The sequence below is a fragment of the Rahnella sp. RFA10(1/100) genome, assembly GCF_004195115.1.
Lineage (GTDB): Bacteria > Pseudomonadota > Gammaproteobacteria > Enterobacterales > Enterobacteriaceae > Rahnella > Rahnella perminowiae.
The window spans coordinates 1-115,343 of the sequence record NZ_SEWR01000010.1 but is presented as its reverse complement, the minus strand read 5'-3'; the positions used below and the strand labels follow the sequence as shown (position 1 = coordinate 115,343).

Annotated in this window: 101 protein-coding genes, 4 tRNA genes, 1 rRNA gene, 1 other RNA gene and 1 pseudogene (1 of these 108 running past the window's edge); 75 read left to right on the top strand and 33 right to left on the bottom strand. The window is 52.8% G+C overall.

Annotated features, from left to right (window positions below; translation table 11 throughout):
• Nucleotides 1-1,098: the 3' portion of a dihydroxy-acid dehydratase gene (gene ilvD, locus ETV65_RS22265; protein ID WP_129955228.1), read on the top strand. Its footprint begins 753 nt before the window's first position; only the last 1,098 of its 1,851 coding nucleotides appear in the window; its start codon lies beyond the left edge, outside the window; the stop codon is at nt 1,096-1,098.
• Between the two features lie 5 nt (nt 1,099-1,103).
• Nucleotides 1,104-2,648, top strand: coding sequence for a threonine ammonia-lyase, biosynthetic (ilvA, locus tag ETV65_RS22260; protein ID WP_129955227.1), 1,545 nt, complete (start codon nt 1,104-1,106; stop codon nt 2,646-2,648).
• 47 nt (nt 2,649-2,695) lie between these two features.
• Here the strand turns inward: ilvA and ilvY are convergent, their stop codons facing one another.
• Nucleotides 2,696-3,577, bottom strand: a complete 882-nt coding sequence (ilvY, locus tag ETV65_RS22255; protein WP_129955226.1) for an HTH-type transcriptional activator IlvY — start codon at nt 3,575-3,577, stop codon at nt 2,696-2,698.
• Between the two features lie 186 nt (nt 3,578-3,763).
• Here ilvY and ilvC point away from each other — a divergent pair, with 186 nt between their 5' ends.
• Complete coding sequence (gene ilvC, locus ETV65_RS22250) at nt 3,764-5,239, top strand: ketol-acid reductoisomerase (protein WP_056772344.1); 1,476 nt, start codon at nt 3,764-3,766, stop codon at nt 5,237-5,239.
• A 268-nt stretch (nt 5,240-5,507) separates the two neighbouring features.
• On the opposite strand, the gene ppiC is transcribed toward ilvC, so the two are convergent.
• Complete coding sequence (gene ppiC, locus ETV65_RS22245) at nt 5,508-5,789, bottom strand: peptidylprolyl isomerase PpiC (protein WP_015690589.1); 282 nt, start codon at nt 5,787-5,789, stop codon at nt 5,508-5,510.
• Between the two features lie 175 nt (nt 5,790-5,964).
• Between ppiC and rep the strand changes: the two genes are divergently transcribed.
• Nucleotides 5,965-7,989, top strand: coding sequence for a DNA helicase Rep (gene rep, locus ETV65_RS22240; RefSeq protein WP_129955225.1), 2,025 nt, complete (start codon nt 5,965-5,967; stop codon nt 7,987-7,989).
• Nucleotides 7,990-8,070: 81 nt separating this feature from the next.
• Here the strand turns inward: rep and gppA are convergent, their stop codons facing one another.
• Both gppA and rhlB read right to left on the bottom strand, forming a co-directional pair.
• Nucleotides 8,071-9,561, bottom strand: a complete 1,491-nt coding sequence (gene gppA / locus ETV65_RS22235; RefSeq protein ID WP_129955224.1) for a guanosine-5'-triphosphate,3'-diphosphate diphosphatase — start codon at nt 9,559-9,561, stop codon at nt 8,071-8,073.
• A 6-nt stretch (nt 9,562-9,567) separates the two neighbouring features.
• Entirely contained in the window at nt 9,568-10,860 is a 1,293-nt protein-coding gene (rhlB, locus tag ETV65_RS22230; RefSeq protein WP_129955223.1) for an ATP-dependent RNA helicase RhlB, read from the bottom strand.
• Between the two features lie 117 nt (nt 10,861-10,977).
• Between rhlB and trxA the strand changes: the two genes are divergently transcribed.
• From trxA to ETV65_RS22140, 18 genes are all read left to right on the top strand, one after another.
• Entirely contained in the window at nt 10,978-11,304 is a 327-nt protein-coding gene (gene trxA / locus ETV65_RS22225) for a thioredoxin TrxA (RefSeq protein WP_013577537.1), read from the top strand.
• Nucleotides 11,305-11,719: 415 nt separating this feature from the next.
• Nucleotides 11,720-12,979, top strand: coding sequence for a transcription termination factor Rho (gene rho, locus ETV65_RS22220; RefSeq protein ID WP_013577536.1), 1,260 nt, complete (start codon nt 11,720-11,722; stop codon nt 12,977-12,979).
• A 285-nt stretch (nt 12,980-13,264) separates the two neighbouring features.
• Nucleotides 13,265-14,350: a UDP-N-acetylglucosamine--undecaprenyl-phosphate N-acetylglucosaminephosphotransferase gene (gene wecA / locus ETV65_RS22215; protein WP_129955222.1), complete on the top strand. Its 1,086-nt coding sequence runs from the start codon at nt 13,265-13,267 to the stop codon at nt 14,348-14,350.
• 43 nt (nt 14,351-14,393) lie between these two features.
• On the top strand, nt 14,394-15,446 hold the full coding sequence (gene wzzE, locus ETV65_RS22210; protein ID WP_129955221.1) for an ECA polysaccharide chain length modulation protein: 1,053 nt from the start codon (nt 14,394-14,396) through the stop codon (nt 15,444-15,446).
• Nucleotides 15,443-16,573, top strand: a complete 1,131-nt coding sequence (wecB, locus tag ETV65_RS22205) for a UDP-N-acetylglucosamine 2-epimerase (non-hydrolyzing) (RefSeq protein WP_129955220.1) — start codon at nt 15,443-15,445, stop codon at nt 16,571-16,573. The genes wzzE and wecB overlap by 4 nt, the downstream gene beginning before the upstream one ends.
• Entirely contained in the window at nt 16,570-17,832 is a 1,263-nt protein-coding gene (gene wecC, locus ETV65_RS22200) for a UDP-N-acetyl-D-mannosamine dehydrogenase (RefSeq protein ID WP_129955219.1), read from the top strand. Before wecB ends, wecC begins: the two co-directional genes overlap by 4 nt.
• Nucleotides 17,823-18,533: a dTDP-4-amino-4,6-dideoxy-D-galactose acyltransferase gene (gene rffC, locus ETV65_RS22195; RefSeq protein WP_129955218.1), complete on the top strand. Its 711-nt coding sequence runs from the start codon at nt 17,823-17,825 to the stop codon at nt 18,531-18,533. Before wecC ends, rffC begins: the two co-directional genes overlap by 10 nt.
• A 4-nt stretch (nt 18,534-18,537) precedes the next feature.
• Nucleotides 18,538-19,668 (top strand): dTDP-4-amino-4,6-dideoxygalactose transaminase, encoded by a 1,131-nt coding sequence (gene rffA, locus ETV65_RS22190; protein ID WP_129955217.1) that lies wholly within the window; start codon nt 18,538-18,540, stop codon nt 19,666-19,668.
• Nucleotide 19,669: 1 nt separating this feature from the next.
• Nucleotides 19,670-20,920 carry a lipid III flippase WzxE gene (gene wzxE, locus ETV65_RS22185; protein ID WP_129955216.1) on the top strand — a complete coding sequence of 417 codons (1,251 nt, stop codon included), beginning with the start codon at nt 19,670-19,672 and terminating at the stop codon, nt 20,918-20,920.
• Nucleotides 20,917-21,999, top strand: a complete 1,083-nt coding sequence (locus ETV65_RS22180; RefSeq protein ID WP_129955215.1) for a TDP-N-acetylfucosamine:lipid II N-acetylfucosaminyltransferase — start codon at nt 20,917-20,919, stop codon at nt 21,997-21,999. Before wzxE ends, ETV65_RS22180 begins: the two co-directional genes overlap by 4 nt.
• On the top strand, nt 21,996-23,375 hold the full coding sequence (gene wzyE / locus ETV65_RS22175; RefSeq protein WP_129955214.1) for an ECA oligosaccharide polymerase: 1,380 nt from the start codon (nt 21,996-21,998) through the stop codon (nt 23,373-23,375). The genes ETV65_RS22180 and wzyE overlap by 4 nt, the downstream gene beginning before the upstream one ends.
• Nucleotides 23,359-24,099 (top strand): lipopolysaccharide N-acetylmannosaminouronosyltransferase, encoded by a 741-nt coding sequence (gene wecG / locus ETV65_RS22170; RefSeq protein ID WP_129955213.1) that lies wholly within the window; start codon nt 23,359-23,361, stop codon nt 24,097-24,099. Before wzyE ends, wecG begins: the two co-directional genes overlap by 17 nt.
• Nucleotides 24,100-24,340: 241 nt before the next feature.
• Nucleotides 24,341-25,735 carry an amino acid permease gene (locus ETV65_RS22165; RefSeq protein WP_129955212.1) on the top strand — a complete coding sequence of 465 codons (1,395 nt, stop codon included), beginning with the start codon at nt 24,341-24,343 and terminating at the stop codon, nt 25,733-25,735.
• A 143-nt stretch (nt 25,736-25,878) separates the two neighbouring features.
• Nucleotides 25,879-25,955 (top strand) — tRNA-Arg (locus tag ETV65_RS22160).
• A gap of 65 nt (nt 25,956-26,020) precedes the next feature.
• Nucleotides 26,021-26,096: transfer RNA gene (locus ETV65_RS22155), tRNA-His, on the top strand.
• Nucleotides 26,097-26,125: 29 nt separating this feature from the next.
• Nucleotides 26,126-26,211 (top strand) — tRNA-Leu (locus tag ETV65_RS22150).
• A 59-nt stretch (nt 26,212-26,270) separates the two neighbouring features.
• Nucleotides 26,271-26,347, top strand: a tRNA-Pro gene (locus ETV65_RS22145).
• Between the two features lie 37 nt (nt 26,348-26,384).
• A non-coding RNA gene (locus ETV65_RS22140) (RtT sRNA) lies at nt 26,385-26,513 on the top strand.
• Between the two features lie 723 nt (nt 26,514-27,236).
• Here the strand turns inward: ETV65_RS22140 and hemY are convergent.
• The 4 genes from hemY to hemC are packed head-to-tail and all read right to left on the bottom strand — an operon-like array spanning nt 27,237 to nt 31,289.
• On the bottom strand, nt 27,237-28,433 hold the full coding sequence (hemY, locus tag ETV65_RS22135; RefSeq protein ID WP_129955211.1) for a protoheme IX biogenesis protein HemY: 1,197 nt from the start codon (nt 28,431-28,433) through the stop codon (nt 27,237-27,239).
• 3 nt (nt 28,434-28,436) lie between these two features.
• Nucleotides 28,437-29,588, bottom strand: a complete 1,152-nt coding sequence (hemX, locus tag ETV65_RS22130; RefSeq protein WP_129955210.1) for a uroporphyrinogen-III C-methyltransferase — start codon at nt 29,586-29,588, stop codon at nt 28,437-28,439.
• 13 nt (nt 29,589-29,601) lie between these two features.
• Nucleotides 29,602-30,351, bottom strand: coding sequence for a uroporphyrinogen-III synthase (gene hemD / locus ETV65_RS22125; RefSeq protein ID WP_129955209.1), 750 nt, complete (start codon nt 30,349-30,351; stop codon nt 29,602-29,604).
• Entirely contained in the window at nt 30,348-31,289 is a 942-nt protein-coding gene (gene hemC / locus ETV65_RS22120) for a hydroxymethylbilane synthase (RefSeq protein WP_129955208.1), read from the bottom strand. Before hemC ends, hemD begins: the two co-directional genes overlap by 4 nt.
• Before the next feature lie 330 nt (nt 31,290-31,619).
• Here hemC and ETV65_RS22115 point away from each other — a divergent pair, with 330 nt between their 5' ends.
• From ETV65_RS22115 to uvrD, 7 genes are all read left to right on the top strand, one after another.
• A complete protein-coding gene (locus ETV65_RS22115) occupies nt 31,620-34,178 on the top strand; it encodes a class I adenylate cyclase (RefSeq protein ID WP_129955207.1) in 2,559 nt (852 codons plus the stop codon).
• A gap of 158 nt (nt 34,179-34,336) precedes the next feature.
• On the top strand, nt 34,337-34,540 hold the full coding sequence (locus tag ETV65_RS22110) for a lipoprotein (RefSeq protein WP_015699129.1): 204 nt from the start codon (nt 34,337-34,339) through the stop codon (nt 34,538-34,540).
• Nucleotides 34,541-34,634: 94 nt separating this feature from the next.
• A complete protein-coding gene (dapF, locus tag ETV65_RS22105; RefSeq protein ID WP_129955206.1) occupies nt 34,635-35,459 on the top strand; it encodes a diaminopimelate epimerase in 825 nt (274 codons plus the stop codon).
• Nucleotides 35,456-36,160: a DUF484 domain-containing protein gene (locus tag ETV65_RS22100; protein ID WP_129955205.1), complete on the top strand. Its 705-nt coding sequence runs from the start codon at nt 35,456-35,458 to the stop codon at nt 36,158-36,160. Before dapF ends, ETV65_RS22100 begins: the two co-directional genes overlap by 4 nt.
• A complete protein-coding gene (xerC, locus tag ETV65_RS22095; RefSeq protein WP_129955204.1) occupies nt 36,157-37,068 on the top strand; it encodes a tyrosine recombinase XerC in 912 nt (303 codons plus the stop codon). The genes ETV65_RS22100 and xerC overlap by 4 nt, the downstream gene beginning before the upstream one ends.
• Entirely contained in the window at nt 37,068-37,784 is a 717-nt protein-coding gene (gene yigB, locus ETV65_RS22090) for a 5-amino-6-(5-phospho-D-ribitylamino)uracil phosphatase YigB (protein WP_129955203.1), read from the top strand. Before xerC ends, yigB begins: the two co-directional genes overlap by 1 nt.
• A gap of 97 nt (nt 37,785-37,881) precedes the next feature.
• The gene (gene uvrD, locus ETV65_RS22085; protein ID WP_129955202.1) at nt 37,882-40,047 is read left to right on the top strand and encodes a DNA helicase II; all 2,166 of its coding nucleotides are present in this window, start codon (nt 37,882-37,884) and stop codon (nt 40,045-40,047) included.
• 120 nt (nt 40,048-40,167) lie between these two features.
• Here uvrD and ETV65_RS22080 read toward each other — a convergent pair whose 3' ends face one another.
• Entirely contained in the window at nt 40,168-40,644 is a 477-nt protein-coding gene (locus tag ETV65_RS22080; RefSeq protein WP_129955201.1) for a WbuC family cupin fold metalloprotein, read from the bottom strand.
• 429 nt (nt 40,645-41,073) lie between these two features.
• On the opposite strand from ETV65_RS22080, the gene corA reads away from it, so the two are divergent.
• Nucleotides 41,074-42,024, top strand: coding sequence for a magnesium/cobalt transporter CorA (gene corA, locus ETV65_RS22075; RefSeq protein ID WP_015699122.1), 951 nt, complete (start codon nt 41,074-41,076; stop codon nt 42,022-42,024).
• A gap of 12 nt (nt 42,025-42,036) precedes the next feature.
• On the top strand, nt 42,037-43,098 hold the full coding sequence (locus tag ETV65_RS22070) for an AbrB family transcriptional regulator (RefSeq protein WP_129955239.1): 1,062 nt from the start codon (nt 42,037-42,039) through the stop codon (nt 43,096-43,098).
• Here the strand turns inward: ETV65_RS22070 and rarD are convergent.
• Nucleotides 43,063-43,977: an EamA family transporter RarD gene (gene rarD / locus ETV65_RS22065; protein WP_129955200.1), complete on the bottom strand. Its 915-nt coding sequence runs from the start codon at nt 43,975-43,977 to the stop codon at nt 43,063-43,065. The two genes, ETV65_RS22070 and rarD, sit on opposite strands and share 36 nt — an antisense overlap.
• Nucleotides 43,978-44,023: 46 nt before the next feature.
• Nucleotides 44,024-44,506, bottom strand: coding sequence for a thioesterase family protein (locus tag ETV65_RS22060; protein WP_129955199.1), 483 nt, complete (start codon nt 44,504-44,506; stop codon nt 44,024-44,026).
• Nucleotides 44,507-44,759: 253 nt separating this feature from the next.
• Between ETV65_RS22060 and pldA the strand changes: the two genes are divergently transcribed.
• From pldA to rhtC, 3 genes are all read left to right on the top strand, one after another.
• Entirely contained in the window at nt 44,760-45,638 is an 879-nt protein-coding gene (pldA, locus tag ETV65_RS22055; RefSeq protein ID WP_129955198.1) for a phospholipase A, read from the top strand.
• 128 nt (nt 45,639-45,766) lie between these two features.
• Nucleotides 45,767-47,599 carry an ATP-dependent DNA helicase RecQ gene (gene recQ / locus ETV65_RS22050; RefSeq protein WP_129955197.1) on the top strand — a complete coding sequence of 611 codons (1,833 nt, stop codon included), beginning with the start codon at nt 45,767-45,769 and terminating at the stop codon, nt 47,597-47,599.
• Nucleotides 47,600-47,636: 37 nt separating this feature from the next.
• Nucleotides 47,637-48,254, top strand: coding sequence for a threonine export protein RhtC (gene rhtC / locus ETV65_RS22045; RefSeq protein ID WP_129955196.1), 618 nt, complete (start codon nt 47,637-47,639; stop codon nt 48,252-48,254).
• Between the two features lie 63 nt (nt 48,255-48,317).
• Here rhtC and rhtB read toward each other — a convergent pair whose 3' ends face one another.
• Nucleotides 48,318-48,938, bottom strand: coding sequence for a homoserine/homoserine lactone efflux protein (rhtB, locus tag ETV65_RS22040; RefSeq protein WP_015699115.1), 621 nt, complete (start codon nt 48,936-48,938; stop codon nt 48,318-48,320).
• A gap of 121 nt (nt 48,939-49,059) precedes the next feature.
• Here rhtB and pldB point away from each other — a divergent pair, with 121 nt between their 5' ends.
• Nucleotides 49,060-50,052, top strand: a complete 993-nt coding sequence (gene pldB, locus ETV65_RS22035; RefSeq protein ID WP_129955195.1) for a lysophospholipase L2 — start codon at nt 49,060-49,062, stop codon at nt 50,050-50,052.
• Between the two features lie 48 nt (nt 50,053-50,100).
• Nucleotides 50,101-50,910, top strand: a complete 810-nt coding sequence (gene yigL / locus ETV65_RS22030) for a sugar/pyridoxal phosphate phosphatase YigL (RefSeq protein ID WP_129955194.1) — start codon at nt 50,101-50,103, stop codon at nt 50,908-50,910.
• 136 nt (nt 50,911-51,046) lie between these two features.
• Here the strand turns inward: yigL and ETV65_RS22025 are convergent.
• The 4 genes and pseudogenes from ETV65_RS22025 to ETV65_RS22005 form a co-directional block, all read right to left on the bottom strand.
• Nucleotides 51,047-51,301, bottom strand: a pseudogene (locus ETV65_RS22025) (glycosidase); the annotation flags it as partial.
• 196 nt (nt 51,302-51,497) lie between these two features.
• Nucleotides 51,498-52,850 (bottom strand): glycerol-3-phosphate transporter, encoded by a 1,353-nt coding sequence (glpT, locus tag ETV65_RS22015; protein ID WP_129955193.1) that lies wholly within the window; start codon nt 52,848-52,850, stop codon nt 51,498-51,500.
• A gap of 235 nt (nt 52,851-53,085) precedes the next feature.
• A complete protein-coding gene (locus ETV65_RS22010; RefSeq protein ID WP_129955192.1) occupies nt 53,086-53,652 on the bottom strand; it encodes a DcrB family lipoprotein in 567 nt (188 codons plus the stop codon).
• A 125-nt stretch (nt 53,653-53,777) separates the two neighbouring features.
• On the bottom strand, nt 53,778-54,449 hold the full coding sequence (locus ETV65_RS22005; RefSeq protein ID WP_129955191.1) for a 7-cyano-7-deazaguanine/7-aminomethyl-7-deazaguanine transporter: 672 nt from the start codon (nt 54,447-54,449) through the stop codon (nt 53,778-53,780).
• A gap of 227 nt (nt 54,450-54,676) precedes the next feature.
• Between ETV65_RS22005 and tusA the strand changes: the two genes are divergently transcribed.
• Nucleotides 54,677-54,937 carry a sulfurtransferase TusA gene (tusA, locus tag ETV65_RS22000; RefSeq protein ID WP_129955190.1) on the top strand — a complete coding sequence of 87 codons (261 nt, stop codon included), beginning with the start codon at nt 54,677-54,679 and terminating at the stop codon, nt 54,935-54,937.
• Nucleotides 54,938-54,955: 18 nt separating this feature from the next.
• Here the strand turns inward: tusA and ETV65_RS21995 are convergent, their stop codons facing one another.
• The 4 genes from ETV65_RS21995 to rsmD all read right to left on the bottom strand — a co-directional run bounded on the left by ETV65_RS21995 (nt 54,956) and on the right by rsmD (nt 59,153).
• Nucleotides 54,956-57,310 (bottom strand): zinc/cadmium/mercury/lead-transporting ATPase, encoded by a 2,355-nt coding sequence (locus ETV65_RS21995; protein WP_129955189.1) that lies wholly within the window; start codon nt 57,308-57,310, stop codon nt 54,956-54,958.
• A gap of 114 nt (nt 57,311-57,424) precedes the next feature.
• Nucleotides 57,425-58,051, bottom strand: a complete 627-nt coding sequence (locus ETV65_RS21990; protein ID WP_129955188.1) for a lysoplasmalogenase — start codon at nt 58,049-58,051, stop codon at nt 57,425-57,427.
• 210 nt (nt 58,052-58,261) lie between these two features.
• Nucleotides 58,262-58,540, bottom strand: coding sequence for a DUF1145 family protein (locus ETV65_RS21985; RefSeq protein ID WP_129955187.1), 279 nt, complete (start codon nt 58,538-58,540; stop codon nt 58,262-58,264).
• A 1-nt stretch (nt 58,541) separates the two neighbouring features.
• Nucleotides 58,542-59,153: a 16S rRNA (guanine(966)-N(2))-methyltransferase gene (gene rsmD / locus ETV65_RS21980; protein WP_129955186.1), complete on the bottom strand. Its 612-nt coding sequence runs from the start codon at nt 59,151-59,153 to the stop codon at nt 58,542-58,544.
• Between the two features lie 226 nt (nt 59,154-59,379).
• On the opposite strand from rsmD, the gene ftsY reads away from it, so the two are divergent.
• The 4 genes from ftsY to rpoH all read left to right on the top strand — a co-directional run bounded on the left by ftsY (nt 59,380) and on the right by rpoH (nt 63,666).
• Nucleotides 59,380-60,843 carry a signal recognition particle-docking protein FtsY gene (gene ftsY, locus ETV65_RS21975; RefSeq protein WP_129955185.1) on the top strand — a complete coding sequence of 488 codons (1,464 nt, stop codon included), beginning with the start codon at nt 59,380-59,382 and terminating at the stop codon, nt 60,841-60,843.
• A gap of 5 nt (nt 60,844-60,848) precedes the next feature.
• Nucleotides 60,849-61,511 carry a cell division ATP-binding protein FtsE gene (gene ftsE, locus ETV65_RS21970; RefSeq protein ID WP_013577472.1) on the top strand — a complete coding sequence of 221 codons (663 nt, stop codon included), beginning with the start codon at nt 60,849-60,851 and terminating at the stop codon, nt 61,509-61,511.
• Entirely contained in the window at nt 61,511-62,491 is a 981-nt protein-coding gene (gene ftsX / locus ETV65_RS21965; RefSeq protein ID WP_129955184.1) for a permease-like cell division protein FtsX, read from the top strand. The genes ftsE and ftsX overlap by 1 nt, the downstream gene beginning before the upstream one ends.
• Nucleotides 62,492-62,808: 317 nt before the next feature.
• Nucleotides 62,809-63,666 carry an RNA polymerase sigma factor RpoH gene (gene rpoH, locus ETV65_RS21960; protein WP_015699086.1) on the top strand — a complete coding sequence of 286 codons (858 nt, stop codon included), beginning with the start codon at nt 62,809-62,811 and terminating at the stop codon, nt 63,664-63,666.
• 79 nt (nt 63,667-63,745) lie between these two features.
• On the opposite strand, the gene panM is transcribed toward rpoH, so the two are convergent.
• Nucleotides 63,746-64,126 (bottom strand): aspartate 1-decarboxylase autocleavage activator PanM, encoded by a 381-nt coding sequence (gene panM, locus ETV65_RS21955; RefSeq protein WP_129955183.1) that lies wholly within the window; start codon nt 64,124-64,126, stop codon nt 63,746-63,748.
• A gap of 403 nt (nt 64,127-64,529) precedes the next feature.
• On the opposite strand from panM, the gene ETV65_RS21950 reads away from it, so the two are divergent.
• The 6 genes from ETV65_RS21950 to ETV65_RS21925 all read left to right on the top strand — a co-directional run bounded on the left by ETV65_RS21950 (nt 64,530) and on the right by ETV65_RS21925 (nt 70,902).
• Nucleotides 64,530-65,642 carry a branched-chain amino acid ABC transporter substrate-binding protein gene (locus ETV65_RS21950; protein ID WP_129955182.1) on the top strand — a complete coding sequence of 371 codons (1,113 nt, stop codon included), beginning with the start codon at nt 64,530-64,532 and terminating at the stop codon, nt 65,640-65,642.
• A gap of 232 nt (nt 65,643-65,874) precedes the next feature.
• Nucleotides 65,875-66,801: a high-affinity branched-chain amino acid ABC transporter permease LivH gene (gene livH, locus ETV65_RS21945; RefSeq protein WP_013577467.1), complete on the top strand. Its 927-nt coding sequence runs from the start codon at nt 65,875-65,877 to the stop codon at nt 66,799-66,801.
• Nucleotides 66,798-68,087 carry a high-affinity branched-chain amino acid ABC transporter permease LivM gene (locus ETV65_RS21940; RefSeq protein WP_129955181.1) on the top strand — a complete coding sequence of 430 codons (1,290 nt, stop codon included), beginning with the start codon at nt 66,798-66,800 and terminating at the stop codon, nt 68,085-68,087. The genes livH and ETV65_RS21940 overlap by 4 nt, the downstream gene beginning before the upstream one ends.
• Entirely contained in the window at nt 68,084-68,854 is a 771-nt protein-coding gene (gene livG / locus ETV65_RS21935) for a high-affinity branched-chain amino acid ABC transporter ATP-binding protein LivG (RefSeq protein WP_013577465.1), read from the top strand. The genes ETV65_RS21940 and livG overlap by 4 nt, the downstream gene beginning before the upstream one ends.
• A gap of 27 nt (nt 68,855-68,881) precedes the next feature.
• A complete protein-coding gene (livF, locus tag ETV65_RS21930) occupies nt 68,882-69,583 on the top strand; it encodes a high-affinity branched-chain amino acid ABC transporter ATP-binding protein LivF (RefSeq protein ID WP_015699082.1) in 702 nt (233 codons plus the stop codon).
• 131 nt (nt 69,584-69,714) lie between these two features.
• On the top strand, nt 69,715-70,902 hold the full coding sequence (locus tag ETV65_RS21925; protein ID WP_129955180.1) for a PLP-dependent aminotransferase family protein: 1,188 nt from the start codon (nt 69,715-69,717) through the stop codon (nt 70,900-70,902).
• Between the two features lie 59 nt (nt 70,903-70,961).
• Here ETV65_RS21925 and ETV65_RS21920 read toward each other — a convergent pair whose 3' ends face one another.
• Nucleotides 70,962-72,041, bottom strand: coding sequence for a hypothetical protein (locus tag ETV65_RS21920; RefSeq protein WP_129955179.1), 1,080 nt, complete (start codon nt 72,039-72,041; stop codon nt 70,962-70,964).
• 305 nt (nt 72,042-72,346) lie between these two features.
• On the opposite strand from ETV65_RS21920, the gene ugpB reads away from it, so the two are divergent.
• The 5 genes from ugpB to ugpQ all read left to right on the top strand — a co-directional run bounded on the left by ugpB (nt 72,347) and on the right by ugpQ (nt 77,353).
• A complete protein-coding gene (ugpB, locus tag ETV65_RS21915) occupies nt 72,347-73,660 on the top strand; it encodes a sn-glycerol-3-phosphate ABC transporter substrate-binding protein UgpB (RefSeq protein ID WP_129955178.1) in 1,314 nt (437 codons plus the stop codon).
• A gap of 140 nt (nt 73,661-73,800) precedes the next feature.
• The gene (ugpA, locus tag ETV65_RS21910) at nt 73,801-74,688 is read left to right on the top strand and encodes a sn-glycerol-3-phosphate ABC transporter permease UgpA (RefSeq protein WP_129955177.1); all 888 of its coding nucleotides are present in this window, start codon (nt 73,801-73,803) and stop codon (nt 74,686-74,688) included.
• A complete protein-coding gene (gene ugpE / locus ETV65_RS21905) occupies nt 74,685-75,530 on the top strand; it encodes a sn-glycerol-3-phosphate ABC transporter permease UgpE (RefSeq protein WP_129955176.1) in 846 nt (281 codons plus the stop codon). Before ugpA ends, ugpE begins: the two co-directional genes overlap by 4 nt.
• Before the next feature lie 6 nt (nt 75,531-75,536).
• Complete coding sequence (locus ETV65_RS21900; protein WP_129955175.1) at nt 75,537-76,610, top strand: sn-glycerol-3-phosphate import ATP-binding protein UgpC; 1,074 nt, start codon at nt 75,537-75,539, stop codon at nt 76,608-76,610.
• Nucleotides 76,607-77,353: a glycerophosphodiester phosphodiesterase gene (gene ugpQ, locus ETV65_RS21895; RefSeq protein WP_240782868.1), complete on the top strand. Its 747-nt coding sequence runs from the start codon at nt 76,607-76,609 to the stop codon at nt 77,351-77,353. The genes ETV65_RS21900 and ugpQ overlap by 4 nt, the downstream gene beginning before the upstream one ends.
• Before the next feature lie 56 nt (nt 77,354-77,409).
• Here the strand turns inward: ugpQ and ETV65_RS21890 are convergent, their stop codons facing one another.
• Nucleotides 77,410-77,712, bottom strand: coding sequence for a DUF2756 domain-containing protein (locus tag ETV65_RS21890; RefSeq protein WP_015699075.1), 303 nt, complete (start codon nt 77,710-77,712; stop codon nt 77,410-77,412).
• A gap of 213 nt (nt 77,713-77,925) precedes the next feature.
• On the opposite strand from ETV65_RS21890, the gene ETV65_RS21885 reads away from it, so the two are divergent.
• Nucleotides 77,926-78,825, top strand: coding sequence for a carboxylate/amino acid/amine transporter (locus tag ETV65_RS21885; RefSeq protein WP_129955173.1), 900 nt, complete (start codon nt 77,926-77,928; stop codon nt 78,823-78,825).
• On the opposite strand, the gene metR is transcribed toward ETV65_RS21885, so the two are convergent.
• Nucleotides 78,731-79,666, bottom strand: a complete 936-nt coding sequence (gene metR, locus ETV65_RS21880) for an HTH-type transcriptional regulator MetR (RefSeq protein WP_129955172.1) — start codon at nt 79,664-79,666, stop codon at nt 78,731-78,733. The two genes, ETV65_RS21885 and metR, sit on opposite strands and share 95 nt — an antisense overlap.
• Nucleotides 79,667-79,770: 104 nt before the next feature.
• On the opposite strand from metR, the gene metE reads away from it, so the two are divergent.
• A complete protein-coding gene (metE, locus tag ETV65_RS21875; protein ID WP_129955171.1) occupies nt 79,771-82,050 on the top strand; it encodes a 5-methyltetrahydropteroyltriglutamate--homocysteine S-methyltransferase in 2,280 nt (759 codons plus the stop codon).
• A 217-nt stretch (nt 82,051-82,267) separates the two neighbouring features.
• On the opposite strand, the gene ETV65_RS21865 is transcribed toward metE, so the two are convergent.
• Genes ETV65_RS21865 through ETV65_RS21845 form a run of 5 tightly spaced genes read right to left on the bottom strand, consistent with a single transcriptional unit; the run spans nt 82,268 to nt 87,229 of the window.
• Nucleotides 82,268-82,612 (bottom strand): PTS fructose-like transporter subunit IIB, encoded by a 345-nt coding sequence (locus ETV65_RS21865; RefSeq protein ID WP_129955170.1) that lies wholly within the window; start codon nt 82,610-82,612, stop codon nt 82,268-82,270.
• 23 nt (nt 82,613-82,635) lie between these two features.
• Nucleotides 82,636-83,523: a [formate-C-acetyltransferase]-activating enzyme gene (locus ETV65_RS21860; protein ID WP_129955169.1), complete on the bottom strand. Its 888-nt coding sequence runs from the start codon at nt 83,521-83,523 to the stop codon at nt 82,636-82,638.
• A complete protein-coding gene (locus ETV65_RS21855; protein WP_129955168.1) occupies nt 83,489-85,786 on the bottom strand; it encodes a formate C-acetyltransferase in 2,298 nt (765 codons plus the stop codon). Before ETV65_RS21855 ends, ETV65_RS21860 begins: the two co-directional genes overlap by 35 nt.
• Before the next feature lie 16 nt (nt 85,787-85,802).
• A complete protein-coding gene (locus tag ETV65_RS21850) occupies nt 85,803-86,132 on the bottom strand; it encodes a PTS fructose-like transporter subunit IIB (RefSeq protein WP_129955167.1) in 330 nt (109 codons plus the stop codon).
• Between the two features lie 17 nt (nt 86,133-86,149).
• Entirely contained in the window at nt 86,150-87,229 is a 1,080-nt protein-coding gene (locus ETV65_RS21845) for a PTS fructose transporter subunit EIIC (RefSeq protein WP_129955166.1), read from the bottom strand.
• Between the two features lie 365 nt (nt 87,230-87,594).
• Between ETV65_RS21845 and ptsP the strand changes: the two genes are divergently transcribed.
• Both ptsP and fsa read left to right on the top strand, forming a co-directional pair.
• Complete coding sequence (gene ptsP / locus ETV65_RS21840) at nt 87,595-90,099, top strand: phosphoenolpyruvate--protein phosphotransferase (protein ID WP_129955165.1); 2,505 nt, start codon at nt 87,595-87,597, stop codon at nt 90,097-90,099.
• An 11-nt stretch (nt 90,100-90,110) separates the two neighbouring features.
• Nucleotides 90,111-90,773, top strand: a complete 663-nt coding sequence (gene fsa, locus ETV65_RS21835) for a fructose-6-phosphate aldolase (protein ID WP_129955164.1) — start codon at nt 90,111-90,113, stop codon at nt 90,771-90,773.
• 88 nt (nt 90,774-90,861) lie between these two features.
• Here fsa and ETV65_RS21830 read toward each other — a convergent pair whose 3' ends face one another.
• Complete coding sequence (locus tag ETV65_RS21830) at nt 90,862-91,689, bottom strand: dienelactone hydrolase family protein (protein ID WP_129955163.1); 828 nt, start codon at nt 91,687-91,689, stop codon at nt 90,862-90,864.
• Between the two features lie 173 nt (nt 91,690-91,862).
• Between ETV65_RS21830 and katE the strand changes: the two genes are divergently transcribed.
• The 11 genes from katE to tatD all read left to right on the top strand — a co-directional run bounded on the left by katE (nt 91,863) and on the right by tatD (nt 103,268).
• On the top strand, nt 91,863-94,145 hold the full coding sequence (gene katE / locus ETV65_RS21825) for a catalase HPII (RefSeq protein ID WP_129955162.1): 2,283 nt from the start codon (nt 91,863-91,865) through the stop codon (nt 94,143-94,145).
• Nucleotides 94,146-94,370: 225 nt separating this feature from the next.
• Nucleotides 94,371-95,132, top strand: a complete 762-nt coding sequence (gene udp, locus ETV65_RS21820; RefSeq protein WP_129955161.1) for a uridine phosphorylase — start codon at nt 94,371-94,373, stop codon at nt 95,130-95,132.
• A 154-nt stretch (nt 95,133-95,286) separates the two neighbouring features.
• Nucleotides 95,287-95,814, top strand: a complete 528-nt coding sequence (locus ETV65_RS21815) for a DedA family protein (protein WP_013577438.1) — start codon at nt 95,287-95,289, stop codon at nt 95,812-95,814.
• A gap of 157 nt (nt 95,815-95,971) precedes the next feature.
• Nucleotides 95,972-97,540: a DNA recombination protein RmuC gene (gene rmuC / locus ETV65_RS21810; RefSeq protein ID WP_129955160.1), complete on the top strand. Its 1,569-nt coding sequence runs from the start codon at nt 95,972-95,974 to the stop codon at nt 97,538-97,540.
• A 111-nt stretch (nt 97,541-97,651) separates the two neighbouring features.
• Nucleotides 97,652-98,407, top strand: a complete 756-nt coding sequence (ubiE, locus tag ETV65_RS21805; protein WP_129955159.1) for a bifunctional demethylmenaquinone methyltransferase/2-methoxy-6-polyprenyl-1,4-benzoquinol methylase UbiE — start codon at nt 97,652-97,654, stop codon at nt 98,405-98,407.
• A gap of 13 nt (nt 98,408-98,420) precedes the next feature.
• Entirely contained in the window at nt 98,421-99,029 is a 609-nt protein-coding gene (locus tag ETV65_RS21800; protein ID WP_129955238.1) for an SCP2 domain-containing protein, read from the top strand.
• Nucleotides 99,026-100,657 (top strand): ubiquinone biosynthesis regulatory protein kinase UbiB, encoded by a 1,632-nt coding sequence (ubiB, locus tag ETV65_RS21795; protein WP_129955158.1) that lies wholly within the window; start codon nt 99,026-99,028, stop codon nt 100,655-100,657. The genes ETV65_RS21800 and ubiB overlap by 4 nt, the downstream gene beginning before the upstream one ends.
• Nucleotides 100,658-100,730: 73 nt before the next feature.
• Nucleotides 100,731-100,997 (top strand): twin-arginine translocase TatA/TatE family subunit, encoded by a 267-nt coding sequence (gene tatA, locus ETV65_RS21790; RefSeq protein ID WP_129955157.1) that lies wholly within the window; start codon nt 100,731-100,733, stop codon nt 100,995-100,997.
• A gap of 3 nt (nt 100,998-101,000) precedes the next feature.
• A complete protein-coding gene (tatB, locus tag ETV65_RS21785; protein WP_129955156.1) occupies nt 101,001-101,648 on the top strand; it encodes a Sec-independent protein translocase protein TatB in 648 nt (215 codons plus the stop codon).
• Nucleotides 101,649-101,650: 2 nt separating this feature from the next.
• On the top strand, nt 101,651-102,418 hold the full coding sequence (gene tatC / locus ETV65_RS21780; RefSeq protein WP_129955155.1) for a Sec-independent protein translocase subunit TatC: 768 nt from the start codon (nt 101,651-101,653) through the stop codon (nt 102,416-102,418).
• Nucleotides 102,419-102,476: 58 nt separating this feature from the next.
• Entirely contained in the window at nt 102,477-103,268 is a 792-nt protein-coding gene (tatD, locus tag ETV65_RS21775; RefSeq protein WP_129955154.1) for a 3'-5' ssDNA/RNA exonuclease TatD, read from the top strand.
• A gap of 75 nt (nt 103,269-103,343) precedes the next feature.
• Here tatD and rfaH read toward each other — a convergent pair whose 3' ends face one another.
• Nucleotides 103,344-103,832, bottom strand: coding sequence for a transcription/translation regulatory transformer protein RfaH (gene rfaH / locus ETV65_RS21770; RefSeq protein WP_205951622.1), 489 nt, complete (start codon nt 103,830-103,832; stop codon nt 103,344-103,346).
• A 172-nt stretch (nt 103,833-104,004) separates the two neighbouring features.
• On the opposite strand from rfaH, the gene pepE reads away from it, so the two are divergent.
• From pepE to fre, 3 genes are all read left to right on the top strand, one after another.
• The gene (pepE, locus tag ETV65_RS21765) at nt 104,005-104,730 is read left to right on the top strand and encodes a dipeptidase PepE (protein ID WP_129955153.1); all 726 of its coding nucleotides are present in this window, start codon (nt 104,005-104,007) and stop codon (nt 104,728-104,730) included.
• Nucleotides 104,731-104,923: 193 nt separating this feature from the next.
• Nucleotides 104,924-106,414, top strand: a complete 1,491-nt coding sequence (ubiD, locus tag ETV65_RS21760; RefSeq protein ID WP_129955152.1) for a 4-hydroxy-3-polyprenylbenzoate decarboxylase — start codon at nt 104,924-104,926, stop codon at nt 106,412-106,414.
• 48 nt (nt 106,415-106,462) lie between these two features.
• Entirely contained in the window at nt 106,463-107,164 is a 702-nt protein-coding gene (gene fre, locus ETV65_RS21755; RefSeq protein ID WP_129955151.1) for an NAD(P)H-flavin reductase, read from the top strand.
• A 116-nt stretch (nt 107,165-107,280) separates the two neighbouring features.
• Here the strand turns inward: fre and fadA are convergent, their stop codons facing one another.
• Together fadA and fadB are read right to left on the bottom strand one after the other, a co-directional pair.
• Entirely contained in the window at nt 107,281-108,444 is a 1,164-nt protein-coding gene (gene fadA / locus ETV65_RS21750; RefSeq protein WP_129955150.1) for an acetyl-CoA C-acyltransferase FadA, read from the bottom strand.
• Between the two features lie 11 nt (nt 108,445-108,455).
• On the bottom strand, nt 108,456-110,648 hold the full coding sequence (fadB, locus tag ETV65_RS21745; RefSeq protein ID WP_129955149.1) for a fatty acid oxidation complex subunit alpha FadB: 2,193 nt from the start codon (nt 110,646-110,648) through the stop codon (nt 108,456-108,458).
• Between the two features lie 189 nt (nt 110,649-110,837).
• Between fadB and pepQ the strand changes: the two genes are divergently transcribed.
• From pepQ to ETV65_RS21720, 5 genes are all read left to right on the top strand, one after another.
• Complete coding sequence (gene pepQ / locus ETV65_RS21740; protein WP_129955148.1) at nt 110,838-112,169, top strand: Xaa-Pro dipeptidase; 1,332 nt, start codon at nt 110,838-110,840, stop codon at nt 112,167-112,169.
• Nucleotides 112,169-112,780 carry an IMPACT family protein gene (locus ETV65_RS21735; RefSeq protein WP_129955147.1) on the top strand — a complete coding sequence of 204 codons (612 nt, stop codon included), beginning with the start codon at nt 112,169-112,171 and terminating at the stop codon, nt 112,778-112,780. The genes pepQ and ETV65_RS21735 overlap by 1 nt, the downstream gene beginning before the upstream one ends.
• Before the next feature lie 36 nt (nt 112,781-112,816).
• Complete coding sequence (trkH, locus tag ETV65_RS21730; RefSeq protein WP_129955146.1) at nt 112,817-114,268, top strand: Trk system potassium transporter TrkH; 1,452 nt, start codon at nt 112,817-112,819, stop codon at nt 114,266-114,268.
• Nucleotides 114,269-114,290: 22 nt separating this feature from the next.
• Nucleotides 114,291-114,830, top strand: coding sequence for a menaquinone-dependent protoporphyrinogen IX dehydrogenase (gene hemG, locus ETV65_RS21725; protein ID WP_129955145.1), 540 nt, complete (start codon nt 114,291-114,293; stop codon nt 114,828-114,830).
• 430 nt (nt 114,831-115,260) lie between these two features.
• Nucleotides 115,261-115,343: ribosomal RNA gene (locus tag ETV65_RS21720) — 16S ribosomal RNA — on the top strand; the annotation flags it as partial.

The window sequence follows — 115,343 nt, the reverse complement described above, 5'->3', positions numbered from 1 at the left end:
GTCAGCGCACTGCCGCGCAGCATTGCCAGCAAAGCGGCTTTCGAAAATGCCATGACGTTGGATATCGCGATGGGCGGCTCGACCAACACTGTACTGCATCTGCTGGCGGCAGCGCAGGAAGGCGAAATTGAATTCGACATGACCGACATTGACCGTCTGTCACGCAAAGTGCCGCATCTGTGTAAGGTCGCGCCAAGCACCCAGAAATATCACATGGAAGATGTGCACCGGGCAGGGGGCGTGCTGGCGATTCTGGGGGAACTGGATCGCGCTAATCTCCTGAACCGCGACGTGAAAAATATCCTGGGCCTGACCCTGAACCAGACGCTGGATCAGTACGACATTATGCTGACCCAAGACGAAGCCGTGAAAAAAATGTTCCGCGCGGGTCCCGCCGGTATCCGCACCACGCAGGCTTTCTCGCAAGACTGCCGCTGGGACACGCTGGATGATGACCGCGCCGACGGTTGTATCCGTTCGTTTGAGCATGCATTCAGTAAAGACGGTGGTCTGGCCGTGCTTTACGGCAACATCGCCGAAGCGGGCAGCATCGTTAAAACCGCAGGCGTGGATGAATCCAACCTGACCTTCCGTGGTCCGGCAAAAGTGTACGAAAGCCAGGATGATGCCGTTTCCGCGATCCTCGGCGGTAAAGTGGTTTCCGGCGACGTTGTGGTTATCCGTTACGAAGGGCCGAAAGGCGGGCCGGGCATGCAGGAAATGCTGTATCCGACCACTTACCTGAAATCCATGGGGCTCGGCAAAGAGTGTGCGCTGATCACCGATGGCCGTTTCTCGGGCGGCACTTCCGGTCTGTCTATCGGTCACGTTTCTCCGGAAGCGGGCAGCGGTGGCCTGATTGCGCTGGTGGAAGATGGCGACATCATCGACATTGATATTCCAAACCGCAAAATGGTGCTGGATGTGCCCGCGGCAGAACTGGCGGCGCGTCACGAAGCTGAACTGGCCCGCGGCGACAAAGCCTGGACGCCGAAAAACCGTGAACGTGTGGTTTCTCTGGCGCTGCGTGCTTACGCATTGCTGGCAACCAGCGCGGACAAAGGCGCAGTACGCGACAAGTCTAAGCTGGGAGGCTGACAGTCATGGCGGTATCACAACCTCTACCCGACCAGCCGTGCGGCGCAGAATATCTGCGTGCCGTACTGCGTGCGCCGGTTTATGAAGTCGCGCAGGTGACGCCTTTGCAGGTCATGGAAAAGATCTCTTCCCGGCTGGGTAACACCATTCTGGTGAAGAGGGAGGATCGCCAGGCCGTTCACAGTTTTAAACTGCGCGGCGCCTATTCGATGATCGCCAGCCTGACGGAAGAACAGGCTGCGCGTGGTGTCATCACCGCATCTGCGGGAAATCACGCGCAGGGTGTTGCGTTATCGGCGACCAAAAAAGGCATCAAATCGCTGATTGTGATGCCGGTTGCCACAGCAGATATCAAAGTGGATGCCGTGCGTAACTTCGGCGGCGAAGTTTTGCTGCATGGCGCCAATTTCGATGAGGCGAAAGCCAAAGCGATCACGCTGTCGCAGGAACAGGGCATGACGTTTGTGCCGCCATTTGACCATCCGGCGGTGATAGCCGGGCAGGGCACGCTGGCAATGGAGTTGCTGCAACAGGATGCGCATCTTGACCGCGTATTCGTCCCGGTCGGCGGTGGTGGTCTGGCCGCCGGCGTCGCTGTGCTGATCAAACAATTGATGCCACAGATTCAGGTCATCGGTGTCGAAGCTGAAGATTCTGCCTGCCTGCGCGCGGCAATGGATGCCGGTGAACCGGTTGATCTGGCGCGTGTGGGTTTGTTTGCGGAAGGCGTGGCAGTGAAACGTATCGGCAACGAAACGTTCCGTTTATGTCGCGAATATCTTGATGACGTCATCACCGTCGACAGTGATTCAATTTGCGCTGCCGTGAAAGATTTGTTCGAAGACGTCCGCGCCATTGCTGAGCCTTCCGGTGCGCTGGCGCTGGCGGGGCTGAAAAAATATGTGCAGCAGCACAATATTCAGGGTGAGCGACTGGCGCATGTGCTTTCCGGCGCGAACGTCAATTTCCACGGTCTGCGTTATGTGTCGGAACGCTGTGAACTGGGTGAGCAACGTGAAGCGCTGCTGGCAGTGACTATTCCTGAGCGTAAAGGCAGTTTCCTGAAGTTTTGTCAGTTGCTGGGTGGCCGTTCGGTAACGGAGTTCAACTACCGTTACGCCGATGCGGATAATGCCTGCATTTTTGTCGGTGTGCGTCTGACACGCGGCCATGCGGAACGTCAGGAAATCATCGCGGAACTCAATCATGACGGCTATCAGGTCGTGGATTTGTCCGATGATGAAATGGCGAAACTTCATGTCCGTTACATGGTGGGCGGCCGTCCGACCAAGCCTCTGCGCGAGCGGCTTTACAGCTTTGAATTCCCTGAATCACCGGGCGCGTTGTTGAAATTCCTGCACACGCTGGGTACGCACTGGAATATATCGTTGTTCCATTACCGTAGCCACGGCACCGATTTTGGCCGTGTGCTGGCGGCCTTTGAGCTGAACGAACAAGAACCGGAATTTGAAAAGAACCTGTCGGCACTGGGTTATGACTGTCATAACGAAAGTGATAATCCGGCGTTCCGCTTCTTCCTGGCGGGCTAAACTCAACGGGGCACCTGAAAAGTGCCCCTTTTTTATGGTGTAAACGTTCAGAGCAACTGCCAGAACGCGTCGATCAGGGGTTCGTTCAGGCGTTTTTTTTGCACGCAGACGCCCAGTTCCAGCGGCGCGCCGAGCGTGACGTTATCCAGAATGGAAATACGGTTGCGCACCGGTTCCGGGCTGTTATCGACCACGACGGACGGAATGAGTGCGATACCGCAACCGAGCGCGACCATCGAGACAATGGCTTCATGGCCGGATACCGTGGCATAAATCAGCGGATTGCTCAGGCGGTTGCGTTTAAACCAGACGTCGATGCGTTTTCGTGCCGGACCATGCTCCGGCAGGATGAACGGAATTTGTGACCAGTCCGGATGCGGTTCGCTGACCTGTGTGCGTACGGCGCAAGGCAGGGAAGGAGAAATCAGGATCATCGGGATTTCGCCGATCTGTGTGAAATCGACGCTGCCCGGCAAACTTTCCGGACGACCAGCGATCCCCAGATCCGCTTCGGTGGACTGAACTTTTTCAACCGCATCGGCGGCATCACCGGTGGTGAGTTTGATTTCTACCAGCGGATGCTGCGCACGGAAACGGTCAAGGATCGGCGGCAGATGACTGTAGGCGGCGGTTACCGAGCAAAAAAGTCGCAATTCGCCGCTCAGTGTCGGGCCATGCTGATCCAGCCCGCTGCGCAGTTGCTGATAATGCAGCAGCGTTTGCTGAGCAAAGTTTTTGAGTTGTTCACCTGCACTGGTCAGTTGCACGGTGCGGTTATCACGCTGAAATAATGGCTGGCCGAGTTCTTCTTCCAGCCGCTGGATCTGGCGTGACAATGTGGACGGGCTGACATGCATCGCCTTTGACGAACGGCCAAAATGGCGGCTTTCCGCCAGATGTAAAAACAGTTTCAGATCACGTAAGTCCATATCGAATACCCGGCTTTTTAGTTTCACAGGAATCAAACGAAGTATATTGCAGAATCTGCAACATCATCTTCGTAATATATCAATTTAAGCAATGTGTCGCATGACATATAGTGAATTCACGGCGTTCACCGGCTCACCGGTGAAACAAAAAATAACAGCACTTACCTCGATAGAACGGAGCAAGACATGGCTAACTATTTCAACACACTGAACCTGCGTCAGCAGCTGGCACAACTGGGCAAATGCCGCTTCATGGGTCGCGATGAATTCGCGGACGAAGCCAGCTACCTCAAAGGTAAAAAAGTGGTGATTGTAGGCTGTGGTGCACAGGGCCTGAACCAGGGGCTGAACATGCGTGATTCCGGTCTGGATGTGTCCTACACCCTGCGTGCAGAAGCCATTGCTGAGAAGCGAGCTTCATGGCGTAAAGCGACCGAAAACGGCTTTAAAGTCGGCACCTACGAAGAACTGATCCCGCAGGCTGATCTGGTGGTTAACCTGACGCCAGACAAACAGCACAGCGCGGTGGTAAAAGCGGTTCAGCCCCTGATGAAGGACGGCGCAACCCTGGGTTATTCCCACGGCTTCAACATCGTTGAAGTGGGCGAGCAAATCCGTAAAGACATCACCGTGGTGATGGTTGCCCCGAAATGTCCGGGTACCGAAGTGCGTGAAGAATACAAACGTGGTTTCGGTGTACCTACACTGATCGCGGTTCACCCGGAAAACGACCCGAAAGGCGAAGGCATGGCGATTGCCAAAGCCTGGGCAGCAGCCACCGGCGGTCACCGTGCGGGCGTTCTGCAGTCTTCCTTCGTGGCTGAAGTAAAATCTGACCTGATGGGCGAGCAGACTATCCTGTGTGGCATGCTGCAGGCGGGTTCTCTGTTGTGCTTCGACAAACTGGTTGCTGACGGTGTTGATGAAGCCTACGCAGAAAAACTGTTGCAGTTCGGCTGGGAAACCATTACCGAAGCGCTGAAACAAGGCGGCATCACGCTGATGATGGACCGACTGTCCAACCCGGCGAAACTGCGTGCTTATGCGCTGTCCGAACAACTGAAAGAGATCATGGCGCCACTGTTCCAGAAACACATGGACGACATCATCTCCGGCGAATTCTCCAGCGGCATGATGGCTGACTGGGCGAACGACGACAAAAACCTGCTGACCTGGCGTGAAGAAACGGGCGCAACCGCGTTCGAAAACGCACCGCAGTTCGACGGTAAAATTTCCGAGCAGGAATACTTCGACCACGGCGTTGTGATGATTGCGATGGTGAAAGCGGGCGTTGAGCTGGCCTTCGAAACCATGGTGGCGTCCGGCATCATCGAAGAATCTGCTTACTACGAATCACTGCACGAACTGCCGCTGATCGCCAACACCGTTGCACGTAAGCGTCTGTACGAAATGAATGTGGTTATCTCGGATACGGCTGAATACGGTAACTACCTGTTCGCTAACGCTGCCGTGCCATTGCTGAAAGAGTTCATGACCACGCTGCAGGCAGGCGATCTGGGCAAATCAGTGGCTGAAACGCAGGTTGATAACGCGCAACTGCGCGACGTTAACGAAGCGATCCGCAACCATCCCATTGAGTCAATCGGCCGCACTTTGCGTGGCTATATGACTGATATGAAGCGTATCGCGGTAGCAAGCTGATCCCCCTTCATACTTCAAGCTACAGATGTGCTGGCTGCGTTCGGTCACCCGAATCACTTACCTGAGTAAGGTCATCGGGATTAATGAGCCTTGTCCCTGAGGCTCACCCTGCGGGCCAGCGCGAGCGCTGTTCAAATCGGTTCCCGACCGATTTGTCATTCGCTTGCCGCCTCCTGTAACTCGAATTATTCGGGTCTCTAAGAAATAATAAAAAGGGCACTGCATGAAAATGCGGTGCCCTTTCTTTGGGTGCTGACAAAGACAGAACTTAGTTGCGGTACAAAATCTTAATGATGTGGTAACCGAACTGAGTGTGCAGCGGGCCCTGAGGCTCGATCAGGGGTGCGGAGAAAACCACCTTATCGAAAGCAGGCACCATGGCGCCTTGCTTGAATTCACCTAAATGGCCGCCTTTCTTGCCTGACGGGCAGGTAGAATGCTTCTTAGCCAGTTTTTCAAAATCACCACCATTCTTCAGTTGTTCAAGAAGATCGAGTGCCTGTGCTTCTTCCTTTACCAGGATATGCATTGCTGCGGCAGTTTTTGCCATGATAAGACCTTTTTACGAGAGTGTTTCCAGAGGCGTAATGTAACATCTGAAACCCCGCCGGGGGAATCCGGCCTGCATTCCATACACAACAAATTGCGCCGTAAAGCCTGTCAATCTCAGGCGGTGTTTCTGCTACAATCGCCGTCCTTGTCTATCAGGTGAGCAAAGATACGCCATGCGATTAAACCCCAGTCAACAACATGCCGTGGAATTTGTCACCGGACCCTGCCTGGTTCTGGCGGGTGCCGGTTCCGGCAAAACCAGGGTGATTACCAATAAAATCGCACACCTGATCCGCGAATGTGGCTATCAGGCGCGCCACATCGCAGCGGTGACTTTCACCAATAAGGCCGCGCGCGAAATGAAAGAGCGCGTCGCACAAACCCTCGGGCGCAAAGAAGCACGTGGCTTGCTGATTGCGACGTTCCACACGCTCGGGCTGGAAATTATCAAACGCGAATATGCTGCCCTGGGCATGAAGTCTAATTTTTCTTTATTTGATGATCAGGACCAGCTGGCCCTGCTTAAAGAGCTGAGCGAAAAATGGCTGGAGAACGACAAGACATTATTGCAGCAGCTGGTATCGACGATCTCAAACTGGAAAAACGATCTGGTTGATCCTGCCCATGCTGCCGGTCTGGCGCGATCAGAACGCGATCAAATCTTCGCGCACTGCTACGGCCTTTATCATGACCATATGCGAGCCTGTAATATTCTTGATTTCGATGACCTGATCCTGCTGCCAACGCTATTGCTACAAAGTAATGAAGAGGTGCGAGAGCGATGGCAGAACAAGCTGCGTTATCTGCTGGTCGATGAATATCAGGACACCAACACCAGTCAGTATATGATGGTGAAACTTTTGGTCGGCAACCGCGCACGTTTCACCGTGGTGGGTGATGATGACCAGTCAATTTACTCCTGGCGCGGGGCGCGGCCGCAAAACCTGGTGTTGCTGAAAGAAGATTTTCCGCAGTTACAGGTTATCAAGCTTGAGCAAAATTACCGATCCACGCAGCGTATTTTGAAAGCCGCCAACATTCTGATCGCCAATAACCCGCATGTGTTCGAGAAGCGTTTATTCTCAGAGCTGGCTTATGGCGAATCACTGAAAGTAGTGACGGCAAATAATGAAGATCATGAATCCGAGCGGGTGGTCGGCGAGCTGATTGCCCATCACTTCATCAATAAAACTGCTTATGGTGATTACGCGATTTTGTACCGTGGCAACCATCAGTCGCGTTTGTTCGAAAAAATGCTGATGCAGAACCGTATCCCGTACCGGATTTCTGGCGGCACTTCCTTCTTCTCGCGGCCAGAGATTAAAGACCTGCTGGCTTATCTGCGTGTGCTCACCAATCCGGACGATGACAGTGCATTCCTGCGTATCGTTAACACGCCACGTCGTGAAATCGGGGCCGCCACTTTGCAAAAACTGGGGGAATGGGCCAATCAGCGCAATAAAGGGCTGTTTAAAGCCAGTTTTGATCTGGGGCTGAGTCAGTATCTGACGGGGCGCGGGCTGGAATCCCTGCAACGTTTCACACACTGGATGGGCAATATTTCTGCGCTGGCAGAACGTGAACCGGTTGCGGCGGTGCGGGATTTGATCCACGGTGTTGATTACGAAAGCTGGTTGTTTGAAACTTCTCCGAGCCCGAAAGCCGCTGAAATGCGCATGAAAAACGTCAATCAGCTGTTCAGTTGGATGACGGAAATGCTGGAAGGCACCGATCTGGATGAGCCAATGACGCTCACACAGGTGGTCACCCGCTTTACGCTGCGTGACATGATGGAACGTGGCGAGAACGACGAAGAGCTGGACCAGGTTCAGCTGATGACATTGCATGCCTCTAAAGGGCTGGAGTTCCCTTATGTGTATCTGGTCGGTATGGAAGAAGGTTTGCTGCCGCATCAGAGCAGCATCGACGAAGATAACGTGGACGAAGAACGGCGTCTGGCTTACGTGGGGATTACCCGGGCACAGAAAGAGCTGACGTTTACACTCTGTCGTGAGCGGCGTCAGTACGGCGAGCTGATCCGCCCGGAACCGAGCCGCTTCCTGCTGGAATTACCGCAGGATGACCTGGCCTGGGAAAGCGAACGTAAAGTAGTGAGCGCGCAGGAACGCATGGTGAAAGGGCAAAGCCACCTGGAGAAAATCCGCGAGCAACTGGCGAAAGCAAAAGGCGGCAATTAGCCATTAAATCTTAGCCATTAAAAAAGCAGAGGCTGATGAATCAGCTCTCTGCTTTACGCTATAACTTTTTACAGCTGCCGGTCACTGTTCTTCGACAAACAGTGGCCAGTGGACATAACTTTGCCAGTGGCTTTCCTGCTCTAATTCTTCAGCGCGTAGCGGATGCTGTTCCAGCCAACCCTGTGGCACAATCACACTCAGCTCATCATCATTGGCGCGTAAACGCACTGCAGGCAATGTGTCGTCGCGTCGACGGCTGGCAAATATGATCGCCAGACGCAGAATACGACAAAGACGTTGTGCCTGACGCGGTGGCACGGCGTTTTGTTCATTGAGCAACGGTAAATCAAGCGTATTGTTTTGGTTTTGCAGTAACGTCGCCAGCAGCTTTTTTTGCGCCGGTGTGAAACCCGGCAGATCCAGATGACGGATCAGATAGGCTGCGTGATGGGGGGCTTTCTTGAAATCCACACTCAGGCCAATTTCGTGGATCAGGCAGGCACTGTTAAGCAGTTCACGGGCACGGGCATCCAGCTTCCATTCCTGAGCTACCTGCAGCGAAAAGTTCTCAGCCAGTTGTGCCACCCGCTCGGCCTGCTCGTTGTCCAGCAAGTAACGGCGTTGCAGATTCCGCAACGTACGCTGGCGGATATCCTGCTCGATCGGCAAATGCAGCATGCCGTAAACCAGGCCCTCACGCAATGCGCCACCCGCCAGAGTCATCATTTCGATGTTCAGGGTCTTGAAAATGGCTATCAGGATAGACAATCCGCTCGGGAAAACCAGCGCACGTTCAAGGGTCAGACCTTCAATCTCCAGCTCTTCCAGCTTGCCGCACTGAATGGCACGCTGTTTGAGCTGCTGAAGTTTAGGCAGCGTGATGTGTTCATCCATGCCCTGAGCGACCATGATTTCCTGTAAGGCCTGCACGGTACCGGAAGCGCCGACACAGATCTGCCAGCCATTCGCAATCAGCTCGGGAGCAACAGGAAGGATCATGTCTGTTGCCGCCTGTTCAGCCTGATCAAAGTTTTCTTTGGCCAGGTTTCGATCCGCAAAATAGCGCTCCAGCCAGGTGACACAGCCCATCGAAAGGCTATAAAGCGTGGTGGCCTGAGCTCCGATGCCGGTCACCAGTTCTGTGCTGCCACCGCCAATATCGACGACCAGACGTTTATCCGGCCCGCCCGTGGTATGGGCAACGCCGTGATAAATCAGACGGGCTTCTTCTTCACCGGTAATGACCTGAATAGGACAACCGAGAATTAACTGAGCTTTACCCAGGAATTCATCGGCATTACTGGCAAGACGCAGCGTTGCGGTGGCAACGACACGAATTTGGTCGCGCGGGATATCCTGCAATCTTTCAGAAAATAACTTCAGGCATTGCCAGCCACGCTGCATCGCTTCCTGAGAAAGCAGATTTTGTTTATCCAGACCGGCGGCCAGACGCACTTTGCGTTTAATTCTGGCGAGGGTCTGGATACTGCCTGCCACCTCACGAACAACCAGCATGTGAAAGCTGTTAGAACCCAGATCAATCGCTGCATACAGTGAGGTGGAACTTAGCATAGGTTATCAGCCCGGACGTTTACGGTTGCTACGTGGTGCACTGCTGCGACGTGAAGACGAATTACTGTTACGACGCGGGCCGTTACCGGTGCGCGAGCGGGCAAGACGTTTTGCAGGAGGCAAATCAGTTAACAGCGCATCGCTGTTGTATTTACTGACCGGAATGCTGTGGCCGGTATAGGTTTCAATTGCCGGCAGATTCAGGGCATATTCTTCACATGCCAGGCTGATGGAATGACCACTCAGACCTGCACGACCGGTACGGCCAATGCGGTGCACATAGTCTTCACAGTCGTCAGGCAGGTCATAGTTAAAGACGTGCGTTACGGCAGGAATGTGCAAACCACGGGCAGCAACGTCGGTCGCAACCAGAATATCCAGCGTGCCTTTTGTGAAGTCTTCCAGAACACGAAGGCGTTTTTTCTGCGGAACGTCACCGGTCAGCAAACCGACACGGTGTCCGTCGGCCGCCAGATGGCCCCAGACATCTTCACAACGGTGTTTAGTGTTGGCAAAAATAATGCAGCGATCCGGCCATTCTTCTTCAATCAGCGTCTGCAACAGGCGCATTTTTTCTTCGTTTGAAGGATAGAACAGCTCTTCTTTAATACGATGGCCGGTTTTTTGTTCCGGTTCGATTTCAATCGACTCGGCATTATTCATGTTTTCGAACGCCAGTTCTTTCACACGATAGGAAAGCGTTGCTGAGAACAGCATGTTCAGGCGTTGATTAGCAGGAGGCATCCGGCGGAACAACCAGCGGATATCTTTGATAAAGCCCAGATCGAACATGCGGTCTGCTTCATCCAGTACCACCACCTGGATCGCGCCCAGGTCGATGTGGTTCTGTTTAGTGTAATCGATTAAACGGCCGGTGGTTCCGATCAGGATGTCCACGCCGCTTTCCAGCACTTTTAGCTGTTTATCGTACCCGTCGCCGCCATATGCCAGGCCTAATTTCAGCCCGGTAGATTCAGATAATGCTTCGGCGTCGGAGTGGATCTGCACCGCGAGTTCACGCGTAGGTGCCATGATCAAGGCACGCGGCTGGTTAGTCTGACGACCTTCCGCAGCAGGGTGAGAAAGTAGATAATGGAAAGTAGACGCTAAAAAAGCCAGCGTCTTGCCGGTACCGGTTTGCGCCTGACCTGCAACATCACGCCCAGCGAGCGTGATTGGCAATGCCAATGCCTGAATAGGAGTACAGTAATGGAAGCCTTTCTTTTCAAGGGCTTCTACTGCCAGCGGGTGCAGGGCGAAGTCGGAAAACTTCTGTTCGGTCAAGTGTGTTTTGCTCATAGTGTGGTAGAATATCAGCTAACTATTGCTTTACGAAAGCGTATCCGGTGAAATAAAGTCAACCTGATGTTGGTTAATGCTACATCAACAAGGTAAAGATAATCCTTTGGAGTAAACATGAGCGATAAAATTATTCACCTGACCGATGACAGTTTCGACAACGACGTATTGAAAGCCGAAGGGCTGGTGCTGGTCGATTTTTGGGCAGAGTGGTGCGGACCATGTAAGATGATCGCTCCGATTCTGGATGAAATTGCCACTGAGTTCGAAGGCAAGCTGACCATCGCGAAACTGAACATCGATGAAAACCCAGGTACTGCCCCTAAATATGGCATCCGTGGTATTCCTACCCTGCTGTTATTTAAAGGCGGCGAAGTCGCAGCAACTAAAGTTGGCGCACTGTCGAAAGGTCAGTTGAAAGAGTTCTTAACAGCTAATCTGTAATCGGTCGGGATGACCTAAGCCAGGTGTTTAGCGGGTTACCGTGTTTTTCACATTGTCCGCTAGACGCCTGTCAAGAAGCATGCTAAGTTTACGCTTACTGCAAATAGAGCTTACCTGTAGTTTGATTCTTACGTTTTACTCTGTTGTGTCAAAAACATCTGCCTATAAAGTTTCTTTGAATAATAATTAAATTGAACTGGCACTGTACTTGACCATCTAACGGTTTTGACAAAATCGGCTTTAAGACACCTTCAATATCAGCATTACCCCTCAAGAATCGCCCGCGCGCGACTGCCTGCGGCTGGATTACCGGGCTGTTATTTAGGTGTCATACAATAAACAGGCATGGATGACCCTGCCATACCCATTCACGACAGATGTTCGAGACATACCCCGAGTTTAAGAACCCACCATTATGAATCTTACCGAATTAAAGAATACGCCGGTCTCTGACCTCATTGCACTCGGCGAAAATATGGGACTGGAAAACCAGGCCCGCATGCGTAAGCAAGACATTATCTTTTCAATATTGAAGCAGCATGCGAAAAGCGGAGAAGACATCTTCGGTGATGGCGTACTGGAGATATTGCAGGATGGATTTGGTTTCCTCCGCTCCGGAGACAGTTCCTACCTCGCAGGCCCCGACGACATCTACGTATCTCCAAGCCAAATTCGCCGCTTCAACCTTCGTACCGGCGACACCATTTCCGGTAAAATCCGTCCACCAAAAGAAGGTGAACGTTATTTTGCCCTGTTGAAAGTTAACGAAGTTAACTACGACAAACCAGAAAACGCCCGTAGCAAAATCCTGTTTGAAAACTTAACCCCTCTGCATGCTAATTCACGTCTGCGTATGGAACGGGGTAACGGTTCAACAGAAGATTTGACCGCTCGCGTACTGGATTTAGCTTCGCCAATTGGTCGCGGTCAACGTGGTCTGATTGTTGCTCCGCCGAAAGCCGGTAAAACCATGCTGCTGCAAAACATCGCCACCAGCATTGCGTACAACCACCCTGACTGCGTACTGATGGTACTGCTGATTGACGAACGTCCGGAAGAAGTGACCGAGATGCAGCGTCTGGTGAAAGGTGAAGTTATCGCCTCTACCTTTGACGAGCCCGCTTCCCGCCACGTTCAGGTGGCTGAAATGGTCATCGAAAAGGCCAAGCGTCTGGTTGAGCATAAGAAAGACGTAATCATTTTGCTGGACTCCATTACCCGTCTGGCACGTGCTTACAACACCGTGGTGCCTGCTTCAGGCAAGGTGCTGACCGGTGGTGTGGATGCCAATGCCTTGCACCGTCCAAAACGCTTCTTCGGTGCTGCGCGTAACGTGGAAGAGGGTGGTAGCCTGACTATCATCGCTACTGCGCTGGTTGATACCGGCTCTAAAATGGATGAAGTTATCTATGAAGAGTTTAAAGGTACCGGCAACATGGAATTACATCTGGCGCGTAAAATCGCTGAAAAACGTGTCTTCCCTGCGATCGACTACAACCGCTCTGGTACCCGTAAAGAAGAGCTGTTGACCACTTCTGAAGAACTGCAAAAAATGTGGATCCTGCGTAAAATCATTCATCCGATGGGTGAGATCGATGCGATGGAATTCCTCATCAACAAGCTTGCAATGACCAAGACCAATGATGACTTCTTCGACATGATGAAACGTTCTTAATTTGGTGTAAAGTCCGCTCAACGCCACGCACAGTCGTGGCGTTTTTTGTTTTTGGTGGCTACCATAATGCTACTTTGGGAAGATTGTCAGACTATTCGGATAATAGCTGATGGTTTATCACGTGCCCTTTCTTTACTTTGTCGGTTGATTGCCCGAGAAATGGCAGCAGATAAGGTCTTGCCCGAGACAAAACCATAACTGTCACCATAGGATATGATTTAAGGCTGTGAGGTTTATGATGCTGTCAACTCCACACCTTATTTTTGCAGAAGAGACTTCTTAACTGTGAATTTACTCAATATGAGTACTGAGCTAGCGATTGTTTTCGTATTTTCATTCCTCTTTTTATTCGTTGCCCGGAAGGTAGCGAATAAAATCGGACTTGTTGATAAACCGAATTTTCGTAAACGTCACCAGGGACTGATACCACTCGTTGGTGGGATCTCTGTCTATGCGGGTGTTTGTTTTGCCTTTCTGATCACCAATTATACTATTCCACATGGCAACCTTTACATTGCCTGCGCCGGGCTGCTGGTATTAGTGGGTGCACTGGATGACCGTTTCGATATCAGTGTAAAAACACGTGCAATGGTTCAGGCCGTGGTCGCTGTTGCGATGATGAGTTTTGCTAACCTCACGCTTCGCAGCCTCGGACATCTGATTGGTCCCTGGGAAATGGTATTAGGCCCGTTTGGCTATCTTGTCACTTTGTTCGCCGTGTGGGCTGCCATTAACGCCTTCAACATGGTCGATGGTATTGATGGCTTGCTGGGCGGCTTGTCTTGTGTCAGCTTTGGCTCACTGGGCCTCATCATGTACGAGAGCGGACACATGGAGTTAGCGTACTGGTGCTTCGCGATGATTGCCGCAATCATCCCGTATATTTTACTCAATTTGGGTGTTTTGGGGCCTCGTTACAAAGTCTTTATGGGCGACGCGGGCAGCACGCTGATAGGGTTTACGGTCATCTGGGTTCTCCTGCAAAGTACGCAAGGCGAATCTCATCCTATGAATCCGGTCACTGCACTTTGGCTTATCGCTATTCCCCTGATGGACATGGTCGCCATCATGTATCGCCGGCTTCGTAAAGGGATGAGCCCGTTCTCAGCAGATCGTCAGCACATTCATCATTTGATCATGCGCGCAGGTTTTACTTCACGTCAGGCTTTCGTCTTAATAACTGTGGCTGCCGCTATTCTGGCGGGCATTGGTGTGGTGGGCGAACATCTGAGTTTTGTTCCCGAATGGATAATGCTGGCTTTATTCTTCGTTGCCTTCCTGTTGTACGGCATCTGCATCAAACACGCCTGGCGTGTGGCGCGGTTTATAAAACGGGTTAAAAGACGTTTGCGCCGTTCTTCTAATCAATAATCACTTTTTAAGCAAGGGCTTACTGGCTGTGGATAAACCAGAAATGATGAGAAACCAGAACGAACGCGCCATCGAGAATGAACTTGATATCCGCGGGCTGTGCTGCACTTTATGGAAAGGAAAATTCTGGATTGCAGGTCTGGCGATACTCTTTGCCTTAGTCGCCCTGGGGTCGTCTTACCTCATGAAACAGGAATGGAGTTCGACGGCAATCACGGATCGGCCTACGGTCAACAATCTTTCGTCCTATTTCTCTCAGGCACAGTTTCTGCGTAATTTAGATATGCGTAATGTGTCGCAGTCAGACGCCAACCGCCCACCCATTTCTGATGAAGCCTACAACGAGTTTGTCATGCAACTTGCGGCTTATGACACCCGTCGGGATTTCTGGCTGCATAACCCTTATTACCAGCAACGTCAGGAAAATGATGCGCGTGCTGATGCGGTTCTGCTGGATGAAATGATCAATGACATCCAGTTTACTGCCCGTGATGCACCGAAAGTGCCGAACGATATGGTGAAACTCACGGCGGAAAATGCCGCTGATGCGAACAAACTTTTACGTCAGTATGTCGATTTCGCCAGCCAGCGTGCGGCACAACATCTCTATGATGAGCTTGAAGGCGCGTGGGCGGCACGAACGCAGTCAATGAAAGCGCAGGTCAAGCGTCAGGAAGAGGTTGCCCAGACTGTTTTCAAGCGCACCACGCATAATACTGAGCAGGCACTGAAGATTGCTCAGCAGCAAAACATTAATAAAAGTGTGACCGATACGCCCGCAGAAGAATTGCCGGATTCCGATATGTTCCTGCTGGGTGTGCCTATGCTCAAGGCTCGTCTGGAATTACTGCAAGCCTCCGGTCCGGGGTATGATCTGGATTACGATCAGAACCGTGCGATGCTGTCGACGCTGAACGTCGGGCCAACGCTTACGGCAAAATTCCAGACTTATCGCTATCTGAGAACGCCTGAAGAACCTGTAAAACGTGACAGCCCTCGTCGGGCATTATTGATGATTATGTGGGGCATTGTCGGTGGTTTAATCGGGGCTGGCGTTGCCCTGACCCGCCGTAAAAATAAGAGAAACACATTGTGAAAGTGTTGACGATTTTCGGCACGCGTCCGGAGGCCATCAAAATGGCTCCTCTGGTGCTTGCTTTGTCGCAGGATGCGGCCTTTGAATCAAAAGTGTGTGTGACGGCTCAACACCGTGAAATGCTCGATCAGGTATTGCGCCTCTTTGACATCACCCCTGATTATGATCTCAACATTATGAAGCCAGGGCAGGGACTGACAGAAATTACCAGTCGGATCCTGACCGGCCTTAAGCCGGTTCTGGATGAGTTCAAGCCTGACATAGTGCTGGTGCACGGTGATACCACCACCACTTTATCCGCCAGCCTTGCCGCGTTTTATCACCAGATCCCCGTCGGGCATGTTGAAGCAGGTCTGCGTACCGGGGATTTATCGTCCCCGTGGCCGGAAGAGGGCAATCGCCTGCTAACAGGTCATCTGGCGAAATGGCACTTTGCACCCACCGAGAATGCCAGTGTCAATTTGCAGCGGGAAAACATCGGCGCAGAGAGCATTTTTGTCACCGGGAATACGGTGATTGATGCCCTGCTCTGGGTACGTGACCGCTTTAACAGCGATGTCTCGCTGGCACAACAGTTGGCGAATAACTACCCGTTTTTGGATGCCAACAAAAAGCTGATTTTAGTGACGGGCCACCGTCGTGAAAGCTTTGGCAAAGGCTTTGAACGGATTTGCTCGGCCCTGGCGGAAATTGCATGCCAGCACCCTGAAGTACAAATTGTGTATCCGGTGCATCTCAATCCAAACGTCAGCGAGCCGGTGAATCGCATTCTGCAAAGCATCGACAATATCGTACTGATCGACCCTCAGGATTACCTGCCATTCGTTTATCTGATGGATAAAGCTTATCTGATCCTGACCGACTCCGGCGGGGTGCAGGAAGAAGCGCCTTCACTGGGCAAGCCTGTGCTGGTGATGCGTGAAACCACAGAACGTCCGGAAGCGGTTGATGCCGGAACAGTCCGGCTGGTGGGCACCGATCCCGCTAAAATAGTCGAGGAAGTGAACCGTCTGCTAAACGATGAAAACGAATACAACAGCATGAGCCGGGCACACAATCCTTACGGCGACGGGCATGCCTGCCGCCATATTCTTGACGCATTGAAAAATCATTGGGTACCACAATGAGTTTTAACATTATCTCTGTCATCGGACTCGGTTACATCGGTCTGCCAACCGCTGCCGCTTTCGCCTCACGCCAAAAAAAAGTGGTGGGCGTCGATATTAATCAGCATGCCGTGGATACGATTAACCGTGGTGCGATCCATATTGTTGAACCCGATCTTGATCTTCTGGTCAGGCAGGCCGTTGATGCGGGATTGTTGCGGGCAGTGACTAAACCGGAACCTGCAGATGCTTTCCTGATTGCAGTTCCGACGCCGTTTAAGGGCGATCATTTACCGGATATGAAATTCGTTGAATCTGCCGCACGTTCTCTGGCGCCGGTTCTGAAAAAAGGCGATCTGATCATTCTGGAATCTACGTCACCGGTGGGGGCGACAGAGCAAATGGCCGCCTGGCTGGCGGAAGCCCGTCCTGATCTGAGCTTTCCTCAGCAAGCCGGTGAGCAATCCGATATCAACATTGCTTACTGCCCGGAACGCGTGCTGCCAGGACAGGTGATGGTTGAGCTGATCAAAAATGACCGTGTCATTGGCGGCATGACGTCAGTTTGTTCACAGCGTGCCAGCGATTTATATAACATTTTCCTTGAAGGCGAATGTGTTACCACCCATTCCCGTACCGCCGAAATGTGCAAGTTGACGGAAAACAGTTTCCGCGACGTAAATATTGCCTTTGCCAACGAGCTGTCGCTGATTTGCGATGCTCAGGGCATTAACGTCTGGGAGCTGATCAGTCTGGCGAACCGCCATCCACGGGTGAATATCCTGCAGCCGGGTCCGGGCGTAGGCGGACATTGTATTGCAGTCGACCCGTGGTTCATTGTTGCGCAAAACCCGGCGCTGGCCAGAATCATCCGCACAGCGCGCGAAGTGAATGACAGCAAACCGCACTGGGTCGTGGATCGTGTGAAAGCGGCACTGGCAGATTGCCTGACTACCACGGGCAAACGTGCTGCCGACGTCAAAATTGCCTGCTTTGGCCTGGCGTTTAAACCCAATATTGATGATCTCCGCGAAAGCCCGGCAGTGGAAGTGACACACCTGATTGCCGACTGGCACGCCGGAAAAACGTGGGCGGTTGAGCCTAATGTGCATCAGCTACCGGCTTCTCTCGCGGATAAAGTGACGTTAGAAAGCCTGGATCGCGCACTGGCTGAAGCCGATCTGTTGGTGATGTTAGTTGATCACCAACCGTTCAAAGCGATCCCTGGCAGTCAGATCCGGCAGTCATGGATTGTGGATACTAAAGGCGTATGGCGATAAATAATCCTTTGCACGGCAATATCGAACCGCTCGGATGGGAGAGTCATTTCTTCCAGCTTAACAGTGCGCGTCTGACACCGGATGCCTCTGCGGGTGAAATCACGCCGCAGAAGCTTGAACAATATGCACTGGTGCAGGCCAAAGTAGAGGCAGATCAAACGCACACGCTGGACGCCCTGTCTGCGTTGGGTTTCCGGCTGGCAGAAGGTGAAACGGACTTTTGCGTGACGGTCACGCCGCAGGATATGGCGTTGCCAGCAGGGCGTCTGGCTTTGCCGCAAGATATCGCTGATGTGGCGATTATTGCCAGCCAGACGTTTCGTTTCAGCCGTTTTCGCGCACCCTGGTATCAGCCTGATGACAGCGCCCGTTTCTACGCAATGTGGGCAGAAAAGGCGATACTGGGCACGTTTGATCACCTTTGCCTGTGGGCAGACGATGCACAGGGTAACGGGCTGGGCTTTGTCACGTTGCGACGTCTGTCAGAAGATGAAGTTAGAATTGGCCTGCTGGCTGTCAGACCTGAATTCCAGGGGCAGGGAGCAGGTAAAAAGTTAATGGCGGCTGCGAAAAATTGGTGTGCCGGACAGGGTGTATCGCGACTGTATGTCGCCACGCAAACCGGTAATATCGCGGCCTTAAATCTTTATCTCGCCAGCGGTGGCAAAGTCATGCGCTCGGCGTACTGGTTGTACAGGTGAAACGATGATCCCTTTTAATGCGCCACCGATTGTGGGTACTGAAATTGATTACATGCGCGAGGCCATGGACAGCGGCAAACTGTGCGGTGACGGCGGGTTTACCCTGCGCTGCCAGAAATGGTTTGAACAGCGTTTTAACTGTCCGAAGGTTTTGCTGACGCCGTCCTGTACGGCATCGCTGGAAATGGCCGCGTTGCTGCTGGATATTCAGCCCGGTGACGAAGTGATTATGCCAAGCTTTACGTTTGTTTCGACCGCCAATGCATTCGTTTTACGCGGCGCGAAAATCGTGTTTGTGGATATCCGCCCGGATACCATGAATATTGATGAAACCCTGATTGAAGCTGCGATCACTGAAAAAACCAAAGTGATTGTCCCGGTGCATTACGCGGGTGTGGCCTGTGAAATGGATACCATCATGGCGATCGCCGAAAAACATCATCTGTTTGTGGTGGAAGATGCCGCACAGGGCGTGATGTCAGCTTACAAAGGCAAAGCACTGGGCACCCTTGGTCATATCGGATGTTTCAGTTTCCACGAAACCAAGAATTACACGGCGGGCGGTGAAGGTGGTGCGACGCTGATTAACGATCCGGCCCTGATTGATCGTGCCGAGATTATCCGTGAAAAAGGCACTAACCGCAGCCAGTTCTTCCGCGGTCAGGTGGATAAATATACCTGGCGGGACATTGGTTCCAGCTATCTGATGTCCGATTTGCAGGCCGCGTATCTGTGGGGGAATCTGGATTCAGCTGAAAAGATCAACCAGCGCCGTCTGGCAATCTGGAATCAGTATTACGAAGCATTGCAGGATCTGGCCGACGCAGGCCGCGTTCAGTTGCCTTCAGTTCCACAAGACTGTGTGCAAAATGCTCATATGTTCTATGTGCGTCTGAGTGATATCGACGACCGTGATGCCTTTATTCGTCACATGAAAGCGGCAGATATTCTCACCGTATTCCATTATATCCCGCTGCATGCCTGTCCGGCGGGCGAAGATTTTGGTCGTTTCGCTGGCGTCGATCGTTTCACGACAAAAGAGAGTGAGCGTCTGGTGCGCCTGCCCCTGTTCTACAACATGACCGATGATACGCAGCGTGCGGTGATTACGGCCATGCTGCAATATTTCGCCTGATATGTCGCTGGCAAAAGCATCAGTCTGGACCGCAGGTTCTACGCTGATTAAAATTGGTGCCGGGTTACTGGTGGTGAAATTGCTGGCCGTGACGTTCGGCCCTGACGGCGTAGGGCAGGCAGGGAATTTCCGCCAGCTCGTGACCGTACTTGGTGTGCTGTCCGGTGCCGGTATTTTCAATGGTATTACTAAATACGTTGCCGAACATCATCAGGATCCTGAGCGGCTTAAAGCTGTACTCGGTACGTCCTCTTCGCTGATTTTGGGTTTCTCGACGCTGCTGGCCGCCATCTTTTTGCTGTCTGCCGGCCCTGTCAGTGTTGGGTTGTTCGGACACGACCGCTATCAGGCCGTTGTGCGGGCCGTGGCATTTATCCAGATGGGCATTGCTTATGCCAACTATTTTCAGGCCATCCTGAAAGGTTATCGTGATGCGACGGGTAACGCGCTGGCTGTAATGGGTGGCAGTCTGATTGGCTTGCTGGCCTATCTCTTGTGTTTCAAACTGGGCGGTTATGAAGGCGCGCTGGCCGGGCTGGCACTGGTGCCAGCGCTGGTCGTTGTGCCTGCGGGCGGCATGTTGTGGCGGCGAAAATCCTTTCCGCTGGCCTACTTAAAGCCGGGCTGGGACCGCTTTATCGCCAGCCATTTGGGAAAGTTTACCCTGATGGCACTGATCACATCTGTCACGTTGCCGGTGGCGTATGTGATGATGCGAAACCTGCTGGCGGAGCATTACAGCTGGAAAGATGTGGGGATCTGGCAGGGCGTCAGCAGTATTTCTGATGCCTATTTGCAGTTTATCACCGCCTCTTTCAGCGTTTATTTATTGCCGACGCTATCGCGCATGACGGATAAACGCGATATTACGCGTGAAATCGTTAAGTCATTAAAATTTGTTCTGCCCGCCGTAGCGGCCGTCAGTTTTACTGTCTGGCTGTTGCGTGACTTTGCTATCTGGTTACTGTTTTCAAAACAATTTATCGCGATGCGCGATTTGTTCGCCTGGCAGTTAGTGGGTGACGTACTGAAAGTCGGCTCTTATGTTTTTGGCTATCTGGTGATTGCGAGAGCCTCTCTGCGTTTTTACGTGCTGACTGAAATCAGCCAGTTTGCGTTACTGACGGGCTTTTCACATTGGTTGATCCCGATACGGGGTTCTCTTGGCGCCGCGCAAGCGTATATGGCGACGTATGTCGTCTATTTCGCCCTGTGCTGTACCGTATTTGTTATTTATCGTAGACGAGCATGACAACGCTGATTCACGTTTTGGGATCTGACATTCCCCACCATAATGTCACCGTGCTGCGCTTTTTTAATGATGTTCTGGCCGAATGCGCGCCTGAAAAGCTGATTTATCATTTTATGGTGGCGGCAGCAGATGCATCAGCATTTGCTGAATTCGCACGTCTGGATATTCGGGTTTATCCGGACAAAAAATCGCTGGCCGACGCGGTGATTTCCCGGGCACAGGATCGTACACATCACTTTTTCTTCCATGGTCAGTTCAACCCGACGCTTTGGCTGGCGCTGCTGACCGGCAAAATTAAATCTCAGCAGGCCAGCTGGCACATCTGGGGCGCAGATCTTTATGAATCGACAGGTGGCCTGAAATTCCGCCTGTTTTATTTTTTAAGGCGTCTGGCTCAGGGACGTATCGGCCATGTTTTCGCTACCCGCGGCGATCTGATTCATTTCCATCAGAGACATCCGCGCGTGCCGTCCTCATTATTGTATTTCCCGACGCGTATGGATCCGGCGCTGACGCTTTCAGCCGGGCAGCCTGAACCTGCAGAGCCGATGACCGTGCTGGTCGGCAATTCCGGCGATCGCAGTAACCGACATACTGAAGCGCTGCGTTCGTTGCATCAACAGTTTGGTGCCGGTATCCGGGTGATTATTCCTATGGGCTATCCGGCCAACAATGACGCCTATATCGAGCAGGTTCGCCGCGAGGCGCTCAAACTTTTTGCGCCCGGGAATGTTGAGCTGATGACCGGTTCGATGCCTTTTGCACAATATCTCGACGTGCTGCGTGGTTGCTCGCTGGGGTATTTTATTTTTGACCGCCAGCAGGGTATCGGGACGCAATGTTTGCTGATTCAGTTCGGCGTGCCGTTTGTGGTCAGCCGTCAGAATCCGTTCTGGCAGGATCTGGCAGAACAAAATCTGCCGGTATTGTTTTACGGTGACGCACTTGATACCCGAACTGTGGCCGAAGCGCGGCGCCAGTTGCTGACTACGGACCGGAAGAATATCGCATTCTTCAGCCCGAATTACATCGCCGGCTGGCAACAGGCGTTACTGCTGGCGGCAGGAGAAACATCATGACAATGGCACAGCTTGGCGGCCTGTCTGTCGTTTATGCGTTCTCGCTGTTGTTCATTTTGACGCTGACCTACAAAGAATTTCGCCGTGTGCGTTTTAACTTCAACGTCCTGTTTTCGCTGTTGTATCTGCTGACGTTCTATTTCGGTTTTCCTCTGACCTGTCTGCTGGTCTTCCAGTTTGATGTCAGCGTCGTACCGGTTGAAAACCTGTTACAGGCGATGCTGGCCGCAACCTGTTTTTACGGTATTTATTATGTCAGTTATAAAACGCGGTTGAGGGCAAAACGTGATGGCCCGTCCCGTACACTGTTTACGATGAACCGTGTCGAAACCCATCTGACATGGTTTTTACTGGCACTTATCGCCGTGGTAACCGTGTCCATCTTCTTTACGCATAACGGATTTTTGCTGTTTAAGCTCAAATCGTACAGCCAGATTTTTTCCAGTGATGTGTCCGGGGTTGCGCTTAAACGCTTCTTTTACTTCTTCCTGCCAGCGATGCTGGTGGTGTTCTTCCTCAAACCCAATCCGCAGCGCTGGCTGTTTTTCCTGGTCAGTACCGTCGCATTTGGTTTACTCACGTATATTATTGTTGGCGGGACACGCGCGAATATCATTATCGCGTTCGCGCTGTTTTTGTTTATCGGCATCGTACGCGGCTGGATTAGTTTGTGGATGCTGGCGGTGGCGGGCGTACTGGGCATTGTCGGTATGTTCTGGCTGGCGCTGAAACGTTACGGGCTGAATGTCAGCGGCCCTGAGGCGTTTTATACCTTCCTGTACCTGACGCGTGATACGTTCTCGCCATGGGAAAATCTGGGACTGTTGCTGCAAAATTACGACAAAATTAGTTTTCAGGGACTGGCACCGATTGTTCGTGATTTCTACGTCTTTATCCCCAGCTGGCTATGGCATGACCGTCCGGGTGTGGTGCTCAACACCGCCAACTATTTCACCTGGGATGTGCTCGGTAACCATTCCGGTCTGGCCATTTCGCCGACGCTGATTGGCTCGCTGGTTGTGATGGGCGGCGTGTGGTTTATCCCGCTGGGTGCGGTGGCGGTTGGGATGATCATTAAATGGTTCGACTGGCTTTATGAAAAAGGCAAAGCGGAGACCAACATTTATAAAGCGGCCATTCTGCAAAGTTTTTGCTTTGGTGCCGTGTTCAATATGATCGTACTTGCCCGCGAAGGCGTGGATTCCTTTTTCTCACGGGTGGTGTTTTTCTGTGTCGTATTCGGAACTTGTCTGGTTGTCGCAAAATTATTGTACTGGATGTTTGACGCCGCCGGGCTGATACGAGCCAGGATGCCGGTCAGAAAAAACCTCATGGAGCCTTTGGTAGTAAGGAAGATGGATGGATTTGGAGAATAACGTCCCGCAATATGATATTCGCGGGATCCGCCTTTGGGGCTTTCGCAATATGGCGCATTTTCTTGATTATCTTTTTGCCGGTCATCAGGTGAAAAAAGGTTCGCTGGTGGCGATAAATGCAGAGAAAGTGCTGACGGTCGAAAGCAACCCTGAAATGCGTACGCTGATCGACCATGCGGAGTTTAAATACCCCGACGGGATCAGCATTGTGCGCGCTATACGGCGTAAATATCCGCAGTCACGCGTCTCGCGTATTGCAGGGGCTGACCTCTGGGAAGGATTGATGGAGCGCGCAGGGCGTGAAGGAACACCGGTCTTTCTGATCGGCGGTAAACCGGAAGTCCTGATGCAGACGGAAGAAAAATTGCGATTGCTGTGGAACGTCAATATTGTTGGCAGCCAGAATGGGTATTTTGTGCCTGAACAGCGCGAAGCATTGTTTGAAAAGGTAAAAAGCAGCGGAGCATCTATCGTGACCGTGGCGATGGGGTCACCAAAGCAGGAAATCCTGATGCGTGACTGCCGTCGTGTGCATCCAGATGCGCTTTACATGGGCATCGGTGGGACCTATGACGTCTTTACCGGGCATGTTAAACGTGCCCCTAAAATCTGGCAAAATCTGGGGCTGGAATGGCTCTACCGGCTGATTTTACAGCCCAGCCGTTTGCGTCGTCAGCTCAAACTGCTCAAATTTATCCGTTACTACTATACCGGTCGTCTGTAATATTTGCGCCGTGGCTGATCTTCAGCGCGGCGTTTTACCTCTCATTTCACTCTACCCTTTACTGTCGTTTGCACCCTGACATGTCTACCTGTGCGGATCTTTCTCAATTGTGGTTTGCAACTCATCCTGAAATGCGGAACCATAACGCCGTTTTTCCGCCCTGTACGGGCATCATCACCCATAAAAATAACATTCCGGTCATTCCGGAAGGCAAACACAATTACAGAGAAACTGAGGAATTATGGCGAATCAAGAAGAAAAGGGTGGGCTACACCGGGGGCTTGAAGCGAGGCACATAGAGCTGATAGCGCTGGGCGGCACTATCGGCGTAGGATTATTTATGGGCGCAGCCAGTACCCTGAAATGGGCCGGGCCTTCAGTGTTGCTGGCCTATATTCTGGCGGGCGTGTTCGTCTTCTTTATCATGCGCTCAATGGGTGAAATGCTGCATCTGGAGCCCGTTGCCGGTTCGTTCGCCGTCTATGCCCATAAATATCTTGGACCATACTATGGCTACCTGACCGCCTGGAGTTACTGGTTTATGTGGATAGCGGTGGGGATTTCTGAAATCACCGCGATTGGTGTATACGCCCAATACTGGTTCCCGGATTTACCACAGTGGATCCCCGCGCTGATCGCGGTGGCGATTGTGGCCTCTGCTAACCTTGCTGCGGTGAAACTGTATGGTGAAATGGAGTTCTGGTTTGCGCTGATCAAAATTACCACCATCATTGTGATGATCGTGGTCGGGCTGGCGGTGATTTTCTTCGGATTCGGCAATCATGGCGAAGCTATCGGTTTTGGCAACCTGACGGCACACGGCGGCTTCTTTGCGGGTGGCTGGAAAGGTTTCCTGTTTGCGCTGTGTATTGTTGTAGCGTCCTATCAGGGCGTGGAACTGGTGGGTATTACTGCCGGTGAAGCGAAGAATCCGCAGGTTACGCTTAAACGTGCCATCAATAACATTTTGTGGCGTATCCTGATTTTCTACGTCGGCGCAATTTTCGTCATCATCACCATTTTCCCGTGGAACGAAATGGGCACCCACGGCAGCCCGTTCGTTCTGACATTTGCGAAGATTGGTATTGCTTCGGCTGCAGGCATTATTAACTTTGTCGTGCTGACGGCAGCATTGTCCGGCTGTAACAGCGGTATGTACAGCTGCGGGCGTATGCTTTATGCGCTGTCTGAGAATCGCCAGTTGCCTGCGTTTCTGAGCAATGTCTCGAAAAGTGGTGTGCCGGTTTACGGTATTGCGATCACTATTTTGTGTCTGCTGGTCGGTTCGTGCCTGAACTACATCATTCCGAATCCTGAGAAAGTATTCGTGTATGTCTACAGTGCCAGCGTACTGCCGGGTATGGTGCCATGGTTTGTGGTATTGATCAGCCAGTTACGTTTCCGTGACGCGCACAAAGAGAAACTGAAAAACCATCCGTTTAAGTCGGTTCTCTTCCCTTATACCAACTACCTGACGCTGATATTCCTGGCATGTGTGCTGGTCGGTATGGCAATTAACCCGGATACGCGGGTTTCTTTACTGGTAGGGGGTATTTTTATTGCGGCAGTCTCGCTGATATACTTCGGCCTCGGCATGCATAAGCGTGCCGCGCTGACGGCAGAAAAAGTAAAATAACGTCGTAAGTCACGGGTGGGGAAGGCAAGATGCTTACTTTTACTGCGTATTGGATAAAGCGTAATCAAACGCAATATTTCTGATAAAAAGCACTAGACAGCCAGGCGTTAAAACCGTAGTATCCCCACCCGCAACGGCGCTAAGCGCCCGTAGCTCAGCTGGATAGAGCGCTGCCCTCCGGAGGCAGAGGTCTCAGGTTCGAATCCTGTCGGGCGCACCATTTAGTATGCGCTAGAGTTGCGGTGGAATGTTGAAGTCAGGCAGTTCACGTTAGTTAGAGATATGGTGGCTATAGCTCAGTTGGTAGAGCCCTGGATTGTGATTCCAGTTGTCGTGGGTTCGAGTCCCATTAGCCACCCCACTCTAAAAATGGTTTTGTGATTGTGACATGCGATGGTGGCGGAATTGGTAGACGCGCTAGCTTCAGGTGTTAGTGTCCTTCGGATGTGAGGGTTCGAGTCCCTCCCTTCGCACCACACACAAAATACATTTAAATGATGCAGTTAGCATCAGAAAGTAGTAAGATGCACGACATCGGCGAGTAGCGCAGCTTGGTAGCGCAACTGGTTTGGGACCAGTGGGTCGGAGGTTCGAATCCTCTCTCGCCGACCATATTTGAAGAACCTGCTTTTTTTAAAGCAGGTTTTTTTTCGTCCGGAGTTTATGAGGATGAGAACCTCCGAAGGAGGTTTGAGCCGAGCGAAGCGAGACCACGTTGCTTTAGCAACGGCCCGCAGGGCAAGCATCGAAGATGCGCGTAATCCTCTCTCGCCGACCATATTTGAAGAACCTGCTTTTTTAAAGCAGGTTTTTTTTCGTCCGTATAAAACCTTTTCCCCTCTCACTGCCTGTGTTGTTTATCTGCGACATACCCGCTTTCTTTTGTCTCAGACGTGAGACATTTATCTCCTTGAAAATAATGGATTAACTTCTCAGCCTGCACAGTTGTCGTTTGCAGGCGACGGTTCACCGGCAAAGGGGGAAAGGAAACGTGGCAGTTAAAAATTATTGTTCACACGCCGTAAAATAAATGTTTTTAAAATCAAATAGATAAAATTTTTTTAATCAGGTATTGCCATGCTGGCACGCGTCCTGCAATATTCCCGCCGTAGATGCTCATTCCACCCATTATGTTTGCTCCGGCTTCATAAACCTGGGAATGATGCAGAGCCAATTTACAGTGCCTATTGTCATCCTGACCGATAACGCGCAAGCGCTATCATCCAGAAGGCAAAACGTTGAGTGAGGCACTACATCTGTTGTCCTGGACCTGATTGTTTTTATACACCTGCATAAACGGCAGGTGTTTTTTTTTGCCCATACCCGTCATCCTTTGAGCTGCAGATACGCTGGTCGCTCTTCGTCACCCGTATCACTGACTTATGTCAGCTCATCGGTATCCCTGCGTTTGCCGCCTTTCTGCAACTCAAATCATTTAGGGTATAAGGATTGATGACATAAAAAAGGCTCCCGAAGGAGCCTTTTTTATTCTGAGAACCCGTTACGGTTGTTGTGAATTATTCAGCGTCAGCATCAATCCTTCACGACGCATCTCAGCGGCTTCTGCCGGTTTATGCAGCTTATCCAGCGCATCAGCCAGCCACGCATAATCATACGCGTCAGGGCGTTGTTTCAGTGCCTCACGGAAGGCCTCACTCGCCTGCTGCCATTCGCCATGCTTCATCAGCAACTGACCGAGCGTGCTGCTCAGTAGCGGTGTGGTGCCGTTTTGCTTAATGAGCTGACGCAGGGTTTTTTCGAGTTGCTCAGGATTACCCGAACGCAGCTTCGGCATCAGCGCGACCAGCCGGTCGTCATACTGGCGTTTCAGCCCGTCGAGGATCACTTCCTGCGCCAGATCCTGATCATTGCATTCAATCAGATGCGTCGCCATCGCGACCTGTAAGGCCACTTCATGACGGGTTTTACGGCTCTGATCTTTCCACCAGCGCTTCAGGCCTTCGCTGCCTTCTTCAGCCATCAGCTGATTCATCATGCCGACATAAGCCTGCTCCTGAAGCATACGGATTTCATCGTCAGTATGAATATCGGCTTTCGCCATCGACGGTAAAATCTCCAGCAGAGAACCATAAGCGCCAGTCAGAAGATAAGCCTGCTCTGCCAGGCGTAACACTTCCGGATGGCGTGGCGACTGGCCCAGCAAACGGTCAACGCCGTGGCGTGCTGCGTGAACTTCGCCTCTGGCCAGTTGGATACGCACGCGGGTGATATCGACCGGCATCTGGTCGGTATCGGCGATTTCCGCTGCACGCTCCAGATATTGATTGGTGCGGATATCGTCGCCGCGCTGTTGCGCCGCTTCCGCCGCCAGTAAATAGTTCACTACCGGTTGTTCGGCGTGATCGGCATGACGGGCCAGCAATTTCTCCATCTGACGGTGATCGCCTTCCGCCAGTTTGAGCATCGCTGCCTGAGTTTGCTTGCGCGCTTTAGAGCTTTTGCGCCCGGCAAACCAGCCGCGGGTACGCGCACCGGTACGCAGAACGCGGCGCAGGATCCATTCAATCAGGAACAGCACCAGAATCAGTACGATCAGCATGATGACCAAACCGGTGACGCTGGTTTCGATGTTGTAATTGTCGGTCTGGATCAGGACATAACCCTGATGGCCGGCCAGGATCGGGCCGACGATAATCCCGGCAAACACAATCAGGAATAACACGAAAACTCGTAACATGTGTTATTCCCCCTGTGTGGCGGCGGCGGGCTGCTGAAGCAGGTTACGCACGCGGGTCTGCATCAGTTTTTCCAGCATCGGCTGGCTTTTCAGCTCATCCGGCACGTCCATCGAAACAGATTGCTGGCTGAGATTGTCCAGTTCTTCCAGGAACGCTTTGGTCGAAGGATCTGAAGTATCGAAGTAAGCGCGAACCCAGGTCGAGACGCTTTCCAGTGACTGTTTGTACACTTCGTCCTGATGGCGCGGCACGGCCTGCGCGGCAATCAGCAGACGCGAGCGGATGTTCTCGCGCAAATACACGTCCTGATTCGGTGCCAGAAGCGGTTCAGCACTGCTATCACGGCGGCGAATCGTGATGAAGTCATCCATAAAGTTGTGCCAGCTTTTGGTCAGATTCTGACGCCATTCGGTCAGTGAGCCGGACAAACTGGAACTGTCGTTGTCCATCGGAGAGTCGTCAGTATCATTGTCCGCCAGACGCAGGTTATCTACCTGATTCGACAGCTGATTCAGTTTGAGAATGATGCCATCAAAATCGACCTGTGCAACGGCAGAAAGGCTACCCACGTCTTCATTCAGCGCACGGCGCACCTCAATCAGGCTTGGATCGTTCATGTCCGCCAGGCTGGCATCGGCGCTTTTCAGCAGTGCGGCGGCGGTGGTGACATCCTGATCACTCCACAATTTGCGCCCAGCGAGTTTCACCAGATAATCGGCCTGCGCCAGTAACCAGGTCTTAGCATCGCTGCCGGAAATGCTGGCAACCTTATCTTGTAATTCATTCAACTGGCGACCAAACGAAGCCTGCTGGCGGTCGGCCTCTTGCCGGGTCTTTTGCTGCTGTGTGAGCAGATCAGCAATTTGCTGTTTGTCCTGCTGCTGGGTTTTTTGCAGCGCATCGAGTTGTTCAGAAAGCGCTTCGTCTGAGGCGGCCTGCGCCAGTGATTGCTGGTGGCCGTGATAATAGAGACCGGCACCCAGTACTATAACCAGTACAATGGCGATAGCGCCCAGTACCGGCGCTGTACGTTGCTTTTTGCGCAACGTTTTCAATTCCTGTTCCCGGTCGGAAGCGTCTGGCTGGGGGCTCTCAACCGCTGGGGAGATAACAACATTCTCATCCGGCGCGGAAGGATTTTTTTGTTCCGTCATTTTGGCACATCCCTTAGTCAGGTAGTTGTAATGCGCGGATCAGCGCATCATTGTCTGCATTTCCGGCAACCCGAATTGCGCTCCAGCCAAGCTGGCGTGCGAGGGCTGCCAAACGCTCACTGACCACCACCAGATTACAGTGCAGTAACCATGAATGTCGGTAGTAATCAGGAACTAATTGGTAAAGCTGTTGCAGCATTTCTCCGCTGGTCACAACCAGCGTATCAATTCCGGCACGTTGCCAGAGCGCGCTCTGTTCACTGCCATCGTAGAAAACCGGGCTGCGCTGATAACATTCGCAGTAAGTCACATGGACACCGCGTTCAGTCAGCGTTTCAGCTAACAATTCCCGTCCGCCATTACCGCGCAGTATCAGTGCTTTTTTACCTTGTATGCGTTGCAATGCCGGAAGATTCAATAACATCTCGCTGGTTTCGCCATCCTGAGGATAGAGAACCGGCAAGCTGCTGACCCGATGGAAAATCAGGCCCGTAGTACGGCCAATAGCAAAATAATTCACGGTGTCCGGCCAGTTCGTGGCGGACTGACGCAAGATACGGTCAGCGTAACTGACGGCATGTTGCGAGAGCACAAACACCAGATCTTGCTGATTTAATGAGGATAGCAGGTTCGGGAGCGATGCGAGCTGGTTCCCCGGTGCAAAATCAATTAGCGGGGAATGGAAGGCAACCCGTCCCATTGCGCGCAGCCGGCTGACCAGTGCTTCTCCTGCCGGAGAGGGGCGGGTGACCAGAATGGTCATTTAGGCGCGTTCCCCTGATACACCTCATGCAGAATTTCGCGCGCGCCGTTGGCGAGCAATTCTTCTGCCAGGTCGATACCCATGCTGTGTGCTTGAGCGGCCGGACCGCGACGTTCGCCGCACACCATCTGGCTGCCGTCCGGTGCGCCGACCAAAGCACGAAGCCAGAGTTCGTCACCTTTCAGCTCGGCATAGCTGCCGATGGGAACCTGACATCCGCCTTCAAGACGCATATTCATTGCCCGTTCAGCCTGTACACGTACTGTCGTTTCGTGGTGCGCCAGGGGGGCCAGCAAGTCGCGGGTGGTTTGATCGTCAAGGCGGCATTCAATGCCGACGGCACCTTGTCCTACGGCGGGCAGGCATTCTTCCGGTGTCAGTGCGTAAGTGATGCGGTTTTCCAGACCCAGGCGTTTCAGGCCCGCGACAGCCAGAATAATGGCATCATATTCACCGTTATCGAGTTTGGATAAGCGGGTGCCTACATTGCCGCGCAGATCACGGATCACCAGATCCGGACGTTTCTGACGCAGCTGGCACTGACGCCGCAGGCTTGATGTGCCGACGATACTGCCTTGCGGTAAATCGGTCAGACTGGCGTAGTGATTAGAGACGAAAGCATCGCGCGGATCTTCGCGTTCACAAATAGTGACCAGTCCCAGGCCCTCGGGGAATTCTACCGGGACGTCTTTCATGGAATGCACGGCGATATCCGCACGGCCATCAAGCATCGCCAGTTCAAGTTCTTTGACGAACAAACCTTTGCCGCCGACCTTAGCCAGCGGGGTATCTAAAATGATATCGCCCTTGGTCACCATGGGAACCAGTTCCACCTGCAAACCGGGGTGACAGGCCATCAGCTGGCTTTGAACATATTGTGCCTGCCACAAAGCCAGCGGGCTCTGACGGGTGGCAATTCGAATGATTTTGTCTAACATGTTTGTTACCGTTTAACTGTCTCTGTGACCATCCTACCACTGACAATAGAAAGCTGTCAGCGTAAGAAGCCATTCGTAAAAGAAGGTTAACGGACGTTGAAGAGATTTGTTCCGTTTCGGAACAGGCGATAAAATACAGAGAAGCGGAAGCGTAATTGTGGTGCGTTACTTTCTTTACGGTCAAACAGCAAGGTGTTAAATTGATCACGTTTCCAGCAATTATTCGTCAACTATTTGCACGGCTGCGATCGGGCAAAGTATAAGCATCACGATAAATGACGGATTTGGAACGGGGTTCTTTCCAGACACTGTATAATCAGGCGAAACGTCTTGTACCTCTACATCGAGACATTGAAGCAAAGACTGGATGCGATCAATCAGTTACGGGTGGATCGCGCACTGGCAGCCATGGGTCCTGCGTTTCAACAGGTCTATCAGCTGCTTCCTGTCTTTCTACATCAACATCATCCTCTGATGCCAGGATACCTTGAAGGTAAGGTTCCGCATGGTATCTGTATTTTCACGCCTGATGAATCCCAACAAACCTACCTGACTGACCTTGAAGATAAATGGGGCAGCGCGTTTGAACCTCTTGTGAAAGGTGAATTGCCAATCACGGGTGTGTACTCCATGGGCAGTACCTCTTCCATCGGTCAGAGCCAAAGTTCTGATCTCGATATCTGGGTCTGCCATCAGTCATGGCTCGATAATGAAGAGCGCAACCGCCTACAGCAAAAATGCAGCCTGTTAGAAAAATGGGCCGCCTCGCTGGGTGTGGAAGTCAGCTTTTTCCTGATCGACGAAAACCGCTTCCGCCATAATGAAAGCGGCAGCCTGGGGGGTGAGGACTGCGGTTCAACACAGCACATCTTATTGCTCGACGAATTCTACCGTACCGCCGTCCGTCTGGCCGGTAAGCGTATTCTGTGGAATATGGTGCCGGGCGAAGAAGAAGCGCATTACGACGAATACGTGCTTTCGCTTTATGCACAGGGCGTACTGACGCCAAACGAATGGCTCGATCTCGGTGGCCTCAGTACGCTGTCGGCAGAAGAGTATTTCGGCGCGAGCCTTTGGCAATTGTATAAAAGTATCGATTCTCCTTATAAAGCGGTACTCAAAACGTTGCTGCTGGAAACCTATTCCTGGGAATACCCTAAAACGCAGCTCCTGGCGATGGATATTAAACAACGCCTGCATCAGGGCGAGATCGTCTGCTTCGGGCTTGATTCCTATTGTATGATGCTCGACCGCGTGACCCGTTATCTCACCCAGATTGAAGATTTCACCCGCCTTGATTTAGTCCGCCGTTGTTTCTATTTAAAAGTCTGTGAAAAACTCTCCCGTGCGCGGGCGTCGGTAGGCTGGCGTCGTGAAATACTCAGCCAGCTGGTAACGGAATGGGGATGGGATGAAGAACGTCTGGCCATTCTGGATAACCGGGCGAACTGGAAAATCGAGCGCGTGCGCGAAGCGCATAACGAACTGCTTGATGCCATGATGCAAAGCTATCGCAACCTGATCCGCTTTGCCCGTCGCAACAATTTAAGCGTCAGTGCCAGCCCGCAGGATATCGGCGTGCTGACCCGTAAATTGTACGCCGCATTTGAAGCGCTGCCGGGTAAAGTCACGCTGGTGAATCCGCAAATTTCGCCTGACTTGTCAGAAGGTGATTTAACCTTTATTCATGTGCCGATTGGCCGTGCGAACCGCACCGGCTGGTATCTGTATAATCAGTCACCGTCGATGGAATCTATTGTCAGCCATCAGCCGCTCGAATATAACCGCTATCTGAATAAACTGGTGGCGTGGGCCTATTTCAATGGTCTGCTGACCTCCACCACGCGCCTGCACATTAAAAGTGGCAGCTTGTGTGATATCGCTAAACTGCGCGAACTGGTGGCGGATGTTTCACACAGCTTCCCGTTGCGTCTGGCGGCACCGACGCCTAAAGCGTTGTACAGTCCGTGCGAAATTCGCCACTTAGCGATTATTGTGAATCTGGAACACGATCCGACCGCAGCGTTTCGCAATCAGGTGGTGCATTTTGATTTCCGTAAACTGGATGTCTTCAGTTTCGGGCAGAATCAGCAATGTATGGTTGGCAGTATTGACCTGCTTTATCGCAACTCATGGAATGAAGTGCGTACGCTGCATTTCAGCGGGGAACAGGCGGTTCTGGAAGCGCTGAAAACGATTCTGGGCAAAATGCATCAGGATGCCGCACCGCCGGAATCGGTGGAGGTGTTCTGTTACAGCCAGCATTTACGCGGTCTTATCCGTACGCGGATTCAGCAACTGGTATCGGAATGCATTGAGCTTCGCCTGTCGAGCAAACGACTTGAACCCGGGCGTTTCAAAGCCGTGCGTGTTGCCGGGCAAACCTGGGGATTGTTCTTTGAACGCCTCAGCGTTTCAGTGCAAAAGCTGGAGAATGCGATTGAATTCTATGGCGCGATTTCCAATAACAAACTGCACGGTTTGTCGGTGAAATTGCAGACCGATCAGGCGCATCTGCCGGCAGTGATTGACGGCTATGCCAGTGAAGGGATTATTCAGTTCTTCTTTGAAGACAGTTCGGACGACATCGGCTTTAATATCTATATTCTTGATGAATCCAACCGTGTTGAGGTTTATCACCATTGCGAAGGCAGCAAAGAGGATCTGGTGCGCGATGTCAGCCGGTTCTACTCGTCTTCCCATGACCGGTTTACCTACGGCTCAAGCTTTATTAACTTCAACCTGCCGCAGTTTTATCAGATTGTGTCACTTGATAATCGGATCCAGGTGATCCCTTTTCGCAGCAACGCCCTCTCTGCCGCCTGCGCCACATTGCCTGAAACCGACGCAGAACCTTCGCGTCTGAAGCAGCAATTTCAGTTGCATTAGAAAAGGTGTCCGTATCACGGACATGTGGCAGATTATCCGGCTGTACTTCGCTTTAAACCCTGAAAATGTGCCCGGGGGTTTTGTCGATTCCTGTTGCTTTTCATGATCCACCTGCGATTATAGAGAGCTTGGTCGCATGAATTACGGGCATTCATAAAATGAAAAACGCTTTACGCTGGTCTCTGGCCGCGACAATTCTCTTTTCTCTCTCCGGTTGCGGACTTAAAGGGCCGTTGTATTTCCCACCACCGGAAAAATCAGCCACGCAAAAAACCAGCAATGTTCCGGGCACGGCGAACGATGGTTCATCGCAGGAAAAAGGGGTATCACCCGAAAACCTCACGACGAATTCCAGAGATTAACCGGCAGATTGTCGGGGTTTCGCGCAATACTGCCGGAACCTCTCCTTAACGGATCATCGCGACTGGATTTGACCAGCGGTAAACGGAGTCAGTTATGCAGTTCTCCAAAATGCACGGCCTGGGTAACGACTTTATGGTCGTTGATGCCGTCACTCAAAATGTCTATTTTTCTCCTGAGTTGATCCGTCGTTTGTCAGACCGCCACCGTGGCGTAGGTTTTGACCAGTTACTGGTGGTGGAACCTCCTTACGATCCCGAATTAGATTTCCATTACCGCATCTTTAACGCAGATGGCAGCGAAGTCGCGCAGTGTGGCAATGGTGCGCGCTGTTTTGCCCGCTTTGTGCGCATCAAAGGTCTGACAAACAAACGCGATATCCGCGTCAGTACGCAGACCGGCCGTATGGTACTGACCGTCACGGAAGATGAAGAAGTGCAGGTCAACATGGGCGAGCCGGTTTTCGAGCCGCAGCAGGTCCCATTCCGTGCAGCGAAAGCGGAAAAAACCTATATTCTGCGTGCAGAAGAGCGCACAGTATTTTGCGGCGTGGTGTCGATGGGAAACCCGCACTGCGTGTTACAGGTTGATGACGTGCTGACAGCTGAAGTCGAGGTTCTCGGACCGATGCTGGAAAGCCATGAGCGTTTCCCCGAGCGCGTAAATGTCGGTTTCATGCAGATCCTCAGTCCGGAAAGCGTAAAATTGCGCGTGTACGAGCGGGGAGCCGGTGAAACACAGGCGTGCGGAAGCGGTGCCTGTGCCGCTGTGGCGGTCGGTATTCAGCAAGGTTTACTCGCAGAAGAAGTTCAGGTGGAACTGCCGGGAGGCAGCCTCGATATTCGCTGGAAAGGGCCGGGTCACCCGTTATATATGACCGGACCCGCCACTCATGTTTACGACGGATTTATTCATCTATGAACAATCTTGATGACCAGATTGAACCGGTGATAGCGCTCGACGACGACAGCGTGATGCAATATCTGCTGCAAAACCCGGATTTCTTTATTCGTAATGCGCGCAGCGTCGAGCAGATGCATGTACCGCATCCGGTGAAAGGCAGTATTTCGCTGGTTGAATGGCAACTCGGGCGTCAGCGTCATCAGATTGCGCAGCTTGAAGAAGAAATTACGTTGCTGATGGAACAGGCTTCGGTCAATGAATCATTGTTCGGGCGGATGATCGAACTCCAGGCCACGCTGGCGGCGGCCAGCAGTCTGCAGGATATGCTTAACCGTCTGCAGCGTTGGGCGCGCAGTCTGGGACTGGCAGGTGCCAATGTACGCTTGTTCAGCGAAGGCTGGCGCATCGGCGCGCCGTCTGATTTCACCCATCTTGCGGTAAGCCGCAGCGCGTTTGAATCCATGCGCATTCAGCGTCTGGGTGAAGCCCCGCATTATCTCGGCAGCCTGAACGGCCCGGAACTGTTGCTGTTATTGCCGCAGGCGAAAGCCGTGGGTTCTGTCGCGCTCTCGCTGATGGGTGAGCAGGGGGAACTGGGCGTGCTGATTTTCAGCAGTCGTGATCCTCAGCATTATCAGCCCGGCATGGGCACGGTCTTACTTGATCAGCTGGCTAAAATGTTACCTGGCCTGCTGGAACGCTGGATAGAACGGGTATGAATCACACCGAATCGCCTCTTTATCCTGCGGTCGAGGCGTTTCTGCGTTACCTGCACGTTGAACGTCAACTCAGCCCGCTTACGACCACCAATTACAGCCGCCAGTTAGAAGCTCTGATCGCCCTCTCCGGCGAGACAGGTATTTCTCACTGGCAGCAACTCGATGCGCCGAAAGTGCGGTTGTTACTGGCGCGCAGTAAACGTGCCGGTTTAGGACCGTCCAGTCTGGCACTGCGTATGTCTTCGCTGCGCAGCTTTCTTGACTGGCTGGTGCGTCAGGGCGTATTAAGCGCCAATCCTGCCAAAGGCATTTCCACGCCGCGTTCTCCCAAGCATCTGCCCAAAAATCTTGATGTCGATGAAGTGAATAAATTGCTGGAAATCGATCTCAATGATCCGCTTTCTGTGCGTGACCGCGCGATGCTCGAAGTGATGTATGGTGGCGGGCTGCGTCTTTCGGAACTGGTGGGCATCGATTGCAAGCATATCGATATGGCCTCCGGTGAAGTGCGGGTGTTGGGTAAAGGGAGCAAAGAGCGCAAAGTGCCGATCGGGCGGACTGCCGTCACCTGGCTTGAACACTGGTTGAAACGCCGCGCAGAATTTAATCCGCAGGATGATGCGATGTTTTTATCGAGCAAAGGCTGCCGTATTTCTGCGCGTAATGTTCAGAAGCGTTTTGCTGAATGGGGCGTTAAACAGGGTGTTAACAGCCATATTCATCCGCATAAACTGCGTCATTCGTTTGCCACGCATGTGCTGGAATCCAGCGGCGATTTACGCGCGGTACAGGAACTGTTGGGGCACGCGAATCTGTCTACCACCCAAATCTATACCCACCTCGACTTTCAACATCTGGCGACGGTTTACGACGCCGCGCATCCCCGGGCAAAACGAGGAAAATCCTGATGAAGTTTTATCGTCCGCTGAAACGCATTGAAGCGATCACCTTCGATTTAGATGACACGCTGTATGATAATTACGACGTTATCCGCCGCACTGATGCCGAAACACTGAAATTCATGCAGGGTTACCACCCGGCACTGGCCGATATAGCACCGGATGCTGTCCGTCTGATGCGCGCAGAGTTACTGGCGCAGGACGCAGAAATTTATCATGATGTCACCGAATGGCGTCGTCAGGCTGTATTACTGGCGATGACCCGTGCAGGTCTGAGTCACAGTGAAGCTGAACAGGGCACCAAAGCCACCATGGAAACGTTCGCGAAGTGGCGCAGCCGGATTTATGTTCCGCAGGAAAACCACGATGCACTGGCGGCGCTGGCTGAACGCTGGCCGCTGGTGGCTATCACCAACGGCAACGCTGACCCGACGGCATTTGGTTTGTCACAATATTTCCAGTTTACGCTGCGGGCGGGTGATCATGGCCGCGCAAAACCGTACGCCGACATGTATAAAAAAACGTCGATGAAGCTGGATATTCCGCTGGAAAACATCCTTCACGTCGGCGATGATCTGACGACAGACGTCGCAGGGTCGGTGCGTTGCGGTATGCAATCATGCTGGATTAATTTGCGCGAAGGCGACCTGATGCACATTAAAGATGCCCGTCTGTTACCGCATATTGAGATTTCGCAGTTGGCATCGCTGACAGCATTGCTATAATCCCTCCTTAAATTACTCTGTATAAATTCACAGTAGAAATGCATTCGCAGCGATAATATTCGTGTGAGTGCTTTTCTCATCCTGACAAACGGTGCCTATGGACGTTTCTGACCTGCTCGACAGCCTGAATGAAAAACAACGTGAAGCCGTGGCCGCGCCGCGCTGCAATCTGTTGGTACTGGCCGGGGCAGGCAGTGGCAAAACCCGCGTGCTGGTGCACCGCATTGCATGGTTGCTGGCGGTAGAAAAGTGCTCACCGTATTCTATTATGGCGGTCACTTTCACCAACAAAGCGGCGGCAGAAATGCGCCACCGTATCGACCAGCTGATTGGCACCAGTCAGGGGGGCATGTGGATCGGTACCTTCCATGGTCTTGCACACCGTTTACTGCGTGCACACCATTTGGATGCCAACCTGCCGCAGGATTTCCAGATCCTCGACAGTGACGACCAGATACGTCTGATCAAGCGCCTGATCAAAGCGCTGAACATCGACGAGAAACAATGGCCGCCGCGTCAGGCGATGTGGTACATCAACGGCAAAAAAGACGAAGGTCTGCGTCCGCAGCATGTCGAAACTTACAACAACCCGGTTGAAGCGACCTGGCTGCGTATTTATCAGGCCTATCAGGAAGCCTGTGACCGTGCCGGGTTGGTCGATTTCGCCGAGCTGTTGCTGCGCGCCCACGAGCTCTGGCTGAACAAGCCGCATATCCTGCAGCATTACCGCGAACGTTTTACCAACCTGATGGTGGACGAATTTCAGGACACCAACAGCATTCAGTACGCCTGGATCCGCCTGCTGGCCGGCGATAACAATAATGTGATGATCGTGGGTGATGATGATCAGTCGATCTACGGCTGGCGTGGTGCGCAGGTTGAAAACATCCAGCGTTTCCTGAAAGATTTCCCGAATGCGCAAACCATCCGTCTGGAACAGAACTATCGTTCGAGCAGTACCATTCTTAAAGCCGCCAACTCGCTGATTGAAAACAATAATGGTCGTATGGGGAAAAACCTGTGGACTGAAGACGGCGAAGGCGAACCGATTTCGCTGTATTGCGCATTCAACGAACTGGATGAAGCGCGCTTTGTGGTTAACCGCATCAAAACCTGGCAGGACAACGGCGGTGCACTGAAAGATTGCGCCATTCTTTATCGCAGTAATGCCCAGTCACGTGTACTCGAAGAAGCGTTATTGCAAATGGCGATGCCTTACCGCATCTACGGCGGCCAGCGGTTCTTTGACCGTCAGGAAATCAAAGATGCGCTGGCGTATCTGCGCCTGATGTCGAACCGTAATGACGATGCCGCTTTTGAACGCGTGGTGAATACGCCAACGCGCGGCATCGGCGACCGTACGCTGGATGTGGTGCGCCAGACGGCGCGTGATCGTCAGTTGACTATGTGGCAGGCCACACGTGCGCTGTTGCAGGAAAAAGTGCTGGCAGGCCGTGCGGCGTCTTCACTGCAACGCTTTACTGAGCTGGTTGACGCTCTGGCACATGAAACGTCAGATATGCCGCTGCATGTGCAGACTGACCGGGTGATCAAAGATTCCGGCCTGTTCATCATGTATGAGCAGGAAAAAGGCGAGAAAGGTCAGGCGCGCATCGAAAACTTAGAGGAACTGGTGACAGCGACGCGCCAGTTCAGCTATCAGGATGAAGATGAAGATCTGATGCCGTTGCAGGCGTTTCTGTCCCATGCAGCCCTCGAAGCGGGTGAAGGGCAGGCGGACGCCAATCAGGACGCCACGCAGCTGATGACGCTGCACTCGGCGAAAGGACTGGAGTTCCCGCAGGTGTTTATCGTCGGGATGGAAGAAGGCATGTTCCCGAGCCAGATGTCGCTGGAAGAAGGCGGGCGTCTGGAAGAAGAACGCCGTCTGGCCTACGTCGGCGTCACCCGCGCCATGCAAAAACTGACCCTGACCTACGCGGAAACCCGCCGTTTATACGGTAAGGAAGTGTCTCACCGTCCGTCACGTTTTGTCGGCGAATTGCCGGAAGACTGTGTCGAAGAAGTCAGGATGCGCGCCAACGTATCACGCCCGATGAGCAACCGCAGCGTCGGCACGCCTACCAGCGTCAGCGATACCGGCTTTAAACTCGGCCAGCGCGTTATGCACCCTAAATTCGGCGAAGGTACCATCGTCAATATGGAGGGCAGTGGCGAACACAGTCGGTTACAAGTGGCGTTTCCGGGTGAAGGGATTAAGTGGCTGGTCGCCGCCTACGCCCGCCTCGAAGCCGCAAGCTAGCTTACTTGCGATCTTGAGTCCGGGCAGTGCTCGACATCCTCATGGACTACGTGTCCATTCCGGTGTCTCCGCTGGCCGGACTCAACCTCGCTGCGCCGCTGACGCTTGCCCGACAGAGTATCAGAGGCTAAAAGTTTCACCCACTTCGGCTTTCGCATACCATTCCAGCGTTTCTTTTACGCCTTCGTCGCCCTCCGGCGGGGTGCCCGGTAGATAATCCTGTTCCTGTACCGGCTGATACGCGCCGTGTTTCACTTCAAAAATCACGCCACCTTCGTCGAGGGATAGCACGCTGTGCCAGGTATTGGCCGGGATTTCCAGCAGAAGGGTTTCGGCACCGAGCCACAGGCGGTCAGTGACTTTGCCGCTGTTATCGTAAATCAGTACCAGAAAGCGGCCACGCAGCGCCGTCAGCATTTCCCAGGTGTGCGGATGGCGGTGAATGCGCACATAAGTACCGGGCTCCATCGCGATGGCCAGACGCTGCACGTCATCTTCAGGCGCAGGATGAATATTCAGATTCTGACGCTGACGCGGCGAGCGGGTGGCTTTGGTGATCAGATCACACAGCGTGTCCTGGTTTATTTGTTTAATCATTTCAGTCTCTGCCTGAGAAGCTAGGGAAACGGGGAAATCCGGTGCCTGAGTGTAGCAAAAAAAACCGCCGGCATAAGTCAGCAAAGGTTATCCACACCGCCTGAAATTTATGCATAAATGTTGCCAGAATAGATTTGTTCGCGGTTGACAGTCTTTTTACTCCCGGCGTAACATGCGCGCACTATTATCAATGAGGAACTTCGCCTTGGACACACCCAGTAGATACTGGCTCAATAACCTGTTTGTCAGGTACCACTTCTAAGGCCCTCCTCTTTGCTGATGGCCTTAGTGGTTGTCAGCGACCCCCGTTCTGTCGCTGTGAGTCAGATCTGAATTTGGTCTGAATTACGCCGGTGACACTTTTCATCCCGTGATTTTCTGTGCTTCAACGCGTTGTCCACTTTCTGTCATTTTTGGGAGAACGGGCACATGCTGAGTGCTTTTAAATTAGAAAACAGCCGCTTATCCCGTTTAGAGCTGGACGAGTCAGACGATCTCAAAACCTCATTGTGGGTGGATTTGGTCGAACCCGATGATCTGGAACGTGAGCGCGTTCAAAGTGAATTAGGACAAAGCCTGGCGACGCGTCCTGAACTGGACGACATCGAAGCTTCTGCACGTTTCTTTGAAGACGAAGACGGCCTGCACATTCACTCCTTCTTTTATTATGAAGATGCCGAAGATCATGCCGGTAACAGTACCGTCGCATTTACCGTGCGCGAAGGGCGTCTGTATACCCTGCGTGAACGCGAATTACCGGCATTTCGTCTCTACCGTATGCGTGCCCGCAATCAGACGCTGGTTGATGGTAACGCCTATGAACTGTTGCTGGATTTGTTCGAAACTAAAATCGAACAGCTGGCAGATGAAATCGAAAATATCTACAGCGATCTGGAAAAACTCAGCCGTGTGATCATGGAAGGGCATCAGGGCGATGAATATGACGCTGCGCTTTCCACACTGGCCGAGCTGGAAGATATCGGCTGGAAAGTGCGTTTGTGTCTGATGGATACTCAGCGCGCGCTGAATTTTCTGGTACGTAAAGCCCGCTTACCGGCAGGGCAACTGGAGCAGGCGCGTGAAGTGTTACGCGATATCGAATCCCTGCTGCCACACAACGAGTCCCTGTTCCAGAAGGTGAACTTCCTGATGCAGGCGGCGATGGGCTTTATCAACATCGAACAGAACCGTATCATCAAGATCTTCTCGGTGGTTTCAGTGGTCTTCCTGCCGCCAACGCTGGTGGCTTCAAGTTACGGGATGAACTTCGAATTCATGCCGGAACTGAAATGGTCATTCGGTTATCCGGGGGCGATTGCGCTGATGATCCTCGCCGGACTGGCGCCTTATCTGTATTTCAAACGTAAAAACTGGTTGTAACCGACCATGTTGATGGAAAGGGTGGCTCCGGCGGGCCAGTGGGTCATCCTCGTGGCTTCCTCGCTGATGCTGGGCATTATTTTTCAAACCTTCCACGTTCCTGCCGCCCTCCTGCTCGGGCCGATGATTGTCGGCGTCGTCATGGGGCTGACGGGGGCCAGCGTGCGTATTCATCCGCTGTTTTTCAAAATATCGCAGGGCGTTTTGGGCTGCATGATTGCGCAAAGCCTGTCGCCTTCGATTCTGCCACCGTTACTCAACGACTGGCCGCTGGTGCTGATGGTACTGGTGGCCACGTTGCTCGCCAGCGGTCTTTCGGGCTGGCTGTTGGTGCGTTTTAGTCAGTTGCCTGGCCCGACCGGCGCTTGGGGCTCATCACCTGGCGGCGCCAGTGCCATGGTCGCCATGGCCGGTGATTTCGGTGCAGATGTGCGTCTGGTCGCGTTCATGCAATATCTGCGCGTGCTGTTTGTCGCCACCGCCGCCGCATTTGTTGCCCGCATGGCAATGGGCGACAGTGCATCGCTGGCGGCGGCGGTAGTCTGGTTTCCGCCGCTGACCTGGCGTTTCTTTGTGACAGTATTTCTGGCACTGGCCGGTGTCTGGCTGGGACCACGGTTGCGTATTCCTTCCGGCGCCCTGTTACTTCCGGCCATTGCCGGCGCGGTTTTGCATTCCACCGGAACCGTCTCGTTAGAAGTGCCTGAATGGTTGCTGGCGATAGCTTATACGCTGATTGGCTGGAGTGTCGGGCTGCGGTTCACGCGACCTATTTTCAAACTGGCACTGCGTACTCTGCCGCAAATGATTGCCTCGGTTATCGGCCTGATGCTGATTTGCGGCGGCATGGCATGGGCGCTGACCAAACTGCTGGGGGTGGATATGCTGACGGCCTACCTGGCGACCAGCCCGGGCGGGCTGGACACGGTGGCGATTATTGCGGCAGGCAGCCATGCAGATTTAGGGTTTGTGATGGCAATGCAGACATTGCGTCTGATCACCATTCTGATAACCGGTCCCGCGATGGCGCGCTTTATCTCACGCAGCGCGGTGTCCGCTTCTTCCTCGTCGTAAACGGCCCTGCGTATAGAGCGCGTCGCTGATAAAGCACAGCAGGCCTGCCCAGATAAAGCCGAAGGTGATAAGTTGCGAAGTGTTGACGGTTTCACCGTAAAACACCACGGCCAGCAGGAACATCAGCGTGGGCCCGAGATACTGGAAAAACCCCAGCGTAGACAGTTTCAGACGGGCCGCCGCGGCGGTAAAGAACAGCAACGGAATGGTGGTAATAATCCCGGCCGCCATCAGCAGCAGATCCAGAGACCACGGATTCGCCGCCAGATTGCTGGTCGGGCTGTGGGCGATAAAGAACAGATAAATCCCGGCCACCGGCAGCAGCCAGAGAGTTTCAATCAGCATCCCGGTTTGTGAATCCACGCCGATTTTTTTACGCAGCAGGCCGTAGAACGCGAACGTCAGGGACAGCCCGATTGCGATGACCGGCACGGAGCCAAATATCCACACCTGGACCATCACCCCGGCAAATGCCAGCGCCACGGCAAACCATTGCAAATTCCGGAATCTTTCGCGCAAAAACAGCATGCCGAGCACCACATTCACCAGCGGATTGATAAAGTAGCCAAGGCTCGCTTCCAGAATGTGATTATGATTAATCGCCCAGATGAAAATCAGCCAGTTCCCACCGACAAGCAGGGCAGTGATCAGTAACATACCGACTTTCTTAGGTTGCGCGAATACCTGGCGGACGTCTCCCCAGCTGCGGCTGACAGACAGCAGTACTAACATGAAGAAGAATGACCAGATCACACGGTGAGTGAGAATTTCATCCGCCGGAACCTGTTTGATGAGTTTGAAATACGCCGGTGCGATCCCCCAGATCAGATAGGCGATAAAGGCAAAAATAACACCTTGCCGGGTACGATGTGCGTCCATGTGGATACCTGAAAAAAGTAGAGAAAGGAGCGGAGTTTACCTGATCTCAGCCCACCATATATGTCGCCGTGGTGGTCGCGATATGAATTCCCGTGTCGCTGTGCAAATCGACGCGTGCCACGGAGACTTTGTTTCCGGCGCGGATAAGGCTGGCCGAGGCAATAAAATAGTCGCCACGGCCCGGACGCAGGTAATCAACGCGTAAATCGATAGTGCCCATTTTGGATAAACGCTGGCGCATTTCGGCTTCCAGCAACGGGTGATCAGGTTTATCACGGCGGATCAGCGAACTGGTTACGCAGACCAGGCCAGCTGCGACATCCAGCACGGCAGCAATCACGCCGCCATGTAAGATTTTTTGCGCTGCGTTACCCACCAGCTTGGGCTGATTGGTGAATTTGAGTTCAGCATAATCACAGTCGAGACGTTTCAGCTCGAGACCCAGTTCGCGGTTAAACGGCATATCGTAAACGAAAATATTGCCGATCAGTTGCAGGGCAGCCTCGTGACTGAGGGATGAAGCAGACATGAATGAATTCCTGACGAAAACGTGTGGACAGCATGTTCGCTGAAAAAGTTAACGAAGTGTTGATTTTAGGTGCGGGTAAGAAGGATTTCTATACTGCGAAGGATAAATGTATTCAATACTCATGTAGAAATGTATTTGTGTGTAAAATGCCCTGCTTTGAGATTTGCGGATTTAGTCAGCGCAGGATTGGCGGGGCAGAAGGCATATTTTCAAACATAATGAGTCGATAACTTTAGGGTGAGGGTAAGGAATAATGCGTAAAAATTGGGCTGTCGGAGCCGCCATGCTGGCGATGCCAATGCTGGGACACGCCGCAGAGGCCACAGTGCAGGAAGTGCATGATAAACCTGCTGTACGCGGAAGTATTATTGCGAATATGTTGCAGGAGCACGACAACCCGTTCACGTTATATCCTTACGAGCCGAACTACCTGATTTATACTGATACCAGCAATATTAACAAAAAAGCCATTCAGTCTTACGACTGGGCAGATAAAGCACGTCATGATGAAGTGGCGTTCCAGCTCAGCCTGGCGTTCCCGTTATGGCGAGGAATTGCGGGGGATAACTCAGTTCTCGGCGCGTCTTACACGCAAAAATCGTTCTGGCAGCTTTCCAACAGCGGGCAATCTTCACCTTTCCGTGAGACTAACTACGAGCCACAGTTTTTCCTGGCCTGGGCGACGGATTACGATTTTCTCGGCTGGACACTGCGCGAAGCGGAATATGGTGTCAGCCATCAGTCTAACGGCCGCTCAGATCCGACCTCCCGCAGCTGGAACCGCGTGTATGCCCGTTTTATGGCGCAGAATGGCAACTGGCAGGTTGATCTCAAACCCTGGTATCGCATTCCGGAAAGCGACAAAAATGATGACAATCCCGACATCACCAAATACATGGGGTATTACCGTCTGAAAGTCGGTTATGCCTGGGGTGACAGCGTATTCAGCGTGGAAAGCCGTTACAACTGGAATACCGGCTACGGCGGTGCGACTACCGGCTGGAGCTATCCTATTACTAAACAGGTTCGTTTCTATACTCAGGTATTCAGTGGTTACGGCGAGTCATTGATTGACTATAACCATAAGCAGACCCGTATCGGTGTGGGTATTATGCTTAACGACATCATGTAATTCCGCCATACTTCCGGTTGCAGTTGCGTTGGCTGCATCCCGAATTATTTAGGGTATATTATGTCGGTGCAGTACAGCCCCGGCGGCTTTAGGGTTTAGCCGGGTGGTTTGAACAGTTGGGGAATTGAGTGTCTACGGCGGCAGTGATAAACAAAGAAGAGCTGGCTCATCAGGTATTACGCGATACCTTCGGCTATCAGCAATTCAGACCAGGCCAGCAAACCATCATCAATACCGCCATTTCTGGCCGGGATTGCCTGGTCGTGATGCCAACAGGCGGCGGTAAATCGCTGTGCTATCAAATTCCCGCTCTGGTGATGGACGGTCTGACGCTGGTCGTTTCGCCGCTCATCTCGCTGATGAAAGATCAGGTCGACCAACTGATGGCTGCAGGCGTTGAAGCCGGCTGCCTGAACTCAACGCAAACCCGTGAGCAACAACTTGACGTCATGGCCGGTTGCCGCGCGGGGCGTATCAAAATGCTGTATATCGCGCCGGAACGCCTGATGATGGGCGATTTCCTCGAACAGCTGCAACAGTGGAACCCGGCGATGCTTGCCGTGGATGAGGCGCACTGTATTTCCCAATGGGGCCATGATTTCCGCCCGGAATACCGCGCACTCGGACAGCTGAAACTGCGTTATCCGCAATTGCCGGTGATTGCCCTGACGGCAACCGCCGACGAAGCGACCCGTAATGATATCGTCCGCCTGCTGGAGCTGAACGATCCGCTGATTCAGGTTAGCAGTTTCGATCGCCCGAATATCCGTTACACACTGGTAGAAAAATTTAAACCGCTCGATCAGCTGATCCGTTTCGTGCAGGACCAGCGCGGAAAAAGCGGCATTATTTACTGTAACAGCCGGGCCAAAGTCGAAGACACCGCCGCCCGTCTGCAAAGCCGCGGGCTGAGCGTGGGGGCGTATCACGCAGGGCTGGATAACGACACCCGTGCCCGTGTGCAGGAAGGTTTCCAGCGTGACGACCTGCAAATTGTGGTTGCCACCGTGGCCTTCGGGATGGGCATCAACAAACCTAACGTGCGTTTTGTCGTGCACTTCGATATTCCGCGCACCATCGAGTCTTATTATCAGGAAACGGGGCGTGCAGGACGTGACGGCCTGCCTGCCGAAGCGGTGCTGCTTTACGATCCGGCCGATATGGCGTGGTTGCGGCGCTGTCTGGAAGAGAAACCGGCGGGTGCGCAACAGGACGTTGAACGTCATAAGCTGAATGCCATGAACGCCTTTGCCGAAGCTCAAACCTGCCGCCGTCTGGTACTGCTTAACTATTTTGGCGAAGGTAAACAGAATGCCTGCGGTAACTGCGATGTGTGTCTTGACCCGCCAAAACGCTACGACGGTTTGCTGGATGCGCAAAAGGCGCTGTCAGTCGTTGCGCGCGTCGGGCAACGTTTTGGCTTAGGTTATGTCGTCGAAGTGCTGCGCGGTTCGAACAACCAGCGTATCCGTGAATACGGCCACGAAAAACTGAGCGTGTACGGCATCGGCAAAGAACACAGCACCGAGCACTGGACCAGCGTGGTGCGCCAGCTCATTCATCTTGGACTGATTACGCAAAATATCGCCATGCACTCGGCCTTACAACTGACGGAATCGGCGCGTCCGGTTTTGCGTGGTGAAATCCCGTTGCAACTGGCGGTGCCGCGTATTCAAACGCTCAAAATTAAAAGCAATGCCAGCCAGAAAACCTATGGCGGAAATTACGATCGCAAGCTGTTTGCCAAATTACGCAAACTGCGTAAGTCACTGGCAGATGACAACAATGTACCGCCGTACGTGGTATTTAACGACACCACGTTGCTGGAAATGGCTGAACATCTGCCGGTCAGCGCCAGCGATTTGCTGGACATCACCGGTGTCGGTCAGCGTAAGCTGGAGAAATTCGGCCGGCCCTTTATGGCGATGATCCGTGATCACATCGATAACGGCGACGAATAAGAATTCTGTTTCCTACACATAACACAGAGAGTTAATCATGCTGATGCTATTTCTGACGGTTGCGATGGTTCATCTGATCGCGCTGATGAGTCCGGGGCCGGACTTCTTCTTTGTCTCACAAACGGCTGCCAGCCGGTCGCGTAAAGAAGCCATGATGGGTGTGATTGGTATTACACTGGGGGTACTGGTGTGGGCAGCCGTTGCGCTGATGGGGTTGCATCTGATTCTGCAAAAAATGGCCTGGCTGCATCAGATTATTACCGTCGGCGGCGGATTGTATCTGTGCTGGATGGGCTGGCAGTTGCTGAAATCAGCACGGGCTAAAAAGCAGAATGGCGATGAAACACCGGTGGCATTGCCTGCCCGTGGTCGTACTTTTATGCGCGGGTTACTGACCAATCTTTCGAACCCTAAAGCCGTGATTTACTTCGGCAGCGTATTCTCCATGTTCGTTGGCGACAGTGTCAGCGGTGGCGAGCGTCTGGGCATATTTCTGCTGATCGTAGTGGAAACCCTGGCCTGGTTTTCGCTCGTGGCGCTGGTTTTTGCCCTGCCGAAAATGCGTCGCGGATACCAGCGTTTAGCGAAATGGATTGATGGCGTGGCGGGCGTGGTATTTGCAGGTTTTGGTGTTGCGCTTATCATGAATCGTTAATTAGCGCATTTTGCACATAAAAAGGGTCCGGTTGATGCCGGACCCTTTTTGCATTCTGCGGTGTTAAACCTTTCTGGCACTCGCCAGCAACACACCCACCAGCATAAACAGTGAGCCGAAAATACGGTTCAGCAACTGCATTTGTTTCGGGGCTTTCACCCAACCGGCGATGCGGGTGGCCAGCGTGGCGTAACCGATCATCACAATGATGTCGACAACGACCGTGGTCACGCCCAGTACCACGTATTGTGCAGCCTGAGGTTGGTGCGCAATGATAAACTGCGGGAACAACGCGGCCAGAAACACAATGCTTTTAGGATTGGTCAGGTTCACCAGAATAGCGCGTTTGAATAAACGACGGCGCGGCATACTGCTGGCGAGCGCGTTCAGATCAATCGCCCCGGCAGAGCGCCACTGGCAAATACCCAGCCAGATTAAGTACGCTGCACCCAGCCATTTGAGAATTTCAAAGGCCATCAGCGATGAGGAAATCAGAGCACCCAGCCCGATACCGACCAGCACGATGTGGATGGATAAACCGAGTTGTAACCCGGCGATTGACGCCACCGCCCCGCGATAGCCGTGGCTGATGCCTGTACTCATCGTGTTAATGGCACCGGAACCGGGGGATAAACTTAAAATAGAAGTGGTGAGCAGGTAGGTTAACCACCAGTCCAGTGTCATTGCGAGACTCCCTGAATACGTTTTAGGTTGTTTTATGGCACAATACGCCATTGTTTATAATTGCGCTATAACTCACAAATAACACTTTCCTCCTTCCTGCCTGACGACTTTGGATCAATGAATGCCTGTGAATTTTGCCAAGTGGTTAACCCGAGAGAAGGAGTTTTCCGCCTTTGCGACCGGACCTTTGCTGGATTTCTGGCGTACACGCGAAGAAGCCGAGTTTTGCGGCATTGACGACGTTCCGATCCGCTACGTCCGGTTCTGTTCCCCGGAGCATGATAAAGTCATCGTGGTGTCACCCGGGCGTATAGAAAGCTACGTAAAATATCCTGAAGTGGCCTACGATTTATTCCATTGTGGTTATGATGTCATGATTGTTGATCATCGTGGCCAGGGGCGTTCCGGGCGTATGCTCGATGATCCACACTGCGGGCACGTTAATCACTTTGACGATTATGTCGGGGATTTCGAAAGCTTTTATCAACTGGAGATTGCCCCACGTCAGTACGCGAAAAAGTTCGCGCTGGCACACTCCATGGGAGGGGCAATTCTGGCGCTGTTTCTGGCGAAAAATCCGGGCAGGTTTGATGCAGCGGCACTACTCGCGCCGATGACGGGCATTTATTTGCCGATGCCGGGCTGGATTTCACGCCGGATCCTCAACTGGGCGGAGAATCGCCCGCTGCGCCGTGACGGTTATGCGCTCGGTACCGGCCACTGGCGACCGTTACCCTTTGTGGTCAACCGTCTGACCCACAGCCGCGAACGTTATCGCCGTAATCTGCGTTTTTATGCCGATTACCCTGAGTTGCAGGTCGGCGGGCCAACTTATCACTGGGTGCGTGAAGGGATTGAGGCGGGGATGCATATCCTGAAAGAAGCCGAAAAAATCACCACTCCTGTTTTGTTATTGCAGGCGAGCGAAGACCGTGTCGTGGATAACCGGTCCCATCTTGCTTTTTGTCAGGCCATGGCTGTTGCGGGGCACCCCTGTGAAGGGGAAAAACCGCTGGTCATCGAAGGCGCGCGCCATGAGATCCTGTTTGAACGGGACGACCTGAGGGCACAGGCGCTGGACGCTATCATGCGCTTTTTTGCGCGACAGCATTAATCCGCGGTTCGCCGCGCACAACTCCATCAGAGGTTAGAACCTAACGCTATGTACCATGTTGTTGCTTCCGATTTAGATGGCACACTGCTATCACCTGATCATACCCTGACCCCGTTCGCCAAAGAGACGCTGAAACTGCTGACCCGGCGCGGCGTGCATTTCGTGTTCGCCACCGGGCGTCACCATATCGATGTGGCGCAGATGCGCGACAATCTGGAAATCAGTGCGTACATGATCACCTCCAACGGTGCGCGTGTGCATAACACCGATGGCGAACTGATTTTCTCGCACAATCTGGATGAAGACATCGCCAGAGATTTGTTCGGTATCATGCACAATAATCCGGATATTCTGACCAACGTTTACCGCAATGACGACTGGTACATGAACCGTGACCGTGCCGATCAGGATGATTTCTTCCGTGAATCCGTTTTTAAATACAAACTGTATGAACCGGGTTTGCTGGAAACCGATGGCATCTGCAAAGTGTATTTCACCTGTGAAGATCACGAAAAACTGCTGCCGCTGGAAGAAGCTATCAATGCGCGATGGGGCGACCGTGTGAACGTCAGTTTCTCACTGCCGGTGTGTCTGGAAGTGATGGCAGGCGGCGTATCAAAAGGCCATGCGCTGGAATATGTCTCCAAACTGATGGGCTATTCCCTGAAAGATTGCATCGCTTTTGGTGACGGACTGAATGACCTGGAAATGCTGACCATGGCCGGTAAAGGGTGTCTGATGAGCGGATCATTGCCGCGCCTGAAGGCGGCGATGCCGGATGCTGAGATCATCGGTTCCAATGCTGATGACGCCGTGCCGCATTACCTGCGTAAGATGTATTTGTCCGAAGAGCGTTAATCTGCGGTAAACCAAAGCAGGGTTTCCACTCTGCTTTGGGATCTGCATCTGCTGCTTTATTACCGATGTCGCTGAAGCCTAACGTGCCGGTGTCGAGGCTGTTTTTATCCGCCGTTGCCGTGAATTTCTGCCACACTCACGCTGGCAGGCCGAGATGCCCCCACAAAGCATTGAGCGGCATTGTTGCCAGCGCAATGCACTCATCGGCTGCCCCATAATAAATTTTCAGCATCTCCTGTTCCAGCAAGGCGCCGCAGGTGAACACCACGTTGCCAAAAAATCCCTCTTTTTCATAAATCGCTTCCGGCTGTAACAGCGGTACTGAAGACTTGGCGAGGATGTTGAACGGATTATTCAGGTCGAGCAGCATCGCGCCGAGGCAATAACGCTGGTCTATGCGCGCTTTGGCGAACATATCCTGAAAATGAAGTCATCGAAACAGCTCTCCTTTGCTAAAAATACGCCACTCAGGTTCGGGTTTAATGCCACCAGCATTTTATTGTTTGATGTAACGGGCAAGCGGATTCTCCCGGATGGCGCGTAAAAAAGGCACCTTTCGGTGCCTTTCGACGAAGATAAACCCAACGTCAGGTACTTTTTGCCAGCTGCGCCTTATGTTTGTTTTCACTGAGCATGGTCAGTAGCAGCAGAATAACGGCCAGTACGCAACCGGCAATCATCACGATAAAGCCACCGTCCCAGCCAAAGTAATCCACGGTATAACCCACAATGGCGCTGGCCGCGACCGAGCCGCCAAGATATCCAAACAGTCCGGTAAAGCCGGCGGCCGTGCCGGCTGCTTTCTTCGGTGCCAGTTCCAGCGCATGTAAACCAATCAGCATTACCGGCCCGTAAATCAGGAAGCCTATGGTGATCATACAGGCCATATCAATGCCCGGATTGCCGACCGGATTGAGCCAGTACACCACGGTCGCGAGGGTGACCAGCACCATAAAGAACACGCCGGTTGCGCCTCGATTACTTTTGAAGACTTTGTCCGACATCCAGCCGCACAACAGGGTGCCGGGAATGCCTGCGTATTCATAAAGGAAATACGTCCAGGAAGATTTATCTAGCGCGAAGTGCTTCACTTCCTTCAGATACGTCGGCGACCAGTCCAGAATGCCGTAACGCAGCAAATAGACAAAGACATTGGCCAGCGCGATGTACCACAGCAATTTATTCGGCAAAACGTATTGCATGAAAATCTGCTTCGCCGTCAGTTCCTGCTCAGCAGATTCTTTTACATAGTCCGGCGGGTAATCGTTTTTGTATTCTTCAATCGGCGGCAGACCGCAGGACTGCGGCGTATCGCGCATGGTCATGAAGGCAAATACCGCCAGCAAGATGGCGCCGAAAGCAGGCATATACAGCGCCGCATGCCAGTCGTTAAACCACGCCATACCCAGCAGAAACAGCAGCGGAGGAATGCCGCCGCCGACGTTATGTGCGCAGTTCCATACCGATACCACGCCACCGCGTTCTTTCTGTGACCACCAGTGCACCATAGTACGTCCGCACGGTGGCCAGCCCATTCCCTGGAACCATCCGCACAGAAACAGCAAGACAAACATGATGGCGATGCTTGACGTTGCCCACGGCACGAAGCCCATGAATAACATCACTGCGGCGGCCAGGATCAGGCCAGCAGGCAGAAAGACGCGCGGATTCGAACGATCCGACACCGAACCCATGATGAATTTTGAGATGCCGTAGGCGATGGAAATCCCGGACAACGCAAAACCAAGGTCACCCCGTGAGAAGCCCTGATCAATCAGATAAGGCATCGCCAGTGCGAAGTTTTTGCGCACCAGATAGTAGGCCGCATAACCGAAGAAAATCCCCATAAATATTTGCCAGCGGAGGCGGCGGTACAGCGGATCGACGTGAGTCTCATCAACAGGAGCTTTGTGGGGCGCGGGTTTGAAGATACTGAGCATACATGCCTCCGATGGCATAAATCAGGTCCGACTCATCATGAGCCATGGGGAAATGGCTGGGCCAATGTGTTCTATAACGAACATCATGTTAGTTATTCGCGCACAAACGGACTGTGATTTATGACGGAAATGTTACATTTTTATTGCAGTCGGGCGGGGTTGTGAGATTGGGTAACAGCACAAAGCAAAAAAGGCGGAGCCTGAGCCCCGCCTGATATTTCCATCACCCCTGAATTTATTGAATTTTCAGGGTACTGATAATGGCTTCTGCATCGGTTTGTGCCTGCTGCTGATTATCCGCAGGCAGGGTAATTTGCAGGGTCAGCAAATGGCTGTCGACCTTGCCCAAAACGATAGACGAATAGGCTTTCTGACCGGCAGAAGTGATCACGCTGTCGTATTGCTGCAACGTCTGGCCGTTCACCTGAATAGATTTATTAGTGACGACCTGCAGATTGGTATCACGCGCTTTTTGCTGATCCTGTAAACGACCCGCCAGAACGTCCAGTGATTCGGGGGTGTTATCTCCCAAAATGACGATCACTGCTTTCTGGCCGGTACTGTCTGCATACACGTGCATATTATTGGCCTGAGTGCCCAGCTTACCACTCTGATCGCTCATCCCCTGCGGCAGGGAGAAGGTGACTTTGCCATCCAGCAGGCTGACTGGTGTGGTCGCCGCCGTCGCTGCGGCCGCCGGTGCACCTTTATCTGTGGCCGGTGCATCGGTCGACTTACCGTCACACGCAGCCAGACCGGCGATCAGTACTGCCATTCCCATCATTTTCGCGATATTACGCATCGGGCTTCCTTAAGTGGCCTGTTCACCAGGCTTACATGTTGACTTAACAGCCTTTATGGCAACCTATTCAGGCCACAAATGCAAGTCAGATTATGGCGCGATTTGTGTCTTACCGGCGACCGGGTTTAATGCGCGCTGACGGCAGAATGCGGAGTGTTTCCCTTTGCTGACAAACGTTTAAGCAGCATGTTAAGCAGCATGCCGTATATCGGCAGGAAGAACACCAGACAGATCAGGACTTTGAACGTGTAATCCACCATCGCGATTTCTACCCAGTGCTGAGCCATAAAGGCATCGCTGCTTTTGTAGAAGGCGATGAAGAAGAAGGACAGCGTGTCGCTGATATTGCCGAGGAACATTGAGGCGACCGGCGCTATCCACCAGCGGCGGTGCTTGCGCAGGCGGTTAAACACGTGAACATCGAGAATTTGCCCCAGCACATACGCCATAAAACTGGCGGTGGCGATACGGGCAACCATGATATTCAGGCTGTTGAGTGCTCCCATGCCCTGCCATTGCGCTTCAAAGAATAACGCTGAGATGACATAGGAAATGGCCAGTGCGGGCACCATCACGGACAGAATAATCCGTCGTGCCAGCGGTGCACCAAAGATGCGGACAGTCAGATCGGTGGCCAGAAAAATAAACGGAAAAGTGAACGCGCCCCAGGTGGTATGAAAACCAAAGATGGAAACGGGCAGCTGAACCAGATAGTTACTTGAGGTGATGATGGCAATGTGGAATAGCGAAAGCCATATCAGCGCGGAGAACCGCTGCTGAGCAGTAAAGGAGTACATATATGTGACCTTTTTAGTTGATTGGGGTGAGGGAACCCAAATACCCTGCATTCTTGAAACCGCAGGGGCGTTAGCTGTTTGCGGCGCGCATAGTAACTGTTTGCGCACCGTTTGCGCAACAGGGCCGGCGGTTAATTTTAGCGCAATGAGCCCTGTATGTTGCGTGTGAAATCCAGCGGGTTAAACTATGAGGCTTTGCTGCGCCCAAAGAAGTGTAGAGAAACGAAATGACCGATCCCTTTATCAATCCCGACCATCAGCTTGATGCGCTGGGTTTGCGCTGTCCGGAACCTGTGATGATGGTTCGCAAAGTGGTACGCACCATGAAAGATGGCGAAACACTGCTGATTATCGCCGATGATCCGGCAACGACCCGCGATATTCCCGGTTTCTGCCGTTTTATGGAACACACGTTATTAGCATATGATACCGACAATCAGCCGTATCGTTATTTACTGTGCAAAGGGTTGAGGGAAAAACAGGGCTGATGGCTCAGCCCGTGTGGTTTATTTCGATTTATTGCGCAACAGCCGCAGCGCATTGGCGGTCACCAGCGCTGTTGCACCGGAGTCCGCCAGCACTGCCAGCCACAATCCGGTCAGACCCATCAGCGTGGTCACCAGGAAAATCGCTTTCAGCCCCAGCGCTATCGTAATGTTCTGGCGGATATTCGCCCGCGTGGCGCGTGAAAGTCTGATCATCTGCGCCAGTCCGCTCAGGCGGTTGTGCGTCAGCGCGGCATCCGCCGTTTCCAGCGCGACATCCGTCCCACTTCCCATCGCAATACCGATTGTCGCCGCTTTCATGGCAGGCGCATCGTTAATCCCGTCACCGACCATGGCGACCGGTTTCTGTGCGTTCAGCGCGGTGACCGCCGAAACTTTATCCGCAGGCAGCAGACCCGCACGAAAATCAATGCCCAGGCGGTCCGCGATGGTTTTTGCCGCGCGCGGATTATCGCCGGTCAGCATGACGGCGGACACGCCCAGTGCTTTGAGTTTCTGCAATGCGTCGGCCGCGTCATCACGCAGACGATCCTGCATGGCGATCAGCCCGATCGCATTCCCTTCCTGTAATACCACGACGACGGTTTTTCCTGTGGATTCCCAGTCAGCAATTTGCACAAAGGTTTCCGGCGTCAGGCCGTTTGGCGTGACACTTTTCGGGGCCAGCACCTGAATTTTACGGCCTGCGACCACACCCTCGACGCCGGCACCGGCCAGGGCCCGGCGATCCTGCGCCGTGAGCGGTAGCGGATTACTGGTTTTTGCACGGGCCAGAATCGCCTGCGCCAGCGGGTGATGCGAACCTTCTTCTACCGCAGATGCCAGACTTAATACCTCGCCTTCGCTGGCACCGTTCAGCGGTAAAATCTTCGTGATTTCAGGTTTGCCTTCAGTCAGCGTACCGGTTTTATCCAGCGCAACGGTTTGAATCAGCGCCAGTTGCTCAAGCGCTGCACCCCCTTTAATTAATGCGCCCTGACGCGTGGCCGCTGCCAGTCCGGACGTAATGGCGGCAGGTGTTGAAATCACCAGCGCACACGGACAGCCAATCAGCAGCAGTGTCAGCCCGCGGTAAATCCAGGTCTCCCAAGACAGCCCCATTGCCAGCGGGGGAACGATAATCACCAGCAACGACATCAGCATAATGACCGGTGTGTAATAGCGGCTGAAGGTATCAAGGAAACGCTCGATTGGCGCACGGCGTTCATCGGCTTCTTCAATCAGTTGCAGGATGCGGTCGATGGCGCTGCTGCCCGGTGCGGAAGCCACTTCGAGGTGTGCCAGCCGGTCAACACACAGGCTGCCCGCCGGTACTTTTTCACCGGGCAGATGATCTACAGGCACTGATTCACCGGTCAGCGCGCTTTCGTCGAAACTGGCGGCGCTTTGTAAAACGGCGTCGGCAGGCAGGCGTGCACCTGCCGCGATTTCAATGATATCGCCGGGACGCAAACGGCTGACTGGCACGGTTTCCGATTGACCATTCACAATACGGACGGCGGTATCCGGGATCAGCGCCATCAGCGCTTTTACCCCGCTGCGTGCACGGCCGGATGCAAAAGCCTCCAGGCGTTCACCCACCATAAATAGCAGCAGAACCATGGCCGCCTCGGCCGTAGCCCCGATAAACAGTGCACCGAGCGCGGCGATACTCATCAGCGTTTCGATGGCGAATGGCGAACCGGCCCGGGTCTGGCGAATCGCCTGTCGCAGTACCGGCCATAGCCCGACCAGCGTCGTGGCGATAAACGCGATTTTGCCAGCCTGCGGATTGATATGGTCGAGAATCCAGCTCAGCAACATTAGCGCCGACAGGGCGATCAGAGGCAGCGCTTCCTGGAAACGGGAAGGTTCAGCGGCAGGTTTACTGTGTGGCTTGTCGAGCGATTGCAGGGTAAAACCTGCGGCGGTGACGGCATTCTGTACGTTCCGGGTGATATCAAAACCGGCATCAATCACCAGCTTTTCGGTGGCGAACAAGACTTTGGCGCGGTTGATGCCATGAATGCCGGAAACCGCTTTTTCAATTTTCCGGGCACAGGCCGGGCAATCCATGCCTTCCACCTTCCAGCTGTATTGCCGACTGCCGGAAAGCGGTGCTCCGGGGTCATCTTCACCCGGCGAGCCTTCAGTGCCGCTGCCGTCTGATGTGTGTGAATGCTCACTTGTTTTTGGCGCACAGCAACTGTCTGTCGTGGCGCAGGCAGAAACCGCCAGCGTGGCTTTTTCGCTACAGCAACCTGCCGGATGGGTGCCCGGCTGTGCAATAGCGCCGATTTTGTTGATACGCAGTGCAGGCGCACGTTTGCCCTGACATCCGCAGCTACAGCCGTTGTTTTTTTGCAGTGGGATCATAAAGCCTCCGGTTCGGAACCGAGTGGAATGACTCCCAGTGTAAACCCTGGAGTCAGCTCTAAGGTCAACAAGTATTTTATCAGCGGAACCAGAACGGTTCCGCGGCGGGATATTTTACAGGTATAGCGACCGGACGATCAGGAAGTGCCCGCCAAAATAACAGGCGGCAACCAGCGCGTCAGCGGCGCGGAAGGTAAAGCGGTAACGGCTGACCAGCCAGAGAATATTTCCCAGTAGTAACAGCGCCGCGCCGCAGAATAACGAAAACGCCATGTCGGTGCCGCGTGCGAAATACTGTTCGCCCGCCAGCCAGACCATCAGCAGGGTCATGGCGATGTAAGTGGTCACTGGCCATCGCAGTTCAGCCAGCCGCGTCCAGATCACGGCAAGAAGTATTGCACCGAGGATCAGCAACGTCAGCGGTAGCGGCCAGAAGAAAGTGATGGTCATCTGGCTGGCAAAACTCAGCGTATACAGCAGATGCGACAGGAAGAACGCACCGATGGCATACATAAAGCGTTCTTCAGGCAACAGTAACAGGCCGTCAGCCACCAGCGTCGCCGCCAGACCCAGCAGGATCAGATAGCTGTAAACGTTGAGTGTCGGTGCCTGCCAGGCAAGCAAAAGGAGCAATAACAGGGTGACGGGTTTAAAGACCCAGCGCTGCCAGCGCGGGCCGCGATAGCTGGCATCAACGAATAACCAGCCGGAGAAAAATACAGCGAGGAATGGCCAACTCATTGTTTATCCTTTTATATTTCAGCACAGAACATAAAAACCGATGTCAGGGTCTGCCTTCAGAAAAACACATCCTGTTTTCCCGGACTTGCTTTCAGTGTAGGAGAGAGAGCATGGCGGCGACAATCAGAAATCCCCGTAACGGCAGGTCTGATGCATGTGGGTTCAGGATGAGAGGAATTTACGGCGCAGGGCGCGCCGTAAAAGCGGGGATTACTTTTTAGCTGGCAGCGGCGGCTGTTTTTTCTGCCACGCCATCAGTTCGAAGACGCCGAACAGGAAGATGCGGGTTTGCAGCCACGGGCCGATGGTGTCTTTTTCCTTGCCCTGCGTGGCTTTAAGCAGCATTACCTGCAAACCATGCATGAAGAACATGAACACAATCGCCACGTCCAGAAAGTATTTGATCGGCTTCGGGAACGGGTGGATCAGGTTAAACGCCAGAAACACCCAAATACATAACATCAACAACCGACCAATATTGATCAACATCTTACTGCTCCTGTTCTGGTGAGCCGGTTTCAGGCGTCACATCGCGATGGTAGAGGCGATAAGCAACTTGTCCGGCGACTTTCTCACGGTGTAACCGCCAGCTGGCAGGCACATCCAGAGTGTCATGTTCGGCTTCTGTTTCGACATAAATCCAGGCTTCGTCAGCCAGCCACTGGTTGTGCTCCAGCAGGTTCAGGGTGTCTTGCAGAATGCCTTTGCGGAAAGGCGGATCGAGGAAAACCACGTCAAAAGCATTTCCGGCTTTTGCCAGCCAGTTCAATGTATTGACGTTAAATACTTTCGCATCACCGGCGTTTAGCAGCGCCAGGTTTTTCTCTAACTGTTGTGCAACCGGGCGTTCAAACTCCAGCAGTGTTGCGCTGGCTGCATAGCGGGACAAGGCCTCCAGACCGAGTGCGCCACTGCCTGCAAAGCAGTCCAGACAATGCGCACCCTGCAAAACCGGCGCCAGCCAGTTGAACAGCGTTTCACGTACGCGATCGGTGGTCGGTCGCAACCCCGGGCTGTGGGGAACCGGAAGTTTGCGTCCGCGCCATTGTCCGCCAATAATTCGGATCTGGCCTGCGGCGGGCGTGTTGGTTTTTTTTGCCATAGTTCGCTTGTGTCATCCAAAGCCGTCAGGCTTCGTTACTTATCGTTTGGAGGGCTATTCTACCGGTGTGCGGGCAATGGGCAAATGTTTAACATTGTCGATTGAAAAACCAGCGGAATTCAATACGCGGGCGTGTTGCCTGCAGGGGAAAGTGATAGACTGCCTGACCATAACCCTATTAATAATCCGTTCGCCAGTCATTAACGGCGAGGAGTGACGTTGTAAAATGGCAAAAGATAAAAAACGCGGTTTCTTCTCCTGGTTCGGTCGTGGCCGTCAGGAAGAAGAGCAGCAGAAGGAAGAAACACGCGACGCACAGTCCGTTGTCGAAGAACAACCGGCGTCCGTGCCTGAGCATGAAGAGTCAGCCGTTGCTGAAGAACCGGGTGTTCCGGTTGAACGTGAGCCAGTTGTTGAACCAGAACCGGAAGTCGGACCCGCGCCGGAAATCGAACCGGAACCTGAAATTGAGCCTGAGCCGCTGACAGAGCCGGAAGCTGAACCGGAACCGGTTCGCGAACAGGCCTCGGCTGAACTGGCACAAGAAATTGTTCACATCACCGAACAGGTTGCCGCGCAGCCTGAGGTTGTTGAAGAAAAAGTCATTGAAGATGAGTTTGTTGAATCGGCAGAAGAGATTGCGGAAGACCAGCGTCAGGATACCCTTGATTCTGTTGACGATAACACGGCGGTAGACGAACCGCTGCCTGTGGCGCTGGATCCTATCGTCGTCCTGCCTGCCGGTGAAACTGAACAGGAACGCCCGACTAAAGAAGGTTTCTTCGCCCGTCTTAAACGCAGCCTGGTCAAAACGAAGCAGAATCTGGGCTCCGGTTTTGTCAGCCTGTTCCGTGGTAAGAAAATCGATGACGATCTGTTTGAGGAGCTGGAAGAACAGCTGCTGATTGCCGACGTTGGCGTCGAAACTACCCGTAAAATCATCACTTCACTGACTGAGCATGCCTCGCGTAAGCAACTGAAAGACGCCGATGCGCTGTACGGCAAGCTGAAGGAAGAAATGTCCGAAATACTGGCAAAAGTTGACGAGCCACTGGATGTCAGCGGCAAAACCCCGTATGTCATTCTGATGGTGGGTGTGAACGGTGTCGGTAAAACCACCACCATCGGTAAAATGGCGCGCCAGTTTGAAGCACAGGGTAAATCTGTGATGCTGGCGGCAGGCGATACCTTCCGTGCGGCGGCCGTTGAGCAGTTGCAAGTCTGGGGTCAGCGTAACAAGATCCCGGTGATTGCGCAGCATACCGGTGCCGATTCCGCCTCCGTCATTTTCGATGCCATTCAGGCGGCGAAAGCCCGCAATATCGACGTACTGATCGCCGATACCGCAGGCCGTTTGCAAAACAAAGCGCACCTGATGGAAGAACTGAAGAAAATCGTCCGGGTGATGAAGAAACTCGACGAAGATGCACCGCATGAAGTTATGCTGACGCTCGACGCCAGCACCGGCCAGAACGCGGTCAGTCAGGCCAAATTATTCAACGAAGCCGTCGGACTGACCGGAATAACGCTGACTAAACTGGATGGCACCGCAAAAGGCGGCGTGATCTTTGCCATCGCTGATCAGTTCAGCATTCCGATCCGCTACATTGGTGTCGGTGAAGGTATCGAAGATTTAAGGCCTTTTAAGGCAGACGATTTTATTGAGGCACTTTTTGCCCGAGAGGATTAATACGGATGATTCGCTTTGAACAGGTCAGTAAAGCTTATCTGGGCGGACGACAGGCGCTTCAGGGCGTCAACTTTCACATCCAGCAAGCGGAAATGGCATTTCTGACCGGACACTCTGGCGCGGGTAAAAGTACCCTGCTGAAGCTGATTTGCGGTATTGAGCGACCGAGTGCCGGACATATTTTGTTTGGCGGTCATGACATCAGCCGCCTGAAATCCAGTGAAGTGCCGTTTCTGCGTCGCCAGATCGGCATGATTTTTCAGGATCACCATTTGCTGATGGACCGTACGGTCTATGACAATGTGGCGATGCCGCTGATCATCTCCGGGGCCAGCAGTGAAGATATTCGTCGCCGCGTGTCGGCCGCACTGGATAAAGTCGGATTACTGGATAAAGCGAAGAACCTGCCGATCCAGCTTTCCGGTGGTGAACAACAGCGTGTGGGTATTGCCCGCGCAGTGGTGAACAAACCTGCAGTGCTGCTGGCGGATGAGCCGACCGGTAACCTTGACGGTGAACTATCAGAAGGTATTTTGCGCTTATTCGAAGAATTTAACCGTGTTGGTGTCACCGTGCTGATGGCGACGCATGATGTGGGTCTGATTGCCCGTCGTAATTACCGCACGCTGACGCTGAGTCAGGGGCGGATGTCGGGAGGGGTGTACTAATGGCAAACAGTCCGAACCCGGCGAAAACCGCAAAAAGCGCCCGTGCTGCGAAAAGCAAAGCATTACAGGGAGGCTGGCGCGAGCAGTGGCGCTATGCGTGGATGAATGCGCTGGCTGACATGTTGCGTCAGCCGCTGGCAACGCTGCTTACGGTGATGGTGATCGCTATTTCCCTGACGCTGCCGAGTGTCTGTTATCTGGTATGGAAGAACGTCAGTACGGCCGCAGAGCAGTGGTATCCGACGCCACAACTGACGGTGTATCTTGACAAAGCACTGGATGATGATGCCGCAGAAAACGTGGTGAAAACCCTGAAAACGGAAGCAGGGGTGGATAAAGTTAACTATCTGTCCCGCGAAGAAGCGATGGGTGAATTTCGCAACTGGTCAGGCTTTGGCGGCGCTATGGATATGCTGGAGCAAAACCCGTTGCCGGCCGTGGCTATCATCACGCCTAAAATGAATTTCCAGGACGCCGCAACACTCAACACCTTGCGCGACCGCGTGGCGGCTGTGCATGGCGTGGATGAAGTGCGTATGGATGACAGCTGGTTTGCCCGGCTCGCGGCGCTGACCGGTCTGGTCGGACAGATTGCGGCGATGATCGGCATCCTGATGGTGATTGCGGTCTTCCTCGTCATTGGTAACAGTGTGCGACTGAGTATCTTCAGCCGGCGCGACACCATCAACGTCATGAAGCTTATCGGTGCGACCGATGGCTTCATTTTGCGACCGTTCCTCAACGGTGGTGCGATGCTTGGTTTCACCGGCGCGTTGTTGTCACTGATCCTCTCGGAAGTCCTGGTACTGCGTCTTGAGAGCGTGGTGACGCAGGTTGCGCAAGTCTTCGGCACGACCTTTGACCTGCACGGTCTGGGCTGGGATGAAAGCCTGCTGCTGCTGATCGTTTCCGCGATGATTGGCTGGATTGCCGCCTGGCTGGCGACGGTTCAACATTTACGGCGATTTACACCACAGTAGTCAGAATTTGCTATAATGTCCCCCTGCTGCTCAGTCATTGTGTATCAGGGGGAAGCGGTTTCAGGCCAGTCAGCCACATCATTTTCCTGCTTCCCCTGCAATGGCACAAATTCACTATCCAATAGTCAGTCTGTCACTTACAGTCTTTAGACTGTTGAATCTGTCCGTGAACTTTATGTAAAATTCGTGGTCGTAGAGCAGCGAATATGAAGGGCTCGGCGTTGCTTTGTTGTCGCCTTTAAGGCCAGCAATGTCGCGGTATCATCCCGCAGCAACGTGGTATAAAACCTGCATTACGTCATACATGAGAGGCTTTAATGACCAAAGAAATGCGCACTTTAGCATTAGTACCCCAAGGTAGCCTGGAAGCCTATGTTCGGGCCGCCAATGCCTATCCTATGCTCACCGCAGAGGAAGAGCGGGCGCTGGCTGAACGGCTGCATTACAACGGTGATCTGGAAGCAGCGAAAGAGCTGATCCTGTCTCACCTGCGCTTTGTTGCTCACATTGCCCGCAACTATTCAGGCTACGGTTTGCCACAGGCAGACCTTATCCAGGAAGGTAACATTGGCCTGATGAAAGCGGTACGTCGCTTTAATCCGGAAGTCGGTGTGCGTCTGGTATCCTTTGCCGTGCATTGGATCAAAGCGGAAATTCACGAATATGTGCTGCGTAACTGGCGCATCGTGAAGGTCGCAACCACTAAAGCGCAGCGTAAGCTCTTCTTCAACCTGCGTAAAAACAAACAACGTCTGGGCTGGTTCAGTCACGACGAAGTCGAGCACGTCGCCCGCGAACTGGGTGTGACCAGTAAAGATGTGCTGGAGATGGAATCACGCATGGCCGCACAGGACATGACGTTTGACCCGACGCCGGATGATGAACCACGTGACGGCGCAGCGATGGCACCGATGCTCTATCTGCAAGATAAGAGTTCTGACTTTGCAGAAACCATCGAAGAAGATAACTGGGATCAGGACGCGACCGACAAACTTTCCTATGCGATGGAAGGTCTTGACGAACGCAGCCAGGATATCATCCGTGCACGTTGGTTAGACGACGATAACAAATCGACGCTGCAGGAACTGGCCGACAAATACGGTGTTTCCGCAGAACGTGTTCGTCAGCTTGAAAAGAACGCGATGAAGAAATTACGTATGGCGATCGAAGCCTGATCAACGTAGCGCAAAACGAAAAAAGCGACCTCCGGGTCGCTTTTTTTATGCCTCAAATTCAGCGATAACGCACCGTGCTTCAGGGTTTTTTCCAGACGTCTTCTTCCCGCACAAAACCACATGCCTGCATAAAGGCAGCGGTAACGGCGTCATTATCAGCCTTCATCGTCCAGCTCCTCACCTGTGGCAATTGCGCCTGTAAGTCCTCCATCAGATACAACCCGACACCACGACGGCGGGTGACGTCCCGTACCAACAGATCGTGAAGTTCACCCTGATTGCCGTTGAGCGTGATTTTGACTGCGCCCAGAATGCGTTCATTAAACACGGCCGCGAACAGCGCACGGTTATTTTGCAGGCTGGCTTGCCAGTCACTTTCAGTTTGCGCCGGCCAGATTTTGGCCAGATCGATCAGGTCCTGCGCGCTGAGTGACGTCAGTTTTTGGATAGTTAATTTCATGATGCGGAAGGTCAGGAAATGGGAACGCCAGTGTAGCGGATCCTTCTAAAAATCGGGCGTAACTTTTTTTGTACAGTAACAGCGTGAAAACTTTTTTAGAGATCCGAGTATAAGCGATAAATGTTGGCTTTAATCAATAATGCCAGCGTTAACGACTGATTGTCTGAAACGGAACCGATTTTCCATCCAAATAAAATTCTGTTTACACCTCATATTTCTGATTGTGCCATTTGATTTGCAGAAGAAAATTCCTGTTTAATGTTATGAATTATAAAGTCTTATTCGAAAATAAGACGAAATAAGCCGGTAACTCGTTATTACTTATACTAAATTTCCTAAGTGATGATGTTTTGAACAGGCAACAAAGAGCAAACCACAACACACACATGAACGGGGTAATCGGATGAAAGTAACAAAGGGTAAGATCTGGCTGGCAGGGTGTATCGCATTAGCAATGAGTCAGGCGGCGTTCGCAAAAGACATCAAAGTTGCCATCGTGGGTGCTATGTCAGGTCCGGTTGCCCAGTACGGTGACATGGAATTTACGGGGGCAAAACAGGCGATCGCTGACATCAACGCCAAAGGCGGAGTGAAGGGCGATAAACTGGTTGGCGTGGAATATGACGATGCCTGTGACCCTAAACAAGCTGTTGCCGTGGCCAACAAAGTGATTAACGACGGTATCCGTTATGTTATCGGCCACCTGTGTTCTTCTTCCACTCAGCCTGCCTCGGACATCTATGAAGATGAGGGCGTGCTGATGATCACTCCGGCGGCGACCAACGCTGACCTGACCACCCGTGGTTATAAAATGGTGATGCGCACCACCGGTCTGGATTCCGATCAGGGTCCGACCGCAGCGAAATATATCCTCGATACCATCAAACCAAAACGCATCGCTGTTGTGCATGATAAACAGCAATACGGAGAAGGTCTGGCCCGTTCCGTACAGGACGCGCTGAAAAAAGGTGGCGGTAACGTTGTTCTTTTTGAAGGCGTAACCGCAGGCGACAAAGATTTCTCCACACTGGTGGCGCGTCTGAAAAAAGAAAACGTCGATTTCGTTTATTTCGGCGGTTATTACCCGGAAATGGGTCAGATCCTGCGTCAGTCAAAACAAGCCGGTCTGGCAGCGAAATTTATGGGCCCGGAAGGCGTGGGCAACTCTTCATTGTCTAACATCGCGGGTGATGCCTCTGAAGGCATGCTGGTGACATTGCCAAAACGCTATGATCAGGTTCCGGCCAACCAGCCAATCGTTGATGCGCTGAAAGCCAAGAAACTGGATCCAACCGGTCCGTTCGTCTGGACGACTTACGCCGCATTGCAGGCGCTGACGACCGGTATGGAACGTAGTGGCAGCATGGAACCGGCTGATATCGCCAAAAATCTGAAATCAGCGTCAGTGGATACCGTGATGGGCCCGCTGAGCTGGGATGATAAAGGTGACCTGAAAGGATTCGAATTCGGTATCTTCGAGTGGCATAAGGACGGCACGTCTACCCCAATCAAATAAATGCCCGGCATCCTTCGCGCCGCCTCTGCGTTGGCCGCCTTCATTCACCCCGGTCACTTACCTGTGTAAGCTCCCGGGGATTCATTCAGTTGCCGCCTTGATGCAACACGAATGATTTTGGGCATTATGTTTCAGAACAGCGCATTACTCTGCCCGGCGTCTATTGTTATAAGAGGCGCCGGGTTGCAGTCTCAGCACAAGTTATCAAACCCTTGATTAATAAGGATAGGGTATGTCAGAGCAGTTCCTCTATTTCATTCAGCAGATGTTCAACGGTGTCACGTTGGGCAGCACTTATGCGCTGATTGCCATTGGTTACACCATGGTTTACGGCATTATCGGCATGATTAACTTCGCCCACGGCGAGGTGTATATGATCGGCAGTTATGTCTCCTTTATCGTTATCGCTGCCCTGATGATGATGGGTATCGATGCCAGCTGGTTGCTGATCGGTGCCGGTTTCATCGCGGCGATTGTAATTTCCAGTGCGTATGGCTGGAGTATTGAACGCGTGGCATATAAGCCGGTGCGTAACTCCAAGCGTCTGATTGCACTGATTTCTGCCATCGGGATGTCTATTTTTCTGCAAAACTACGTCAGCCTCACCCAGGGCTCACGCGATCTTGCCTTACCGAGTCTGGTTACCGGCCAGTGGAAACTGGGAGAGACCAACGGCTTTGCGGCGACCATCAGCACCATGCAGCTGATTATCTGGGTCGTCACGTTTGTTGCGATGCTGGCGTTGACGTTGTTCATCCGTTATTCACGCATGGGCCGCGCCTGCCGTGCCTGCGCAGAAGATCTCAAAATGGCCAGCCTGCTGGGCATCAGCACGGACCGCGTAATTTCGCTGACCTTCGTCATTGGTGCATTAATGGCGGCCGTGGCGGGCGTTCTGCTCGGTCAGTTTTACGGTGTCATTAATCCGTATATTGGCTTTATGGCCGGGATGAAAGCCTTCACCGCAGCGGTGCTGGGAGGGATCGGCAGTATTCCGGGCGCGATGATCGGCGGCCTGATTTTAGGCGTGGCCGAAGCGCTGACCTCGGCGTATCTGAGCACTGAATACAAAGACGTGGTCTCCTTCGCACTGCTGATCGTGGTGTTGCTGGTGCTGCCGACCGGTATTCTTGGTCGCCCGGAGGTTGAGAAAGTATGAAGCGCCTGAATCTGTTAAATGCGCTGGTCTCGGCATTCGTCCTGCTGGTGCTGGCGGCGTTCATTATGGGATTGCAGCTGAGTCTCGACGGCACAAAACTGGTGGTCAACGGGGCCGGTGAAGTGCGCTGGACGTGGATTGCCATCGGTTGTGTGATCGTCTTCGTGTTCCAGTTGTTCCGCCCGATGGTCAGTAGCAGCCTGAAAAAAGTCTCGGGTCCGGGCTGGGTTTTGCCAAGCTTTGATGGCTCAACGCCAAAACAAAAACTGCTGGCGCTGGTGCTGATTATCGCCGCTATCGCCTGGCCGTTTATCGTCTCGCGCGGCACCGTGGATATCGCCACGCTGACCCTGATCTACATTATGCTGGGCCTCGGTCTCAATGTTGTGGTCGGGCTGTCCGGTCTGCTGGTGCTGGGCTACGGCGGCTTTTACGCCATTGGTGCTTACACGTACGCATTGCTCAACCATTATTATGGCATCGGTTTCTGGGAAGCCTTACCGCTGGCCGGTCTGGTGTCTGCGGCATTCGGTTTCCTGCTCGGATTCCCGGTTTTGCGGCTGCGCGGTGACTATCTGGCGATCGTCACGTTGGGTTTCGGCGAAATTGTCCGTATCCTGCTGCTCAATAATACCGAACTGACCGGCGGGCCGAACGGCATCAGCCAGATCCCTAAACCGACGCTGTTCGGGCTGGAATTCAGCCGTACGCCGCGCGACGGCGGCTGGGATACCTTCAGTAACTTCTTTCATGTCACGTATGACCCGAGTGATCGCATCATCTTCCTGTACATGGTGGCGCTGCTGCTGGTGATCGCAACCTTGTTCATCATCAACCGTTTGCTGCGTATGCCGCTGGGTCGTGCATGGGAAGCACTGCGTGAAGATGAAATTGCCTGCCGCTCACTGGGCCTGAACCCGACCCGCATCAAACTGACCGCATTCACCATCAGCGCTGCGTTTGCCGGTTTTGCCGGTACGCTGTTTGCGGCACGTCAGGGCTTTGTCAGCCCGGAATCCTTCACTTTTGCGGAATCTGCGTTCGTGCTGGCTATCGTGGTGCTCGGCGGGATGGGCTCGCAGTTTGCGGTTATCCTGGCGGCGATTCTGCTGGTGGTATCCCGTGAGCTGATGCGTGATCTCAATGAATACAGCATGTTACTGCTCGGTGCGTTGATGGTGCTGATGATGATCTGGCGTCCGCAGGGCTTGCTGCCGATGAAGCGACCGCAACTGAAACTGAAACTGTCTAAGCAACAAATCGCGGATCAGGGGGAAAAGGCATGAGTACGCAACCTCTGTTAGCGGTTGAAGGGCTGATGATGCGTTTTGGCGGCCTGCTGGCGGTCAACAACGTGGCGCTGAACCTTAATCAGGGTGAAATTGTTTCCCTGATCGGCCCCAACGGTGCCGGTAAAACCACGGTATTTAACTGCCTGACCGGTTTCTATAAACCAAGCGGCGGCACCATTAAGTTACGTGATCAACATCTTGAAGGATTGCCGGGGCAGAAAATTGCCCGCATGGGCGTGGTGCGAACTTTCCAGCACGTACGCCTGTTCCGTGAAATGACCGTGATCGAAAACCTGCTGGTCGCCCAGCATCAGCACCTGAAAAGCGGTGTACTGGCTGGCCTGTTCAAAACGCCGGGTTTTCGCCGTGCTGAAGCCGATGCACTGGATCGTGCTGCTGACTGGCTGGAGCGCGTCGGATTGCTCGAACTGGCAAACCGCCAGGCGGGTAATCTGGCTTACGGCCAGCAACGCCGGCTGGAAATTGTCCGCTGCATGGTAACGCGTCCGGAAATCCTGATGCTCGACGAACCGGCTGCCGGCCTGAACCCGCGTGAAACTGAAGAGCTGAACCAGCTGATTGCTGAACTGCGTAACCAGCACAACGTGTCGGTGCTGCTGATTGAGCACGACATGAAACTGGTCATGGGCATTTCTGACCGCATCTACGTGGTGAATCAGGGAACGCCGCTGGCGCAAGGCACACCGGCTGAAATTCGTAATAATCCTGACGTGATCCGCGCCTATTTAGGCGAAGGTTAATGGGCGAAGTCTAAGGGACAGAACAAGATGTTGTCATTTAATCAGGTATCCGCCCATTACGGCAAAATTCAGGCGCTGCATGAAGTCAGCCTGAACATTAATAAAGGGGAAATCGTCACGCTGATCGGCGCAAACGGTGCCGGTAAAACCACGCTGCTCGGCAGTTTATGTGGCGAACCGCGTGCGACGAACGGCTCGATTATTTTCGAAGGGAAAGACATCACGCAGTGGCAGACCGCCAAAATCATGCGCGGCGATATCGCGATTGTGCCGGAAGGTCGCCGCGTATTCTCCCGTATGACGGTGGAAGAAAACCTGGCGATGGGCGGTTTCTTTGCCACACGCGATCAGTATCAGGAGCGGCTGGAGCGTGTGTTTACGTTGTTCCCGCGCCTGAAAGAGCGTCGTGTGCAGCGTTCAGGCACCATGTCCGGCGGTGAGCAACAGATGCTGGCGATTGGCCGTGCGCTGATGAGTCAGCCACGCTTGCTGTTGCTCGATGAACCGTCGCTGGGGCTGGCACCTATCATCATCCAGCAGATTTTCGACACTATCCAGCAGTTGCGCGAAGAAGGCATGACCATCTTCCTGGTTGAGCAAAACGCCAATCAGGCGCTGAAACTGGCCGATCGCGGCTATGTGCTGGAAAACGGTCATGTGGTGCTGGAAGACACCGGTGCGGCATTGCTGGCGAACGAAGCAGTGCGTGCGGCTTATCTCGGTGCATAAACTGGCTTCGGATTTTAAAAAACTGTGTTAAATCTGACAAACCGCACGGCAAGCGCTTTGCGGTTTTTATTTTGTCTATAAATTAACATCTCTTACATTCGTATAACTTTGCATACCATCAGGAACATGTCATGAACACAGAAGGTTTACTCGCCGCCCGTATGGTCAGGCTTAAAAGTTCGGCCATCCGGGAATTGCTGAAACACAGCAAGATGGAAGGCGTTATTTCGCTGGCGGGTGGTATTCCTTCTTCGGCGCTTTTTGATTTCGACGGTCTGCGTGAGGCGACGCAACTGGCCATCACTGAACAGCCGGAGCATGCTTTTCAGTATGGGCTGACTGAAGGCAGTTATACGCTGCGTGAGCGTATTGCTGAGCTTTGTCAGGAACGCGGTGTGGTGGCCAGTCCGGATGATATTGTGGTCACTGCCGGCTCCCAGCAGGCGCTGGATCTGGTGATGCGCGCCGTGGTAAACCCGGATGACGTTTTCGTGGTCGAGCGCCCGACCTATCTGGCAGCCTTACAGACGCTGGAACTGGCGGAGGCCAGACTGTTATCCGTCGGTTCTGACGGCGATGGCATGATTGTTGATGAGCTGGCACAACTGCTGAAGACGCAGAAAATCAAAGGTGTATATCTTGTCCCGACATTCGGTAACCCGAGCGGCGTGACCCTGAGTCGTGCCCGTCGCGAACAGCTGGTAAAACTGGCGGCACAGCACGAATTTCTGATTGTGGAAGATGACCCTTACGGCGAACTGCGTTTCACTGAAGAACGCCAGCCGACGCTTTTCGAGCTGTCGAAGACGCTGTACGGTAACGCGGATAACATCATCTACACTTCGACATTTTCTAAAATCCTGGCACCGGGCCTGCGTCTGGGCTGGGTCATTATGCCCGACTGGCTACTGCACAAAGTTGCCATCATCAAGCAGGCGGCGGATCTGCATGCCAGCGCGCTGTCGCAGACAATTGCCGAATATTATCTCGGCCTGGGCCGTCTGCCGAAGCAGATCGAAACCATCCGTACGGCCTATAAAAAGAAATGTCAGGTTATGGCCGAACTGCTGGAACGCGAACTGGGAGACGTGCTGACGTTTGAATATCCGAAAGGCGGCATGTTCCTGTGGGCACGCTTCCGCGAACCGCGTAATTGTGCTGACTGGATGAAAAAGACGCTGGCGCAGGGTGTGGTATTTGTACCGGGCGAATTCTTCTATGCCGATAACCCGGATCACTCGACGTTCCGTTTGTCGTTTGCTACCGCGACTGAAGAGCAAATGCATGAGGCGGTTGCCCGCCTCAAACGCGCATTGTAATTTTCCTTCGCTTGTCTGTCAGCAGGTACCTTTTTGTGCCCGGTACCTGTCGGCAGGCATTACATGTCGGATGGATAAACTTTACACGGTTTTATATTTTTCGTTCCCTTTTTCCCGCCATTTAACAGCACTTCTTCCGCGTCAAAAAATTCCTGAATATGATCGCTAATGACCGGACAGGCAGCAACACCCTGGAGCAGGGCGCCATGCTGCTTTAGCCAGAATAAAATGCGCACAAAACTGGCCGCGTTCGGGCGGTAATGGCCGCTTTTACACGTAATCCCGACCAAAATTCCATTATTTACCGCTATTTCACCGGCAGCCTGTACCGGCGCGCCGCTCAGGAAGCTCGAGTGGTGGAAAATATCCACCCTATGATCGTTAGCGTAAAGGCTATTATTGGGCGCCATCACAAATATGGCCCATCCCTCGCCAGCAGTATTGGTGCTCATATTACCTGTGTGAAACCGTTCACCGCGTGAATTATAAATGATGCCATTGTTGATATAAATTTTTTTATCTTCACGCTGTGCGCTGTCTAAATAAGTGACGCCCATTTGCAGTCTGCGTAGTAATTCTTCTCCCTTTTTATTATCAAACATATCCGGAATATAAAATTCACGCAGCCAGTCCAAAAAACTCAATGGGCTTGAGGACGTCTTCCAGATTGATAACGGGTCTTTACTATAAGCAATGGCCCTTGCTAAAGGAAAATGGCCGGGTATTAATGCTTCCTGCCAGTAATCTTGATGTAAACGGTGATGTGTTTTGCCCGTTATTCCCACCACAAAAGGTTTTACTGCCGCCCTGACTTTCGCCCAACCCCGAAGTCCGTGGCCTGAGCTATCGCCGGTCACGAGTTGAAGAGTGAGGGCCTTAGCGCGTTTAAGAGCCTGATCATGAAGTATCATGACCGCCGCAGCGCGATGGTTTGCAGGCTTACGGTGATAATATTTCTGACAGGCATCACAAATCATTAGCAGCAGATTGGCTTCTAAATCGGGCGTTTCTAACGTAATGATTTTGTAATGTTGTAAGAGCGTATCAATATGAGCCAGATAAACATTGGCCCTTCTGTGAAACAATCCCAGATTGGATTGCTTTTTAAATTCCTCTATCGTCCATATTTTATCTGGCATATGTTCTTATCTTCCATTTTTCTTAATTTCACCTTGTATTTGTATGTTATTTAAGGGGTTGTAAATGAGGTGGGTGGTAGATTTTTCTGAGTGCATGATAATTTTAGTGGCTGTTCAAGTCGAATTCATTATGAATTAAGCAATGCCCTACAAAGCTTTATTTAACATCGCTGTCATATTACTGTCATTGATTTTATGTTTTTCTGTCATTTTTCCATGTCATGTTAGCTCCCGAATAAAAACGTTTCTTAATATCCATTATTTCTCTGCACTTGTTCTACACCAGCAGAATTCAGGAGACAGGCATGTTCATCAACCTCAAAAAAACGGTCATTGGCACCGCGCTGGCGCTGGCTTTCAGCGCCAATGCTTTTGCTGTGACAGAAATTCCTTTCTGGCACTCTATGGATGGCGAGTTAGGCAAAGAAGTGAACTCGCTGGCCGACCGTTTTAACCAGACGCACCCTGATGTCAAAATTGTGCCTGTCTATAAAGGCAAATACGACGAAAGCCTGGCGGCTGGGATTGCAGCGTACCGAACCGGTAATGCGCCTGCGATTCTGCAGGTTTACGAAGTGGGCACCGCGACCATGATGGCCAGCAAAGCCATCAAACCGGTTTACGAAGTGTTCAGTGATGCAGGGATTAAAGAAGACGTTTCCCAGTTTGTGCCGACTGTTTCGGGTTATTACTCCGATTCCAAAGGCCGCCTGCTGTCCCAGCCTTTCAACAGCTCCACGCCGGTGCTGTATTACAACAAAGACGCTTTTAAGAAAGCCGGTCTTAATCCGGATCAGCCGCCAAAAACCTGGCAGGATATGGCGGTGTACACCGAGAAATTACGTGAAGCTGGCATGAAATGTGGCTACGCCAGTGGCTGGCAGGGTTGGATCCAAATCGAGAACTTCAGCGCCTGGCATGGTCTGCCGATCGCTACCAAAAATAATGGCTTCGATGGCACGGATGCTGTTTTGGAATTCAACAAACCAGAGCAAATCAAACATATTCAGATGCTGGAAGACATGAACAAAAAAGGTGATTTCACCTATTTTGGTCGTAAGGATGAATCCACCGCCAAGTTCTATAACGGCGATTGCGCAATGACCACCGCCTCTTCCGGTTCCCTGGCTGACATCCGTCAGTATTCTAAATTCAGCTATGGCGTAGGCATGATGCCTTACGACGCAGACATCAAAGGCGCCCCACAAAACGCCATCATCGGTGGTGCAAGCCTGTGGGTAATGAACGGCAAAGACAAAAATACCTACAAAGGCGTTGCCGAATTCCTGCAATTCCTGACCACACCTGAAATTGCTGCCGAATGGCATCAGAAAACCGGTTATCTGCCGGTGACCACCGCCGCGTATGAACTGACCAAAAAAGAGGGCTTCTACGACAAGAACCCGGGTTCTGACGTTGCTACCCGCCAGATGCTGAACAAGCCGCCATTGCCGTTCACCAAGGGTCTGCGTCTGGGCAACATGCCTCAGATCCGCACCATCGTGGATGAAGAACTGGAAAGCGTATGGAGTGGTAAGAAAACTGCCAAAGAAGCATTAGATACTGCGGTACAGCGCGGGAATTTGTTACTCCGTCGCTTCGAAGCTTCTACTAAGTAATCCAGTTTTGCTCCCTCCCCAGCGAAGGGGAGGGTTGGTGGGGTATTAAAGACAGCTTAGTCGTTTGCAAAACCCTCTCCCAACCTCCCCTTCGCAGGGGGAGGAGCTAAACCCGCCATCGCATCAACGAGTACACCATCATGAGTTCACACCGTCCCGGTTTTGGTTGCAGCTGGCTGCCCTACGCGCTGGTATTGCCACAGCTGCTGATCACCGCGATATTTTTCCTGTGGCCTGCAGGTCAGGCGCTGTGGTATTCGGTTCAGACGCTGGATCCGTTCGGCTTATCCAGTACGTTTGCCGGTCTGACTAACTTCATACAGCTGTTTCAGGACCCGTACTATCTCGATTCGTTTTATACCACGTTGAAATTCAGCTTTATGGTGGCGTTTATCGGGCTGGCCGTTTCGCTGTTTTTCGCGGCGCTGGTCGATCACGTTGTACGCGGCAGCCGGATTTATCAGACGCTGATGATCCTGCCATACGCCGTTGCGCCTGCCGTGGCCGCCGTATTGTGGATGTTCCTGTTCAGCCCCGGCCTCGGTCTGATCACCCATTTCTTAGGCTCGATGGGCTATAACTGGAACCACGCGCAAAACAGCGGTCAGGCGATGTTTCTGGTGGTGCTGGCATCGGTCTGGAAGCAAATCAGTTACAACTTCCTGTTCTTCCTGGCGGCATTGCAGTCGATCCCCAAATCTCTGGTGGAGGCGGCGGCTATCGATGGTGCGGGTCCGGTTCGCCGGTTCTTCCATCTGGTGTTGCCGCTGATTTCGCCGGTCAGTTTCTTCCTGCTGGTGGTCAATCTGGTCTACGCCTTCTTTGATACCTTCCCGGTGATTGATGCCGCGACGGCCGGTGGCCCGGTACAGGCGACAACTACCCTGATTTACAAAGTGTATCGCGAAGGTTTCTCCGGTCTGGACTTGTCCAGTTCTGCCGCGCAGTCCGTGATTCTGATGTTGCTGGTTTGCGGCCTGACGTTCATTCAGTTCCGCTTTGTCGAGCGTAAGGTGCGTTACCAATGATTGAAAACCGCAGAGGGCTGGATATTTTCAGCCACATCATGCTGCTGCTCGGCGTGCTGGTGATCCTCTTTCCGCTGTATGTCGCGTTTGTGGCGGCATCTCTGGATAACAAACAAATTTTTGACGTGCCGATGACGCTGATCCCAGGCACGCATTTATGGGAAAACATCAGCATCATCTGGACGCAGGGCGCGGGCAACAGCAGTCCGGCATTCGGGCGGATGCTGTTCAACAGCTTCATCATGGCGATGGTGATCACCATCGGTAAGATTTCGGTATCCATGTTGTCGGCCTACGCGATTGTCTATTTTCGTTTTCCGCTGCGTAATCTGTTCTTCTGGCTGATTTTTATGACGCTGATGTTGCCGGTGGAAGTGCGTATTTTCCCGACCGTGCAGGTGATCGCCAATCTGCATATGCTCGACAGCTACACCGGACTGACGTTGCCGATGATGGCGTCTGCGACCGCGACCTTCCTGTTCCGTCAGTTCTTTATGACCTTGCCGGATGAGCTGCTGGAAGCGGCGCGTATCGACGGTGCTGGCGCGATGCGCTTCTTCTGGGACATCGTTTTGCCGCTGTCAAAAACCAACCTTGCAGCGCTGTTCGTCATCACCTTCATCTATGGCTGGAACCAGTATTTATGGCCGATCCTGATCACCAATGATGCCTCGATGGGCACGGCGGTGGCGGGAATTAAAAGCATGATTTCTTCCGGCGACGGCTCGACCCAATGGAATCAGGTGATGGCGGCCATGATCCTGACCTTATTGCCACCGCTGGCGGTGGTGCTCCTGATGCAGCGCTGGTTTGTGCGCGGCCTGGTAGACAGTGAGAAGTAAACTGAAATGGCAAATTTGAAATTACAGGCAGTGACCAAATCCTACGACGGCAAAAACCAGATTATCCAGAGCATTGACCTGGACGTCGCTGACGGCGAATTCATCGTGATGGTCGGCCCTTCCGGCTGCGGAAAATCCACCCTGCTGCGTATGGTGGCCGGGCTGGAGCGCACCACCTCCGGTGATATTTATATCAACGACCAACGCGTCACCGAACTGGAACCGAAAGACCGCGGCATCGCGATGGTATTTCAGAACTACGCGCTGTATCCGCACATGACCGTGTTCGACAACATGGCATATGGCCTGAAAATTCGTGGCTTCGGCAAGGCGCAGATCCTCGACCGCGTCGAAGAGGCGGCGCGTATCCTGGAACTCGGCCCGCTGCTCAAACGCAAACCGCGTGAGCTTTCCGGTGGCCAGCGTCAGCGTGTGGCGATGGGCCGCGCTATCGTGCGTGAACCGGCGGTATTCCTGTTCGACGAACCGCTGTCCAACCTTGATGCCAAACTGCGGGTGCAGATGCGCCTCGAACTGCAACAGCTTCACCGCCGTCTGCGCACCACCAGTTTGTATGTCACGCACGATCAGGTCGAAGCCATGACGCTGGCTGAGCGTGTGATCGTGATGAACAAAGGCATTGCCGAACAAATCGGTACACCCTCCGAAGTTTACCGCCGACCGGCAAGTCTGTTTGTCGCCAGTTTTATCGGTTCGCCAGCCATGAATTTATTACCGGGCCAGCTGACTACGGATGGATTATCGCTGGTAATGGAAGGCGGATTTGAATTGCCGCTGCCGGTTCCGCGCCCTGAATGGGGCGGCCGTGAACTGACGGTGGGCATCCGTCCTGAACATATTCATCTGACTGATGATACTCAGCAGGGGATCCCGATGGTGCTGAATACGCTGGAACTGCTGGGCGCGGATAATCTGGCGCACGGCAAGCTGGCGGGCAGCGGCGTTGTTGTCCGTTTGTCGCATGAAGTGTTCCCGACAGCCGGATCGCTGTTGCGCTTGGATTTCCCGGCGAAAGCGTTACACTTTTTCGATACTCACAGCGGATTACGGATGGAATGAACATGAAAGCCTGGCCCTATCCACGTATTGTGGCACACCGCGGTGGTGGCGCACTGGCGCCGGAAAATACGCTGGCAGCCATCGACACAGGCGCAAAATACGGTCACACCATGATCGAATTTGACGCCAAACTGGCGCAGGGTGGAGAGATCTTCCTGCTGCATGACGATACGCTGCAACGTACCAGCAACGGCTGGGGTGTTGCGGGGGATTTGCCGTGGGAAAAACTGGCCCAGCTTGATGCGGGTGACTGGTACAGCGCCACATTTAAAGGCGAGAAATTGCCGCTGCTGGCGCAGGTAGCCGAACGCTGCGCATACCATCACATGATGGTAAATATCGAGATCAAACCGACCACCGGAACTGATGAGAAAACCGGCACTGACATCGCGCTGGCTGCCCGTGAATTGTGGAAAGATCAGGCCGTTCCGCCGCTGCTTTCCTCGTTTGAATTCAATGCGCTGGTTGCCGCCAAAAAAGCCGCACCGGAATTGCCTCGCGGCTTACTGATCGACGAATGGCACGAAAACTGGAAAGCACTGACCGGTGAACTGGAGTGCGTTTCCCTGCATCTTAACCATAAATTACTGAACGAAGAACGCGTCAGAGCGATTAAAGACGCCGGGTTGCGTATTCTGGTGTACACGGTGAATAGCCCGGAACGCGCCCGCGAATTACTGCGCTGGGGCGTGGACTGTATCTGTACGGATAAGATTGATGTGATCGGGCCCGATTTTGCCTAGAACCTGGCGTTAAAATCCGGCATCAGGCGTGGTGTTCACCACGCCTGAACTGCGGGTTAAGGCGTCTGGTTCAATTTCTGATTCAGCGTCTGATTATTCTGCTGGATCTGCAACCGTTGCTGATTGCTTTGGATTTGCGATTTCAACTTGAGTTGCTGTTGCTGCTGGCTGTTACGTAAATCCTGCTCCTGCTGGCGTTTCTGCATCTGCTGATTGTTTTGCTGTTGCTGCTGCATGCGTTGTTGCGACGGATTGGTCAGCAGCGGATCGTTAGGATTCGGCACCTTTTCGGCGGCGCTGGCGGTCTGAACGGCAAACAGCAATGGCAGCGCGGCAAGCATTCCATACAAACATTTCATCAGGTCATCCTCCATTTCCGGTCATAGGTTAAGTGTATGCCATCCCGGCGGCAGACGTGTGATTTGAGCGCACGATTCCCTCAAAGCGTGGCACGGCTCTCGTTTGCTCAATAATTAAACAAACGTAAACCATCTTCGTACTTCGCGGTTTCCCCCATTCCGTTACAATCGTGCATCTTTCACTTTTTCTCTGACAAACAGGGCGTAGCTGCCGTGCCTTTACTCATCATTACCACCATCTTGTGGGCCTTTTCCTTCAGCCTGATTGGCGTGTATCTGGCCGGACAGGTCGACAGCGTGTTTTCCGTATTAGTCCGTTTAGGGCTGGCGGCGCTGGTTTTTCTGCCTTTCCTGCGCTGGAAAGGCCATCAGCTCACCACCATTTTGCTGTATATGGCGGTGGGGGCGATGCAGCTCGGTATCATGTATCTCATCAGTTTTGAGGCCTACCTGTACCTGTCGGTACCGGAATTCCTGTTGTTTACGGTAATGACGCCGCTGTATGTCACGCTGATTTATGACCTGATCAGCGGACGGAAAATCCGCATGGGCTATGCGCTCAGCGCACTGCTGGCGGTGGCCGGTGCAGCGATTATCCGTTACGACCATATCAGCGAACATTTCATCATCGGTTTGCTGCTGGTGCAGGCGGCGAATATCTGTTTTGCCATCGGGCAGGTGGGGTACAAGCGTCTGATGGAAACCCGTCCGGTGCCGCAACATACGGCGTTTTCCTGGTTTTATCTGGGGGCGTTGCTTTGCGCAGTGGTGGCGTGGTTCCTGTGGGGGAATCCGCAAAAACTGCCGACCACCCATCTGCAATGGGGGATTCTGGTGTGGCTGGGGATCGGGGCTTCCGGGCTGGGATACTTTATGTGGAACTACGGGGCAACGCAGGTTGATGCGGGAACGCTTGGGATTATGAACAACTTTCACGTCCCGGCAGGGCTGCTGGTTAACCTGGCAATCTGGCAACAGCAGCCGCACTGGCCGAGTTTTATCACAGGTGCCGCTGTGATTATGTCCTCACTGTGGGTACACCGGCGTTGGGTCGTGCCGCGTCGCGAACAAACGGCAGATGATCGCACGCGTGCTGCCGGGCCGAACGAATAAACGCTTCCGTCACAGGCTGACGCTGTTCGCCGTCACGCACGGCGGCGTACAGACGGCTCCATAAGCCTTCGCCCAGGGTTTTGGTCACAACCAGACCCTGGCGCTCAAAACTCTCCACTACCCAGTGCGGTAACGCTGCAATCCCCATCCTCGCCGACACCATCTGAATCAATAACAATGTGTTATCGACACTTTTCAGTGACGGGCTGATACCTGCCGGTTGCAGGAAATGTCGCCAGATATCCAGACGCTGGCGTTGCACCGGATAAATCATCAGCGTTTCAGTGCTCAGATCTTCCGGCGTGATGACCGCTTTGCCTGCCAGCGGATGATCCGGTGCCAGCACCAGACGCACTTCAAAATCAAACATCGGAGAATAGTGCAAACCGCTACGCGGCAGGATGTCGGAGGTTAATACGATGTCCAGCTCGCCCTGTTGCAGTGCGGGCTGCGGGTCGAATGTCACGCCGGATTTGAAATCCATTACTACTTGTGGCCAGTTCTGATGGAAATTATCCAGTGCGGGCGTTAACCACTGAATACAGCTGTGACATTCAATCGCGATACGCAGCGAAGTCTGATGTGGCTCATTGCATGCCTGCAGTGCCTGCTGAATTTGCGGCAGCACCTGTTCTGCCAGATTGAGCATGATTTCACCCTGCGGGGTAAAACGCAGGGGCTGACTTTTTCGCACGAACAATCTGAAACCGAGGCGTTGCTCAAGGTCACTGAACTGGTGCGACAGGGCCGATTGGGTCTGATGAAGCTGCGAAGCGGCTGCGGCCAGTGACCCGGTGTTGCGCAGTGCTTGCAACGTTCGCAGGTGTTTCAGTTCGATCATGAGTGTCCTTCACTTTGTCATGAATAATTTGCGCTTGTGGAATATACACTACCTGCGGATTATGGATGTGTAAACATCTGGATGGCTAAACAGGACTTAAAAAGATGACGATACTGAATCACACTCTGGGTTTTCCACGCGTTGGTCTGCGTCGTGAACTTAAAAAAGCACAAGAAAGCTACTGGGCGGGTAATGCCACGCAGGAAGAATTGCTGGCAACCGGTCGCGAATTGCGAGCCCGTCACTGGAAACAACAAGCTGAAGCCGGCGTGGATTGGGTGCCGGTGGGCGATTTTGCCTGGTACGATCACGTACTGACCACCAGTCTGCTGCTGGGTAACGTGCCTGCACGTCACCAGAATGACGACGGCTCTGTTGACCTCGATACTTTATTCCGTCTTGGCCGCGGCCGTGCACCGACCGGTAAACCGGCTGCCGCAGCGGAAATGACCAAATGGTTTAACACCAACTACCACTATATGGTGCCGGAGTTCGTGAAAGGTCAGAAATTCAAACTGACCTGGACACAACTGCTGGAAGAAGTGGATGAAGCGCTGGCGCTCGGTCACAAAGTGAAACCGGTTCTGCTTGGCCCGCTGACCTATCTCTGGCTCGGCAAAGTGAAAGGCGAACCGTTTGACCGTCTTTCCCTGCTCAACGACATCCTGCCTGTATATCAGCAGGTGCTGGCTGAACTGGCAAAACGCGACATCGAATGGGTGCAGATTGACGAACCGGCTCTGGTGCTGGAACTGCCTCAGGAATGGCTAAATGCTTACAAACCGGCTTATACCGCCCTGCAACAGAATAAAATTAAACTGCTGCTGACCACCTATTTCGACAGCGTCGGACATAATCTCGACACCCTCCGGGCCCTGCCGGTTCAGGGGCTGCACATTGATGCCGTTGCCGGTCATGATGATCTGGAAACCGTCATCAACGCGCTGCCAAAAGAGTGGCTGATTTCTCTGGGTGTCATCAATGGTCGTAACGTCTGGCGGGCGGATCTCAGCACCTGGTTTGACCGTCTCAAGCCACTGGTTGAAGGCCGTAACGTCTGGATTGGCAGTTCCTGTTCATTGCTGCACAGCCCGATCGACTTAAACGTTGAAAGCCGTCTGGATGATGAAGTGAAAAGCTGGTTCGCCTTCGCCCTGCAAAAATGTGCCGAACTGGCATTGCTGACATCTGCCCTGAACAATCCCACCGCGCAGGCACAACAGAAACTGGCTGAATACAGTGCGCCAATCCGTGCCCGTCGCGAATCAGCCCGCGTAAATAACGCTGCTGTGGGGAGACGTGTGGCTGCAATCACGGCTACGGATATTGAACGTCAGCACGTTTATACCGAACGTGCCAAAGCACAGCGTGCCCGTTTCAACCTGCCGGCATGGCCGACGACGACCATCGGTTCATTCCCGCAAACCACTGAAATCCGTGGTCTGCGCCTGGACTTTAAACAAGGTCGTCTTGATAAGAGCAAATATCGTACCGGTATCAGTGAGCACATCCGGCAAGCCATCAAAGAACAGGAGCGTCTGGATATCGACGTACTGGTTCACGGCGAAGCGGAACGTAATGACATGGTGGAATACTTCGGCGAACACCTGGACGGTTTTGTGTTCACGCAAAACGGCTGGGTACAGAGCTACGGCTCACGTTGTGTGAAACCACCGGTCATTATCGGCGACGTCAGCCGTCCGGAAGCGATCACCGTTGAGTGGGCGAAGTACGCACAGTCTCTGACCGAAAAACCGGTGAAAGGCATGCTGACCGGCCCGATTACCATTCTCTGCTGGTCATTCCCGCGTGAAGATGTCAGCCGCGAAACTATCGCCAAACAAATCGCGCTGGCATTGCGCGACGAAGTGGAAGATCTGGAAAAGGCCGGTATCGGCATCATCCAGATTGACGAACCGGCACTGCGTGAAGGCCTGCCATTGCGCCAGTCTGAATGGAATGCCTACCTGCGCTGGGCGGTGGATGCGTTCAAACTGAATGCCGCGATTGCCAGTGATGACACGCAGATCCACACCCACATGTGTTATTGCGAGTTCAACGACATCATGGATTCCATTGCCGCGCTGGATGCCGATGTGATCACAATCGAAACCTCACGCTCCGATATGGATTTACTGGAGTCGTTTAAAGATTTCGAATACCCGAATGAAATCGGGCCGGGTGTTTACGACATTCATTCGCCAAACGTACCAAGCGTTGAATGGATTGAAGATCTGCTGCGTAAAGCCGCAGACCGTATTCCGGCCGAACGCCTGTGGGTCAATCCGGACTGCGGCCTGAAAACCCGTGGCTGGCCGGAAACCCGTGAGTCGCTGGAAAACATGGTGAAAGCGGCCAAGCGTCTGCGTGCTGAGAAAGTCTGAGTGAACGCTGACTAGATTTACGTTGTGGTGTTGCTGAAACGTTTGGGGCACTCCGGTGCCTCTTTTTTATGGGGGTCTTTTTTGGCCTGTTAGCTGAGTCACGCAGGGGTAAAAGGGTTGCTGAGCCATGCCCCGGTTCAGGAAAAATACCGGGCGCTCTGCGTCGGCATACCGGCGGCAATACCGTAGTCAGTTGGAAAACAGGGCATCGTCACCATCAGGGTAGAATAATTTTCGTTCCCTGAGGCGAGGAGGCGAGTTTCTTTACCGCTGCCATCACTTTCTCCGGCGTACGTAAAAAGGTGTGAATTCCGGTCTGGACGCATCGGTTATGTGCAAACCGGTCGCTGTTTTCCAGCTGAATTTCAGTGATTAACAGGACAACATCGGCCTGAGCAATGTCGGTTTGTGACAGGGCATTTTCGATGCCCAGTGCACCTTGCGTTTCGACTTTCACCGGCCATTTTTCCTGCAGGCACAGTTTTTCCAGCTTTTCTGCCGCCATATAAGTATGCGCCACGCCACTGATACAGGCGGTTACGGCGACCAGTTTGAGCGACATAATATTTCCCCTGTTTAAAAAGTTTATCCACCGAGCGTCACGTTATAACCGTATTTTTCGGCCATCGTATAAAACGGCGCAACAGTGGCGTCATCCGGCACCTTTATCTTATGCATTGAATACGGTTTATCCAGTAACGGATATTTTGCTTCGCCGTATTTATGGAAAGGCAGCAGATGGATTTCAGTTAAGTTGAAGGGTCGCAGAAAATCCAGAATTTGTTGCATATTTTCAATCGTTAACGTGAAGCCGGGGATCAGCGGTACGCGGGGGATCAACTTAACGCCGCGCCGCGCCAGCGCCGTAAAATTTTGCCGTACTCTCGACTGGTTCATATTCAGAACCGATCTTGCATGAATAGGATCCATTATCTTGAAGTCATACAACACCTGATCGCAGTGATCGGTGAGCGACAGCAGGTGATCCAGCGGCGCATCGCCCGCCGTTTCGATCGCCGTCGTTATACCTAATGCCTGTAGCTGCCTGAGCAACTCACCGGCAAACTCGTGCTGCATCAGTACTTCGCCGCCGGAAAGCGTGATACCACCGCCTGATGAGCGGAAAAATACCTCATCTTTGAGCAGGCGCGTCATTAACTCCGGCAGCGTGATGTCTTCACCGACATATTCCATTGCACCGCTCGGGCATTCGTTCGGATCCTGCAGGCAGGTGCGGCAGTTCAGGCATTTTGCCTGACGTTTGATGATCTGAATGCGCGGCGACATCGATTCAGGGTTGGCGCACCACGGGCAGCGATGCGGACAGCCTTTGAAGAAAACCAGGGTACGAATACCCTGACCATCATTGAGTGAAAAACGCTGAATATTGAAGATACGCGCGTGTCTTTCCGCGGCCTCCCTGACGGGGATCTGCCCGTCAGAGCTGATGTGCGGTGCGGCCGATAATGTCATCCTGGATCTCCTTTGACAGCTCAACAAAAAACGCGCTGTATCCCGCTACCCTGACGACCAGCCCTGCGAAATCCTGCGGGCGTCTTTGCGCTTCGCGAAGCTGCTCAGCATTCACCACGTTGAATTGTACATGCTGCAACTTCAGGCGGGTGAACGCGCAGAGGAAATCGGCCAGTTTATTCAGCCCCTGCCTGCCTTCAAGCGTTGATGGCGTGAATTTCACATTCAGCAGTGTGCCATTGGAGAGCAGTGTGTTGTCGAGTTTACTGACGGATTTCAGTACCGCTGTCGGTCCCTGATGGTCCTGTCCCCTCATCGGTGAAAGGCCGCCATCTGCCAGTTGTTCACCGGCAAAACGACCATCTGGCGTTGCGCCGACCACTGCGCCCAGCGGCACATGCGCGGAAACCGTATACGAGCCTGGCGTAAACTGACCGCCACGTGGATTGCGAAACTGCTCGACTTGTTTGCAGTAGAAACGCAGCAAATCGGCACTGATCAGATCGACCTCATCAATGTCATTACCGTACTTCTCAAAGCGGTTGATCAGACGGGCACGAATGGCGAGCCCTTCTTCGCCGGCAAAATTCCCTTTCAGAGAAGCCAGTAATTCATCAAAGGTCAGACGTTGCTGATCAAATACCATGCCTTTCAGCGCATGCAGGGAATCACTGAGGTTAGCGATACCGATGCCCTGAACACCGGAAAAGTTATAACGTGCGCCGCCAGCGGTAATGTCTTTACCGCTGTCCAGACAACCTTCAATAAACGAAGACAGCAGCGGAACCGGCGCCCAGTCGCGATGGCCGATATCACAGATGTTGCTGCCTTGCGCCATCAGTCTGACGTAATGGCTGATTTTCCGGCGGATCTGTTCCACCAGTTCTGGATAAGTGATCGCCGGGTTGCCCTCGTTCTCATACAGTGCCAGTTCCATGACCTTTAACAGGTTAAACATGGCGATATCGTGCAGCCCGTAGGTTTTTCCGGGGATCGACAGTTCGACGCAGCCCACAACAGCATAATCCCGCGCATCTTCGAGGCGTACGCCACGGTTAAGAAACGCCGGAACCACCACTTCATCATTGAATATTTGCGGAATACCGGTACCGAGACGGATCGTTTCAGCGGTTTTCAGCAGAAACTGACGGTCGATCAGTTCATTGACCCGTACGCCAAGGTTAGGCTGTGGCAGGCAAATGCTCTGATACGCGTCCAGACACAGAAACGACAGCACATTGATGGCACTACGTCCGGTGTCGGTCAGGCCGCCGAGCAAAATGGTATAACCCGTCGGGAAGCCGGCGAAGTAACGTGCGCTGGACATCGAACGCAGCAGCACGATGTCATTGCACTTTATCCACAGGCTTTCCAGCAACTCTTTAAGGAACGCCGGTGATTCACCGTGCGAAAGGGAATACTGATAGAACGGCAACATGTACTGATCGAAGCGCCCGAGCGATAACGAGCTGGCATTGGATTCGATCTGTAAAATGATATTCATGTACCAGAACAGCTGGCAGGCCTGATAGAAATCCTGCGGTTTATTGACTGAAATATGACGCGAAATGCGGGCAATACGTATCAGCTCCTGTTTTCGCGAGGTATCCTGACAGGCTTCTGCTAACCCTTCTGCCAGCGCGGCGTAGCGCAAAATATGCCGCTGTGCTGCCTGTAGCGTAATCAGCGCTGCCTGATAAAAGGTATTATCCGGCGCGCCGGCGACGCGCTGCTGAAGTTCTGAAACGACGTTATCCAGGCCAGAATTCAGTAACCGGGGATAATCAATAATGATATGCCCCTGGCCTTTGTCTGTCTGGTTGATACTGAATATCTGCATTTTGGTGGCAGCGGTGACATCTTCCGGCATCTGACTGTTGATGAAATCTTTCATCGAACGCGATTCCCAGTAAGGGAAAAGCTGTGTGCGGTAAATCTGTTTATCCTGCTCCGAAATGTTAAAGCGGTCCTGTGGACGGGCTGAAAACCCATCCAGTTCTTCCAGCAACCAGTAGGGGTCCATTTCAGGAGAGATGATCCCCGCACGCGGTTTGACCGTACGGTTACCGGCAATCAACTCGCCTTCACGCAGGGCAATCTCAACGTTATCCAGAATATGTGCCGTGGCCTTTGCGCGGCGCAGAAGCGTAGGTTCGCCTTCTGTGCTGCGGTGACTTTCGGTATACAGCAGGGCACGTTCCAGCGAAATTTCACGCGGGCTGGCGAAAAGTGCGGCTTTAAGACGTTCTGTGCGGGAAGTCATCTCATTCTCCCTGGCGTCAATCCGTGATGGCAGCGTTGGCGAGATGTGCTGCGATTTTTTCCATGATGGCATCTGCCCGTTTTACGGCATCACTGATGGCCACACGCACCGTGACTTTACCTCTGAAGCGCTCTTCCTGTTTGATGCCAATGTCTTTCGTCAGGATCACGATGTCTGCCGCCGCCACATCTTCCGGCGTCAGTTCGTTTTCCAGGCCGATTGAACCCTGCGTTTCAACTTTGCATTCCCAGCCTTTAGCTTTTGCCGCGCGTTCAATCGCTTCAGCCGCCATATAGGTATGAGCAACACCGGACGGGCACGCGGTTACAGCAATAATGTGAGTCATGATGTTTTCCTTTGGGTTCAGTTAATTTCGAAGTCCAGATCAAGTTCTGATTCCTGACGCGTTTTTGCCGACTGCTTTTTGGCGGCCAGATATTTCAGCGTGTTGACGCACAGTGCCGTGACAAACATGCCGACCAGCAATGCACCGATATACCCCAGTTTTCCCTGTACAACCGGCAACACAATCAGTCCGCCCCAGCCGGCATAGCATTGCGCGCCAACCAGAGCTGCTGTCACCGCCGCACACACTGAACCAGCCATGATGGCAGGAATGACACGCAGCGGGTCAGAGGCGGCAAAAGGAATAGCACCTTCGGTGATGCCGACGCAGCCCATCAGCATGGCGGCTTTGCCCGCTTCGCGCTCTTCAGTGGAATAATATTTACGGCCAATCAGCGTGGCGAAACCCAATCCCAGAGGCGGTGTTGCGATAGCCACGGCGGCAATGGCCACCACGGTATACACACCTTGTGCCACGCAAATCAGCATGAAAGCGTAGGCAACTTTATTCACCGGCCCGCCCATGTCGAAGGCCAGCATCAACCCCATGATGATGGCAAGCACAATAATGCTGCCCTGCTGCATGCTTTGCAGCCAGTGAGTCAGGGAGGTGGTCAGCAGACCAACCGGTTCGCCCAGTCCCCACATCATGACCCCTGCTGTCAGCAGCGTGCCGATAATCGGGATCACGAAGATCGGCATCACTGAGCGCAGGATCTTCGGTACGCGGATCTTTTTAAGATAGAAGACGATAATGCCACCCAGCAGGCCAGCGATGATCGCGCCAAAAAATCCTGCACCGAATGACGCACCGACCCAGGCACCGATGGCAGCAGGAGCCAGCGCGGAACGATCCGAGATGGAATAGCCGATATAAGCCGCCAGAAAAGGCACCATCAGGGTTAAACCAGCGACACCGATATCAAACAGCTTTTTCAGGTTCGGATCGGTTGCCGCATCCGGTACGGCACCTTTGCCATACAACATCACGGAGACCGCCAGCAAAATGCCGCCTGCGACCACAAAGGGGATCATATGAGACACGCCAGTCATCAGATGCTGGCGGGTATTTTTTAGAATAGTGATCAAGTCTTTCATGATGAACTCCACGAAAACCGGTGCCGGGCTAAAAATCGCAAATATCAGGGTTTCATTTCAAAACCGCAGATACAGAAAGGCTATCGACCACAACAATAGGCCGCTGCTGATAACGCTAATAGTGGACAAATTTGTGTTTTACTGGACTTTTGTAATGTCCTGCCAAAAATGCGAGCAGGTTCAAATAAGCCGAAATAAAGCGAGGTTTGTGCGCTCGTTTGCTGTGTGAGCTGCTTCGCAAAAAATGACAGATATTACATTTATCCAGTGTTTGTCATTTTTGTCTGGTAGCTATTGGATCCGCCTGACTCTTATTCTGCAAAGAGCCGGTGCATTACACCGGAATTTGGGATGAGGATTCAGAAATGAGTAAGACGTTGAGCTTCACCTGCATGTTAGTCAATGGGGTTCATGCCCGGCCAGCCAGCCATATTGAAACGTTGTGCAATGGCTTCGGGTCTGCGTTTCAGTGGCATAATGGGCGCACTGACCGCGTTGCCGATGGTAAAAGTGTTCTTTCACTGATTGGTGCCGATATTCTGTTTAATGATGAATGCCTGGTCACCATAGAAGGGAATGACGAAGACGCCGCGTACAGGGCGCTGGCTCATTTCATTGAATACCAACTCCCTCATTGTGATGAAGCCCTGCCAGAGCATGATGAAAGCGCGGAACTTGAGCCGCTTCCTGAATCCCTGAGCCATCTTTCTCCGTTGGTTTTCCGCGCCCGTTCAGTCAGTGAAGGGTGCGCGTCCGGAAAACTGGTCAGCCTTTCTGATGTGAACCTGGCAACACTCAGGGACTTACCCGCGTCTCAGGGGAAAGATAAAGAACAAAGCCTGCTTTGCAGCGGGCTGGCTGGATTGGAAAAATCTCTCAATTTACAATTGATGGCGGGCAGCGGGACGATGACTGCGGTGCTGGAATCACACCTTTCTTTGCTGCGTGATAACAGCCTGCGCGAAGCTTTGCTGAGCCGTGTGGCACAAGACCGGAGCTGTGCACAAAGTATTGTGGACACCGCAGCATATTTCAGCTCGCAACTCGCACAATCGTCCAGTGCTTATTTGCGTGAACGCGAACTGGATATTCGTGATGTCAGCTTCCGGCTTTTACAGCAAATCTATGGTGAGGAACGCTTTCCTTCCCAACAGGCACTGAGCGAAGCGAGTATTTGTCTGGCCGATGAACTGACGCCGAGCCAGTTTCTCGAACTGGATAAAACCCATCTGAAAGGTCTGCTGCTCGGCAGCGGAGGCAGTACGTCACATACCGTGATCCTCGCCCGATCATTCAATATACCCACTCTCGTCGGTGTGGATCCGCAACCACTTCTGGCTTATTTACAGCAGGATGTGCTGATCGACGGCGATCTCGGTCTGATTGCCTGTGCACTCAGCGAACCGGTACGTCGTTATTATTGTCAGGAACAGGCAGTGCAACAGGCGCTGCGCGGACAGCAAAGCGAATATCTCGATAAACCCGGGTACACGGCAGACGGTGTGCGTCTTGAAGTGGCAGCCAATATCGCTCATTCGGTTGAAGCCAGCGCGGCATTTGATCATGGCGCTGAAGCGATCGGGCTGTTCCGAACGGAAATGTTGTATATGGACCGCGCCAGCGCCCCTTCCGAAGATGAGCTGTACAATATTTATTGTCAGGCGACGGAGGCAACCCGGGGCAAAACTATCATTGTCCGCACGATGGATATCGGGGGAGATAAGCCGGTTCATTATCTGAACATTCCTGCCGAAAACAACCCGTTCCTCGGTTATCGCGCCGTGCGTATTTATCAGGAATTTCTGCCGTTATTTCATACGCAGTTGCGTTCGATCCTGCGCGCCTCGGCGCACGGGTCGCTGAAAATCATGATCCCGATGATCTCTTCCATGGAGGAGATCTTATGGGTGAAAGAGAAGCTGGCGGAAGCCAAACAGTCGCTGCGCAGCGAGCAAGTGCCGTTTGATGAAAAAATTCAGTTGGGGATCATGCTGGAAGTGCCGTCGGTGATGTTCATCATCGATCAGTGCTGTGAAGAGATTGATTTCTTTAGCATCGGCAGCAATGACCTGACGCAATATCTGCTGGCGGTCGATCGTGATAATACGAAAGTGACCCGCCATTACAACAGCCTGAATCCGGCCTTTCTGCGCGGGCTCGATCATGTTGTGCGCGAGGTGCATCGTCACGGTAAATGGATTGGTTTATGCGGTGAGCTGGGCGCGAAAGGCTCGGTGTTGCCGCTACTGGTTGGAATGGGGCTTGATGAAATTAGCATGAGTGCGCCGTCAGTTCCGGTGACCAAAGCGCGTCTGGCAAAACTCGACAGCCGCGAATGCCGCCTGTTGCTTAACCGCGCCATGCAGTGCCGGACGTCGCTGGAAGTCGAACACCTGCTGGCGCAGTTCAGGATGACGTTTAACGATGCCCCGCTGATTACGACGGAATGTGTGACGCTTAATGCCGACTGGCGCAGCAAAGAAGAAGTGATTAAAGGTATGGTGGATAACCTGATGCTGGCAGGGCGTTGCCGTTATCCGCGCAAACTCGCCGCTGATGTCTGGGCGCGTGAAGCCGTATTTTCCACCGGTCTCGGGTTTGGTTTTGCGATACCGCACACCAAATCAGAGCACATTGAGCAATCGACTATCAGCGTCGCGAAACTTCCGCAACCGGTGCAGTGGGGTGATGAACAAGCACAATTTGTGATCATGCTGACCCTCAATAAACATGCCGCAGGCGACCAGCATATGCGGATTTTCTCAAGGCTGGCGCGACGGATTATGCATGACAGTTTCCGCGACGCACTGATGCATTCGGCCACGGCAGCACAGATTGAAACGTTGCTCAAACAAGAGCTTGAACTCTGACAGGAGAGGGTATGGAACTTTATCTGGATACTGCTGATATTAGCGCAGTAAAACGTTTATCCCGGATTTTGCCGTTGCAGGGCGTGACCACGAACCCGAGCATTGTGGCTAAATCGCAAACTTCCCTGTGGGAGGTTTTGCCCGCGCTTCGTGATGCATTAGGAGGAGAAGGGAAACTGTTTGCGCAGGTACTGGCAAATCAAACTGAGCAGATAGTTGAAGAAGCTGAATTATTGTATTCCCGCGTGCCAGGGCTTGTGGTCAAAGTGCCGGTAACCGCTGCCGGGTTGGCAGCGATTAAGACGCTGCGTATTCGTAAAATTCCAACCCTGGGAACCGCTGTGTATGGTGCGGGGCAAGGGTTACTATCGGCACTGGCCGGGGCCGAATATGTCGCGCCTTATGTTAACCGGCTGGATGCCCAGGGGGGTGATGGCATTGCGATGGTGACCGAGTTGCAGCAATTGCTTACCCTGCATGCGCCGCATGCCAAAGTGCTGGCCGCCAGTTTTAAAACGCCGCGCCAGGTTCTGGCCTGTCTGCTGGCAGGCTGTCAATCGGTCACGATCCCTGTCGATGTCGCGGAGCAATTGATCAGTGCGCCCGCCGTACAGGCGGCTGTCGATAAATTTGAACAAGACTGGCAAGGTGCTTTCGGGCAACTCTCACTTTAATCGGCTAACGTTGCGTAAAAAGCCCGGCAGGAAAACCTGTCGGGCCTTTGTCATTCTGGTCAGTATCCTTTTACTTTACGCCTTACTTTTACTTAACTCCGTACTGCGCAAAGAAAGCCAGCATGCGTTGCCAGCCATCGGCAGCGGCTTCAGCATGGTAACTCGGGCGATAATCGGCGTTAAACGCGTGACCCGCTTCGGGATATACCACGATTTCCGCTGTGGCATTGGCTGCGCGAATGGCCTGTCGCATGGTTTCAATGGTATCCAGAGGAATGCTCGAATCTTCCCCGCCATACAAACCCAGCACCGGTGCATCCAGTGCCGCTGCGCGGTCAACCGGTTGGAACGGGCTGGTTAGCGTTTTATCACCGACCAGTTTACCGTACCAGACTACGCCCGCTTTCAGTTGCGGATTGTGCGCCGCATACAGCCAGGTGATGCGCCCGCCCCAGCAGAAACCGGTGATACCTAATTTTGTAATATCCCCGCCATGCTGTGATGCCCAGTGTGCAGTATGATCGAGATCGGAAAGCACTTGCTGGTCCGGTACTTTGCTGACCAGTTTGGCAAACAGCTCACTGATTTCGGTGTAATCACGCGGGTCACCCTGACGGAAATATAACTCCGGCGCGATGGCCATATACCCCTGCTTCGCCAGCCGGCGGCAGATATCCTGAATGTGTTCATGTACACCAAAAATCTCCTGCACGACCAGCACGATCGGTAATTTACCGGTGAACTGTTCAGGACGGGCGAGATAGGCGGGCATATCTTCGCCCTGTGAGGGAATGGTGGTCTGGCCTGCGTGCAGCCCGTCGGTGTCGGTATGTATGGTGGTGCTGGCGACGGGCGTGACGGCAGGAGCAAAGCTGGTCGGAGCCTGTTTCAGGGTAAGCAATTCTTCTTTTTTCATCGGGTGTCTCCAGGCAAGTGTCCATACGGAAATCTGTGGCTATGGATTAAAACTATAGCCGGAAAGCATGAACAGCAAGGCGCAAGAGATGTTCTATAGTTAAAAGTTAATCAGGAAAGTCATCACGGAAGATTCACAGAACACCCGAAACTTTTGCCGAGGAGCTATGTTCAATGTCCAAATCACCCTCTAAAGTCACCAAGAAAAGTGAGTTAAAACCGGTAAGCCGCGCCCCCGCCACGGGCATTGAGTCTTCGCAGCCAGGCCTGGGGGATCTTGCCCCCGCGGATCGTGCTTATCAGCCTTCAGCACAACCTACACCGCCAGGAAAAGAACCGACAGCTTCCGGCAGCGCCAGGAGTCCGAAAAATAGCAATACCAAACTTGATGCATTAGAACACCACCGCAAAAATGGAGAAAAACAGCCGCTGACCACCAATCAGGGCACCAAAATTGCCGATGACCAAAATTCGCTGAAAGCCGGAAGCCGCGGTCCGACACTGCTTGAAGATTTCATCCTGCGCGAAAAAATCACTCACTTTGACCATGAGCGCATCCCGGAACGTATCGTTCATGCGCGCGGTGCGGCAGCGCACGGTTATTTTCAGCCATACCGCAATATGAAAGATGTCACCAAAGCCAGTTTCCTTTCAGACCCCGAAAAGAAAACCCCGGTTTTTGTACGATTTTCTACTGTTCAGGGTTCCCGCGGCTCGGCAGATACCGTACGTGATATCCGCGGCTGGGCGACCAAATTTTATACGGATGAAGGGATTTACGATCTGGTGGGTAACAATACGCCGGTGTTCTTTATTCAGGATGCACATAAATTCCCTGACTTTGTCCACGCGGTCAAACCTGAACCGCATAATGAAATCCCGCAAGGCGCGAGTGCGCATGATTCCTTCTGGGATTACGTTTCTCTGCAACCGGAAACGCTGCATAACGTTTTCTGGGCGATGTCTGACCGCGGCATTCCGCGCAGTTACCGCACGATGGAAGGTTTCGGCATTCATACGTTCCGCTTTGTGAATGCCGAAGGGAAAGCCACTTTTGTCCGTTTCCACTGGAAACCGGTGGCCGGAAAAGCGTCTCTGTTATGGGATGAAGCACAGAAACTGGCGGGGAAAGACGCGGATTTTCACCGCCGTGATTTGTGGGAAGCCATCGAAGCCGGAGATTATCCGGAATACGAACTGGGGGTTCAGTTGATCCCGGAAGAAGACGAGTTCAAATTTGATTTCGACTTGCTCGACCCGACTAAACTCATTCCCGAAAAGCTGGTGCCCGTAGAACTGATCGGCAAAATGGTGCTTAACCGTAACCCCGATAATTTCTTTGCTGAAACCGAGCAAGCCGCGTTCCATCCCGGACATATTGTGCCGGGCATAGATTTTACCAATGATCCGTTGTTACAGGGGCGTTTGTTCTCTTACACCGATACGCAAATCAGCCGTCTTGGCGGGCCAAATTTCCATGAAATTCCGATCAACCGGCCGACATGTCCTTTCCATAACTTCCAGCGTGACGGTATGCACCGCCAGGATATTGATACTAATCCGGCAAACTACGAGCCGAATTCCATCAACAATAACTGGCCAAGGGAAACGCCTCCGGCAGCATCCGGCGGCGGCTTTGAAAGTTATCCTGAGCGTATTGGTGCAGAAAAAATTCGTCAGCGCAGCCCGTCATTTGCCGAATATTATGCCCATCCGCGCCTGTTCTGGCTGAGCCAGACAGCGGCGGAGCAGGATCATATTATCGGGGCCTTCTCATTTGAATTATCGAAAGTGGCGCGGCCTTATATCCGCGAGCGGGTGGTGGATCTGTTGGCGCATGTTGATCAGACGCTGGCGCAAAAAGTGGCGAAGAATCTGGGTATTACCCTTTCCGCAGATACTCTGAATATCAAACCGCCGAAGCCGGTGAATGGCCTGAAAAATGATCCGTCGCTGAGTTTGTATGCCAGCGGTAAAGGCACGCTCAAAGGACGTCAGGTGGCAATATTATTGGGGGAGGGCGTGAAAGCGGCAGATGTTCTGGAAACGTTGCAGGCGCTTCAGGTCGCAGGCGTCCATCCTAAACTGCTGGCCAGTCATTTAGGCAATGTAACTGCCGATGATGGCTCCACGTTGCCGGTTGATGCAACCTTTGCCGGGGCGCCTTCCATCACCGTGGATGCGGTGATTGTTCCGCACGGACATATCGATGCACTGCTCATGAACGGCGATGCGCGGCATTACGTGCTCGAGGCCTACAAGCACCTGAAAGTCGTAGGCCTAAGTGGCGATGCACGCCGCTTCAAATCACTGCTGGGGTTGACGGATGACGTGCCGGAAGAGGGCATTGTCGAAGGTGAAAAAGCGGAGGGAGCATTACTGAAAACGTTCCTGAAAGAAATGCTCAAACACCGGATCTGGTCACGCAGTGCGTTGGCAGAGGCTGTGCCTGCCTGATTTGCTGTAGCTGGAAAGCAGGCAACCTCCGGTAACGGAGATTGCCTGTTCAGGTTTCAGTGAAATGCACCTTTATTTTGTGATGAGCGTCACAAAATAAATGTATGCGCAATTCAAGTTGTTACATCATAGTGACGACCGTCACGAAATAACGCCACAATGTTGAGTACAGTTGCCGGGTGTTCCTCCTGCCAATAAATGACCTTACACACCGAGGAGTTTGTTATGTCTCAGCCCGAAGTTTTCCATCTTGGCCTGGCCAAAAAAGATTTAAACGGCGCGTCGCTGGCGATTGTTCCCGGCGATCCTGAGCGCGTAGAAAAAATTGCCAAACTGATGGAGAACCCGGTTCGTCTGGCCTCCCACCGCGAATTTACCTCATGGCGTGCTGAGCTTGATGGCAAATCTGTGATTGTTTGCTCAACCGGTATCGGCGGGCCTTCTACCTCCATCGCAGTGGAAGAACTGGCACAGCTGGGGATCCGTACTTTCCTGCGTGTCGGCACAACGGGTGCGATCCAACCACATATCAATGTCGGTGACGTGCTGGTCACGACCGCTGCCGTTCGTCTTGATGGCGCGAGCCTGCACTTTGCGCCGATGGAATTCCCTGCGGTAGCCGATTTTGCCTGCACTACCGCGCTGGTTGCGGCGGCAGAAGCCGTGGGAGCCGCGACACACATTGGCGTTACTGCATCTTCTGACACGTTCTATCCGGGTCAGGAACGTTATGACACTTACTCCGGCCGTGTTGTCCGTCGCTTCAAAGAATCGATGAAAGAATGGCAGGAAATGGGCGTCATGAACTACGAAATGGAATCCGCGACTCTGCTGACCATGTGTGCAAGCCAGGGTCTGCGCGCCGGGATGGTTGCCGGTGTTATCGTGAACCGCACGCAGCAGGAAATTCCTAATGCGGAAACCATGAAAAAGACCGAAAGCCATGCGGTGAAGATTGTTGTCGAAGCGGCCCGCAGACTGCTTTAGTCCCTGTAAAACTAAAACAACCACATCTTATCAACGGGCCTCTGACGGCCCGTTTTTTTGCTCTGTTAAGCAGATCTGTTAAGGTCATGTTAGTAATCCATCTGGAATAATTGATGTATTCCCTTCCGGATCTCTGACACAAGGAACTGCATTTTTGACTGTTCACGACCTTCTTGAGTACACCACTACCTTCATTCGTGCCCATCAGGTGTGGGCTGCGCCGATCGTTTTTTTTCTGGCCTTTGGTGAATCGCTGGCATTCCTTTCCCTGCTGCTTCCGGCAACGTTTATCTTGTTGGGGCTCGGTGCGCTGATTGGCGAAACCGGCATACCGTTCTGGCCCATCTGGGCAGCCGCCGCTGCGGGGGCTTTCCTGGGCGACTGGCTTTCTTACTGGATTGGTGCCCGTTATCAGGATCGTGTTGGCAATTTCTGGCCTTTCTCCCGTCATCCGCAAATGTTGGTTCGGGGGCATGCTTTCTTTGAAAAATGGGGCATGCCGGGGGCCTTTATCGGCCGCTTTTTTGGCCCGCTTCGCGCCGTTGTGCCACTGGTTGCTGGCATCTGCGGTATGCCGCAAAAGTATTTCCAGATTGCGAATGTGACCTCGGCACTTATCTGGGCTTTCGGCATTCTGGCACCCGGTGCGTTTGGCATTCAGTGGCTGAGCCGCTGGTTTTAAATCCTGCCCTCTGTCGTTGCCCGTCGCAAGGGGGCAAATACAGAGAAATTCCTTTTTGGAAGACGTCTCGCAAAGGTTCAATGCAACAGAAAATAGACTGGACATCCATACAGCCTGACATTACCTTGGCCGCAAGAGACTTGAAGAGGGAAATCACGTGGATATCAGCATTCTGACTGCCCTGGGGGCAGGGTTAATTGGCTTACTCTTAGGATGGCTGATTGCCAGTTTGCGCCAACAGCAACAACAGACGGAGTATGAAACGCAACGCCGTTTGCTGGAACAATCGCTGGAACAGCTTAAAACGGAAAATGATACGCACAAAATCGAGCGGCAATCAGGCCAGCAGCAACTGCGTGAAGCTGAACTTGAGCTGCGAAAACTGCACAGTCTGCAGGCGGCCAGCCAGGAAAAATTACAACTTCTTGTCCACTGGCAAAACGAGTGTGACCAACTCAATCAGGAACTGCGTGCGCAGCGGGAAATCAACAGTGCGCAGGAAGCTGAGTTGCGTGAGGTTTCGACCCGTCTGGACGAAACCCGCATGGCGGCTGAAGAAAAGCAGCGTCTGCTGATTAACAGCGAACAGCGCCTGAGCAGCCAGTTTGAAAACCTGGCTAACCGGATTTTCGAACAAAATGGCCGTCGTGCCGATGAACAGAACAAGCAAAGTCTCGATAAGTTACTGCTGCCGTTGCGTGAGCAACTGGATGGTTTCCGCCGCCAGGTGCAGGACAGCTTCGGGCAGGAAGCCCGTGAGCGACATACGCTGGCGCATGAGATCCGCAATTTACAGCAACTGAATGTGGAGATGGCACGCGAAGCCGTCAACCTGACTAAAGCTCTGAAAGGTGATAATAAAACGCAGGGCAACTGGGGTGAAGTGGTTCTGAGTCGCGTGCTCGAGGCTTCCGGTTTACGCGAAGGGCATGAATACCAGACGCAGGTCAGCGTGCAGGTGGATAGCAACAGCCGGATGCAACCTGATGTGGTCGTACGGTTACCGCAGAATAAAGACGTGGTGATTGACGCCAAAATGACGCTGGTTGCGTATGAGCGTTATTTCAACAGTGAGGATGACAGCGAGCGGGAAGCGGCACTCAATGAACATATTGCCTCAGTGCGCGGACATATCCGCCTGCTCGGGCGCAAAGATTACCAGCAACTTCCCGGTCTGCGCAGCCTCGATTATGTGCTGATGTTTATCCCCGTTGAGCCTGCTTTTCTGTTGGCTATCGACCGGGAGCCCGAATTGATCAGCGAAGCGCTTCGCCACAATATTATGTTGGTCAGCCCGACGACCTTGCTGGTGGCGCTACGAACGATCAGCAACTTGTGGCGCTATGAGCATCAGAGTCAGAACGCCAAACGTATCGCCGATCGCGCGGCCCGTCTTTACGACAAACTGCGATTGTTTGTGGATGACATGGAGTCGATGGGACAAAGTCTCGACAAAGCGCAGGGAAGTTATCGATCCGCGATGAATAAACTCTCGCAAGGCCGTGGTAATCTTATCGGGCAGGTGGAAAGTTTTCGCGCGCTGGGTGTTGAAGTTAAACGACCTATCAGTCCCTCTCTGGCTGAAATAGCGAAAGCGGAAAACGAACCTGAAGACACCGCATCTCTGCCCGATACCTCTGATGCGGAAGAAGAACAGACGCTGAACCCGGGTGAGTTAACCGCTCACGAGCAGGCATTGCTCTCAGAGGGGCCGCATTGTGTGTGATTCAATGCGTGAATCTTCGCAATATGTTGAATCACCATCGGTGATGGGGCTTTCGAACGGGTTCTGATACACTTCTCCCCAAGAGTTCGACTGAAAAAGCAGGCATAAATAATGGAAAAGCAGACGCCGGAAACCACCCATTTTGGTTTTCGTACAGTAGCCAAAGATGAAAAACAGGAAATGGTGGCAGAAGTCTTCCATTCCGTTGCGGCAAAATATGATTTGATGAATGACCTGATGTCTTTTGGTATTCATCGCATCTGGAAACGCTTCACAATTGATTGCAGCGGTGTCCGTCAGGGACAACGTGTGCTGGATCTGGCCGGTGGTACGGGCGATCTGACCGCAAAATTCTCCCGTCTGGTGGGTGAGAAAGGCGAAGTCGTTCTGGCGGATATTAACGATTCCATGTTGAAGATGGGGCGCGAAAAGCTGCGCAATCTCGGCATCGTTGGCAACGTCAGTTACGTTCAGGCGAATGCCGAGGCCCTGCCGTTCCCGGACAATTATTTTGACTGCATCACCATCTCTTTCGGTCTGCGTAATGTGACTGAAAAAGAGAAGGCGCTGCGCTCCATGTTCCGTGTCCTCAAGCCGGGCGGCCGTCTGCTGGTATTAGAATTCTCCAAACCGGTGTTCAAACCGCTGAGCAAAGCTTATGACACCTATTCCTTCCATATTTTACCGCGTATAGGTGAACTGGTTGCGCATGATGCGGAAAGCTATCGTTATCTGGCTGAATCAATTCGTATGCATCCGGATCAGGAAACACTGAAAGGAATGATGGCAGACGCAGGTTTTGAAAATGTGACTTATCACAACCTGACTGGCGGCATCGTGGCGTTACATCGGGGTTTCAAATTCTGATATGAGTATGCCGATGTTGTTAACGCCGTTACTGACTGCCGCTATCGAGACGCCGCTTAATTACCTGCTTTTCAGAGATCGCAGCATGAAGGCGGCACGGACACGTCTGGCCGGCAAAGTTCTGCGTGTCGAATTGCAGGAACTGAGTACACCCCTGACGTTTGTATTCAGTGAACACAAAATTGATGTGCTCGGACAATGGGATGGGGCGGCGGATTGCACTGTCACCTCGAAACTGTCAGTGCTGCATAAGTTACGTGATCGCCAGCAGTTGTCGCCAATGATGCGTAGTGGCGGGCTGGTGGTTGATGGTGATATCGCCGTGGTTCAGCAATTTTCTGCATTGCTGGATATGGCGGAAATTGAGCCTGCTGAGTTTCTGGCACCCTATATCGGTGATATTGCGGCACAGGGCGTGAGCCAGGCTGTGCAGGGGGCTTTCAGCTTTCTGCAAAAAGGGCTGAAACATCAGCAGAGCTATGTAGCGCAAACGCTGACGGAAGAGTGGAAAATGGCACCCGGTCCGCTGGAAGTTGTCTGGTTTAGTGATGAGGTTTCCGCACTGGTGGGCGAACTGGATGCGCTGGATAAACGAATCAAAAAACTGGAGGATAAACCGTGACGCCTAGGGAAATGCGACGTTTATATCTGATTATCCGCATGTTTCTGATCTACGGCCTTGACGAACTGATCCCTAAAATCCGCTTAACGTTACCGCTGAGAATGGGGCGTTATCTTTTTTTCTGGTTACCTCATCGTCATAAAGAAAAACCGTTGGGTGAGCGCATGCGTCTGGCACTGGAACAACTTGGACCGGTATGGATCAAGTTCGGTCAGATGATGTCGACACGCCGCGATCTTTTCCCTCCGCAAATTGCCGATCAACTGGCTTTGCTCCAGGACCATGTTCCGCCGTTTGATGGCGCAAAAGCCCGTCAGCAAATTAATGCTGCGCTGGGTGGCCCGCTGGAAACCTGGTTTGATGAGTTCGACCAGACACCGCTGGCATCTGCGTCGATTGCTCAGGTGCATACAGCGATCCTGAAAGAAAACGGCAAACCAGTGGTGCTCAAAGTTATCCGCCCGGATATTTTACCGACCATTGTTGCGGACATCCGTTTGATGTCGCGTCTTGCTGGCTGGTTGCCGATTCTGTTGCCAGATGGCCGCCGTTTGCGTCCGCGTGAAGTGGTGCGCGAGTATGAAAAAACGCTGCTTGATGAACTGAATCTGCTACGTGAAGCCGCGAATGCCATTCAGCTTCGTCGTAACTTTGAAGGGAGCCCGATGCTGTATGTGCCGGAAGTTTATCCGGATTATTGCAGCGAACAACTGATGGTGATGGAACGTATTTATGGGATCCCTGTTTCTGATATTGAGGCGCTGAAAAAGCAGGGCACCAATATGAAATTGCTGGCGGAGCGCGGTGTGCAGGTCTTCTTCACTCAGGTTTTCCGCGACAGTTTCTTTCATGCCGATATGCATCCGGGCAATATTTTTGTGAGCTACGAAACGCCGGAAGATCCTTGCTACATAGGCATTGATTGCGGCATAGTTGGTTCGCTCAACAAGGAAGACAAACGCTATCTGGCGGAGAATTTCATCGCGTTCTTTAATCGCGATTACCGCAAAGTGGCGGAGTTGCATGTCGATTCCGGCTGGGTCCCGCGTGATACCAACGTTGAAGAATTCGAATTTGCGATCCGGACAGTGTGTGAACCGATTTTTGAGAAACCGCTGGCGGATATTTCCTTCGGTAACGTATTGTTAAATCTGTTTAATACGGCTCGCCGTTTTAATATGGAAGTCCAGCCTCAGCTGGTGTTGCTGCAAAAGACACTGTTGTATGTCGAAGGCCTCGGGCGTCAGCTTTATCCTCAACTGGATTTGTGGACAACGGCGAAACCTTTCCTCGAAAGCTGGGTTCGTGATCAGGTTGGCCTGCCAGCGATGATCCGTGCACTGAAAGAGCGTGCGCCGTTCTGGATTGAGAAAATGCCTGAACTGCCAGATTTGGTTTATCAGAGCCTGCAGCAGCACAAGCTGTTGCAATACAACATTGAGAAACTTTCCTCCCAGATTCATAACCAGAGTTCCCGTCAGGGACAGTCTCGTTATTTGTTGGGAATGGGTGCGACGCTGTTGTTGAGCGGAACCCTTTTACTGTTAGGCGGCGTTAAGGTTTACCCCGCTTGCCTGATGGCGGCAGGTGTTGTTTCATGGTTAATCGGATGGAAACGCGCCAGCTAAACAAATTGTTTTAAATCGAATGCCGTTTGCGGACGGCAATGAATGTGGTTCCTTCCTATTTGAGGTGAAAATAATGGGTGGTATTAGTATTACAAAAATCCTAATCCTCGTTGTTCTTGTAGTACTGCTGTTCGGTACGAAGAAACTGCGTGGTCTGGGCGCTGATTTGGGTGCATCGATCAAAGGTTTTAAAAAAGCCATGAGTGATGACGACACTCAGCCAAAACCTAAAGACTCTGACATTCCTCCTAATGACGCTGATTTCGTAGCCAAGTCTGTTGAAAGCAAGCCAGAAACGAAAGCAGAAGACACCAAGAGCCAAAACAAAGAGCAGGTATAAGCCGTGTTCGATATTGGATTTAGTGAACTGCTGCTGGTATTGGTGATTGGCCTGGTTGTCCTCGGGCCCGAGCGTTTACCTGTAGCAGTCAGAACAGTAGCAGGCTGGATCCGTACGCTTCGTGCAATGGCTGCTTCAGTTCAGAGCGAATTATCGCAGGAACTGAAACTCCAGGAATTGCAGGATAGCCTGAAGAAAGCGGAAGAATCCGGTCTGAAGAATCTCACGCCAGAAATCAAAGCGTCTATGGACGAGTTGAAAGAGGCCGCAGAATCTATGAAGCAGTCGATCAATTCAGGATTGAATCCTGCGGAGAAGGCTGTCGAAGACGCCAAAGCGGAAGGCAACACTATCCACAATCCTGTTCTGGATGAAGCTGAAGCGCACCATGATGCAGGTGTCTCTCCTGCTGCTGCCGACAAGGTAATTTCTGCACCAGCCGCTGCACCGCAAAGTGCTGTTGATGCTGCCCTGGCATCAAACAGAACGGCGCATGTCGCAGCTGAAACGCTGGCGGCATCGGTGGAACCTATCGCTGACAGTTCTGTTGACGTTTCACCTGTTGTGAAAACCGCGGCTGAAGCCCCTGTGGAGGAACCCACAGCACCGGTTAAACCGGCTTCATCAACTCAAACGACAGGCGAGCGTTAAACATGGCCGTTGAAGATACACAACCCCTTATCAGCCATCTGATCGAGCTACGTAAACGTCTGCTGAATGCCATTATCTGTATTATTGTGGTGTTTTTAGCGCTGGTTTATTTTGCAAATGACATCTATCAACTGGTGGCATCGCCGCTGATCAAGCAAATGCCGTTGGGTGCGAGCATGATTGCGACTGACGTCGCGTCGCCGTTCTTTACGCCTATCAAACTGACTATGATCGTCTCGGTGTTTGTCTCTGCACCGTTCATTTTGTATCAGGTCTGGGCATTTGTAGCACCGGCACTTTACAAACACGAACGCCGGCTCATGATGCCGCTGCTGTTCTCAAGCTCCGCGTTATTCTATCTCGGTGTGGCGTTTGCTTATTTCGTCGTGTTCCCGCTGGCGTTCGCTTTCTTTGCGAAAACCGCACCGGCTGGCGTGCAGATAGCCACCGACATTAACAACTACCTCGATTTCGTGATGGCGTTGTTTATGGCGTTTGGCGTCTCCTTTGAAGTGCCTATCGCGATTGTGCTGCTTTGCTGGAGTGGTGTAACGACCCCGGAAGATCTGAAAAAGAAACGTCCTTATGTACTGGTCGGGGCTTTTGTAGTGGGGATGTTGTTAACACCGCCGGATGTATTCTCGCAAACGTTGCTGGCCATTCCGATGTACCTGCTATTTGAAATTGGCGTGTTCTTTGCCCGTTTCTATGTCGGAGGCCGTCGCCGGTCGGACGTCGACAACGAGACCGATCCGGATCAGTCTGCTTAAAGTTTTTTTCGTTATAGAGAAACCGCCCTGTTGGGCGGTTTCTGTTTCAGGACTCCTCATGTTTGAAATCGGTATAAATCTTACCAGCAGTCAGTTTGATAAAGACCGGCTGCAGGTGGTGGAAAGAGCCAGAGCCGCCGGTCTGAGCGGCATGTTGATCACCGGAACGTCAGCGCAGGAAAGTGTCGAAGCGCAGAAAATGGCGGATGATCATCCTGATTTTTGCTGGTCGACGGCGGGTGTGCATCCGCATCAGGCGAGCGACTGGAATGCGCAGGTTGAAGCCGGTATCCGCGAGCTCGCAGCGTTACCCAATGTGGTTGCGATCGGCGAGTGCGGGCTGGATTTCAATCGTAACTTTTCTCCGGCAGATCGGCAGGAAGCGGCTTTTACCGCGCAGCTGGCGCTGGCGAAAGAACTGCAGTTACCGGTCTTTCTGCATTGTCGCGATGCTGGGGAGCGCTTCGCCGCGTTGCTCAAACCTTGGCTGTCCGGTTTGCCGGGCGGTGTGGTTCATTGTTTTACCGGCACCCGTCAGGAGCTTGAGTTGTATTTATCTCTCGGACTGTCGGTGGGTATTACCGGTTGGGTATGTGATGAGCGTCGCGGGCTGGAACTGCGTGAAATGCTGCCGCTGATCCCGGCGGAGAGGTTATTGCTGGAAACCGATGCACCGTATTTACTGCCGCGTGATATGGAAAACAAACCGAAAAACCGTCGCAATGAACCCGCTTTCCTGCCGCATATTGTGAAGCAGGTGGCTCTTTGGCGTGGTGAGCATCCCCTATGGCTGGCGGACGTTACGGATGACAATGCGCGTAAGCTTTTTGCCCTTCCGGCACGCGGCTGAACCCCGTAAAAAGGTACTGCAGGACAGTGCCTTTTTACGGTCGACCCATCCAGTTCAACAGAGCGGGAATACCGGTTACATTTTTTGGAAGTGCGTATTTTCGATGCTCTGACGAACCGGCTGGTTGATGAGATTAAGCATCAGCAGTGAACGTGCTTCGCCGTCCGGTTCAGTATAAATCGCTTCGATACCAGCAAAAATTCCGCCGGTAATCACCACCTGATCGCCTTCATACGGTGTATCAGGATCACGAATATCAACTGATGGCGGTTCCATCAACTGTTTAATGACATCAGGCTGGACGGTGGCAAGTTTCGCACCAAAGCGGATGAAGTGGCTGACACCACGCGTTGCGTTGATAGTCGTGGTATGGATCCGCTCAGGGTCGAACTCGACGAACATATAATTCGGAAACAGTGGCTCGCTGACCGCAGTGCGGCGTCCGCGCACCAGTTTTTCAAGCGTGATCATTGGCGTCAGGCAGTTAACGTGCTGGCGCTCAAGATGTTCTTTTGCGCGAAGAAGCTGACCACGTTTGCAATAGAGTAAATACCAGGATTCCATAGTTTCCCACATAAAAGCGTCGAGCGGGGCAGCATACCAAAAGCCGCTCAGGAGATATAGACAGTGCAAGTCTCTGCAGACGTTTGCTGATTGTCGGCCCGTTATCTTTTATTATCGGAGAAAAGCGCATTCTTATCCCCTCTATTAGTCCTATTTTATCAGGAGAAATCTCATGGAGTTATTCTTACTGAGTAACGGTAAGCTTTCAGGTGAATCTGAGTTACTGGGCTACGCTAAAGCGCGTATCCAGACTATGTTTGAGGCGCACAAGATTACCTCAGCTGTCCTAATCCCTTATGCCCTGATCCGCAGTGATTACGATGCCCGCGCCCTGGAGCTTTCTGATGTGCTGGGCATTGACGTTAGCAGTATTCATCATGCAGCAAACCCGGCTGAAGCGATTGCCAGCGCGGAATGTATTTTGATCAGCGGCGGGAATACCTGGATGCTTAATCAAATGTTGCATGAACACAGCCTGATGGTGCCGATCCAGCGGGCAGTGCGTGAGCGCAATGTACCTTATATCGGCTGGAGTGCGGGCTGTAATGTTGCCACACCCAGTATCCGTACCACCAATGATATGCCTGTTCGCAACTCTGTGGTTCTGCCTTCTCTTGGCCTGTTCCCGGTGCAAATCAATCCGCACTATATTGATGCCCATTTAAGCGGTCATATGGGTGAAACCCGTGATGAGCGCATTGCGGAATTCTGCGCGGTTAATCCGTCGGAATCAGTAATTGCGTTGCGTGAAGGCAGCCTGTTACAGGTGTCCGGCAACAATCTGAGCTACTTCAGTGCGAAAGAGCAGGGTTTTAAAGTTTTCCGTCACGGACAGGACACGCAGGAATATCAGGACACTCAGGCGATTCAGTCTCTGGTGCCTTTTAACTGCCTGTAATTGTCGTCACGATACTACTTCCGCACCGTCAGTCCAGAAATACCCGGCTGACGGTTATACAGTTTTTACGTTATCAGACTTTAGTTACTGTTAAGAAATTTACTCATAACAAACTTGCTGATAACAAAAAGGCAGCAACAACCCCGGAGAGGCTCTATAATGCTCTCCTTCAACCCGGCGACTCAGAATCAGCATGAAATACCGTGATTTACGTGACTTCCTCTCGTTACTTGAAAAGAGAGGCCAACTGAAACGCATTAGCCAGTCAGTTGACCCTTATCTGGAAATGACCGAAATTGCCGATCGCACCCTGCGTGCAGGCGGTCCCGCGCTTTTGTTCGAAAACCCCAAAGGCTACGACATGCCGGTTCTGTGCAATTTATTTGGCACACCTCAGCGTGTGGCGATGGGCATGGGCAAAGAAGATGTCAGTGCGTTGCGGGAAGTCGGTGAATTACTGGCATTTCTGAAAGAACCTGAGCCACCGCGGGGCTTGCGTGATTTATACGACAAAGCGCCAAAGTTTAAACAGGTGCTGAATATGTCGACCAAAATGCTGCATTCCGCCCCGTGCCAGCAGCAGATTTGGGAAGGTGATGCGGTCGATATAACCAAAATTCCGGTGATGCAGTGCTGGCCGGAAGATGCCGCGCCGCTCATCACCTGGGGACTGACTGTCACCCGGGGACCGAACAAGCCGCGTCAGAATCTGGGCATATATCGTCAGCAGGTGCTGGGTAAAAATAAAGTGATCATGCGCTGGTTGTCCCATCGCGGCGGTGCGCTTGATTTTCAGGAATGGTGCAAACAGAATCCGGGTCAGCGTTTTCCGGTTTCTGTTGCGCTGGGGGCTGATCCGGCTACGATTCTTGGTGCTGTGACGCCGGTTCCCGATACGCTTTCTGAATATGCCTTTGCCGGGCTGTTGCGTGGCAACAAAACGGAAGTGGTTAAATGTATTTCTAACGATTTGGAAGTGCCGGCCAGCGCCGAAATTGTGCTGGAAGGGTATATCGAGCCGGGTGAAATGGCACCGGAAGGCCCGTATGGTGACCACACCGGCTACTATAATGAAGTGGACAACTTCCCGGTGTTCACCATTACGCACATGACACAGCGTAAAGATGCTATCTATCATTCGACCTATACTGGCCGTCCGCCGGATGAACCTGCAGTACTGGGTGTGGCGCTGAATGAAGTGTTTGTGCCGATTCTGAAAAAGCAGTTTCCGGAAATTGTTGATTTCTATTTGCCGCCTGAGGGTTGCTCCTACCGTCTGGCTGTCGTTACCATGAAGAAGCAGTACGCGGGTCATGCGAAACGCGTGATGATGGGGGTCTGGTCCTTCCTGCGACAGTTCATGTACACCAAGTTTGTGATTGTGTGCGACGATGACGTGAATGCCCGTGACTGGAACGATGTGATTTGGGCGATCACGACCCGAATGGATCCCGCGCGGGATACGGTTCTGGTAGAAAATACCCCGATTGATTATCTTGATTTTGCTTCCCCTGTGTCGGGCCTTGGCTCGAAAATGGGGATGGATGCTACCAATAAATGGCCGGGCGAAACGCAGCGTGAATGGGGGCGTCCGATTGTGAAAGATCCGGAAGTCACCGCGCGTATCGACGCTATTTGGCACGAACTCGCTATTCTTAATGATAAAGACGATACGAAAAAATAATCGAATCTTTGTCCTACGCTTTGCTTTGACGACCCACAGAGGGACCGCATGACAACATTGAGCTGTAAAGTGACCTCAGTTGAGGCGATAACCGATACGGTGTATCGCGTCCGGCTGGTTCCGGAAGCGCCTTTCTCGTTCCGCGCGGGTCAGTATCTGATGGTGGTAATGGATGAGCGTGACAAGCGCCCGTTCTCTCTGGCTTCCACGCCGGCCCAACACAATGTGATTGAGTTGCACATTGGCGCGTCTGAACTGAATCTGTACGCGATGGCCGTGATGGATCGCATTTTGAAAGAACAGGCTATCACCGTGGATATTCCGCACGGCGATGCCTGGTTGCGTGAAGACGGTGAACGTCCGCTGGTGCTGATTGCGGGCGGAACCGGATTTTCTTACGTGCGTTCTATTTTGATCACCGCGCTTGAACAACAACCACATCGTGATATTTCTATTTACTGGGGCGGCCGTGAACTGAAGCATCTGTATGATCTCAGTGAACTGGAAGCGCTGAGCATCAATCACCCGAACCTGAAAGTGATCCCGGTGGTTGAACAGCCGGAAGAAGGATGGCAGGGCAGAAGCGGTACTGTCCTGAGCGCGGTGCTACAGGATTTCTCCTCACTGGCTGAGTACGATATTTATATCGCGGGTCGTTTTGAGATGGCAAAAATCGCCCGTGAACGTTTTGTCGCAGAACGCGGTGCACAGGAAGACCGTCTGTTTGGTGATGCCTTCTCTTTCATCTGATTGAATAATGAAAAAGCCCGCCCCTGACAGGCGGGAAAACGGCAACTAAAACGGTAACGACAGATTGATGAAAGCGGGCTTAATGCCCGCTTTTGTGTTTTTCAGGAAGAGGGAAATCAGACGCGTTCGAAAACGGTCGCGATGCCCTGTCCCAAACCGATACACATGGTGGCTACGCCAAATTGTACGTCGCGGCGCTCCATCAGATTCAGCAACGTGGTGGAAATACGCGAGCCGGAACAGCCGAGCGGATGACCGAGCGCAATGGCACCGCCGTTCAGATTGACGCGTTCTTCCATGGTTTCCAGCAGTCCCAAATCTTTCACGCACGGTAAAGCTTGTGCGGCAAAAGCTTCATTCAGTTCGAACAGACCGATGTCCTGCACGTTTAGCCCGGCGCGTTTCAATGCCAGACGCGTTGCCGGCACCGGGCCGTAACCCATAATCGACGGGTCGCAGCCGACTACCGCCATGGCACGGATGCGGGCGCGGGCTTTCAGACCTAAAGATTTGGCATGAGATTCACTCATCAGCAACATCGCCGATGCGCCGTCGGAGAGGGCCGAGGATGTGCCCGCCGTAACGGTACCGTTCACCGGATCGAACGCCGGACGTAAAGCTGCCAGCGTGGCGACAGTAGTTTCCGGGCGGATCACTTCATCGAAGTCATAACGGGTCAGCACACCGTCGGCGTTATGGCCTTCGGTCGCCACGATTTCGTTAGCGAAATGCCCGGCAACGGTGGCTGCATGGGCGCGCTGATGTGAACGTGCGGCAAATTCATCCTGCATTTCACGGCTGATCTGGTGCATTTTCGCCAGCATTTCAGCTGTCAGTCCCATCATGCCCGCAGCTTTCGCTACGGTCTTGCTCAGGCCTGGATGGAAATCCACGCCGTGATTCATCGGTACGTGACCCATATGTTCCACGCCACCGATCAGGCTGACTTGTGCGTCGCCAACCATAATCGCGCGCGCTGCGTCGTGCAGTGCCTGCATGGAAGAACCGCACAAACGGTTGACTGTAGTCGCGGGAACGCTGTGCGGAATTTCTGCCAGCAGCGACGCGTTGCGGGCAATATTGAAGCCTTGTTCCAGCGTCTGCTGGACGCAGCCCCAGTAAATATCATCAATATCTTTGGCGTTGAGTGCCGGGTTGCGGGTCAGCACAGCGCGCATCAGATGTGCGGAGAGATCTTCAGCCCTGACGTGGCGGAATGCGCCGCCTTTAGAACGGCCCATCGGCGTGCGGACTGCATCAACAATGACTACGTTTTCCATGATTTCGGTCCTTATGCCTGATTACCGGTGCTGAGGTTTTCCAGCGGCGCCGCAACCGGATAGTAACTTTCATTGGTTTGCGCTTTGACGCGTAACCCGCTTGGTGCCTGATACATCGGCCCCAGGTGGGTGTACTGTTCGGTCATTTTCAGATACGCAGCGGTACCGAGGGTATCCAGATAACGGAACGGTCCCCCATGGAACGGAGGGAAACCGATGCCGTACACCAGCGCCATGTCGGCTTCGGCCGGGCTGGCTATGATGCCTTCTTCGAAACAGCGTACCACTTCGTTAATCATCGGGATCATCATGCGGGCAATGATGTCCTGCGGCGAGAAATCCGCATGTGACGGTTTTAGATTATCGGCCAGCAGGCTGATTGCCTGTTCATCGACCTCCTTGCGTGGCTTGCCCTTGCTGTCTTCGCTGTAACGGTAGAAGCCAAGATGGTTTTTTTGACCAAAACGACGGTTATCAAACAGCACATCAACAGCATCACGGTAATTGCGCGACATACGCTCCGGGAAACCGGCGGCCATCACTGCCTGGGCGTGATGGGCAGTGTCGATGCCGACCACATCCAGCAGATAAGCCGGGCCCATTGGCCAGCCGAACTGTTTTTCCATCACTTTGTCGATCTGGCGGAAATCGGCACCATCACGCAACAGCAAACTGAAACCGGAAAAATACGGGAACAACACGCGGTTAACGAAGAAGCCCGGGCAATCATTGACGACGATCGGTGTTTTCCCCATTGCCAGCGCGTAAGAGACAATGCGTGAAATTGTCGTGTCTGAGGTTTTTTCACCCCGCACGATTTCCACCAACGGCATCCGGTGAACCGGGTTGAAGAAGTGCATACCGCAGAAGTTTTCCGGATTTTTCAGCGAGGATGCCAGCTGATTGATAGGAATGGTCGAAGTATTGGAAGCCAGAACGGCACCGGTACCGAGTAAAGATTCAGCTTCAGCCAACACTGCGGCTTTTACTTTTGGATTCTCGACCACGGCTTCGACCACGACGGTGGCATGTTCGATTCCGCTGTAATTGAGAGTCGGATGAATGGTCGACAGGACTTTGGCCATTTTCAGACCATCAAGTTTGCCACGCTCCAGTTGCTTGTTTAGCAACTTAGCGGCCTCGTTCATGCCCAGCGTCAGGGACTGATCGTTGATATCTTTCATGACGACCGGTACACCTTTCAGGGCCGACTGATAAGCTATCCCGCCGCCCATAATGCCGGCACCCAGCACCGCAGCTTGCGTCGGTTTATCACTCCCTTGAGCCAGTTTTTTTGCTTTGCCTTTCACAAACTGATCGTTAAGGAAAATGCTGACCAGTGCGCGGGCTTCTTTAGATTGTGCGAGCGGTACAAAGCTGGCGGTTTCCAGTTGTAATGCTTCATCACGGCCAAGGCGAGCGGCGGCTTCAATCGTTTTCACGGCGGTCATAGGCGCGGGATAATGCTTGCCGGCATTTTGCATGACCATGCTTTTGGCGACGCTGAAACTCATCGTCGCTTCAATCTGGCTGAGTTTCAGCGGCAGACGTTTCGGGGCGCGGCGGTTATGCCATTCCAGTTTGCCGTCAGCAGCATTTTTCAGCATGGTAATGCCTGCATCGCGTAGTTTGTCTGCTTCAACGACGGCATCTACCAGACCGACTTTCAGGGCCTCTTTCCCGCTGATGTTTTTCCCGGCTGCGATAATTTCCAGTGCACTGTCTGTGCCAATCAGGCGTGGCAGACGCACGGATCCGCCGAAGCCCGGCATGATACCTAAGCTGGTTTCCGGCAATCCGATACGTGCATCGGCCGTACTGATGCGAAAATCCGTCGCCAGTACGCATTCGCAACCGCCGCCCAGCGCATAACCGCTGATAGCGGAAAGGGTCGGTACCGGCAGATCTTCCAGACGGTTAAAAATGCGGTTGGCGAAATTCAGCCACTCCTGCAGTTTTTCCGCAGGTGCGTTAAACAGGGACAAAAACTCGGTGATATCCGCACCGACAATAAATGCAGGTTTGGCTGAACTCAGCAGTAAGCCTTTCAGCTCAGACTGCTTTTCAAGTACTGCAATCGCTTCGCCCAGGCTGGCAACCGTTTGGGTATCGAGTTTATTGACCGAGCCTGGGGCATCAAACACCAGCTCCGCGATACCGTCATCGAGCCAGTGCAGGTGTAATGTTTCGCCTTGGTAGAGCATGTGTCTCTCCTGAATCATCTGGGATGATCTGGTATGACCAGATGACTTGGAGTGTGGTTTTTATGTTAATAATTTGCAAATGAGATGTGTTTTATTTGCAGGCAAGATCACAAACCTTCCGGGACTATGGTCGCGGTGAGGCTGTGGTAAGATGCTGCATCGTCTTTCAGGTGAAAAAAGGAGAGTTGGATGGAATCGCTTACTACGCTTTATAAAGAACATATTGCCACGCTGCAGACGCGTGCCCGTGAAATTCTGCAACGTTCTCAGCTTGATGCGTTACTGATTCACTCCGGTGAGTTGCTGACGACCTTCCTTGATGACCACAGTTATCCCTTCAAAGTCAATCCGCAGTTCAAGGCCTGGGTGCCGGTCACCAAAGTGCCGAATTGCTGGTTGTGGGTGGATGGCGTGAATGCCCCGAAATTGTGGTTCTATTCCCCCGTGGACTACTGGCACAGCCATGAACCGCTGCCGGACTCTTTCTGGACGAAAGAAATTTCCCTGACGCCGCTGGCCAACGCCGACGATATCAAAGGCCAGTTGCCGGTTGATCTCAAACGTGTGGGTTACATCGGTTACAGTCAGGAACGCGCGATCGGCATGGGTATTCCTGCTGCCAACGTCAACCCGAAAGCTGTGCTGGATTTCCTGCATTATCATCGCGCTTACAAAACGGGTTATGAACTGGCCTGTATGCGTGAAGCGCAGAAAGTCGCGGTCAGCGGCCATCGTGCGGCGAAAGAGGCGTTCCTTTCCGGCATGAGTGAATTCGACATCAATCTGGCGTATCTCACGGCTACCGGTCATCGTGATACCGATGTGCCTTACGACAACATTGTTGCGCTCAATGAACACGCTTCCGTACTGCATTACACGACGCTAGATAACCAGCCGCCTGCCGAAATGCACAGCTTCCTGCTTGATGCCGGTGCGGAATATAATGGCTATGCCGCTGACCTGACGCGGACCTATGCCGCAAAACCGGACAGTGATTTCGCCGCACTGGTGAAAGATCTCAATACGGAAGAACTCGCGTTAATTGATACGATTAAGGCCGGTGTGCGCTATACCGACTATCATATTCAGATGCATCACCGCATCGCCAAATTGTTGAAAGCGCACAAGCTGGTGGTCGATATCAGTGAAGACGCCATGGTGGAACAGAACCTGACCGGGCCTTTCCTGCCACACGGTCTGGGACATCCGCTGGGATTACAGGTGCATGATGTTGCCGGGTTTATGCAGGACGATACCGGTACACATCTGGCTGCGCCTTCGCAATATCCTTATCTGCGTTGCACCCGTGTGATTGAGCCTGGCATGGTACTGACTATCGAGCCGGGTCTGTATTTCATCGATTCGTTGTTGTTACCGTGGCGCGAAGGGCAGTTCAGCAAACATTTTGCCTGGGATCGCATCAACGCGATGAAGCCATTTGGCGGCATTCGTATCGAAGACAATATTGTCATCCATGACAATCGTATCGAAAATATGACACGCGATCTGAAGCTGGCCTGATGCAGCCTTATGCCGTCCCCGCTGAGTCCGTCAGTTTCAGCGAAGAAATAAAGAAAAGTCGCTTCATCACCTTACTGGCAAGAACGGAAGGCATTGAAGCGGCAAAAGCCTTTATTCAGCATGTCAGACATCAGCACCCGGCAGCGCGTCATCACTGCTGGGCGTTTGTGGCTGGTGCGCCTGCTGATTCTCAGCAACTGGGCTTTTCTGATGATGGAGAACCAGCGGGCACAGCCGGTAAACCCATCTTAAGTCAGCTGATGGGATGCGGGGTTGGGGAGATCACGGCCGTCGTGGTGCGTTATTACGGTGGAATTATGCTGGGCACCGGCGGCCTCGTGAAGGCCTACGGCGGTGGTGTTCAGCAGGCATTAAAACAACTTATCGTGCAGCAAAAGGTTCCGCTGGTGAAGTACGCAGTACAGTGTGATTACAGCCAGTTACAGCAGGTGGAAATGCTGCTTTCGCATGTGGGTGGGCATATTTTACGCAGTGAGTACGGCGCGGCGGTGGACCTCGTTCTGGCGCTGCCTGCCGCAGATGCGCCGGCAACAGTCAGCCACTTATTCGATATCAGCCGTGGCACACTTATCCTGCGTCCGGTTTCTTAAATTTTCTATGATTACTTCGCTGAGGAACGCACCAGCATGCATTTTCGTGCCATAACACGCATTGTGGGGGTGCTCGTCATCCTTTTCTCGGGAACGATGATTATTCCCGGTCTGGTCGCTTTAATCTACCGCGATGGCGCGGGGCGTGCGTTCAGTCAGACTTTCTTTGTCGCTCTGGCGATTGGATTATTCCTGTGGTTGCCCAACCGAAAGCAGAAAAGTGAGCTTAAACCACGGGAAGGTTTCCTGATTGTCGTGCTGTTCTGGACGGTACTGGGCAGCGTCGGGGCATTGCCTTTTCTGTTCTCCGAGCGGCCGAATCTCTCCCTTACCGATGCTTTCTTTGAATCCTTTTCCGGCCTGACGACGACGGGCGCGACCACGCTGGTCGGGTTGGATTCATTGCCCAAAGCGATTCTCTTCTACCGGCAGATGCTGCAATGGTTTGGCGGTATGGGGATCATTGTGCTCGCTGTGGCCATTCTGCCGATATTGGGTGTCGGCGGGATGCAGTTGTACCGTGCCGAAATGCCGGGCCCGCTTAAAGATAACAAGATGCGTCCGCGTATCGCCGAAACAGCAAAAACGCTTTGGCTCATCTATGTACTGCTGACCATCGCTTGTGCGCTGTCGTTATGGGGCGCGGGTATGCCGGTTTTTGATGCGATCAGCCACAGTTTTTCGACTATCGCCATCGGCGGCTTCTCAACGCACGACGCCAGTATCGGATATTTTCATAGCGGAACGATCAATACTATCGTCGCGATATTCCTGCTGATTTCCGGCTGTAACTATGGCCTGCACTTTGCGGTACTGAGCGGGCGAAACCTGAAAGTGTACTGGCGAGATCCGGAATTTCGTATGTTCATTGGTGTGCAGTTCACGCTGGTGATCATCTGTACGGTGATTTTGTGGATCCACAATACTTACGGTTCCGGTCTGGAGACGCTGAATCAGGCATTTTTCCAGGTGGTGTCAATGGCTACTACCGCAGGATATACCACGGACAGTATTTCTAAATGGCCGCTGTTTTTGCCGCTTCTGTTGCTCTGTTCTGCCTTTATCGGGGGATGTGCGGGTTCAACCGGCGGTGGCCTAAAGGTGATCCGTATCCTTCTGCTTTATTTACAGGGTTCCCGCGAGCTGAAAAGGCTGGTTCACCCCAATGCGGTTTACACGATTAAATTGGGTAGCCGCGCTTTGCCTGAACGTATCATTGAAGCGGTATGGGGTTTCTTCTCCGCTTATGCGCTGGTGTTTATTGTCAGCATGCTGGCGATTGTGGCCACCGGTGTAGATAACTTCTCCGCCTTCGCTGCGGTCACCGCGACGCTCAATAACCTTGGGCCTGGTTTAGGGGTTGTGGCGGATAACTTTGCCTCGATGAATTCAGTGGCGAAATGGATCCTGATCGTCACCATGTTGTTTGGTCGTCTCGAAGTCTTCACATTATTAGTGCTGTTCACGCCGACGTTCTGGCGGGAATGAGTTTTAAGAAAGGGAAACAAGTATGAAAGCGTTGATACTCTATTCAAGTCGTGACGGGCAGACACATGCTATCGCTTCTTATATAGCCAGTGAGTTGAAAGAGAAGTGCTACTGCGATGTTATTGATCTCGTCCATGCGGCACACGTCGATTTGAAAAGCTATGACCAGGTCATGATCGGCGCTTCGATACGTTACGGTCACTTCAACCCGGTGCTGGATAAGTTCGTTAAAAAACACGCCGAAACATTGAACCGCATACCGTCAGCTTTTTTCGGCGTCAATCTGACTGCACGCAAACCTGAAAAGCGTACGCCACAGACTAATGCCTACGTGCGTAAATTCCTGCTGGCGTCGCCTTGGGAACCTGCAATGTGTGGTGTCTTTGCTGGCGCATTACGTTATCCGCGATATCGCTGGTTCGATAAGGTCATGATCCAACTTATTATGCGGATGACAGGCGGGGAAACAGATACCCGTAAAGAAGTGGAATACACCGACTGGCAACAGGTAGCCAAATTCGCTGAAGATTTTGGACAAATATCGTATAAAAAATCACACTAATGCGGACTTAATAGACGTTCAGGCCAAAAAGAAAGCAGTCGGAAAGTTTTTTGAAATTAGGGGTTGCGGCCTTCTGAGAACTCCCTATAATGCGCCTCCACTGACCGGGAACAACGACTCCTCTAACGAGAACCAAGTCGCCCCGTCAGGAAGAATCAACCCGGTGAAAACACCGAATCTTGTAAAAAAATGGTTGACTCTTCAGTGGGAAGGAGTATTCTCTGCCTCCCACGTTGCTGAGTTAAGTCTCGCAACGAACGCTCTTTAACAATTTATCAGACAATCTGTGTGGGCACTCACAAGACGATATCAGCCACCTCGGTGGCAAAAAATATCAAGTCTTAGAGTGACCAAGCAGTAATTCATTTAGTTGAATTATTACGAAATAATCTCTGAGCACCGCTTAACGTGTTTAAGCAAATCGAACTTTTAATTGAAGAGTTTGATCATGGCTCAGATTGAACGCTGGCGGCAGGCCTAACACATGCAAGTCGAGCGGCAGCGGGAAGTAGC

Bases quoted from the DNA above. Each gene is read 5' to 3' on its own strand.
- fre (WP_129955151.1), top strand. From the start codon at position 106,463: ATGACAACATTGAGCTGTAAAGTGACCTCAGTTGAGGCGATAACCGAT.
- tatD (WP_129955154.1), top strand. From the start codon at position 102,477: ATGTTTGAAATCGGTATAAATCTTACCAGCAGTCAGTTTGATAAAGAC.
- katE (WP_129955162.1), top strand. From the start codon at position 91,863: ATGTCCAAATCACCCTCTAAAGTCACCAAGAAAAGTGAGTTAAAACCG.
- ugpA (WP_129955177.1), top strand. From the start codon at position 73,801: ATGAGTTCACACCGTCCCGGTTTTGGTTGCAGCTGGCTGCCCTACGCG.
- ETV65_RS21995 (WP_129955189.1), bottom strand. From the start codon at position 57,310: ATGATCCCACTGCAAAAAAACAACGGCTGTAGCTGCGGATGTCAGGGC.
- ETV65_RS21860 (WP_129955169.1), bottom strand. From the start codon at position 83,523: ATGACATTATCGGCCGCACCGCACATCAGCTCTGACGGGCAGATCCCC.
- udp (WP_129955161.1), top strand. From the start codon at position 94,371: ATGTCTCAGCCCGAAGTTTTCCATCTTGGCCTGGCCAAAAAAGATTTA.
- rho (WP_013577536.1), top strand. From the start codon at position 11,720: ATGAATCTTACCGAATTAAAGAATACGCCGGTCTCTGACCTCATTGCA.
- panM (WP_129955183.1), bottom strand. From the start codon at position 64,126: ATGAAATTAACTATCCAAAAACTGACGTCACTCAGCGCGCAGGACCTG.
- ETV65_RS21855 (WP_129955168.1), bottom strand. From the start codon at position 85,786: ATGACTTCCCGCACAGAACGTCTTAAAGCCGCACTTTTCGCCAGCCCG.
- xerC (WP_129955204.1), top strand. From the start codon at position 36,157: ATGAATCACACCGAATCGCCTCTTTATCCTGCGGTCGAGGCGTTTCTG.
- wzxE (WP_129955216.1), top strand. From the start codon at position 19,670: ATGTCGCTGGCAAAAGCATCAGTCTGGACCGCAGGTTCTACGCTGATT.
- rhlB (WP_129955223.1), bottom strand. From the start codon at position 10,860: ATGAGCAAAACACACTTGACCGAACAGAAGTTTTCCGACTTCGCCCTG.
- ugpE (WP_129955176.1), top strand. From the start codon at position 74,685: ATGATTGAAAACCGCAGAGGGCTGGATATTTTCAGCCACATCATGCTG.
- ETV65_RS22060 (WP_129955199.1), bottom strand. From the start codon at position 44,506: ATGTCTGCTTCATCCCTCAGTCACGAGGCTGCCCTGCAACTGATCGGC.
- rhtB (WP_015699115.1), bottom strand. From the start codon at position 48,938: ATGACACTGGACTGGTGGTTAACCTACCTGCTCACCACTTCTATTTTA.
- ETV65_RS22110 (WP_015699129.1), top strand. From the start codon at position 34,337: ATGAAAAACGCTTTACGCTGGTCTCTGGCCGCGACAATTCTCTTTTCT.
- wecG (WP_129955213.1), top strand. From the start codon at position 23,359: ATGGATTTGGAGAATAACGTCCCGCAATATGATATTCGCGGGATCCGC.
- hemG (WP_129955145.1), top strand. From the start codon at position 114,291: ATGAAAGCGTTGATACTCTATTCAAGTCGTGACGGGCAGACACATGCT.
- metE (WP_129955171.1), top strand. From the start codon at position 79,771: ATGACGATACTGAATCACACTCTGGGTTTTCCACGCGTTGGTCTGCGT.
- ETV65_RS21845 (WP_129955166.1), bottom strand. From the start codon at position 87,229: ATGAAAGACTTGATCACTATTCTAAAAAATACCCGCCAGCATCTGATG.
- corA (WP_015699122.1), top strand. From the start codon at position 41,074: ATGCTGAGTGCTTTTAAATTAGAAAACAGCCGCTTATCCCGTTTAGAG.
- dapF (WP_129955206.1), top strand. From the start codon at position 34,635: ATGCAGTTCTCCAAAATGCACGGCCTGGGTAACGACTTTATGGTCGTT.
- metR (WP_129955172.1), bottom strand. From the start codon at position 79,666: ATGATCGAACTGAAACACCTGCGAACGTTGCAAGCACTGCGCAACACC.
- hemY (WP_129955211.1), bottom strand. From the start codon at position 28,433: ATGTTACGAGTTTTCGTGTTATTCCTGATTGTGTTTGCCGGGATTATC.
- rep (WP_129955225.1), top strand. From the start codon at position 5,965: ATGCGATTAAACCCCAGTCAACAACATGCCGTGGAATTTGTCACCGGA.
- fsa (WP_129955164.1), top strand. From the start codon at position 90,111: ATGGAACTTTATCTGGATACTGCTGATATTAGCGCAGTAAAACGTTTA.
- trkH (WP_129955146.1), top strand. From the start codon at position 112,817: ATGCATTTTCGTGCCATAACACGCATTGTGGGGGTGCTCGTCATCCTT.
- ETV65_RS22165 (WP_129955212.1), top strand. From the start codon at position 24,341: ATGGCGAATCAAGAAGAAAAGGGTGGGCTACACCGGGGGCTTGAAGCG.
- hemC (WP_129955208.1), bottom strand. From the start codon at position 31,289: ATGTTAGACAAAATCATTCGAATTGCCACCCGTCAGAGCCCGCTGGCT.
- ETV65_RS22180 (WP_129955215.1), top strand. From the start codon at position 20,917: ATGACAACGCTGATTCACGTTTTGGGATCTGACATTCCCCACCATAAT.
- ETV65_RS21850 (WP_129955167.1), bottom strand. From the start codon at position 86,132: ATGACTCACATTATTGCTGTAACCGCGTGCCCGTCCGGTGTTGCTCAT.
- ETV65_RS21800 (WP_129955238.1), top strand. From the start codon at position 98,421: ATGTTGTTAACGCCGTTACTGACTGCCGCTATCGAGACGCCGCTTAAT.
- uvrD (WP_129955202.1), top strand. From the start codon at position 37,882: ATGGACGTTTCTGACCTGCTCGACAGCCTGAATGAAAAACAACGTGAA.
- tusA (WP_129955190.1), top strand. From the start codon at position 54,677: ATGACCGATCCCTTTATCAATCCCGACCATCAGCTTGATGCGCTGGGT.
- ubiE (WP_129955159.1), top strand. From the start codon at position 97,652: ATGGAAAAGCAGACGCCGGAAACCACCCATTTTGGTTTTCGTACAGTA.
- ppiC (WP_015690589.1), bottom strand. From the start codon at position 5,789: ATGGCAAAAACTGCCGCAGCAATGCATATCCTGGTAAAGGAAGAAGCA.
- ETV65_RS21950 (WP_129955182.1), top strand. From the start codon at position 64,530: ATGAAAGTAACAAAGGGTAAGATCTGGCTGGCAGGGTGTATCGCATTA.
- ETV65_RS22005 (WP_129955191.1), bottom strand. From the start codon at position 54,449: ATGTACTCCTTTACTGCTCAGCAGCGGTTCTCCGCGCTGATATGGCTT.
- yigB (WP_129955203.1), top strand. From the start codon at position 37,068: ATGAAGTTTTATCGTCCGCTGAAACGCATTGAAGCGATCACCTTCGAT.
- fadB (WP_129955149.1), bottom strand. From the start codon at position 110,648: ATGCTCTACCAAGGCGAAACATTACACCTGCACTGGCTCGATGACGGT.
- rfaH (WP_205951622.1), bottom strand. From the start codon at position 103,832: ATGGAATCCTGGTATTTACTCTATTGCAAACGTGGTCAGCTTCTTCGC.
- rhtC (WP_129955196.1), top strand. From the start codon at position 47,637: ATGCTGATGCTATTTCTGACGGTTGCGATGGTTCATCTGATCGCGCTG.
- rsmD (WP_129955186.1), bottom strand. From the start codon at position 59,153: ATGGCAAAAAAAACCAACACGCCCGCCGCAGGCCAGATCCGAATTATT.
- ETV65_RS22070 (WP_129955239.1), top strand. From the start codon at position 42,037: ATGGAAAGGGTGGCTCCGGCGGGCCAGTGGGTCATCCTCGTGGCTTCC.
- rpoH (WP_015699086.1), top strand. From the start codon at position 62,809: ATGACCAAAGAAATGCGCACTTTAGCATTAGTACCCCAAGGTAGCCTG.
- pepE (WP_129955153.1), top strand. From the start codon at position 104,005: ATGGAGTTATTCTTACTGAGTAACGGTAAGCTTTCAGGTGAATCTGAG.
- ETV65_RS21985 (WP_129955187.1), bottom strand. From the start codon at position 58,540: ATGTTGATCAATATTGGTCGGTTGTTGATGTTATGTATTTGGGTGTTT.
- ftsX (WP_129955184.1), top strand. From the start codon at position 61,511: ATGGCAAACAGTCCGAACCCGGCGAAAACCGCAAAAAGCGCCCGTGCT.
- ETV65_RS21890 (WP_015699075.1), bottom strand. From the start codon at position 77,712: ATGAAATGTTTGTATGGAATGCTTGCCGCGCTGCCATTGCTGTTTGCC.
- ETV65_RS21830 (WP_129955163.1), bottom strand. From the start codon at position 91,689: ATGAAAAAAGAAGAATTGCTTACCCTGAAACAGGCTCCGACCAGCTTT.
- fadA (WP_129955150.1), bottom strand. From the start codon at position 108,444: ATGGAAAACGTAGTCATTGTTGATGCAGTCCGCACGCCGATGGGCCGT.
- ETV65_RS21940 (WP_129955181.1), top strand. From the start codon at position 66,798: ATGAAGCGCCTGAATCTGTTAAATGCGCTGGTCTCGGCATTCGTCCTG.
- ugpQ (WP_240782868.1), top strand. From the start codon at position 76,607: ATGAACATGAAAGCCTGGCCCTATCCACGTATTGTGGCACACCGCGGT.
- ETV65_RS21900 (WP_129955175.1), top strand. From the start codon at position 75,537: ATGGCAAATTTGAAATTACAGGCAGTGACCAAATCCTACGACGGCAAA.
- ETV65_RS21735 (WP_129955147.1), top strand. From the start codon at position 112,169: ATGCAGCCTTATGCCGTCCCCGCTGAGTCCGTCAGTTTCAGCGAAGAA.
- trxA (WP_013577537.1), top strand. From the start codon at position 10,978: ATGAGCGATAAAATTATTCACCTGACCGATGACAGTTTCGACAACGAC.
- ilvC (WP_056772344.1), top strand. From the start codon at position 3,764: ATGGCTAACTATTTCAACACACTGAACCTGCGTCAGCAGCTGGCACAA.
- ETV65_RS21865 (WP_129955170.1), bottom strand. From the start codon at position 82,612: ATGTCGCTCAAACTGGTCGCCGTAACCGCCTGTATCAGTGGCGTGGCG.
- wecC (WP_129955219.1), top strand. From the start codon at position 16,570: ATGAGTTTTAACATTATCTCTGTCATCGGACTCGGTTACATCGGTCTG.
- tatA (WP_129955157.1), top strand. From the start codon at position 100,731: ATGGGTGGTATTAGTATTACAAAAATCCTAATCCTCGTTGTTCTTGTA.
- ubiD (WP_129955152.1), top strand. From the start codon at position 104,924: ATGAAATACCGTGATTTACGTGACTTCCTCTCGTTACTTGAAAAGAGA.
- ETV65_RS21925 (WP_129955180.1), top strand. From the start codon at position 69,715: ATGAACACAGAAGGTTTACTCGCCGCCCGTATGGTCAGGCTTAAAAGT.
- ftsE (WP_013577472.1), top strand. From the start codon at position 60,849: ATGATTCGCTTTGAACAGGTCAGTAAAGCTTATCTGGGCGGACGACAG.
- ETV65_RS21990 (WP_129955188.1), bottom strand. From the start codon at position 58,051: ATGAGTTGGCCATTCCTCGCTGTATTTTTCTCCGGCTGGTTATTCGTT.
- yigL (WP_129955194.1), top strand. From the start codon at position 50,101: ATGTACCATGTTGTTGCTTCCGATTTAGATGGCACACTGCTATCACCT.
- rarD (WP_129955200.1), bottom strand. From the start codon at position 43,977: ATGGACGCACATCGTACCCGGCAAGGTGTTATTTTTGCCTTTATCGCC.
- ftsY (WP_129955185.1), top strand. From the start codon at position 59,380: ATGGCAAAAGATAAAAAACGCGGTTTCTTCTCCTGGTTCGGTCGTGGC.
- wzyE (WP_129955214.1), top strand. From the start codon at position 21,996: ATGACAATGGCACAGCTTGGCGGCCTGTCTGTCGTTTATGCGTTCTCG.
- ETV65_RS21920 (WP_129955179.1), bottom strand. From the start codon at position 72,041: ATGCCAGATAAAATATGGACGATAGAGGAATTTAAAAAGCAATCCAAT.
- livH (WP_013577467.1), top strand. From the start codon at position 65,875: ATGTCAGAGCAGTTCCTCTATTTCATTCAGCAGATGTTCAACGGTGTC.
- pldA (WP_129955198.1), top strand. From the start codon at position 44,760: ATGCGTAAAAATTGGGCTGTCGGAGCCGCCATGCTGGCGATGCCAATG.
- hemX (WP_129955210.1), bottom strand. From the start codon at position 29,588: ATGACGGAACAAAAAAATCCTTCCGCGCCGGATGAGAATGTTGTTATC.
- ugpB (WP_129955178.1), top strand. From the start codon at position 72,347: ATGTTCATCAACCTCAAAAAAACGGTCATTGGCACCGCGCTGGCGCTG.
- ilvY (WP_129955226.1), bottom strand. From the start codon at position 3,577: ATGGACTTACGTGATCTGAAACTGTTTTTACATCTGGCGGAAAGCCGC.
- livF (WP_015699082.1), top strand. From the start codon at position 68,882: ATGTTGTCATTTAATCAGGTATCCGCCCATTACGGCAAAATTCAGGCG.
- glpT (WP_129955193.1), bottom strand. From the start codon at position 52,850: ATGCTCAGTATCTTCAAACCCGCGCCCCACAAAGCTCCTGTTGATGAG.
- pepQ (WP_129955148.1), top strand. From the start codon at position 110,838: ATGGAATCGCTTACTACGCTTTATAAAGAACATATTGCCACGCTGCAG.
- pldB (WP_129955195.1), top strand. From the start codon at position 49,060: ATGCCTGTGAATTTTGCCAAGTGGTTAACCCGAGAGAAGGAGTTTTCC.
- ETV65_RS22010 (WP_129955192.1), bottom strand. From the start codon at position 53,652: ATGCGTAATATCGCGAAAATGATGGGAATGGCAGTACTGATCGCCGGT.
- gppA (WP_129955224.1), bottom strand. From the start codon at position 9,561: ATGCTAAGTTCCACCTCACTGTATGCAGCGATTGATCTGGGTTCTAAC.
- ptsP (WP_129955165.1), top strand. From the start codon at position 87,595: ATGAGTAAGACGTTGAGCTTCACCTGCATGTTAGTCAATGGGGTTCAT.
- tatC (WP_129955155.1), top strand. From the start codon at position 101,651: ATGGCCGTTGAAGATACACAACCCCTTATCAGCCATCTGATCGAGCTA.
- hemD (WP_129955209.1), bottom strand. From the start codon at position 30,351: ATGACCATTCTGGTCACCCGCCCCTCTCCGGCAGGAGAAGCACTGGTC.
- ilvA (WP_129955227.1), top strand. From the start codon at position 1,104: ATGGCGGTATCACAACCTCTACCCGACCAGCCGTGCGGCGCAGAATAT.
- ETV65_RS22100 (WP_129955205.1), top strand. From the start codon at position 35,456: ATGAACAATCTTGATGACCAGATTGAACCGGTGATAGCGCTCGACGAC.
- livG (WP_013577465.1), top strand. From the start codon at position 68,084: ATGAGTACGCAACCTCTGTTAGCGGTTGAAGGGCTGATGATGCGTTTT.
- rffA (WP_129955217.1), top strand. From the start codon at position 18,538: ATGATCCCTTTTAATGCGCCACCGATTGTGGGTACTGAAATTGATTAC.
- wzzE (WP_129955221.1), top strand. From the start codon at position 14,394: ATGATGAGAAACCAGAACGAACGCGCCATCGAGAATGAACTTGATATC.
- rffC (WP_129955218.1), top strand. From the start codon at position 17,823: ATGGCGATAAATAATCCTTTGCACGGCAATATCGAACCGCTCGGATGG.
- ETV65_RS22080 (WP_129955201.1), bottom strand. From the start codon at position 40,644: ATGATTAAACAAATAAACCAGGACACGCTGTGTGATCTGATCACCAAA.